The sequence below is a fragment of the Paludibaculum fermentans genome, from assembly GCF_015277775.1.
Lineage (GTDB): Bacteria > Acidobacteriota > Terriglobia > Bryobacterales > Bryobacteraceae > Paludibaculum > Paludibaculum fermentans.
Map to the genome: position 1 here is coordinate 4667675 of NZ_CP063849.1, position 115343 is coordinate 4783017.

Annotated in this window: 94 protein-coding genes and 1 tRNA gene (2 of these 95 running past the window's edge); 53 read left to right on the forward strand and 42 right to left on the reverse strand. The window is 64.2% G+C overall.

The annotated features are described in order from the left end of the window. The 4 genes from IRI77_RS18275 to IRI77_RS18290 all read right to left on the reverse strand — a co-directional run. Positions 1–2471, reverse strand: partial view of an ABC transporter permease gene (locus IRI77_RS18275; protein WP_194453464.1) — the 5' portion only. 103 nt of this gene lie to the left of the window's left edge; the window shows 2471 of its 2574 coding nt (coding positions 1–2471); the start codon lies at positions 2469–2471; its stop codon lies beyond the left edge, outside the window. Then, a complete protein-coding gene (locus tag IRI77_RS18280) occupies positions 2468–2809 on the reverse strand; it encodes a PadR family transcriptional regulator (protein ID WP_194453465.1) in 342 nt (113 codons plus the stop codon). Before IRI77_RS18280 ends, IRI77_RS18275 begins: the two co-directional genes overlap by 4 nt. A gap of 212 nt (positions 2810–3021) precedes the next feature. Then, positions 3022–3297 carry a hypothetical protein gene (locus tag IRI77_RS18285; RefSeq protein WP_194453466.1) on the reverse strand — a complete coding sequence of 92 codons (276 nt, stop codon included), beginning with the start codon at positions 3295–3297 and terminating at the stop codon, positions 3022–3024. Positions 3298–3673: 376 nt separating this feature from the next. Further along, a complete protein-coding gene (locus IRI77_RS18290; RefSeq protein WP_194453467.1) occupies positions 3674–5296 on the reverse strand; it encodes an arylsulfatase in 1623 nt (540 codons plus the stop codon). A 261-nt stretch (positions 5297–5557) separates the two neighbouring features. On the opposite strand from IRI77_RS18290, the gene IRI77_RS18295 reads away from it, so the two are divergent. Continuing rightward, positions 5558–6748, forward strand: a complete 1191-nt coding sequence (locus IRI77_RS18295; RefSeq protein ID WP_194453468.1) for an HD domain-containing phosphohydrolase — start codon at positions 5558–5560, stop codon at positions 6746–6748. A gap of 6 nt (positions 6749–6754) precedes the next feature. On the opposite strand, the gene feoB is transcribed toward IRI77_RS18295, so the two are convergent. Further along, a complete protein-coding gene (gene feoB / locus IRI77_RS18300) occupies positions 6755–8650 on the reverse strand; it encodes a ferrous iron transport protein B (protein WP_194453469.1) in 1896 nt (631 codons plus the stop codon). 4 nt (positions 8651–8654) lie between these two features. Next, on the reverse strand, positions 8655–8921 hold the full coding sequence (locus IRI77_RS18305) for a FeoA family protein (protein ID WP_194453470.1): 267 nt from the start codon (positions 8919–8921) through the stop codon (positions 8655–8657). 62 nt (positions 8922–8983) lie between these two features. Here IRI77_RS18305 and IRI77_RS18310 point away from each other — a divergent pair, with 62 nt between their 5' ends. After that, positions 8984–9913: a tetratricopeptide repeat protein gene (locus IRI77_RS18310; RefSeq protein ID WP_194453471.1), complete on the forward strand. Its 930-nt coding sequence runs from the start codon at positions 8984–8986 to the stop codon at positions 9911–9913. A gap of 52 nt (positions 9914–9965) precedes the next feature. Further along, complete coding sequence (locus tag IRI77_RS18315) at positions 9966–11348, forward strand: sugar porter family MFS transporter (protein ID WP_194453472.1); 1383 nt, start codon at positions 9966–9968, stop codon at positions 11346–11348. 956 nt (positions 11349–12304) lie between these two features. Here IRI77_RS18315 and IRI77_RS18320 read toward each other — a convergent pair. Beyond that, positions 12305–13027 carry a hypothetical protein gene (locus IRI77_RS18320; protein ID WP_194453473.1) on the reverse strand — a complete coding sequence of 241 codons (723 nt, stop codon included), beginning with the start codon at positions 13025–13027 and terminating at the stop codon, positions 12305–12307. Positions 13028–13236: 209 nt separating this feature from the next. Between IRI77_RS18320 and IRI77_RS18325 the strand changes: the two genes are divergently transcribed. Next, the gene (locus tag IRI77_RS18325) at positions 13237–14133 is read left to right on the forward strand and encodes a hypothetical protein (RefSeq protein WP_194453474.1); all 897 of its coding nucleotides are present in this window, start codon (positions 13237–13239) and stop codon (positions 14131–14133) included. Positions 14134–14350: 217 nt separating this feature from the next. Here IRI77_RS18325 and IRI77_RS18330 read toward each other — a convergent pair whose 3' ends face one another. Further along, positions 14351–15268: a hypothetical protein gene (locus tag IRI77_RS18330; RefSeq protein ID WP_194453475.1), complete on the reverse strand. Its 918-nt coding sequence runs from the start codon at positions 15266–15268 to the stop codon at positions 14351–14353. A 52-nt stretch (positions 15269–15320) separates the two neighbouring features. On the opposite strand from IRI77_RS18330, the gene IRI77_RS18335 reads away from it, so the two are divergent. The 5 genes from IRI77_RS18335 (at position 15321) to IRI77_RS18355 (ending at position 21368) form a co-directional block, all read left to right on the forward strand. Then, complete coding sequence (locus IRI77_RS18335; RefSeq protein ID WP_228486803.1) at positions 15321–15911, forward strand: GNAT family N-acetyltransferase; 591 nt, start codon at positions 15321–15323, stop codon at positions 15909–15911. Between the two features lie 326 nt (positions 15912–16237). After that, positions 16238–16867: a transcriptional repressor LexA gene (gene lexA / locus IRI77_RS18340; protein ID WP_194453476.1), complete on the forward strand. Its 630-nt coding sequence runs from the start codon at positions 16238–16240 to the stop codon at positions 16865–16867. 3 nt (positions 16868–16870) lie between these two features. Beyond that, positions 16871–20014, forward strand: a complete 3144-nt coding sequence (locus IRI77_RS18345) for an HsdM family class I SAM-dependent methyltransferase (RefSeq protein WP_194453477.1) — start codon at positions 16871–16873, stop codon at positions 20012–20014. After that, positions 20011–20742, forward strand: coding sequence for a hypothetical protein (locus tag IRI77_RS18350; RefSeq protein WP_194453478.1), 732 nt, complete (start codon positions 20011–20013; stop codon positions 20740–20742). Before IRI77_RS18345 ends, IRI77_RS18350 begins: the two co-directional genes overlap by 4 nt. A 365-nt stretch (positions 20743–21107) precedes the next feature. Next, positions 21108–21368 carry a DUF6429 family protein gene (locus IRI77_RS18355; RefSeq protein WP_194453479.1) on the forward strand — a complete coding sequence of 87 codons (261 nt, stop codon included), beginning with the start codon at positions 21108–21110 and terminating at the stop codon, positions 21366–21368. Positions 21369–21643: 275 nt separating this feature from the next. On the opposite strand, the gene IRI77_RS18360 is transcribed toward IRI77_RS18355, so the two are convergent. Further along, positions 21644–22414, reverse strand: coding sequence for a CmcI family methyltransferase (locus IRI77_RS18360; RefSeq protein WP_194453480.1), 771 nt, complete (start codon positions 22412–22414; stop codon positions 21644–21646). Between IRI77_RS18360 and IRI77_RS18365 the strand changes: the two genes are divergently transcribed. Continuing rightward, entirely contained in the window at positions 22413–23144 is a 732-nt protein-coding gene (locus tag IRI77_RS18365) for a class I SAM-dependent methyltransferase (RefSeq protein ID WP_194453481.1), read from the forward strand. The genes IRI77_RS18360 and IRI77_RS18365 overlap by 2 nt on opposite strands. On the opposite strand, the gene IRI77_RS18370 is transcribed toward IRI77_RS18365, so the two are convergent. Both IRI77_RS18370 and IRI77_RS18375 read right to left on the reverse strand, forming a co-directional pair. Then, entirely contained in the window at positions 23126–23950 is an 825-nt protein-coding gene (locus tag IRI77_RS18370) for a TylF/MycF/NovP-related O-methyltransferase (RefSeq protein WP_194453482.1), read from the reverse strand. The genes IRI77_RS18365 and IRI77_RS18370 overlap by 19 nt on opposite strands. Further along, positions 23923–26412 (reverse strand): glycosyltransferase, encoded by a 2490-nt coding sequence (locus tag IRI77_RS18375; protein ID WP_194453483.1) that lies wholly within the window; start codon positions 26410–26412, stop codon positions 23923–23925. The genes IRI77_RS18370 and IRI77_RS18375 overlap by 28 nt, the downstream gene beginning before the upstream one ends. Positions 26413–26632: 220 nt before the next feature. On the opposite strand from IRI77_RS18375, the gene IRI77_RS18380 reads away from it, so the two are divergent. The 3 genes from IRI77_RS18380 to IRI77_RS18390 all read left to right on the forward strand — a co-directional run bounded on the left by IRI77_RS18380 (position 26633) and on the right by IRI77_RS18390 (position 32271). After that, positions 26633–26971 carry a PadR family transcriptional regulator gene (locus IRI77_RS18380; RefSeq protein ID WP_194453484.1) on the forward strand — a complete coding sequence of 113 codons (339 nt, stop codon included), beginning with the start codon at positions 26633–26635 and terminating at the stop codon, positions 26969–26971. Then, on the forward strand, positions 26968–29628 hold the full coding sequence (locus IRI77_RS18385; protein WP_194453485.1) for an ABC transporter permease: 2661 nt from the start codon (positions 26968–26970) through the stop codon (positions 29626–29628). Before IRI77_RS18380 ends, IRI77_RS18385 begins: the two co-directional genes overlap by 4 nt. Positions 29629–29715: 87 nt before the next feature. Further along, complete coding sequence (locus IRI77_RS18390) at positions 29716–32271, forward strand: ADOP family duplicated permease (RefSeq protein ID WP_194453486.1); 2556 nt, start codon at positions 29716–29718, stop codon at positions 32269–32271. Positions 32272–32288: 17 nt separating this feature from the next. On the opposite strand, the gene IRI77_RS18395 is transcribed toward IRI77_RS18390, so the two are convergent. Beyond that, complete coding sequence (locus IRI77_RS18395) at positions 32289–32987, reverse strand: ankyrin repeat domain-containing protein (RefSeq protein ID WP_194453487.1); 699 nt, start codon at positions 32985–32987, stop codon at positions 32289–32291. A gap of 322 nt (positions 32988–33309) precedes the next feature. On the opposite strand from IRI77_RS18395, the gene IRI77_RS18400 reads away from it, so the two are divergent. From IRI77_RS18400 to IRI77_RS18420, 5 genes are all read left to right on the forward strand, one after another. Beyond that, entirely contained in the window at positions 33310–34410 is a 1101-nt protein-coding gene (locus IRI77_RS18400) for a PEP-CTERM sorting domain-containing protein (RefSeq protein ID WP_194453488.1), read from the forward strand. Positions 34411–34538: 128 nt separating this feature from the next. Next, positions 34539–35888 (forward strand): Gfo/Idh/MocA family protein, encoded by a 1350-nt coding sequence (locus IRI77_RS18405; RefSeq protein WP_194453489.1) that lies wholly within the window; start codon positions 34539–34541, stop codon positions 35886–35888. Between the two features lie 212 nt (positions 35889–36100). Next, the gene (locus IRI77_RS18410; RefSeq protein ID WP_194453490.1) at positions 36101–36913 is read left to right on the forward strand and encodes a hypothetical protein; all 813 of its coding nucleotides are present in this window, start codon (positions 36101–36103) and stop codon (positions 36911–36913) included. A 9-nt stretch (positions 36914–36922) separates the two neighbouring features. Then, entirely contained in the window at positions 36923–37321 is a 399-nt protein-coding gene (locus IRI77_RS18415; protein ID WP_194453491.1) for a carboxymuconolactone decarboxylase family protein, read from the forward strand. Between the two features lie 155 nt (positions 37322–37476). Then, complete coding sequence (locus IRI77_RS18420) at positions 37477–38205, forward strand: M48 family metalloprotease (protein WP_194453492.1); 729 nt, start codon at positions 37477–37479, stop codon at positions 38203–38205. A 12-nt stretch (positions 38206–38217) separates the two neighbouring features. On the opposite strand, the gene IRI77_RS18425 is transcribed toward IRI77_RS18420, so the two are convergent. Then, positions 38218–40437, reverse strand: a complete 2220-nt coding sequence (locus IRI77_RS18425) for a hypothetical protein (RefSeq protein WP_194453493.1) — start codon at positions 40435–40437, stop codon at positions 38218–38220. Positions 40438–40676: 239 nt separating this feature from the next. Between IRI77_RS18425 and IRI77_RS18430 the strand changes: the two genes are divergently transcribed. Beyond that, positions 40677–41417, forward strand: coding sequence for a 3-oxoacyl-ACP reductase family protein (locus IRI77_RS18430; protein ID WP_194453494.1), 741 nt, complete (start codon positions 40677–40679; stop codon positions 41415–41417). 99 nt (positions 41418–41516) lie between these two features. Next, on the forward strand, positions 41517–42239 hold the full coding sequence (locus IRI77_RS18435; protein WP_194453495.1) for a methyltransferase family protein: 723 nt from the start codon (positions 41517–41519) through the stop codon (positions 42237–42239). 3 nt (positions 42240–42242) lie between these two features. Here IRI77_RS18435 and IRI77_RS18440 read toward each other — a convergent pair whose 3' ends face one another. The 8 genes from IRI77_RS18440 to IRI77_RS18475 are packed head-to-tail and all read right to left on the reverse strand — an operon-like array spanning position 42243 to position 49116. After that, the gene (locus IRI77_RS18440) at positions 42243–43754 is read right to left on the reverse strand and encodes an FAD-dependent oxidoreductase (protein ID WP_194453496.1); all 1512 of its coding nucleotides are present in this window, start codon (positions 43752–43754) and stop codon (positions 42243–42245) included. Next, positions 43751–45247: a polyamine aminopropyltransferase gene (locus tag IRI77_RS18445; RefSeq protein ID WP_194453497.1), complete on the reverse strand. Its 1497-nt coding sequence runs from the start codon at positions 45245–45247 to the stop codon at positions 43751–43753. The genes IRI77_RS18440 and IRI77_RS18445 overlap by 4 nt, the downstream gene beginning before the upstream one ends. A 39-nt stretch (positions 45248–45286) precedes the next feature. Next, positions 45287–45502: a DUF350 domain-containing protein gene (locus IRI77_RS18450; protein ID WP_194453498.1), complete on the reverse strand. Its 216-nt coding sequence runs from the start codon at positions 45500–45502 to the stop codon at positions 45287–45289. Between the two features lie 31 nt (positions 45503–45533). Continuing rightward, complete coding sequence (locus IRI77_RS18455; RefSeq protein ID WP_194453499.1) at positions 45534–45719, reverse strand: hypothetical protein; 186 nt, start codon at positions 45717–45719, stop codon at positions 45534–45536. Next, complete coding sequence (locus IRI77_RS18460) at positions 45719–47047, reverse strand: DUF4178 domain-containing protein (protein WP_194453500.1); 1329 nt, start codon at positions 47045–47047, stop codon at positions 45719–45721. The genes IRI77_RS18455 and IRI77_RS18460 overlap by 1 nt, the downstream gene beginning before the upstream one ends. Beyond that, entirely contained in the window at positions 47041–47676 is a 636-nt protein-coding gene (locus IRI77_RS18465) for a DUF4178 domain-containing protein (RefSeq protein WP_194453501.1), read from the reverse strand. The genes IRI77_RS18460 and IRI77_RS18465 overlap by 7 nt, the downstream gene beginning before the upstream one ends. Then, on the reverse strand, positions 47673–48035 hold the full coding sequence (speD, locus tag IRI77_RS18470; RefSeq protein ID WP_194453502.1) for an S-adenosylmethionine decarboxylase: 363 nt from the start codon (positions 48033–48035) through the stop codon (positions 47673–47675). Before speD ends, IRI77_RS18465 begins: the two co-directional genes overlap by 4 nt. Before the next feature lie 28 nt (positions 48036–48063). Beyond that, positions 48064–49116: an SPFH domain-containing protein gene (locus tag IRI77_RS18475; RefSeq protein WP_194453503.1), complete on the reverse strand. Its 1053-nt coding sequence runs from the start codon at positions 49114–49116 to the stop codon at positions 48064–48066. A gap of 196 nt (positions 49117–49312) precedes the next feature. On the opposite strand from IRI77_RS18475, the gene IRI77_RS18480 reads away from it, so the two are divergent. The 6 genes from IRI77_RS18480 to IRI77_RS18505 all read left to right on the forward strand — a co-directional run bounded on the left by IRI77_RS18480 (position 49313) and on the right by IRI77_RS18505 (position 56223). Beyond that, positions 49313–50575, forward strand: coding sequence for a hypothetical protein (locus IRI77_RS18480; RefSeq protein WP_194453504.1), 1263 nt, complete (start codon positions 49313–49315; stop codon positions 50573–50575). Between the two features lie 38 nt (positions 50576–50613). Further along, on the forward strand, positions 50614–52056 hold the full coding sequence (locus IRI77_RS18485; protein ID WP_194453505.1) for a hypothetical protein: 1443 nt from the start codon (positions 50614–50616) through the stop codon (positions 52054–52056). After that, a complete protein-coding gene (locus tag IRI77_RS18490) occupies positions 52053–52553 on the forward strand; it encodes a hypothetical protein (protein WP_194453506.1) in 501 nt (166 codons plus the stop codon). The genes IRI77_RS18485 and IRI77_RS18490 overlap by 4 nt, the downstream gene beginning before the upstream one ends. Before the next feature lie 107 nt (positions 52554–52660). Further along, entirely contained in the window at positions 52661–53464 is an 804-nt protein-coding gene (locus IRI77_RS18495) for a transporter (RefSeq protein ID WP_194453507.1), read from the forward strand. 78 nt (positions 53465–53542) lie between these two features. After that, a complete protein-coding gene (locus IRI77_RS18500; RefSeq protein ID WP_194453508.1) occupies positions 53543–53998 on the forward strand; it encodes a (2Fe-2S)-binding protein in 456 nt (151 codons plus the stop codon). Continuing rightward, complete coding sequence (locus IRI77_RS18505) at positions 53995–56223, forward strand: xanthine dehydrogenase family protein molybdopterin-binding subunit (RefSeq protein WP_194453509.1); 2229 nt, start codon at positions 53995–53997, stop codon at positions 56221–56223. The genes IRI77_RS18500 and IRI77_RS18505 overlap by 4 nt, the downstream gene beginning before the upstream one ends. 56 nt (positions 56224–56279) lie before the next feature. Here the strand turns inward: IRI77_RS18505 and IRI77_RS18510 are convergent, their stop codons facing one another. After that, complete coding sequence (locus IRI77_RS18510) at positions 56280–57104, reverse strand: helix-turn-helix transcriptional regulator (protein ID WP_194453510.1); 825 nt, start codon at positions 57102–57104, stop codon at positions 56280–56282. Between the two features lie 125 nt (positions 57105–57229). Between IRI77_RS18510 and IRI77_RS18515 the strand changes: the two genes are divergently transcribed. Then, the gene (locus IRI77_RS18515; RefSeq protein ID WP_194453511.1) at positions 57230–58027 is read left to right on the forward strand and encodes an SDR family NAD(P)-dependent oxidoreductase; all 798 of its coding nucleotides are present in this window, start codon (positions 57230–57232) and stop codon (positions 58025–58027) included. 28 nt (positions 58028–58055) lie between these two features. Here IRI77_RS18515 and rtcA read toward each other — a convergent pair whose 3' ends face one another. From rtcA to IRI77_RS18545, 6 genes are all read right to left on the reverse strand, one after another. After that, positions 58056–59075 (reverse strand): RNA 3'-terminal phosphate cyclase, encoded by a 1020-nt coding sequence (rtcA, locus tag IRI77_RS18520; protein WP_194453707.1) that lies wholly within the window; start codon positions 59073–59075, stop codon positions 58056–58058. Positions 59076–59120: 45 nt separating this feature from the next. Beyond that, a complete protein-coding gene (locus tag IRI77_RS18525; RefSeq protein ID WP_194453512.1) occupies positions 59121–60356 on the reverse strand; it encodes an RtcB family protein in 1236 nt (411 codons plus the stop codon). A gap of 430 nt (positions 60357–60786) precedes the next feature. After that, a complete protein-coding gene (locus IRI77_RS18530) occupies positions 60787–62340 on the reverse strand; it encodes a vWA domain-containing protein (RefSeq protein ID WP_194453513.1) in 1554 nt (517 codons plus the stop codon). 23 nt (positions 62341–62363) lie between these two features. Further along, positions 62364–63023, reverse strand: coding sequence for a hypothetical protein (locus IRI77_RS18535; RefSeq protein ID WP_194453514.1), 660 nt, complete (start codon positions 63021–63023; stop codon positions 62364–62366). 73 nt (positions 63024–63096) lie between these two features. Next, a tRNA-Gly gene (locus IRI77_RS18540) sits at positions 63097–63170 on the reverse strand. A gap of 299 nt (positions 63171–63469) precedes the next feature. Beyond that, entirely contained in the window at positions 63470–65968 is a 2499-nt protein-coding gene (locus IRI77_RS18545; RefSeq protein WP_194453515.1) for a hypothetical protein, read from the reverse strand. Positions 65969–66219: 251 nt separating this feature from the next. Between IRI77_RS18545 and IRI77_RS18550 the strand changes: the two genes are divergently transcribed. Beyond that, positions 66220–66876: a flavin reductase family protein gene (locus IRI77_RS18550; protein WP_194453516.1), complete on the forward strand. Its 657-nt coding sequence runs from the start codon at positions 66220–66222 to the stop codon at positions 66874–66876. Here IRI77_RS18550 and IRI77_RS18555 read toward each other — a convergent pair whose 3' ends face one another. Continuing rightward, entirely contained in the window at positions 66877–67728 is an 852-nt protein-coding gene (locus IRI77_RS18555) for a beta-propeller domain-containing protein (RefSeq protein ID WP_194453517.1), read from the reverse strand. Between the two features lie 208 nt (positions 67729–67936). Here IRI77_RS18555 and IRI77_RS18560 point away from each other — a divergent pair, with 208 nt between their 5' ends. The 6 genes from IRI77_RS18560 to lysA all read left to right on the forward strand — a co-directional run bounded on the left by IRI77_RS18560 (position 67937) and on the right by lysA (position 75462). Beyond that, entirely contained in the window at positions 67937–68263 is a 327-nt protein-coding gene (locus tag IRI77_RS18560; RefSeq protein ID WP_194453518.1) for a PadR family transcriptional regulator, read from the forward strand. A 12-nt stretch (positions 68264–68275) separates the two neighbouring features. Then, complete coding sequence (locus IRI77_RS18565; protein WP_194453519.1) at positions 68276–70825, forward strand: ABC transporter permease; 2550 nt, start codon at positions 68276–68278, stop codon at positions 70823–70825. 82 nt (positions 70826–70907) lie between these two features. Further along, the gene (gene rpiB, locus IRI77_RS18570) at positions 70908–71543 is read left to right on the forward strand and encodes a ribose 5-phosphate isomerase B (protein ID WP_228486195.1); all 636 of its coding nucleotides are present in this window, start codon (positions 70908–70910) and stop codon (positions 71541–71543) included. 230 nt (positions 71544–71773) lie between these two features. Continuing rightward, positions 71774–72436 carry a deoxyribose-phosphate aldolase gene (deoC, locus tag IRI77_RS18575; protein ID WP_407674118.1) on the forward strand — a complete coding sequence of 221 codons (663 nt, stop codon included), beginning with the start codon at positions 71774–71776 and terminating at the stop codon, positions 72434–72436. 4 nt (positions 72437–72440) lie between these two features. Beyond that, entirely contained in the window at positions 72441–74192 is a 1752-nt protein-coding gene (locus tag IRI77_RS18580) for a GAF domain-containing protein (protein WP_194446542.1), read from the forward strand. Between the two features lie 22 nt (positions 74193–74214). After that, a complete protein-coding gene (gene lysA, locus IRI77_RS18585; RefSeq protein ID WP_194446543.1) occupies positions 74215–75462 on the forward strand; it encodes a diaminopimelate decarboxylase in 1248 nt (415 codons plus the stop codon). Here the strand turns inward: lysA and IRI77_RS18590 are convergent. The 8 genes from IRI77_RS18590 to IRI77_RS18625 form a co-directional block, all read right to left on the reverse strand. Next, entirely contained in the window at positions 75459–75932 is a 474-nt protein-coding gene (locus IRI77_RS18590) for a TlpA family protein disulfide reductase (RefSeq protein WP_194446544.1), read from the reverse strand. The genes lysA and IRI77_RS18590 overlap by 4 nt on opposite strands. 10 nt (positions 75933–75942) lie before the next feature. Next, positions 75943–76338: a carboxypeptidase-like regulatory domain-containing protein gene (locus IRI77_RS18595; protein ID WP_194446545.1), complete on the reverse strand. Its 396-nt coding sequence runs from the start codon at positions 76336–76338 to the stop codon at positions 75943–75945. A 9-nt stretch (positions 76339–76347) separates the two neighbouring features. After that, a complete protein-coding gene (locus IRI77_RS18600) occupies positions 76348–76782 on the reverse strand; it encodes a carboxypeptidase-like regulatory domain-containing protein (RefSeq protein ID WP_194446546.1) in 435 nt (144 codons plus the stop codon). After that, positions 76730–76972 carry an MJ0042-type zinc finger domain-containing protein gene (locus IRI77_RS18605; protein ID WP_194446547.1) on the reverse strand — a complete coding sequence of 81 codons (243 nt, stop codon included), beginning with the start codon at positions 76970–76972 and terminating at the stop codon, positions 76730–76732. The genes IRI77_RS18600 and IRI77_RS18605 overlap by 53 nt, the downstream gene beginning before the upstream one ends. 85 nt (positions 76973–77057) lie before the next feature. Further along, entirely contained in the window at positions 77058–77447 is a 390-nt protein-coding gene (locus IRI77_RS18610) for a hypothetical protein (RefSeq protein ID WP_194446548.1), read from the reverse strand. Between the two features lie 91 nt (positions 77448–77538). After that, a complete protein-coding gene (gene folE / locus IRI77_RS18615) occupies positions 77539–78093 on the reverse strand; it encodes a GTP cyclohydrolase I FolE (protein ID WP_194453710.1) in 555 nt (184 codons plus the stop codon). Positions 78094–78139: 46 nt separating this feature from the next. Continuing rightward, positions 78140–78622, reverse strand: coding sequence for a 6-carboxytetrahydropterin synthase (locus tag IRI77_RS18620; protein ID WP_194446549.1), 483 nt, complete (start codon positions 78620–78622; stop codon positions 78140–78142). Positions 78623–78635: 13 nt separating this feature from the next. After that, complete coding sequence (locus IRI77_RS18625) at positions 78636–79046, reverse strand: 6-carboxytetrahydropterin synthase (RefSeq protein WP_194446550.1); 411 nt, start codon at positions 79044–79046, stop codon at positions 78636–78638. A gap of 99 nt (positions 79047–79145) precedes the next feature. Between IRI77_RS18625 and IRI77_RS18630 the strand changes: the two genes are divergently transcribed. The 4 genes from IRI77_RS18630 to IRI77_RS18645 are packed head-to-tail and all read left to right on the forward strand — an operon-like array spanning position 79146 to position 82685. Next, complete coding sequence (locus tag IRI77_RS18630; RefSeq protein WP_228486198.1) at positions 79146–79667, forward strand: TlpA family protein disulfide reductase; 522 nt, start codon at positions 79146–79148, stop codon at positions 79665–79667. Positions 79668–79690: 23 nt separating this feature from the next. Further along, the gene (locus IRI77_RS18635; protein ID WP_194446551.1) at positions 79691–81118 is read left to right on the forward strand and encodes an FAD-linked oxidase C-terminal domain-containing protein; all 1428 of its coding nucleotides are present in this window, start codon (positions 79691–79693) and stop codon (positions 81116–81118) included. Positions 81119–81138: 20 nt separating this feature from the next. Continuing rightward, positions 81139–82098 carry a uroporphyrinogen decarboxylase family protein gene (locus IRI77_RS18640; protein ID WP_194446552.1) on the forward strand — a complete coding sequence of 320 codons (960 nt, stop codon included), beginning with the start codon at positions 81139–81141 and terminating at the stop codon, positions 82096–82098. Further along, positions 82095–82685, forward strand: a complete 591-nt coding sequence (locus IRI77_RS18645) for a class I SAM-dependent methyltransferase (RefSeq protein ID WP_194446553.1) — start codon at positions 82095–82097, stop codon at positions 82683–82685. The genes IRI77_RS18640 and IRI77_RS18645 overlap by 4 nt, the downstream gene beginning before the upstream one ends. Here IRI77_RS18645 and IRI77_RS18650 read toward each other — a convergent pair. Further along, positions 82682–84337 (reverse strand): hypothetical protein, encoded by a 1656-nt coding sequence (locus IRI77_RS18650; protein WP_194446554.1) that lies wholly within the window; start codon positions 84335–84337, stop codon positions 82682–82684. The genes IRI77_RS18645 and IRI77_RS18650 overlap by 4 nt on opposite strands. Before the next feature lie 43 nt (positions 84338–84380). On the opposite strand from IRI77_RS18650, the gene IRI77_RS18655 reads away from it, so the two are divergent. The 9 genes from IRI77_RS18655 (at position 84381) to IRI77_RS18695 (ending at position 95776) form a co-directional block, all read left to right on the forward strand. Continuing rightward, positions 84381–85616 (forward strand): serine hydrolase domain-containing protein, encoded by a 1236-nt coding sequence (locus IRI77_RS18655; protein ID WP_194446555.1) that lies wholly within the window; start codon positions 84381–84383, stop codon positions 85614–85616. Between the two features lie 12 nt (positions 85617–85628). Beyond that, a complete protein-coding gene (locus IRI77_RS18660) occupies positions 85629–86081 on the forward strand; it encodes a MarR family winged helix-turn-helix transcriptional regulator (RefSeq protein WP_194446556.1) in 453 nt (150 codons plus the stop codon). Between the two features lie 100 nt (positions 86082–86181). Continuing rightward, a complete protein-coding gene (locus IRI77_RS18665) occupies positions 86182–86943 on the forward strand; it encodes a DedA family protein (RefSeq protein WP_194446557.1) in 762 nt (253 codons plus the stop codon). Positions 86944–87078: 135 nt separating this feature from the next. Beyond that, positions 87079–89133 carry an Ig-like domain-containing protein gene (locus tag IRI77_RS18670; RefSeq protein WP_194446558.1) on the forward strand — a complete coding sequence of 685 codons (2055 nt, stop codon included), beginning with the start codon at positions 87079–87081 and terminating at the stop codon, positions 89131–89133. A 90-nt stretch (positions 89134–89223) separates the two neighbouring features. Next, positions 89224–89595, forward strand: coding sequence for a DUF7670 domain-containing protein (locus IRI77_RS18675; RefSeq protein ID WP_194446559.1), 372 nt, complete (start codon positions 89224–89226; stop codon positions 89593–89595). Positions 89596–89664: 69 nt separating this feature from the next. Next, positions 89665–91443 (forward strand): M1 family metallopeptidase, encoded by a 1779-nt coding sequence (locus IRI77_RS18680; RefSeq protein ID WP_194446560.1) that lies wholly within the window; start codon positions 89665–89667, stop codon positions 91441–91443. Continuing rightward, entirely contained in the window at positions 91440–92741 is a 1302-nt protein-coding gene (locus IRI77_RS18685) for an APC family permease (RefSeq protein WP_194446561.1), read from the forward strand. Before IRI77_RS18680 ends, IRI77_RS18685 begins: the two co-directional genes overlap by 4 nt. Before the next feature lie 622 nt (positions 92742–93363). Continuing rightward, positions 93364–93774, forward strand: coding sequence for an HNH endonuclease (locus IRI77_RS18690; RefSeq protein WP_228486199.1), 411 nt, complete (start codon positions 93364–93366; stop codon positions 93772–93774). Between the two features lie 502 nt (positions 93775–94276). Continuing rightward, a complete protein-coding gene (locus IRI77_RS18695) occupies positions 94277–95776 on the forward strand; it encodes an FAD-dependent monooxygenase (RefSeq protein ID WP_194446562.1) in 1500 nt (499 codons plus the stop codon). A 48-nt stretch (positions 95777–95824) separates the two neighbouring features. Here the strand turns inward: IRI77_RS18695 and IRI77_RS18700 are convergent, their stop codons facing one another. Further along, complete coding sequence (locus IRI77_RS18700; protein ID WP_194446563.1) at positions 95825–98389, reverse strand: ABC transporter permease; 2565 nt, start codon at positions 98387–98389, stop codon at positions 95825–95827. Positions 98390–98716: 327 nt separating this feature from the next. Here IRI77_RS18700 and IRI77_RS18705 point away from each other — a divergent pair, with 327 nt between their 5' ends. The 6 genes from IRI77_RS18705 (at position 98717) to IRI77_RS18730 (ending at position 110644) form a co-directional block, all read left to right on the forward strand. Next, positions 98717–104785 carry an Ig-like domain-containing protein gene (locus tag IRI77_RS18705; RefSeq protein WP_194446564.1) on the forward strand — a complete coding sequence of 2023 codons (6069 nt, stop codon included), beginning with the start codon at positions 98717–98719 and terminating at the stop codon, positions 104783–104785. 121 nt (positions 104786–104906) lie between these two features. Next, entirely contained in the window at positions 104907–106223 is a 1317-nt protein-coding gene (locus IRI77_RS18710) for a hypothetical protein (RefSeq protein WP_194446565.1), read from the forward strand. Positions 106224–106328: 105 nt separating this feature from the next. Continuing rightward, positions 106329–106727: a GntR family transcriptional regulator gene (locus IRI77_RS18715; protein ID WP_194446566.1), complete on the forward strand. Its 399-nt coding sequence runs from the start codon at positions 106329–106331 to the stop codon at positions 106725–106727. After that, the gene (locus IRI77_RS18720; RefSeq protein ID WP_194446567.1) at positions 106724–107632 is read left to right on the forward strand and encodes an ABC transporter ATP-binding protein; all 909 of its coding nucleotides are present in this window, start codon (positions 106724–106726) and stop codon (positions 107630–107632) included. Before IRI77_RS18715 ends, IRI77_RS18720 begins: the two co-directional genes overlap by 4 nt. A gap of 4 nt (positions 107633–107636) precedes the next feature. Continuing rightward, complete coding sequence (locus IRI77_RS18725; protein ID WP_194446568.1) at positions 107637–109190, forward strand: hypothetical protein; 1554 nt, start codon at positions 107637–107639, stop codon at positions 109188–109190. Between the two features lie 626 nt (positions 109191–109816). After that, positions 109817–110644: a hypothetical protein gene (locus IRI77_RS18730; protein ID WP_194446569.1), complete on the forward strand. Its 828-nt coding sequence runs from the start codon at positions 109817–109819 to the stop codon at positions 110642–110644. A gap of 230 nt (positions 110645–110874) precedes the next feature. On the opposite strand, the gene IRI77_RS18735 is transcribed toward IRI77_RS18730, so the two are convergent. The 3 genes from IRI77_RS18735 to IRI77_RS18745 form a co-directional block, all read right to left on the reverse strand. Next, the gene (locus tag IRI77_RS18735; protein ID WP_194446570.1) at positions 110875–111624 is read right to left on the reverse strand and encodes a LolA-like protein; all 750 of its coding nucleotides are present in this window, start codon (positions 111622–111624) and stop codon (positions 110875–110877) included. A gap of 135 nt (positions 111625–111759) precedes the next feature. Then, a complete protein-coding gene (locus IRI77_RS18740) occupies positions 111760–114180 on the reverse strand; it encodes a fused MFS/spermidine synthase (protein WP_194446571.1) in 2421 nt (806 codons plus the stop codon). A 118-nt stretch (positions 114181–114298) separates the two neighbouring features. Next, positions 114299–115343: the 3' portion of a glycoside hydrolase family 3 protein gene (locus IRI77_RS18745; protein WP_194446572.1), read on the reverse strand. The gene runs 977 nt beyond the window's last position; only the last 1045 of its 2022 coding nucleotides appear in the window; its start codon lies beyond the right edge, outside the window; its stop codon occupies positions 114299–114301.

Sequence of the window (115343 nt, forward strand, 5' to 3'; positions counted from 1 at the left end):
AGATAAATCGCAGGTTCCGTCGTCGTGACGCCATACACCTGCGACTGTAGGAACCGTGTCAGCCACAGAGCGAAAACGATGCCAGTAACAACTCCGGCACCGGTCAAAGTAAGCACGTCCCGGACCACCAACCGCAGCACGTCGGCTGGCGTAGCGCCCACCGCCATGCGGATGCCCAATTCGGCTGTGCGCTGATTCACGGTGTACGAAAGAAGCCCATACAGCCCGAGGGCAGCCAACAGCAGCGCCAGCGCGGCGAAAGCAACCGTCGCCCAAGTGATATACCGGAGGAAGTTGTAGGAACGGTCAACCAGGTACTCGAGGGTCCGAACCTTCCATACAGACTGCTGTCTCTCGACAGCCCAGATGGCCTGCTTCACGCTTTTCGCCAGTTCCATAGGATCGCCTTTCGTACGCACGACCAGCGTCGCAAAGTCGTACGGATCCTGCGCATACGGTCTGTACAACTGGGGTTCGTTACCTTCGGCGAGACCGAACTGTTTTACATCGCCGACGATGCCAACGATTGTTACGGGAGTGGAAGCCGATGCACCTGTGGATATCCTGATCTGACGCCCAAGAACGTCTTTCCCTGCCCAGAAGCGGTCGGCAAAAGTCCGGTTCACCAGCACGACCGCTTGCGAATTCTCCGCATCGGCAAATGAGAAGTCGCGCCCTTTGAGCAACGGTATGCCTGCTGTCCGGAAGTACCCCGGCGAGATGGGGTTGTAGCCGATCGCCAGGGGCTCTGGGCGATCGGGCAAGGTGATCGAAATCCGGTTTGCATTTCCGCTGAACGGCAGGGCGCCCACCAAGGCTGCTGAGGCAACTCCCGGAACCGAGGCCACACTCTCGACGATGCGATACTGCATCGTTGCCTGGCGGCTTGCACTCGCGTACTTACCCGGCGCCAGACGATACTCCATCGTGAGCACCCGCTCGGCGCGGAAGCCCGGCTCGATGGCGGCCACGTTCCGCAGGCTGGCTCCCATCAGCCCTGCGCCGATCAGCAGTATCAGCGCTAGCGCAACCTGCCCGGCGACCAGCGCGTTCTGGAACCTGCGCCTTCTCGTGTCCCCCCGCTGCCGCAATGAGGCGGTTGCCTGTGTTCGGGCGTTGAATGCCGGCGCTAGTCCGAACAAAATGCCGGTTAGAATCGCTACGACTGCAAGATAGGCCAGCACCTGTGGATTCAGGCGCAACTCCGTCGATCCGACCAGATCTGGACTGTAGACGCGAAGCATCGTCACTCCGAGATCCGCGAATATCATCCCGACGACGCCGCCTGCTCCGGCCAGCAACAGAGATTCGGTCAGGAGTTGGCGCATCAGCCGGCCCGTCTTGGCGCCCAGTGAAGCACGAATCGCGATCTCCTGTTTGCGCCCCACTGCTTTCGCCAGCAGCAGCCCCGCGATGTTCGCGCATCCCAGCAGCAGGATACACGCCGCGGCCGCGCTCAGGACCAGCAACGGGTTGCGCCTGGCCCCCACCGCAATCTCACTCAGCGCGCTCACGGCAACTCCACGGTCACGATTGGTTTTCGGGTATTCCTGCGCAAGCCGCAGCATGACACCCCCCAGTTCCGCACGCGCCTGCTGAATGGTTGCGCCGGGCGCCAGTCGCGCCAGCGCGAATACCGGCGTACGGGCACGATCCCGTGAATACCCGGGATAGTCGCGTACCGGCATCCATGCCTCGGCATTGGTGTGGCGCGGTCTGAAACTCTCAGGCAGGATTCCGACCACGGTGTGCGCTGCATTGTTCAGAATCAGCGATCGCCCGAGGACACTCGGGTCCGAGCCGAATCGGTCGCGCCATACGGCGTAATTCAGGACGCAAACACCCGGTCCATTCGGCTTCTCGTCTTCCGCATTGATGCCGCGGCCCAACACTGGAGTAACACCAAGGATTCCGAAATATGAGCTGCTGACGAATCCGCCGATCAGCCGGCCAGGCTCCTCAACTCCGGTAAGATTCACACTCTGGGTCTGTTCTGCGGCGATGCCGGCGAGCGAAGGCACCGACGCCAGAGCTTCCAAATCTGCGATTGAGATTCCGTCCTGACTTGAGTCCTTTGTCGTCCCGTAGAGTTGAAGCAGACGATCCGGCTCCGGGTAGGACAGTGGGCGCAGAAGCACGGCTTCCACCGCGCTGAAAATCGCGCCGTTGACGCCGATGACCAAACCCAAAGTCACAACCACCGCGGCCGTGATGCCGGGCTCGCGGCGCAACCGCCTGAGACCGTACCGGATGTCCTGAAAAATGCTTTCGATCCCGGTAAAGACGTGAAGTTCGCGCGTGCTCTCCGCCACAAGAGTCACATTTCCGAAACGCCGTCGTGCTTCAAGAAGAGCTTCGTCTCGCGGAATGCCGTTCGCTTCAAGCTCCTCCGCTTTCAGTTCGATATGCGAACGCAGTTCATCTTGCAGGTCTTCATCCAGGCGCCGGTTCCACATGGATCGCAGCTTCATCCGTAGCATTCCAGCACCTTTTTCACCGCCAGTGTCAGTTCATCCCAGCGCTTCTGCTCAATCTCGAGCTGTCGCCGCCCCGCCGCCGTGAGGCTGTACAACTTGACTCGACGGTTCGTCGACGACGTGCTCCACTCCGAAGAGATCCATCCCAATCCCTCAATACGATGCAGCGCCGGATAGAGTGATCCTTCCTCTACCCGTAGAAAATCGTCCGATACCTGCTGAATGTGTGTCGAGATGGCATAACCATGCAGGGCACCACGCGCCGCGAGAGTTTTGAGCACCAGAAGATCGAGCGTGCCTTGCAGGTTCTCGCTTCTTAGAGGTCTAGGCATAGGCTTCTATGTGTAGAATGCCGCCACCCGAACAAGATGTCAATAGAGAAATCCGATAGGGGACCGGGACGTGCTTATGCTAGAGCCCGGGAACGGGGGCCGTGGGACAGGCGACGGCGCAAGCCTGGGCCAGTCCTGTTGGCGGAAGCTTAAAGGTCAGGTCGAAGTTGGTTTGAAGCGGCACGTTGGCCGAACAGGAACATCCAAACCTCTCAAGGGTCGTTGAGATTTAGCCTCGTGAAATGCCGTCCAAACGGAGACTCTTCACTTGACTGGCCGCCGACCGCAACGAACTTTTGCCCGATCCGTTCGATGACCTCGATGGCTTGCGCCTCGTCGACGAACGGGAGTACGCATGTGGCCGAGTACTTCCCCTTGGCGCATACGCCGCCGAAGGTGTTGGATTCGGGCCCCCGCTCGTCCTCTCGATACTCCAGCCAGCGCACGCTGGCGCGCGGGACGCGGCTCTCTGATTGAAACCAGGTCACGGTATGCGCTCCGCGTGATATGAACTCAAGATTCGTCACTTGAAGCTCAGCATGGCTCGGGCTCATTGTTGCCCGGAAGGCAATTAGAGCCGCAATTCCAGCCACTGGCAGAAGTAGCAGCATGGAAGCCCCTAACCAGTGAGCGGCCCAGGCTACAGCTCCGCCCGTCGCTATGGCCGCGATGGCGGCCTGATGCCATGGTGGCGTCTCTTCCACTCGGAAGAGGAGTGTATGTTCTTGCTCTTCCACCTCTAACCGGCAGGCCATTGAATCTGTTCTTCTTGTCTTGAATAGAGCGTTTCGGTCACCCTGCCTGGAGATGCATCTGGCCCTCAGCTGTCCGGCGATGCGGGACTTGCGGCGCGCGACGCCTATGCTACCGCGCCGTCTGCTGCCTGCTGACCTGCTCCCACGGCAGGACGCCGGCGCGATCCGCCCAGCGGCCCCAGTCGGCGGCCATGTCCCGGACTCGCTTCGGCTCCGTTGCGGCCAGGTTGCGGAGCTCGCTGCGATCCTCGTCGATGTTGTAGAGCTCCCAGTCGCCCGGATGCTTGCCTACCAGCTTCCAGGGTCCGCGGCGCATGGCCCGGTTTCCTTCGTGCTCCCAGAAGAGGCTGCGCTCCTCATGGTGGCCTCCGGCCGGAACCAGAGGGCGGCCTTCCAACGGAAGCGCCGAATCCGGACCGCCGTTTGGCGCTGGATAGGGGGCACGGGCGGCGTCGACGCACGTCGCCATGACATCGATGAAATGGGCCGGGGTGTGGTCGAAGCGCGGAGCCGCGGGGACGTGGCCGGGCCAGCGGACGATCAGCGGCGTCGAGATTCCACCCTCGTGCACCCAGTGCTTATACAGGCGAAACGGCGTATTGCTCGCGTTGGCCCAGGGCAGCCCGTAGCTCTGGTAGGTGTCGTCCGGACCCGGCATCACGGAGGGCTTGTTGCCGACGCTCACCGGGCGGCCGTCGCGAGTGCCGGCTGGAATGTGGCGTCCCTTCCAGGTGGGCTGGATCTCCTCGGCGCAGCCGCCGTTGTCCGACATGAACAGGACCAGCGTATTGCGGTCGCGGCCCGTGGCGCTGAGTTTGTCGAAGATGCGGCCGATGTTCACGTCGAGGCGGTCGACCATGGCGGCGTAGACTTCCATGCGGCGGGCCTGCCAGGCATGGTCCGGCGCATCCCGCCACGCGGGCACCTGGCTGTCGCGAGTGGTGAGGGGCCAGCGCTTAGGCAGCAGGCCGAGCTGTAGCTGCTTCTCGTGCCGGGCCTGGCGGAGCGCGTCCCAGCCCTGGTTGTAACGGCCCGCATATTTGCGGATGTCTTCCGGACGGGCGTGCAAAGGCCAGTGCGGCGCGGTGAAGGCGGTGTAGAGGAAGAAGGGATCGGGCCTTTGGGCGAACTCGTCGAGGAAGCGAACGGCGTGGTCGCCGATGGCATCGGTGAAGTAGTAGTTCGGGCCAGGGGCAACGGGCTCGTTGCCGAAGGTCAGGGTGGGCGGATTGTAGTAGTCGGCCGCTCCGTGGATGATGCCGTAGTAGCGATCGAAGCCGCGCTGCAGCGGCCAGTTGTGGCGCGACTGATTCACCGGCGTGACGTGCCACTTGCCGGCCATGCCAGTCTGGTAGCCGGAGGCCTTCAGGACCTGCGCGATCGTACGGCTGCGCGGGCTGAGGTCGTTGGCGTAACCGGGCTGGGGTCCGGCCTGATCGACCATGTGGCCGATGCCGGCCTGATGCGGGTAGAGGCCTGTGAGCAGGGACGCGCGGGAGGGGCAGCAGCGGGCGCAATTGTAGAACTGCGTAAACCGGACGCCTTGCGCGGCGAGGCGATCCAGATTGGGCGTGGCGATCTCTGAGCCGTAGCAGCCGATGTCGGAGAAGCCCATATCGTCGGCGAGGATCAGGAGGATGTTCGGGCGCTCCCCCTGGGCGCCCGTCAAACGGCCAACACTGGCCGCGGCTGTGGCCGCCGTGTGGAGGAACGATCTGCGGGTAAGGCTCATGCTGGATTCCGGCATCGCCACGGGACGCGCGATGTGATCGCATTCTATGACAAGCAGGGCGGCAGCGCTGGCGCGAGCGAGCCAGCGAATCAGGGGGCTGGCGTAAGACATTGAAAACGGGCAGCATCGATCGCTGGGGGCGTCTTCCCACTCCATTCGGGACGGTCAGCCGGAATCAGGTTGCCGACTAGTACAATCCCAGGGACTTCCGACTAAAGCGGTGTACTGGTTCGGCCGATGAATCAGATGGATGTATTTGGGATGGACCCGCACGACAGCGCAGTACCGCCGGTAGATGTCGAAGCCCCGGCCGCGACGCCAGAGGCGCCGCGTCTGTTTCTGCCCGCCAGCGCGCTGGTGAGCGAGACCCTGGGGCGGGCGACGATCCTGCTTGTCGACAGCGTGGACATCAACCGCCAGCTGATCAAAGGGATCCTGAAAGCGGGCCCGTACCGCCTGCTGGATGCCCGCAACCCGGTGGACGCCTTCCACATCCTGCAGCGCGAACCGGTGGACCTGATCATCGCGGATATGATGATGCCGGCCCAGGGTCACCCGATGTACGGCGGCTTTGAGTTCTGCCGGCAGGTGAAGGCCAACCGGCGCACCCGCCTGATTCCCATCCTGATCCTGACCAGCGTCCAAGGCATTGATAATGAAGTGGCGGGGCTGGAGTCTGGGGCAGACGAATTCCTGATCAAGCCCTTGCAGCCGGCCGTCGTCCGGACGCGGATCCGGACGATGTTGCGCAACAAGCGGACCATCGACTCCCTGGAAGAGGCCGAGACCATCCTCTTCGCCCTGGCGCAGACGGTGGAGCAGAGGGACAAAGAGACCGGGAACCACTGCCAGAGGCTAGCCGCCCTGAGCGTGGCATTGGGCACGGCGTTGGGATTACCGGAAGAGGACCTGGTGGCGTTGTACCGGGGCGGCTTCCTGCACGACATCGGCAAGATCGCCATTCCGGACGCGATCCTCTTCAAGCGGGGCGTACTGACGGAAGCGGAGTGGACCATCATGCGGTCGCACACCTGGAAGGGTGAGGAGATCTGCCGCCGCATGCGGTCGTTGTCGCCGGTGCTGCCGGTCATCCGCAACCACCACGAGAAGTGGGATGGAACCGGCTATCCGGATGGGTTGGGTGGAGAGCAGATCCCGCTGCTGGCGCGCATTCTGCAACTGGCGGACATCTACGACGCGCTCACCTCGCGCCGCAGCTACAAGTCGGCGTTTGCGCCGGAAGAGGCGATGAAGATCCTGGGCAAGGAGTCGGAGATGGGCTGGCGCGATCCGGAGCTCGTTTCGGTCTTTGTCGAGATGGTCAGGCAGCCCAACTTCGTGGCGCGCTCGGCGGCACTCTTCGCACCGGAAGACGACGGCTCGGAAGAGGGCATGGAGTTGCAGTCGATGCGCGACTCGCTGGCCCGCATGTCGCGGGAAGTCCTGAAATAGCGGGGCTTAGCTCCAGATGCGGTTGACGACGAAGCCACAGATGTAAGCCAGAACACCCATATAGGTGAACTGGATGATGGGCCACTTCCAACCACCTGTCTCCCGCCGGACGACGGCCAGCGTCGACATGCACTGCATGGAGAAGGCGAAGAACACGAGCAGGGCGAGCGCGCCACCAAACGTCAGGTCGCGATGCAGGGCGGCCTGCAGACCCGCGGCATCCCGGTCGGGCTCCATTCCGTAGATGGTGCCGAGCGTACCGACGATCACCTCTCGGGCGGCCAGCGACGTGATGAGGCCGATGCCGATCTTCCAATTGAAACCAAGGGGCTTGATGAGCGGCTCGATCGCACGGCCCAGTGTCCCGGCGAGGCTTTGCTCGATGGGCGGGGCCTTGCCATCAATCATGGGCACGCTGCAAAGGATCCACAGGATGACCGAGACGCCGAGGATGACCGTGCCGGCACGCTTCAGAAACGCCTTGCTGCGGTCCAGCAGCCGCAACCCGATGGAGTTCCAGGTGGGCATGCGGTAAGCGGGCATCTCGAGCACGAAGGGTGTCCGTTCGCTCTTGAGAATAGAGGACTTAAGGACGCGGGCGGTGAAGACGGCGGCGGCGAAACCGAGGACGTACAGGCCCATCATGGCGGCGGCGCGGGTGTAGATGAACGGGCCGATGAAGGGCTTATCGGGCACGAAGGCGGCGATGATCAGCGTGTAGACCGGCAGGCGCGCCGAGCACGTCATGAAGGGGGCCACCAGGATGGTGGCGATGCGGTCGCGTTTGCTCTCGATGGTGCGTGTCGCCATGATGGCCGGAACGGCACAGGCGTAGGCCGAGAGCAGCGGGATAAAGCTCTTGCCCTGCAAGCCGGCGCGGGCCATGGTGCGATCGGCAATGAGGGCGGCGCGGGCCAGATAGCCGGAGTCTTCCAGGACGGCAATGAACAGGAAGAGCAGCAGGATCTGGGGCAGGAAGACCAGGACGGCTCCGACGCCGCTCCAGATGCCGTCGATGAGCAGCGACCGCAGCATGTTGTCGGGCATCAGGGCGCGGAGCCACTGGCCGGAGTTGCCGATGGCGGCCTGGACGCCCTCCATCAGGGGACGGGCTCCAGTGAAGATGGTCTGGAAGACGGCGCCGACGACGAGGATGAAGACCAACGGACCCCAGAAGGGGTGGAGGAAGACGCTGTCCAAGCGGCGCGTCCAGACAGGAGGCGCGGGCCGGGTGTAGCCCGAATCGTTCGAAACGCGGCGCGCCCACTGGCGGCAGGCCGGCAAGTCGTTCAAAACAGGGAGCTCCACCGGCTTGGGGATGGCGATGCCACCGGTCAGGAAGCGCAGAACGGAACTGACGCCCTCTCCGGTGCTGGCACTAATGAGAGCTACCGGAGTGCCCAATTCGTTGGCGAGCGACTCGACCTCGACGCTGCCGCCGCGCTGGCGGAGGTCGTCGGCCATATTCAGGACAACGAAGGTGGGCAGGCGCAGGCTGAGGATGGAGGCGACCAGCGGCAGGTGCCGGCCGAGGTTGGTGGAGTCCAGCACCACCACGACGGCGTCGGGCGCGCGGAGGCCGGACTTCTTGCCGTTGAGGACATCAAAGGTAACGCGTTCGTCCTCGGAGCGGGGCTGGAGGCTGTATACGCCCGGCAGGTCGATGAGGTCGACGTCGTGGTGGCCGGGGAGGTGGGCTTTGCCGAGGCGGTGCTCGACGGTGACACCGGGGAAGTTGGCGACTTTCTGGCGCAGGCCGGTAAGTCTATTAAAAAGTGTTGATTTACCCGAATTGGGTGGACCAACGATGGCCACCAGACGCTGGACGGTGGCTTTGGGCGGAGGTACTACACCGAGAGCGGAAGCTGTTTTCGCGTGCCCGCAATCGTGGCAGTCGCTCATGGAATCAGTGCTTTCTCAGGAAGATATGCCTGGCAGTTTCGCGGCGCAGGGCGATTTCGCCGCCGTCGACCCGAAAAACCCGAGGATCGCCACCAGGCGCGGAGTGAGCGGCGGACACCGGATGACCAGGGAGGAAGCCCAGTTCCATGAGGCGGAGAGCGAAGTCGGTGGGCAGCTCGATGTGGTCGAGCATGGCTTCTTCGTTATCCCGAAGGTCGGCCAGGGTCCAAGCGCTGATTCCTACAGCGCCATCTTTGACACTGAGTTGCATTTCGATTCCAGTATACTCCCGAACGGCGCGCCGCACCTAATGATCGTTGCGCCGATGCTACAATGGCGCACGTGTCCGATCCCGCTCCGAAACGCACGTATTCCCGAGACGAGGTTTGCCGTCTGCTGGGCGTACAGGAGCGGGTGCTGGCCGATTGGGAGTCCCACGGATTTGTACAACCGCTGGATCCTTATCAGTTTCAAGACCTTGTCGCGCTGAAGACGCTGCGGCAGTTGCGCAGCAAGCGCCTGCGTCCCGAGCGTATCCGGCTGATCCTGGATTCGTTGCGGGAGAAGCTGGCGCATGTACGGGATCCGCTGAGCGAATTAAAAATCTTTACTGATGGGAAGCGTCTATCCGTGCAGGTGGATGGACGCCGCATGGAGCCGCTGACCGGGCAACTGCTGCTGGATTTCGATCAGGCTGAAATTCGCCGGCTTCTGCAATTCCCTGGCAACAGGGCCGAGCAGACGCTGGCCGACAACCTGGCTTCGAAGCAGCGCGAGGCGGAGAAGTGGTTCGAAAAGGCGATCGAACTGGAGCAGACGGGCGGTCCACCGGAACACATCGTGGCCGCCTATCTAAAGGCGATTGAGTACAATCCGGAGGCTCCGGGGCCGCATGCGAACCTGGGCACGGTGTACTTCCACCTGAAGAAGTGGCAGGACGCGGAGCGGGAATACCGGGCGGCCATTGAGTTGCAGCCCCAGTATGCGCTGGCGCACTTCAACCTGGGCAACCTGCACGATGAGCTGAACCAGTGGCCGGCGGCGCTGGAGTGCTACAAAAAAGCGCTCGAGATCCAACCGGACTACGCCGATGCTCACTACAACATCGCCCTGCTGTATCAGGGCCGCGGGGAGCTGTTGCAGGCGGTTCGCCACTGGCGGACCTATTTGAAGATCGACCCGGCCGGATACTGGGCCGGCATCGCCCGGCGGGAGCTGACCCGGTTGCGGCAGGAAGCCGTCGTGGGCGGCGTGCAGGCCTGATCGCAAAGCCCTTCTCTTTTCAGACAAAGTCACCTGATATGATGGCTGCGCCATGCCCGGCCCCATCCTACGGCCCGTCTCCGTCACTACCCAACCGATCCAGGTGAACCTGGTTTATGTCTACCTGGCGTCCCTGGTGGCGGCGACCTCCGGCCTGTTGTTCGGGTTCGACATCGCGGTGATCAACGGCGCGCTGCTGTTCCTGAAGCAGCAGTTCGCGCTGTCTGAACTGCAGACTGAGTTCGCCGCCTCGAGCCTGCTGGTGGGCTGTGTCGTTGGCGCGGCCTGCGGCGGCGGGTGGAGCGACCGGTTGGGCCGGAAGAAGGTGCTGATCTTCTGCGCGGTGCTGTTCGCGTTGTCCTCGATTGGGGCGGCGCTGCCGCGAAATCTGACGGAGTTCGTCATGGCGCGCGTAGCGGGCGGCGTTGCGATCGGCATGGCCTCGTTGCTGGCTCCGCTGTATATCGCGGAGGTGGCTCCGGCGCACATGCGCGGGCGGCTGGTTTCGCTGAACCAGATGGCAATTGTTACGGGCATCCTGCTGGCCTATCTGGTGAACTGGATGCTCTCCTCGATGGGCGCCGAAGCCTGGCGCTGGATGTTCGCGGTGGCGGCGATCCCTTCGCTGTTCTTCCTGCTGGCCCTGTTTTTCGTGCCGGAGAGCCCGCGCTGGCTGTGCGAAAAGGGCCGGGACGAGGAGGCTCACCGTGTACTGGCGAAGGTGAGCGGGCGGGCGCAAGCCGATATCGAACTGGCGGCGATCCGCGCAGCGATCCAGGAGGAGAGCGGGACGCTGTCGGAGCTGTTTGCTCCGGGGTACCGGCGGGCGTTGGTGCTGGCGATCGGACTGGCGATCCTGCAGCAATGGACGGGCGTGAACACGGTGCTGTTCTACGGGTCAGTGATCCTGAAGGAGCAGGTGGGCGGGCATTCGCAGTCGGCCGCGATCGGGGCGAACGTCTTCATTGGGCTGGTGAACTGCCTGTCGACGATTGTGGCGCTGTGGCTGATCGACAAACTGGGCCGGCGGCCGCTGCTCATGTTTTCGGCCGGGGGCATGGTGATTGCCCATGCGGGGTTGGCCCTGGCCTTCCTGCAGACTCCTCCGAACGCCACAGTGGTGATGGCGTTGATGATTCTGTGTACGGCGTCGTTCGCGGTGGGCCTCGGGCCGGGCGTTTGGGTGGTGTTGAGCGAGATCTTTCCGACGAGGATCCGGGGCCGGGCGATGTCGATCGCGACCGTGGCGCTTTGGGTGGCCTGCGTGATTCTCACCTTTACTTACTTGTCGATTGCCTCCGCGCTGGGGCCAACGGGCGCGTTCCTCATCTATGGAGGGATGTGCGTGCTGACGATTTGGGTGGTGGCCAGGTTCACTCCGGAGACGAAGGGGCACACGTTGGAAGAGATTGAGAAGCTGTGGCGGCCTGAGTAGGGATTGGAGCGGTTGGCGTTCCGGGGGCGCCGCGCGGTGTCTCGGGAGCGGTGGGGTTATTGGGGCGGAGGGTAGGACTTTCGCCTGGGGGCGAAGAGATGGGTTTGATCCCTCAGGTGCCGTTGGTGTTGCGGCGGGCCCCCGGCTCACGCCGGGGGTGGTAAGGCTGGGGGAGGCGGTTTCGTTTGTTGGAGTTGGCCGTCGTTGAGATGGCGGGACTGGCGTTGGTGTTGCGGCGGGCCCCCGGCTCACGCCGGGGGTAAGGCTGGGGGAGGCGGTGAGGTTGTTGCAGCGGAGTGGGGGGACTTTCGCCTGGGGCGAAGAGGTGGGTTTGATCCCTCAGGTGCCGTTGTTGTTGGGATGGGCCGCCGGCTCGCGCCGGGGGTGAGGCTGGGGGCGGCGGTTTGGTTGTTGGAGCTGGGCCGTCGTTGGGATGGTGGGGCTGGCGTTGGTGTTGCGGCGGGCCCCCGGCTCACGCCGGGGGTAAGGCTGGGGGCGCTTTGGAGGTTGTTGCGGCGGAGTGGGGGACTTTCGCCTGGGGGCGAAGAGATGGGTTTGATGCCTCAGGCACGGTGGATTCCGGTGACCTGGTTCACCTGAATCTCCTGGGCGGCAGTGCAGTCCCCTGGCTCTGGCGGCCTCCGGATGAGGGATGGCCGCTGCCGGCGGCGGTTCTCGAATCAAAGATCTGGGCGGCAGTGCAGTCCCCTGGCTCTGGCGGCCTCCGGATGAGGGATGGCCGCTGCCGGCGGCGGTTCTCGAATCAAAGATCTGGGGGAGCGTGCGGCCTGACCGCTCGCTCCGGCGGCCCCATTGTGCACGGTGAGCCGAAGGAAATGCGGGGTATTCGCGCCAAGTTATTGCTAGGAAAAGAGAAATAAACTCGCATCGACGGTGACGCCATCTCTTCCTGCTTGGGATTCGTGCGACCTGGGGGCCGGCTGCCTGACGGCAGGCTACCGATTGCCGGCTAGGAGGGCATCGGTCCACTGTTCCAGCTCCTTGCCGAGGCCCTGGACCGTTTGAGGCGACTCGTACCTTTGATAGAGATAGGCAAAGAGGACGCGTTGTTTCACGCGGAGGACGCCGATGCACGTCACCATGGTGAGTGTCCGCTCCCCCTGTTTGAAGGCCAATAGCATGGCGAAGCCGGAGGAGCCGGAGGAGCCGGTCTTCTTGAAGAGCCCGCCCAGCGGCTCCGGCCGACCGACTTCCAGTGGTTTCGAGCCCAGGCTCTTGAGGCGGATGTTCAGTTCCTCCGTCGCATCCCCCAGGGTTTTGGAGTCGAACTTGCCCATGGCCGCTTCCATGCTTTCCTGGACCTGGGTAAAGGCCTCGGGGGTGCAATCGACATACTCTCCCTGGCGGGGCACTTCGAGCATCGCGTAGTGGCGCATCCCGTCGCCGAACTTGCCGCTCGAAAACTCCGCCAGGGTTTCCGCGGGCACGTAGGCGGTCAGCAGGCGGTTGCTGGCGGGGGTGAGCACTTCAAAGACGGTCGTCCTGAGGCGATCGCCGACCTCGGGAAAGCCGCCTGGACCGGGGACGGCGAGATCCACGCCACCCGCCTTCGCATGAGGAGCTTCCACGGGTTTGGCGGCCGCTGGAGCGGCAGGCCCCTGCCCGAAGGCAGCAAGGCAACTCAATACGATAGCGGCTAGCAGACGGCAGAATCGCATGGGGCCAGTGTAGCGAGTCGGCCGGATGGAGGCGGGCCGCCCGGGGGCGAAGATATGCCGGTGCCGGGACCCTCCTGAGGGATGGGCGCGGCGGGCCCCCTGGGCTATACTTATCGGCACTGGGCTCCCTCATGGAAAACCTCGTTCCGAGATTCTCGCTGGCAGGACCTTCCCGCTTTCCACACCATCGCAGCGGATGGGGCTATGCCATGGAAGCGTTGACGCCCCTGCTGACGACGGACGGCATCCTGCTCGACAGCTTTGTGGAAGACACGTTCTGCTGGAGTCTGGCCCGGCATGAGACTTCCGAGTTTGTGCCCTACCGGCAGCCTTGGACCGGCTTCGTACACAACCCGCCGGGGATTCCGGAGTGGCACGAGACGACCTCGGCTCCGCAGCACATTCTGTCCCTGCCCGCGTGGCAGGACAGCCTGCCGCAATGCCGCGGGCTGTTCACGTTTTCCGCCGCGATGCGGGATTGGCTGGCGGCTCGGGTGGCGGTGCCGGTGGAGGCGCTGATCCATCCCACCGAGTGTCCCGCACAGGTCTTTGACTGGGAGCGCTTCCTCGCTCTTCAGAGGCCGAGGATTGTCCAGGTGGGCGCGTGGTTGCGGCGCATCCACTCCATCGCCCGGCTGGACGTGAGCAGGCTGCGGAAATCGTGCCTGATCCCCAGGCAGGACGGAGCGGCGTACCTGGAGGCGCTGGCCAGCAAGGAGCGGGCGCACGAGCCGGCGGCCGGCGGCGCGGATTGGGGGACCGTCGAGGTGTTGCCGTATCACGATGCCGCGGCGTTCGATGAGTTGCTGAGCGAGAGTGTCGTGTTTCTGGATCTCTACGATACGGTGGTGAACAATACCGTGGTCGAGTGCATCGTGCGGGGTACGCCGCTGGTGTGCAACCGGCTGCCGGCGTTGGTGGAGCTGCTGGGTGAGGAGTATCCGTTGTACTTCAGCACGCTGGAAGAGGCGGGCCGGAAGGCGGATGACTTCGATTTGATCCGGGCGGCGGCGGAGTATTTGCGGGCGATTCCCAAGGATGTGTTTACGGGCGAGGCGTTTCTGCGGTCAGTGGCGCGGAGCGGGATTTACCGGAGCCTTGCGTGATGGGGGAGGGCGGGGGGGCCTCGGGGGCATCGTTGGGGTTGGTTGGGGGCTTTCGGTTCGTCCCCCGCTCGTTGACACTCGCGGCTCTGTTCGCGGCGGTTCGACTTCGGGGGGTGGGGTTGGCGGCGCCTCGGCGGGGTGGCTGGGGGTTTTCGGTTCGTCCTCCGCTCGTTGACACTCGCGGCTCCGTTTGCACTCGTGGCTCTGCGTCCGCGTATTAGTTGGGCAGGAGAGTGGGGATGTATTGGCCGGCGGCCTCGCCCAGCATGTCGCGGTGCATCCGCATGGGCTCTCCGAAGAAGGCTTCCCCGACACTGCCGTCGAGCACGTGAGTGGCTAACAGGTCGAGGGCTTTCGGTTCCTCCCAGAGGGCCTCGGCATAGACCACGCGGCCCCCTTCGGCCGTCTCATGCAATAGACGCAAGAAGTACTGAATCACCGTGAGGTTCTCCCGCGGCATGTGGGGGCCGACGATCACCACGTGAAGCCGGCTCCATTCCTGGGGGCTCAGGTCGCGGCGCCAGGCCGAAACCAGGGCATGGATCGCATCGAGTTGGGCGCGGGCCGCCTCCCTGGAGTTCTCCAGTACGGGCTGAGCCATGGCGTGGGTGAACGCCAGCAGGTGGGCGCGCTCCACCCGGCGACTGGCGGCCACTTCGTCCAGAAATGCAAGAGACGCGGACAGGATCTTCTTCTGACGGGCGAGTGAGGCGGCGGAGAGGGCCAGGGTGTCGAGGCTGGCTTCCGCGGGCGGGATGAGTTTGCGCAGGGTGGTGATGGTCTGGAGGCGGGCCTCGTCGAGGGCTCCGTCGCCTGGCGTGAGGGTCACATAGATGGCGAGCGGGATGTGGGCGATGGACTTCACCGGGTCGTAGATGGGGACGGCGGTGTTTGCCTCGACACGCCGGCCGTCGCGCAGCAAGGCGAAATTGTCGCCATTGACGAAGATGGTGGGACTCGTGGCGGCGAGAACCCTGATTTTTGCCTCGGCGTAGGCGGCGCGAAACGCGTTGTTGAGGGCGGTGAGGGCTGGCGGCTGCACCGGACCGGCGGGGGTGATCGTCGACTGGGCGGGGAGGCCGGCGGCGGAGAGCAGTACGACCAGGACTGCCCGAATCGGGTTTCGCAGAGGCATGGTTGATTATGGACCAACGCGGCAAGATTAAGGGCCGCAGGCGATTCGCAAGATGGGTCGATTGTTAAAATATGGCATGGGCGCCATCCCCTGCCTCGAAACGCCGCGTCTTGCGTTGCGGCCCCTGGAACTGCGGGATGCGGCCCAGGTACAAGTGCTGTTTCCACAGTGGGCGGTGGTGCGTTATCTGGCCAACGTTGTGCCCTGGCCGTATCCCGAGGACGGAGCGCTGGTTCACTACCGCGATCGGGCTTTGCCGGCCATGGCGCGTGGCGACGAATGGCATTGGTCGCTGCGGTTGAAGACGGATCCGGAGCAACTTATCGGCAGCATCTGCCTGATGCGCGGCGAGGAGAACAATCGCGGGTTCTGGCTGGGCGTGCCCTGGCAGGGGCAGGGCCTGATGACGGAAGCCGTGGAGGTGGTCACCGACTACTGGTTCGACGTCTTGGGATTCCCGGTGCTGCGAGTACCCAAAGCGATCGCGAATACAGCGTCGCGGCGGATTTCGGAAAAGAGCGGGATGCGGGTGGTGGCGGTGGAAGACCGGGACTATGTCAGCGGGCGGTTGCCAACTGAGATATGGGCGATCCGGGCGGAGGAGTGGCGGGCACGGCGGGGGGCCTTGCGGCATAAGCGCTAACTTAACGATCTGTGGATGCTGAGCCGGGATGACGATTCCTGTTGGCGCGCCGGCATCCTCTCCAGGCCGAACTTCTGGACCACATCCGATGTTGCGGGACTATGTACGAGTGGCGCGTGATCCGCTCGGAACCGGCTCAAGCGAACCGACTTCCCGTTCCTGATCTGGGTCGGCGCTTCTCCGTGTTGGGGACTACGTAGCCAGATGCTTTCAATCGTTGACCCGGCCATGTCGACTTGGCCGCGCGACCTCCCGTGCGTTTGCAGGCTATTGATTCTTCGACAAAATTCATATACTGTAAATTTTGACAGTATCAGTTTCGTGCCATGATCCGTTCAGCGACTTTGACAGCTCGGCAGATGCAAGTGCTAGCGTTCGTGAAGGATCGACAGCGGGACACGGGCATGGTCCCGACAATCCAGGAAACGGCGACGCACTTCGGTTTCAAAAGCTTAAACTCCGCGCGTGAGCATTTTCGCCTTATCGAAAAGAAGGGCTTCATCCACCGTGTTCCGGGACGTTCCCGTGGACTGGTGGTGGTCCGACCCGAGGGTGCGGGTGATCAGGATTCGGCCCGCGTGCCACTGCTTGGCAGGATTCCCGCTGGGCATCCCGTTCTTGCGCACGAAGACACTGAAGCACTGCTCACTCTACCGGCCGGCATGTTCCACGGAGGCGGCCTTTTCGCGCTCCGCGTACGCGGAACCAGCATGGAGGGAGTCGGCATCCTCGACGGAGACATCGCGGTTCTTGATTCGATGAAGGAGGTGAAAGATGGAGCGATTGCGGCTATTCTGATTGAGGATGAGGCAACGCTCAAGCACGTGTATCGTCGGCCGGAAGGACTTCTTTTAAAAGCAGAGAACCCGATGTTCCGCGATATTGAGGTTCCCCCCGCCGCCGCTGAGCGAGCGCGGGTGCTGGGTGCGTTGGTCGGGGTTGTTAGGAAGGTCTGACCCATGCCAGACACTCACACCTCCCCGAAGGTCGGTCGCCTGAAAAGGCTCGCGAACGCGTTGGGGTGTCCAGAACTGATCCTGCTGGACTCCGAGGTTAACGCATCTCAGTTGGAGTACTTGGACCTGGTGCCCGCCAAAACCGGTGCTCTCCTGCTGCCAGATGCAGTAGCGGAGTTTCAGGGCCGACCGCTACTGTATCTGGTCGACGACGCCGGTGAAGCAGGCAAATCGCCGCTGCAAGTCGCGCAGGTTCAAGGACTGCAAACACTGCTCGCGAACCGCAGCGAACATGCCTGCCTGGGCGTAGTGAGGCCCGGGTCACTCGACGTTTATCCCATCAATCTTGATCGCAAGGCTCTGACTGAAGCGAATTTCAAGACGATTCAGATATCCGACCCGGATGCGCCGGCATTCTTCCAAAGCCTCGCGACGGGGACCTTCGATCTGCCGGGACGTCCAGATCAAGCAGACTACGTGTACGAGAGTATCTACGGACTCCTCACCGCGGCGTCCACGCAACTTGCTGGGGGAAAGGATAAGGCCGGCCCGATGCGTGGTTTGGAAGTGCTCTCCACGACAGGCCGCGCGCTGTTTTTTCGCTTCTTGATCGACCGCCGCATCGTCTTACCCTCAGAAGTTGCCGAGATCTCCCCCGGAGCCGACGGCTTGAAGGACGCCTTTTCGAATGCGGAGAATGCGGCCGCCACCTCCTGCTGGCTCGATGAGACGTTTAACGGCGACCTTCTTCCGTTGGTCCAGGGGTTGACGCCAGAGACCAGTTCGGAGGAGCGACTCCGCATATACCTACGTTTCTATCGCGATGCAGGCGTGGCAACAGGTCAACAACTGTTCAGGCACTTGGAGGCAATTCTTCAAGGCTGGAAGCACGTTGGCGGCACTCAGTTTCAGACTGCGTTGGATTGGGACGACTTTGACTTTGCCCACATTCCAATTGGCGTCCTCAGCCAGGTCTATGAAACATTCAGCCACCAGTGGGATGAGGAGCATGCAGAAGAAACTAGTGTGTATTACACCCCGAGACACCTCGCCAGGATCCTGGTGGAAGAGGCGTTCGCAGGGCTAGAACAGCCGGCTGATGCAGTTGTGCTCGACCCGGCATGTGGTGCCGGCGTGTTTCTCGTTCTTGCTTTCCGCCAACTTGTCCGGAGGAATTGGGAGAAACAGGGCGCTAGACCGGACACACGCACGATCCAGAGGATCCTCTACAAGCAACTTCGGGGCTTTGAGGTAAGTGAGTCTGCCCTAAGATTGACCGCTCTGGCGCTCTACATATCCGCGATCGAACTGAATTCCACACAGCGGCCGCCGCGCAGTCTCAAGTTTCCACGGCCACTGCGAGATGAAGTATTGTTCAATTTTGGCCGCCATGAATTGGAGCAACAGCACGGATTTGCGATGGGCAGCCTTGGTCCCGAGGTGCCGGTGGCTTTCAACAATTTCTTCGATATCGTAGTGACGAACCCTCCCTGGACTCGCTTGCGAGCCACGGCTAAGGACGCGAAGGCCAGGACAGAAGATAAGAAGCGGGTCGCTGAGACCAATGCTGCATTCACCGCTTTGACGCGTCGCGCTCTCGCCGCGCGTGGCCTTGAAGCGGTCGCCAGTGGCTACACAAACCCGGACAACAACCCCGACCTGCCGTTTCTGTGGCGTGCGACCGAATGGTCGAAACAGGGAGGCATCATCGCGATGGCGTTGCCGGGCCGCGTCATCCTTAAGCAAAGCGCCAAAGGCAAAGCTGCTCGTGATGCCATCATGCTCGGACTGGCGGTGACCGGAATCCTAAACGGCTCGGATCTGGAGAAGACGCCAGTATGGCCCAAGATGGACCTGCCGTTCATCCTCCTGTTCGCTCGGAACACTCTCCCGCGGCCAGACCACCGTTTTCATTTTGCAACGCCAGTTCGTGAAAACCGTCTTAGCAGTCGCGGCCAGTTTCGGCTCGACTACCAAGCCGCAGAATCTCTGGCTGTGCAGGCCGTTATTGAAAAGCCATGGATGTTTAAGGCACTCGCAGTGGGCACGGTACTCGACGTCGACATAGTTGACAGACTCACTCAGAGGTCTGTACGCGATTTCTGGACAGCCAACGGATTGTACTCTGGCGAGGGGTACAACTTGTCGCCGGGGTTAGAACAGCGGCCAGCTGACCATCTGTTTAATCTCCCTGATTTCGAAGTCCCCGAGAGTGGTTTTTCTATCCGGCCAGAGGAGCTAACCACCTGGCGGGAAGTACACAAACGGGAGACCGCTCATTTCCCTCGCAATGAGCGATTGTACGCCGCCCCGCTTGTCATTGTTCCACAGACTCCGCACGAATCGAGGGAGCAACCCAAGGCGTTTGTATCAAGGCTAGCTGCGCTCGCATTTTCAAAAAGCAACTATGGTTTCTCAGCAGCCACGTCCCCTGATGGGCAGGTAATTGCATCCGCCCTTTACCTCGCCTTACACAGTAGCCTGTATCAGCATTTTTGCTTGATGAGGAGCTCACGCCAAGGAGCGAGCTTCCGAACAATACTTAAAGAAGACGTAGAGGCATTCCCATTCCCCGATCCAACTCGGCTTTCCGACGCGGATAAGCGTCGCACAATTGAGCTTGCCCAGGCTTTGGAAACGCGAGTCACAAAGCCCTGGGACGAAATTGATGATTTCATCTTCAGACTCTATGGACTTGATGAACATGATGCCACCGTCGTACGGGACACCGTTGCTTTCTGCGGCCCATATCGCTCTATTCGTCAACCCGCAGAGCTGCCGGCTGGCCCCGACGACCTAGAAGTGTTCCGCGGTTATCTGGAGGACATGCTGCAACCGCTGTTCCAGGTCGCGGACCAAAAATGCGCCGTCCGGGTGCTCGGCGCGGGCGAGTGGTATCCGCCTTGGAGGTTCGTGTCCGTGATTCTCGCCGGCGACAAATTGGGCGACACCCAGAAACTACTGAAGCGCTTGATGGTCGAAGCTGGCAAGACTGGAGCGAGCCGAATTGTGCTTCGAGTGCCGAACGGCGGGCTCCTCGTCGGAATCGTCAATCAGCGCAGGTTTTGGACTCGGAGCCGGGCGCGACTGTGCAGCCTGAACATCGAGCGGCACCATTTGGATGCTTTTCCTCTCCCTGCGCAATGAGTGTATTCGGCTTCTTCACTGCAATTCCGGACTACGAGCTGCCGCACCCCCAGATCCCGCTGCGCGTCATTCTCACCACACATCGGGCACTTGTAAAGGCATTTGAGTTACTTCGCGCGAAGCCGCCTATGGGCTTCGGCCTCGCTCAGGCCAAAGAAGACGAAATCACGAGGCAACTGCATTGGATACTCGAGAATAGACTGCTCCGTAGCCGGGAAGTTGCTGGGTTCGACCGTCGCCGCATTAGAAATGTCATCCGGGCGCCGGAAGTTACCAATTACGACGGTACGCATCCGGCAAAGAAGCCTGACCTGGTTTTATTCCTCTTGGAACGCGAGTCTCTTCCGGTCTTGCCATCTCACGATGGCCTTTTCGCGGAATGCAAGCCGGTAGACGATGATCATCCCATAGGCAAGCACTATTGCGATGGCGGAATTAAGCGGTTCGTCAATGGCGACTATGCTTGGGCTATGCAGGAAGGTATGCTCGTTGCATATGTTCGCGGCCGACGCAACATAGGCACGGATCTTGCGCCCGCACTTGCGTCCGATAGTCGGCATGACGGTCTCGGCTCTCCGACGGCACCTGTAGTCGTTGGCGCCTCGGGCACGGCCAAGGAAAGTGTTGTACTTCAGGCCACGTTGCACCAGCGGCTCTTCTCTTGGCCTGATGGCCGGGGCGCTGCTTGCGCGATTCGCATTTTTCACTCCTGGCATGATTGCTCCTGAGTTTGGACAGGTCCACCTCGCAGAGCGTCGGGCCGAGGATGGTTCGGTTCACTTCCCCTGGGCGGTGCCTAATCCAAGTGGCCGTATAACGCCCTACTCGCGGAAGTGCTTCTGGCCTGGACCGGGCGTATTGCCACTCGGAGATTGGTCAGGCACGGGGGCGCTCGCGCGTCGGCAGGAAGATGCTCTCTAGCGCTCTTTACGTTAAAGTTGGCGCTCATGGGGCCTTGCGGCAAGCTGAGGTCCAGTAGGAAGCCGGGACTCCACGCCAAAGCCTTGGTCCCAGCGGCGGCCCGCGCTGAATGGGTCGCGGGTTGAATGGGCCGTGCGGGTTTGCCAAAATCACGCTGAGAGGAGCGCGGCGCATGGATTACGACCAGGATAAGGTCGACGAGGCAGTGCTGGCGTTGTTGAGCCTGACGATTCACGACGAGGATGAATGGGGCGCTTCCACTTGGAAGTCCCACGACTGGGCTGTCATGGACCGCCTGCACGCCAAGGGGTACATTTCGAACCCGAGAGGCAAGGCGAAATCGGTGGTCCTGACTCCAGAGGCAGCGGCATTGTCGCGTGCCCTCTTCGAGCGGTATTTTGCGAAGACGACGCAGAAGGCGGGGGCCGACTGAACTGACAGCCTGTGGCGGAAGTCGCGCAGCCGCGTTCGCACCGCCGCCAGTGCAAGAATGGCAGCTTAAGTGCAATCTCGAAGCCTCTCTGAAGAGAGCCGCCAATTTCTGGGCGGAGGGCCGGCGCCGGAGCGAACCCAAAGGGCGACAAGGGGTTGCGGCCCATGGCAGTGTCGAGCCGGCCTCCGAGTGGCCGGCCCTAGTTCGGCCGGCTCTTCGCGCCCTGGGCTCGCAAGCCCTTGCCGCGCGGCTTGCGGGACTTCCGCCACAGACTGTTACGCTTCGGCCGCGCGCCGCAGCCAGGTGTTGCCGAAGTAGCTGAGGCCGGAGAAGTCGACGGGCTCTCCAAAGGCAGGGACGAAGCGTTCACGCTGGAACTCCGGGTGATCCACGAGGAAATCAGCCACCGCGGCGCCGGGATTGTCGAACTCCCAGGATTTGTCTCCATCCGGCAGATGGGCCAGTTCCGGCATGTTGCTGTCGGCGACGACGACGTAGGAGCCGCCCGTGACCAGCGGCGCGAAGTTCCGCAGTTCGGCGGCGACGTGCTGTTTTCGATGGTCGCTGTCCAGGAAGACGAAGGCGGTCTCTCCGGGCGGCACCAGCGAGCGCACAGCGGCAGCGGTGGCAGGGGCGCTGGAATCGCCTTCCACCAAAGTGACGAGCCCGGCGGCGTGTTCTTCGATCGCCTGGCGCACGGGCGGCCGGATCTCGGATTCCACGGAGATCACGCGGCCGTGCCCCATCAGCCGGCAGAGCGAGGCGAACCAGAGGGTGCTGCCACCGTCATAGATGCCCGTCTCCACGATCACAGCGGGCCGGAGCCGCCAGATCGCCTCAGCCAGGCGCAACATGTCGTCCGGCAATTGCAGGAATTGCCGCCCCATCCAGGAGAAGGTGGTCCAATGGCCGAGATTCCAGCCGAGTTTCAACCACTCGCGCGACAATAGATGAAAGGCATCCGGGCTGTACAGGGGATGCGTGGCCTGATGCCCGCCTTCAGTGACGGTGAGCACCGCGGCTTCCGTATCAATTGTGATGAGCATGAATTCCTCCCGATGGAGCCGCGAAGAGATGGAGCGGCACGATGCCGAGGCGGCGGAACGGTTCCCCGGACCGGACTACCGCCAGGCTTTGCAATGGCTGCACGAGATCGTGAAGCCGCGAGTGTATGTGGAGATCGGGGTGCATTGCGGAGACTCGCTGCGCCTGGCTGCCCACGCGGAAGTGGCCGTGGGTGTCGACCCGGCCGCGGAGATTGCGCAGGAGGTTCCCGGGCCTATGCACGTCTTCCGCATGACCAGCGATGAGTTCTTCCGGAGGTCCCTGCTGGAGGGGCTCTGCGCGGAGAGGCCGATCGACCTGGCGTTCATTGATGGCCTGCACCTCTTTGAACAGGTGATGAGGGATATTCACGGGCTGGAGCGGTACGCGGGCCCGGACACCATCATCGCTTTGCACGACACCATCCCGCTGAACGCAGAGACGTCGGAGCGGATTCGGCGCACGGAGTTCCATACGGGCGACGTGTGGAAGGCCGTGGCCTGGCTGCATACCCACCGGCCCGAACTGCGCATCGTGACGATTCCGGCGGCACCCACGGGCCTTACCCTGATCCGCGGTTTCGGCAGTGGGCGTGCGCATCCGCCCGCACCCGACGAGCAGGTGCTGCGGCGCTTTGCCGACCTGGACTGGGCGCACTTCCAGGCGCACAGCGGGCAGTTCCTCCAACTGGCGCCTCATGCACGGTCCACGATTCAGTCTTTCTGCCAATAGATACCGGTCCAATCGATTGTGTGCACTTTCGGGCTGAGCCCGTGCCGGGCCAGATACTCCTCGACAGCCAAACGGCAGCCGGGGATGCAGCCGTAGTCGTCGACAATGACAAAGCCGCCGCGAGCGACCTTCGGATAGAGGAACGTGAGGACGTCGCGGGTGGATTCGTAGAGATCGGCGTCGATGCGGAGCAGCGCCAGCGTGTGGATGGGCGCCGTGGGCAACGTCTCGCTGAACAGGCCTTCCAGGAAATGAACCTGGCCGTCCAGGAGGCCATAGCGGGCAAAGTGGTCCTTAACGCGGGCGAGCGAGATGGCCAGGTTGGGAAAGCGGTCCGCGCTGAGGTCCTCGTCTTCGTCCTGCGGCAGGCGGGAAGCGGGCACTCCGGCGAAGGAATCGGCGGCCCAGACGTGGCGGCTGGTGATGCCATGGGCGCGCAGGAAGCCGCGCAGGAAGATGGGGACGCCGCCCTGCCAGACGCCGCACTCCATGAGATCGCCGGGCGTCTGGTCCCGGAGGATCTGCTCCAGGCACTGCTCGACATTGGACAGGCGCAAGCGGCCCACCATGGTGTGCTGATAACCGAGGTTTTCGACGCGATCGTCGAGAAAGCGGCCCACCGAGGCCAGTTCGCGAAAGGTGCGGCAGAACTCGGGCATGCGCTCTTCGATGCGGAGCTCGGTGTGCCAGTCGTATGGGCGCAGGCCTTGCGCGCTCTCCCGCAGATAGAGGATGCGAGCCTCGTTCTCCCAGTACAACTCGCCCAGGAGGCTTTTCTTCAACAGGTCGAGATATAGCGTCTCCACGAACCCAGAACCTCCTCGTCGGAGAGAGCGGTGCGATGGCTCCACCATCGTCCGCGGGCAATCCGCCACTTCATGCGCGGGCTGGTGAAGCTCCGCGCCACGTCTTCCGGCGCGCGAGCCAGCAGGTCCAGGACGCCTTCGAGTGTGCCCGCAGTCACCCAGTTTCTCAACTGGAATAGAGCCTGGTTGCGCAGCCACATCGCCTCGATCTGGTCGCGGGTGAAGTAGCGCTTCACGGTGACGCCCTGCTCGTGATGGACGATGGAATCGGGACTGAACAGGATGCGGTAGCCGAGCTTGCGGGCGCGCCAGCCCCATTCGACGTCTTCCCAATAAAAGTCCGGGTAGGACTCGAAGTCGAGCAGATCGAGGAGGACGCGCCGCTGGAAGAGAGAGGCGCCTCCGCCGGCGTAGAACCCTTCCACGGTGGCGGCGGAGTGGGGAATGCGGTCAGCCAGGGCCACCAGGCCATTGTCGTCGCTGATGTCGCACCAATTGGTCTCTTCGCGGAACCGGGTGGCGTCGCCGAGGATGATCTGCGAGGCGATGGCGAAGGTGTTGGCATCGCGGTGGGCAGCGGCGGCGGCGAGCGCCTCGGGCTCCAGGATCGCATCGCTGTTGAGGAGGTAGACCCAGGCGTGCCGGGCCGCCCGCAGGCCAGCGAAGACGGCCCGCGAGAAACCCAGGGGCCGGCGGTGAAACAGCCACTGTGCTTCGGGAGCTTGAGAGCGAAGCTGGGCATAGGCTTCGGGCGGCGTGCCGTTCACCACCACCACGGCCTGCACCGGCTCGCTGAGAAGAGAGGCTGCGATGCCGACGCTGCGCAGGCATTCGGCGAGTCCGGCGGGATTGCCGCGTTCCGGAATGACGACGGTGAGGCCGGGTTGGGCTTCCAGACGAGCGGATGTCCTCCGTGCTGGGAGCGCGCGGGCTGCCAGCTGCGCAAACCGGTCCACGCGGTGAATCCATTCTTCCACGGGGGCCAGAAATTGACGGGACCTGCGATAGAGGTCGGGGTCGAGATGCGGCTTGGAGGCGAGCAGGACCATGGCGAACCCGAGGTCGCGCTGATCGCTGCCCGCTGCGTGTTCGCTGGGCCGGTAGATCTGGGTGGTACGGAAATCGAGCACCCAGGGACCGAGGCCGGGCTGGACAGGAGAGAAGTCCAGGCCAAACGGCATGATCTCGTCATACGGATTCGAGACGACGCCGACCGGCCGGCCGTTGCACTGGATCGCCAGTTCATTCGGCTGGCCGTCGCGGCCCGGCGGAAGCAGACCGGACACATGGAAGGACTGCGAGGAACGGAGCGGCGCGAGGACGGCCGAAGCGCGCTGGGTGGACCAGATATGCTCCTGGCCTTCCGGATCGTGCCAGCCGTGGACGAGTTGCGCGCTGCCGCCGCGTTCGGCGTGAATCGCGGAGTGCCATTCCGAAGGGCGGTAGGCCGTCTTCCACGCGCAATTCCGGCACTCGGCCCCTTCCGCGCGCAGGTAACGGGCGCGAAACTCGCGGTAGAGCGGACCATTCCAGATCTCCGCGATGTCCTGGGTGAGCAGATTGCCCAGGGACTTCCGGTCCAACACCTCGCAGGCGACCACGTCTCCGTTGGCCAGCACGTGCGCCGTGTCCCAGGGATTCTGTTCGCAGCTATGGATCGCCCCGCCGGCGGGCAACGGCCAGGGATAAGAGATGGGGACCTGTCCGAGGCGCGGCGGATCACCCCCGGGAAGTGGATTGCAAAGCGTCAGGCTGATCTCCGGCCGTGCCCTTTGCGTGGCTGCCAACTGCTGGTCGAGGCGGGCGCGGAAACCTGGCTTCGCGATGCCGGAGGGATCCAGTTCAACGGTGAACGTCTCAGGAATGGGATCGCGGCGCTGGATGGGGAAGACCATGACGTCGCGCAGACCCAGGTCATGGGCCAGTTCGGCGACGGCGGTGAGTTCGGCGAGGTTGCGATCCATGGCCACGAAGGCCAGGTCGACGATGGGCGGGTTGGGCAACCCACTGCAGATGGCGAGGAAGCGCTCGAGCCGGGAACGCAAGGCGGCAAAGGAGCCGTAGCGGTAGATCCCGAAGTAAAGCGCTGGATCGGTCGCGTGGACGGAGACGGTCAACCGGTTCAAGCCGCTGGCTGCCAGGCGGGGCAGCATTTCCTCAGAAAGCGGCGTGAGAACCGAAACCAATTCGACATACGCACCGGTGGAACGAGCCAGTTGAATTGCGGGAATCAGGTCAGGGTAATGAGTGGATTCCCCGGAATAATTGAGCATCAGACGGCGCGGATCCACCAGGGACCGCAGCAGCCTCTCGAACACGGGAAAGGGCAGATGCTGACCGGCGCCGCGCCGCAGTTTTCGTGAGCAGAATACGCAGTCGAGGGCGCACTTGGACGTGAGCTCGATCCACAACGACCTCGGAGTCGGAGCAGCCTGCGCCGGCAGAATCTTCAGATCCGTCATCCCTGGCCCCAGTGTAGCGCGCGCGTGGGAATAACCGGCTCGATTTGGGAGAAGCAGTAAATCCAAGTTAAGAATCTCGGATTCTGCCATATGGAATAGAAGGTATTTCAGAGGAGGAGACGGGGCGGCTCTCAGTCCAGAGATGGAGCTGCATTGCCCGCCGGATGGAGAATGTTGCTTGACATCGCAAGGCAAGCCCATTATCCTCCATCGATAGACGATGGGAACGACAAAGAAACCCTCCGAGCTCCTGCCCGGGACCCTCGACCTGCTGATCCTGAGGGCGCTGGTGCCGGGTGAAATGCATGGTTATGGAATTGCTTCGCGCCTGAAGCGTGTATCCGACGATGTCCTGCAAGTGGGCGAAAGCTCGCTCTATCCGGCGTTGCAGCGGCTGCTGCTGAATGGCTGGGTGAAGGCGGAGTGGGGCGCGTCGGAGAACAATCGCAGGGCGCGATTTTACTCATTGACGGCCGCGGGCAAGAAGCAACTCGCGGCGGAGCGCGAAGAGTTCTCGCGCGTGATTGAGGCGATCCAGAAAGTCCTGAACATGGCATGAACGGCTCCTTCCAGACACTGCTCACCCGCGCCTGGAACCGGCTGTTGTTTCGATGGCGGCGCGACCGGCTTGAGGATGAATTGCAGGAAGAGATCTCATTTCATCTGGCCCAGATACAGTCGGAGCTTCACGGGGCCGGGCTGGACCAGAGATCGGCCTGGGACCAGAGCCGCCGGCAGCTTGGGAATCTCACATTGGCGAAGGAGGAATGCCGCGGCATGTGGAGCTTCATGGGTCTCGAGCGATTCGTGCAGGACTTGCGGTATGCGGTCCGCATGTACGCGCGCACACCGGTGTTTACGGTGATTTCCGTGGTCTCGCTGGCGCTCGGCATCGGCGGAAATACGGCCATGTTCAGCCTGGTGAATGCACTGCTGGTTCGCCCATTGCCGTACGCCCAACCGGAAGAGCTGGTTCGGATCACGGGAACGTATCCTCGCGCGGCAGTGCCCATGTTTCGGGAGCGGTCGCGGGCCATGCAGATTGCGGCGGTCAGCATCGGGTCGGAGCTCAACCTCGCGGGCCAGGGGCCGGCGATCCGGGTGACGGGCAGCAGCGCTTCTCCGAATTTTCTTTCCGTGCTGGGGGCATCGGTTGCCAGGGGGAGAAACTTCCAGGCGGAAGAGGAGTCACCGGGGCGGGACAACGTCGTCATCCTGAGCCACTCCCTCTGGAAGAGCCTGTTTGGAGGCGACCCATCGACGGTGGGCCGGATGATCCGATTGAACGGCGTCGACCGCGAGATTGTGGGCATCATGCCGGCGGGATTCAGCTACCCTTCCACCCGCGTCCAGCTATGGATCCCCATGCGGCTGGATTCCACGAACTTCGTGGAGTACTGGGGCACGGAATACATGCCGCTAGTGGCGCGCCTGCGCCCGGGCGCCACGATCAGCCAGGCCCAAGGAGAGGTCCGGAGGCTGGTCTCTGAACTGAGAGGCGTGTTTCCGTTCGCCATGGCGCGCGACTGGAATGCCGATTCGACAGCCATCCCGCTGCAGCAGGACATCATCGGCAATGTTCGCGGCAAGCTGATCATTCTGCTTTCGGCCGTGGGGCTCGTGTTGCTGATCGCCTGCGCCAATGTGGCCAGCCTGCTGCTGGCGCGGGCAACGACACGCCGCAAGGAGATGGCGCTGCGGGCCGCTTTGGGCGCCAGCCGCGGGCGGATCGTCCGGCAGTTGCTCACCGAGAGTGTCGGACTGGCACTAACAGGCGCGGCGCTGGGGATCCTGGTGGGCGCGGGCGGACTGAGTGTCTTCAAGGCATTGCTGCCGGCGTCGCTGCCGGGGTTGGCAGAGGCGGTGATCGATTGGCCAATCGTGGCCGCCATCAGTGCGCTGGCGCTGGTGACGGGCCTGGCGTCAGGCATCGCCCCCGCCTTGAGCGCCTACGAAGTCAACGTCACGGAGACGATCAAGACGGGGAGCCAGCGTTCCACCTCGGGCTTCTGGACGCGGATGAGAGGCGTGATCATCGCAGGCGAAGTCGCGCTGACGCTCGTGCTGCTGGTGAGTGCCGGGCTCATGATGCGGAGCCTCTACAAGCTGTCGGAGGTGAAACCGGGGTTTGATCCGGGGCGGGTACTGACGGTGCAGATCAGCCCCAATGAGTCCTTATGCGCGCAACGAGCGTTGTGCGTTGCGCTGTACGACCAACTGCTGCAGCGGTCGGGCGAAGTGGCCGGGGTGAGGGAAGCGGCTATTGCCAATTCGGTCCCCCTGGATGGGCAACTCCCCACGATTCCTGTTGTCGTGGACGGTCAACCCAACACGAGCGATCATCCCTCGGACATGCTTCTGCTGGGGGCTGCGAGCGCTGGTTATCTGGAGCTGATGCGCGTCCCGCTGCTGGCCGGGCGCTATCTGATGCAGTCTGACGGCGCGAATTCCGCGGGTGTGGCGGTCCTTTCCGCGGGCGCGGCGCAACATTTCTGGCCAGCGGACCACGCCATTGGCAAGCACATCAGGCCGGCGGGCGGCAAGCAGTGGTACACGGTGGTGGGCGTTGTGGGCGATGTGCGTCACGCGACGCTGAGCAAGGGGCTTCCAGATTGGGTCCACGGGGCGATCTACCTGCCCTACCCACAGGCGGTGACGGAGGACGGCAAGCTGCCGGCGGCGATGACGCTGGTGGCCAAGGTGGACACGAATGATGGCCGGACGCGATCCGAGCTCCGCCAACTGGCGGTGGCCCTGGACCCCAATGTGCCCGTGGGCCAGGTTCACGTCCTGGAAGAGATGGTCTCGGGATCGATATCGGACTTCCGTTCGATGATGCAGGTCTTCCTCAGTTTCGCGGGCGCGGCCATTGTGCTGGCCGCAGTGGGCATCTACGGCCTGATGTCCTATTGGGTGAGCCAGCGGACCTACGAGATCGGTTTGCGTGTGGCCATCGGCGCCACCCGAGGACAGATTGTTTCGATGATCCTGGCACAAGGGCTGAGAGTCTCGCTGTACGGCGTCCTGGGCGGAATCCTCACGGCGATCGCGCTTACCCGCTTCCTGGGCACATTGCTTTATGGGGTGGCGGCCACTGACTCGCTGACCTTCGCCCTGGTCACGGCACTCGTGCTGAGCGTGGCTGTGCTGGCCGCGGCGTTTCCGGCGTGGAGAGCGGCGCGGATCGATCCGGTGAAGTCGCTGCGAGCAGATTAACGGCTTACCAAGCCGGCCGGTTTTTTGGGGATCCGCTGCAATAAACGGGCTCCGGCTCCGTCTTGCTGACTTGACGGGAACCACGCCATGACCTTACCTGAAACGATCCTCCACGATGTGCGGTACGGCTTCCGGATGCTGCGGCGCTCGCCCGGCACCACCCTCGTCACCATTCTTGTGCTGGCCGCGGGCATTGGAGTGAGTACGGCGGTCTTTACGGGGTACAAGGCGATGGTGGCGCGGCCGCTGGACGCCCATGCGCCCGAAGAGATGGTGAACCTGGGGTTGAAGCGGGACTCTGCCGCGCCGCAATACTCCTTCAGCTACCCCGATTACGAGGTACTGCGGGACTCGCTGCACTGCTTCAACGGCCTGATCGCGTTCCGGCCGGCGCAACTGGTGTATTCGGCGGTGAGCGGCGTCCGGAAGGAGCGGGCGCCCAGTCCGGGGGGCGCGTTAGGGCAGCTCGGACTGCTGCGGCAGGGCGTCGGGAGCGCCGAGACGGCCTCGGTTTTCATGGTTTCCGAGAATTACTTCCGCGTCCTGGGCGTCAGCATGATTCAGGGGCGAGGGTTCGAGGCGATGGGGCCGGCCGAACTGGCCGCGGCTCCACCGGTGCTGCTGAGCGAGAACTACTGGCAGAGACGGTTCGGCGGAGATGTGGCGGCCATTGGAAAGACCATCTACCTCAACGGGGCAGCCTTCACGATCAGCGGCATCACGCCGCATAATTTCGTGGGCACGGGCGTGGGGGCGCCCGCCTTCTGGCTGCCGCTGAGCGCCGAGCCGCTGGTGCATGGCGACCCGCAGTGGCTGCGCAATCGGGAAGAGCAGCCCTACCGGCTATTCGGACGACTGGCGCCGGGCGTAAGCGCAGCCGGGGCGCGGGCCGAAGTGAACGCCGCCGCCGAACACCTCCGTTCGTTGCATGCTCCGCGTTCGGCCTGGTCGAAACAAGCAAGCGCGCTCGTCTGGCCGGGCTCTCCGTTTCCGCTGCCGCTGACGGAGTATGGCGGGTTGATGCTGGCGACCATCCTCGTACTGGCGGCGGCCGGCATGGTGCTGGTGGTGGCCAGCGCCAACGTGGGGAGCCTGCAGTTGGCCCGTTCGCGGGCGCGGGAGAACGAGATGCGGACGCGCCTGTCGCTGGGCGCGAGCAGATCGCGGCTGGTGCGCCAGTTGATCACGGAGAGCGCCCTGATCGGGGTGCTGGCGGGCGCGCTGGCGCTGCTGCTGACGCAGGCGATGCTCCACCAGGCAGCGGCGATGATGGCCAACGCGGTGCCTGGCGAATACGGCGGGCTGGTGTTCGACGTCGCCCCGGATCTGGAGATCTTTGCCTTTGTTTGCGCGATTTCGCTGATAGCGGGGCTGCTGTCCGGGTTGGCGCCGGCCATGGAGGGTTCGCGCTTCAGCCTCAGCTCGGGTTCGCGAGGCGGAACGGCCTCAGCGCGGAGCCGCCGCCTGCAGGATGCGCTCGTGATCGCGCAGGTCGCGTTATCACTGGTCCTGGTCGCGGCCGCCAACACGGCGATCCGGAGCTCCGTCCGCTCCGTCTCGATCGACACCGGGTATGAGACCCAGCAGGTTCTCGCGCTGTCCGTGCAGTTCCCCGAGACCTTGAAGTACTCGGCTCCGCAGAAACGAAATCTCATTGAGGAGTTGCGCACGCGGCTGGCCGCGCTGCCGGGTGTAGGGGGCGTCACGAGCGCGCGGCCGCCTGTCGACGCCGGCTCGCGGACGATTGCCGCCACGCTGGAGGCCGCTCCGACCCAGTCTGTGCTGCACTACACGCGGGTCGAGCCGAACTACTTTGAAACGCTGGCGATCCCCTTCCAGCGCGGCGGCAGCTTCCCGCAGCATGGCTCGCGCGGGGTGGTGTTGAGCGAGTCCGCCGCAGCGGCACTATGGCCCGGCCAGAACCCGGTGGGCCGCAGCCTGCGTCCTGGCCCGGTGGATGACCGCCGTCACGAATTGAACGACATGGTGGCGGATGGCCCAGCGTATACGGTGCTGGGCGTGGTGCGCGACACGCGGGCGGTGGAGTTCCATCCGACCGACTCGCAACGCATCTACCTTTCTCTTCCAGCCGACGAGCTCAGGAATTATCCAATTCTGGTGCGGACGCGGACGGATCCGGAACAGTTGGTCCGCGCGATCGATGCCCTGCTGGCTTCCGTGGACCCGAACCTGATGGCGGACTGCTCGACCCTGGCACAGTTGCAGCACCAGACGGCCCCGTTCATCGTGGCGGCCCTGACCGCGCTGATCGCTTCCTCCATCGGGCTGGTTGCGCTGCTGTTGGCGCTGTTGGGGATCTGGAGCACGGTGAGTTACATCGTGGTGCTGCGCACGCGAGAGGTGGGGATCCGGATGGCGATGGGCGCCCAGAGGAGCGATGTGCTGCAACTGATCCTGAAGGAGAGCGTGCGGCCGATCCTGGGCGGGCTGGTGGCCGGGGGCGTGCTGGCGGCAGGGGGCTCTTATTCGGCGCGCGGGGTGCTGTACGGAATGAACGGCATCGACTGGTTGAGCCTGGCAGTGGACTCGGTGGGCTTCCTGATCATCGGGCTGCTGGCGTGCTACCCGCCGGCGTGGCGGGCGACGCGCGTGGATCCGCAGGTGGCGCTGCGGCATGAGTGAGCTCGGCCCGGCTGGGATCAATAGTGCGGGCGGCCGAGCAGATCCCGTTCCATTGAGCCGGTAGCCGGCTCGCAGGTCGTGTCCTTCGTGCGTTCCGCGCGGATTCGATAGGGGCCGTAGCATAGGAGCCCCAGCACGGCGCCGGGCCGCAGGTACCAACTCGCCCAGGACAGGGGCGAATCTCCGTTGGCGTCCAAGGCGTCGACCTTGGCGCCGGCGCCCAGCAGGCTGCGGATGTCCTCCTCGTTGCCGAAGGCGGCCGCACGGTGCAGGGCTGTTTCCCCTTTGGTCCGGCAGTCCCGCATGAAGCCGCCGGTTTCGCGGCCCGGGATTGTCGTGCGGCTCGGATCAGCACCGCGCGCCAGCAGGAGTTTCACAACTGGCGTGTATTTCCAGCGGTTGGACTTCGAGAGGGCGGCATGCAGCGGGGTTTCACCCGTCTCCGGCAGTGCCTGATTGACGTCGGCTCCGTTCTCGATGAGGTATTCGCAGAGCCGCCAGTGACCGTGAAAGGCGGCGCCATTCAGGTCGAAGTTGTCGCCGAGCGAGGCAAGGGGCTCGCCATTCGCGAGGAGAAAGCGGATGGCGCTGACGTCGCCGTAGTAGGCACACCACTGCAGGAGGGAATGCCCATCCGCCAGGGATGCGGGTGAGTTGCCCGCGGCGACATGCTCAAACACCAGGTCCGTGCGGCCGTCGGCGATGCGCTGCAGCATGGGGACAGGATAACCGACTGTGCGGGCGGCCCGGCCGGCACCAGAAGAAGCCCATCCAACAAACCTGCGGCGGTTGAGGCGGATCTTGAGGTGGGCAGGATTCGCTGTCCGGCGCCAGGCTGGCGAAAATAAGGGCCGCAGAAAGAGGTTGAAAAGAGCGCGGGCGGGTGTATACTCTCTCCAAAATCCGTACACCGCAATCATGATTCGTGGCCTGTGAGGAGCAGCCTGCGGAAAATCACGGTTGGGGTATGTCACATGGCCGCATCACGCGGCCTGTATCCAGGCTCGAACAGCGCGATGGCTCTATAAGGGGGTACCTATGATCGCGTTTGCTCGTATCCGTCCACTTTGCGTCCTGGCTCTGTTGCTGCTGGCGGCAACGGTTGCCAGCGCGCAGAAAAAGATCAAGGTCAACTTTGATTCCACTGACAATTACACGGAGAGTGACAACGTCAAGGGAAAGGCCCAGAAGAGCGGCCTGACCCCCGCCCAGAAGGCGATTGTCATCAAGAAAATCCAGGAGGAGTACGACACCGCGCTGGGCGGTGGCAAGGTGAAGGTGGAGGAGGGTTCCGGAGGCGATGCCGAGATCATCATCAACGGCGGCAGGGCGCCCGGAAAGAATCAAGGCAAGGAGTACGGAGACGCGGGCCAGCCGGGCAAACCGGGGGTGGTCCACGAAGGAGAGTTCAAGAACAACGGCTTCACCGGTGATGAGCTGGCCACGGCGATTGGAGAAAGCGCGGCGCATGAAGCGGGCCACAAGTTCGGCCTGAAGCATAACAAGGACAACCCGCCCAGCAAGATGACCGAGGGCGGCAAGGTCACCACGCCGCAGCGCAAGGCGGACAGCCGCAACTTCACGCCCAGCGATATCACGACGTTGAAAAAGTCGCTGGGGCTTGCCAGTGCGGAGCAGAAGAACTCCTTCATGATGGCCGACCTGGGTGTCTACGTAGGGGATCCGAACGGATTCCTCTGGACGCCGGACGACACCTATCTGAATGCCGCCTCCTCCTTCTTCAGTTCCAGCATTACGGCGCAATTCGGCTATATCACCGGCACGGGCGAGTTTGTTCCAGTGGGCGGCGACCAGTTCACCGACACGGGGATGACCTTCCTCTACACCGCGGGCGCGGATCTGGCCGTGCAGGATGGCGCGAACCTCTACACGCTGGAACAGGGCCAGGGCAACTTCACGTTGACGAGCCCGAACCCATTCAACCCCAACGTCTTCCTGATCGCCGATGTGTTCCTGGGTGGCGGGCAGTACCACATCCATCTCGATGCCACGAACGCATTCGACGACCCGGACTACTACACCACAGGCGGCTTCTTCACGGCTCCTGAGCCGGGCACGCTGCTGCTGCTTGGCTCGGGCCTGATGCTGATCTTTGCCGCCCGTCTGCGCAGAAAGTGACCACAGGCCGCGCCGGAGACAGGAGACCGCGCGCGGCCTACCGCCCCATAGAAGTTTGCGCGGCGCTCGACTACCATGACTGGGTGACCTGAGATAGCATAGATCTAATTGTTCCCAGGAGTAACAAAATGTCCGAGCGCGAATTCTCAAGACGTCATTTCTTCTATGGATCCTTACTCGCTGGAGCCGTGCCCGCCGCTGGCTTTGGCAGCACAGCCTCCCTGTCGAGGGCCGGTTTCAAGTCCCCGAACGAGAAACTGAACATCGCCGCCATCGGTGCCGGCGGCAAGGGCCGCAGCGACATCGCGGGCTGCAACACCGAGAACATTGTGGCCTTTGCCGACCCCGACGACAAACGCGCCGCGCAGACCTTCCAGCAGTATCCGAACGTGCCGAAGTACAAAGACTTCCGGCGCATGTTCGACAAGGAAGAGAAGAACATCGACGCGGTGCTGGTGTCGTGCCCGGACCACGTGCACGCCAGTGCGTCGATGTGGGCGATGACGCGCGGGAAGCACGTCTACTGCCAGAAGCCGCTGGTGCGCACCGTATGGGAAGCGCAGCAGGTGACGGCGGCGGCCGCGAAGTATGGCGTAGCGACGCAGATGGGCAACCAGGGTTACTCCAACCTGGGCGCGCGGCAGTGCGCGGAGATCATCTGGAACGGCGACATCGGCGGCGTGACGGAAGTGCACGCGTTCACAGACCGGCCGGGCCACTATTGGCCGCAGGGTCCGGAAGTGGCGCCGAAGGAAGAGGCGGTGCCCTCGACGCTCGACTGGGATGCCTGGCTGGCGGATGCGGAACCCCGTCCTTACAGCCCCGCCTATGTCCCGCACAACTGGCGCGCGTTCCCCGACTTCGGGTGCGGCGCCATCGGCGACATGGCCTGCCACATCCTGGGTACTCCCAACATGGCGTTGATGCTGACCGCGCCCACCAGCGTGGAGTGCATCAAGAAGGAAGGCGCCAACAAGTACACCTTCCCGCACCAGGCCGTGATCCGCTTCGACTTCCCTGCTCGCGGCACGATGCCGGCCCTGAAGCTGTTCTGGTACGACAGCCTGAAGGAGCAGCCCAAGATTCCGGGTGTGCCTGAAGGAGAACTATTGGGCGACAAGGATATCAACGGCAGCGTGTTCATCGGTGAGAAGGGCATTGTGACGACGGGTTGCTATGGCGAGCGTACTCGTCTGCTGCCCGATGCCAAGATGAAGGATTATACGATGCCGCCTCCGCTGCTGACGCGGTCGCCCGGCCACTATCGCGACTGGCTCCGCGCCTGTAAGGGCGGCGCTCCGGCGTGCTCGAACTTCAGCGTGGCCGGCCCGTTCGTGGAATGGATGCTGCTGGGCACCATCGCCATGCGCGTGGAAGGCAAGCTGGAGTGGGACGCCAAGAAGGGCCGCATCACCAGCCACCCCGAAGCGAACCAGTATCTGAAGCCGAAGTTCCGCAAGGGCTGGAAGTTCGCCTAAGCCTGTAGTTTTTCCGCTGACACGAGACGGCCCGTTCCGCAGACACTCCCAAGGTGTTGAGGAACGGGCCGCTTTCGTTTTGCCTTCGCCGCTGACTGGTGAGGTCCCGGCCAGGACCTTTTCGGAACAGGTGAGCCTAAACGCCTTTGCCGATTTTGGAAACGCGTTTCGTCCGGCACACATCTTTCGGGGTGTCCGGTAAGGAGGCCCATATGAAATCGGCAAAGTGGTTGGTTCCCGCGATGATGGCGGTTGTAGCGCTCCCGGGATGGGGCCGATGGGAAGAGACCAGACGCGCCTCGATGCGTGGGGGCGGGGATCATGGCAAATGCACCATTGAGGTGGAAGTCGATCAGGCGGCGGAGATCGCTGTGTCGGGCGACACCGGCATTTTGCGCACGCTTTCCGGATCGCCCGCGCACTGGCGCAGGCTGGAGTGCAACGCACCGCTGCCGAGCAATCCGTATGATTTCCGCTTCCGCGGGATCGACGGGCGAGGCGATGTGAGCCTGGTGCAGCAGCCGGGCCGGGGACGGCCGGCGGTGGTCCGGATCGTCGATCGGAAGGGTGGACGGGAAGGCTATACGTTTGACCTGGAATGGCGGGGGGGCGACTATGACAACCGTGGCCGGGGCCGCGGGTTCTGGGATGGGGGCGATCGTGACATCGACCGCCGGGACGACCGCCGCTATGACCGGGACGACTTTTCGTGGAACAACGACCTGCGGTATCGCGGGCGCGGCGACGGCTACTTTGCCGATGGCGGGGGCGGCCGGAACCGTGTGTATAACTGCGATGTGAACATCGCACGGGGCGGAAACGTGTTCGTGTCGTTCGACTCCGACCGGCGCGGCCGGCTGGCTCTGAATGGACGCATCGTCCGCATGGAAGGTGACCGCGTGGTGGCTCGCATGACCGGTAACGGATTTGCCGGCCTGATGTACCTCGAGACCAACCGGCGCGATCGCGTCAAAGAGATCCGCATGGACCTGGACGGCCGCGGCGAACTGCGCTGGCGCGATTAGACTAGGGGCATGTCCGTTGTTTCATTGATCGAATACGCGGATGCGTCCGCGGAAGTCAGGGCCGTCTTTGATGACATCATGACCACCCGCAAGGTGGACAGCGTCAACAATTTCTGGAAGGCCCTGGCGAACCATCCGGCCACGCTCCGGCAGGTGTGGGAAGAAGTGAAGGCCGTGATGGCGCCCGGCGCGCTGGATCCCCTGGTGAAGGAGATGATCTACGTCGCCGTCAGCGCCACCAACGGCTGCGAGTATTGCACGTACTCCCATACAGCCGGAGCGCGGGCGAAGGGTATGACCGAGGAGATGCTGGGCGAGGTGCTGGCCGTGGCGTCGCTGGCGAACAAGACGAACCGGCTGGCGAATGGGTACCGGGTTCCGGTGGACGAGCAGTTCCGGCGGTCCTGAATCGGGGTTCCCCTGTGTTGGGCGGAACCGGCGGCGGAGTTGGTGCGTCGATTCAGGCTGGAGGCCGGCTGGCGATGGTCCTACGCCCGTTTGGAGTCTTGATGATTGCCGGCGGAGTGCTGTTCGCGCAGGCGCCGGCGGGATCTGTTGCAGACATGGCCCGTGCTCGCCAGACGGCGATGGGCCGGGAGTACGCGCGGCAATTGCGTGGCGAGACGGTCGCCCTCGAAAACGAAGCCGTGCGAAGTTATGTAGACCGCGTGGGCCGGATGCTGGCGGCGCAGATGCCGGGTCCCCAGCCATCGTGGGAGTTCACGGTGGCGGAGATGCCCGCGTGTCCAGCGGCCCAGGAACCGGCGGCCCTGCCTGGCGGATTTGTGTTCTTCCCTGCCCGCCTGCTGGCTGCCTCTCGTAACGAGAGCGAATTCGCGGCGGTGGTGGCGCATGCGGTCGCGCATGAGGTGCTGCACCGGATGCCGGTGGCTGCCCCGGAAGGGAGCCCCGCGATTCCGCTGGTGATGCTGGGCGGATGGACCAGCGACTGCCGGGGCCGGCAGAGCGTTCCTATCGGGTTTGCGGCGGCCCTGAAGAAGCAGGAACAGGACGCTGATGCGTTGGCCTGGAAGGCTCTGGAAGCGGCCGGGTTTGATCCACGGGCGGTCACGAGCTCCGTGCAGCGGAGGGTGGACTCGGCCGCCACGGATGCTCAACGTGGGGAGCAGGAAGAGCGGCTGGCGGCGCTGCGAGCATTGGAGACGGCCGCGTCTCCCGCACGGCAGGACAGCGTGGAGGTCGAAGCCGCGCGAGCGGAGATTCGGCGATTCGTTGAGGCGCAGAGTCCGGCACGGCGGGCACCCTCATTGGTGCGGGCGAAGCAGCCGTAGAGCCGGCGAAGCTCAGGGGGCGAGGTACACGGCTGGTAGCGAGCAGGCGACATCTTCCAGGCGGGCTGGCTTCGCCCGGAAGCGGTGCGCGTTGGTTTCGATGTATTTGGCGATCGCCTGAATGGCCGCGTTGCGTTCGGACGCGGGCCAGTCGAGCATGAACTTGGGTGCACCCTGAACCCCGGTCAGCTCCCAAGCCAGCAGGTCCTTCATCCGCAGCTTCTGGCTTCTGCCGCGCGCAAGGCGTCCGGCATCCTCCTCCCGGTCCAGTTTGTCCTCGTCAGTCACGCCGTGGTACGCGTACCGGTAGCCCAGGGCGCCGGCTGCGTCTCTCGTCACACGTCCAATGACAGTGGAATCCGCCAGTTTCTTCAGTGCAACTCGGCGAATCGCGGGAACGGCCAGGAGTGCCGCATCCGTCCCGGCCAGCTTGATGGCTGGTGAGAGTGGGAACCCGGAGCGATCCGCGAGCCACTGGGCGGTTTGAGCGATCACCGGGTTGTCAGGATACATCCAAAGCGGGGCCAGATCCCACAAACCGCCCGGCAACTGGCGGGCGACCGTAACCCTGATGCTGTCAGCCCACTCTTTGAGGGCCAGCGGATCGTGCAACGCGATCCGTGCGGCGAGGATGAGGGGGTAACGGGCGCAACCTCGGTTGCGAGAAGCGAACTGGAGCGACGGCAGCGCACTCTCCGGCTCCCAGAGATAGGCAGCGAATGCGATTCTGCACGCTTCATCGGGGTGATTCGATTCCGCCAAAGTCCGAACCCGCCGAGGCATCAGTTCCGCCACCTCGCGTCCATGCAGCCGGCGCATCGCTTCACCCGCCAGCGGCGGGCGGGGCTGACTCGGGTCGCAGGCCGGAAGCGACGGACCGTCGATCCACCCGGGCATGGGGACCACATCAGATCGCCGGGCGAGAAACTCAGCGCTCTTCACCCAGGTTTCGGGCGAAGCAGCGTCGTCAGCCAGGCGTTCGAATCGCCGGCTTCCACGTCCCTTCGCCTTGTTCTGCTCCCACCATTGGCGCAGCTCTGTTGGGGAAGAACGCGCAACGACATCAGGTGCATCCAGGAGGATCCCAAGGAGCCGCTTCACCACGTCGTAGACCCAAACAGGACGCACGTGAATGGACCATTCCCGGTCGGACTCCAGGCTCCGTGTGAGGCGCCGATCGTTTTGCAGGGCATCCAACAACGGTTCGACGGCCTCCTCGCCCAGCTTGAGAAGCTCCACGGCCACAGGCTGAGTGGAGCAATCCTCCGAGCCCGGATTGGTGCCCTTCCGGATCGCTATGTCTTCGAGCCTGTCGATCAGTTCGGCAACCGCGACACGGGGTGGCGAGGGCTGGAATGGGTCATGGATCTGGACTCCACCGGCTTCGATCGCGATGGATGAGGGCCTGCCTGATTTCGCAGGCACGCCCAGCCGACGTCGCGCATCCGAGAGGAATTCGGGGACAGGATTCAGGAAATCAATGTCGGAGAGGCGTGCGATCCCCCTCGGACCGTCCTTCCGCATGGAGGCGCGCAGGCGGTCGCCCCAGGCAACCAGAGACTCGCCCACCTCCACGGCATCCCGATCGTCCGCGTTCAGAAAATGGCCGGCCAAGCGATGAAAGGCGGTAATGAGCCAGTCCCTGGATGCTGTACGAAACCAGAATGACTGCGCCTCGGCTGGATGGATCTGAGGACTTTCCGAGTCACCCCCCTGATAGGCCCGCCATAGGGCCCCGGCCAAGTCTGGCCGGTTCAGCCGCAGCAGCAGGGCAGTCGAGGCCGGCACCATGGATCCTCGCAGTTCGAGGTCGAACCAGAACGAGACTTCGGGCGGTGTCGTGGCATCCTTGGTGAAATCTCCGTTCTTTTTGGGATCCGAGGCAATGATCCGCTGGACGTCCATGTCGAGATCACCCGGCTCGCCCACGCTCAAAGTCCGGTAGACCAGGCCGTTCCAGCAAACGGCAAATCCTTCCGGAAACACCCAGCCGCGAGTCTTCACTCGACGATTGCTCCAGTCGCCGCTGAGCACTTCAATCTCCCGGTACACGCCGCCCCTCGGGTCGGCCAGGCCCGCCTCAAATAGAGCCGCGACCGCGGCGGACATATACTCCGGAAGCTGCTTGCTCTCGGGCGGTGTCCAGGGCTTGTGCTGATTGGGCGGCTCGGGTAGCGCGGCCCGGGTAATGGGCGCCGCGGCCAATCCCAGAATTACAACGAAAGGCCACACGCCAATTCGCACGGTATTGCTCCGAAGGAAGTGTAACGTAGCCAGACGCGGAGCATCCGCTTCGCGTTTCAGCGGCCAATTCCAGGGCGGCGGGGCCGCTGCTTCGTCATACGGCTTCGGCCGCCTTCGCGTCTCGCAAACGGCAGAACTGAACAAAAAGTACAGATTGTGGAATCCAGGCGAGACGAGTCCCCATCCTAGATAGGCATCGACGATCCGTCATTTCAAAAGGAGAATGAATGTCGCAGTTATCAGGCAAGGTCGCCCTCGTCACCGGGGCCTCCCGAGGAATTGGAGCGGCCATTGCGAAGCGGCTCGCTCAGGACGGCGCGACCGTTGCCATCACCTACGCCTCCTCGCCCGGGAAAGCGGAAGAGGTGGTGAAAGCCATTGAAGCGGCCGGCGGCCAGGCTCTGGCGATCCAGGCGGATAGCGGAGATCCCGCAGCCGTGAAACGCGCGGTGGCCTCCACGGCAGAAAAGTTCGGGCGGTTGGATATCCTCGTGAACAATGCCGGCTTGGCGCATATGGCTCCGATTGGCGAGTTCCCGGAGGAGCAATTTGAACGGCTGCTGGCGGTGAATGTCCGCGGTGTTTTCAGCGCAACCCGGGAAGCGGTCCAGCACATGGGCGACGGCGGCCGGATCATCATGATCGGCAGCATCAACGGCGATTTCGTGCCATTCATAGGCGGGTCCGTCTATGCGCTGACCAAAGCGGCCATTTCGGGGTTTACTCGCGGCCTGGCACGGGATCTCGGCTCGCGCGGAATCACGGTGAATAACCTGCAGCCTGGACCGGTGGATACGGACCTGAACCCGGCGGGCGGGCCCAATGCGGCGGGACTGAAGGCCATGATGGCGCTGCAGCGCTTCGGCCAGCCGAGCGAAATCGCCGCATTGGTCTCCCTGCTGGCGGGTCCCGAGGGCGGCTACATCACCGGAGCCAGCCTGAATATCGACGGCGGCTTCAGCGCCTGAGCCTCCGGCGCCGGCGGGCTCTTCTCAGCTGAATATTTCAACGATACACAGGTCCGATTCTCCCCTCTACGCGATAATGTGAGGCGGAGGATTCGAAGTATGACCGGCAATGCCGAGGCGGCGCCGCAGGCTCCTCAAGACAGTAATCCCCTGCGAGGCGCGCTCGTAAAGTACTGCGTCATGGCGCTCGTCCTGTTTTGCGTGTTGCGATTCGTGTCTGGCCGGAGTGACTGGTACCGGGCCTGGGTCTATGTGGACCTGATGCTGGGCGCCCAGATCGTTGTCGGCGTGGTGCTCAGGCGTGTGAACCCTGCCCTGCTGGCCGAGCGGTCGCGCCTACAGAAGGGCACGAAGGCCTGGGACAAGTGGCTGGCGCCGATTGTGGCGCTGGCCGGCCCCCTGGCAATGTGGATCACAGCGGCGCTGGAGGCGCGTTGGACCTGGCCGCCGAAGGTCGGCCTGGCGTACAGCGCGGCAGCCCTCGCGGTCTGCCTGCTGGGGATTCTCCTGACGGCGTGGGCAATGGTATCGAACCCGTTCTTTGCAGCCACGGTGCGCATCCAGGACGAGCGTGGGCAGGTCGTGGTCGATACGGGCCCGTACCGGCTGATCCGTCATCCGGGCTACACCGGAGCGCTGGCCTTCACTCTGGCGACGCCTTTCGCGCTGGGCTCGTGGTACGCGCTGATTCCCGCCCTGCTGACAGGGGCCGTCCTGGCGCTACGCACGGCGCTGGAGGATCGTACTTTGCAGGCGGAACTACCCGGCTATGCGGATTACACCCGCCGCGTCAGGGACCGGCTGCTTCCGGCCGTCTGGTAGCGGTCAGCCCACCAGGCGCAGGACGTGCTCCGCGGCCTTCACTCCGCGGTACTGCGCTTCTTCAAACAGCGACAACGAGCTCAGGTCGCAGTTCGCGTAGACAAGCGATCCGGCGGGCTTCGCGCGGCGCTGCCGCTCGGGATGGAAGATCGTGCCAGGCAGCGGCCGGGGCATGGCGTGGCCGATGCGGAAGATGTCCATGCGCTTCACACACTGGCGGATGTCGGGATGGGCGCGCTCCAGGTCAGCGAAGATCTTCTCTTTCCACCAGTTCCAATCACCGCCCAGCAGGATGCGCCGCTGGTCGGCTGCATTGCCGTCGGCCAGGGCCCAGTAGAAGGTCCAGACCGTCTCCGGTCTGTGCATCGCCACGCTTTGATGGGTGGCGATGACGTAGCCCAGCGCCGGCGAATTGTAGATCACGTTGTCCCACGCGTACTCCAGCCCCTTGTTAGCGGGCCACCGGTCCAGCGTGAGGTTCGCAGTGAGCCACGGCGCGGAGTCGATGGGCCAGCGCGGCGGAGCTGGATCGATCAGCCACGACGCCAGGAACGTGGGCGCGGCGTAGATCACGAAGTCCGATTCGTAGAGCGTCTTTTCGGTGAGGATCTCCCAGCGGCGGCCCGCGGGCTGGATCTTGTAGACCATCGAGCCCGTGCGCACATACTTGCCGAGCTTCGCCAGCAACTTCTTAACGATCCACCCATTGCCCTCCGGCCAGGTGAGCGGACCCTTGTCTTCAGGCGCACGCGCGGCAAAGTAGTGCAGCCCTGCCCAGGCGGAGATGTCCTCGGCATGAGTGCCGTAGTCGTCGCGCGTGGAGTAGTCGATGAACCACTTCAGATAGGGCGAGTACAGCCCTTCGCGCCGCATCCACTCACCCATGGTGACGCGGTCCAACTGGCGTTCCCGATCTGTCGATTTAGCCATCCCCTCTTCCATGGGGATGCGGAAGGCACCAGAGGCGTGGAACTCGGCGATGCGCTCTTCAAAGTGTTTGAACTGGCGGGCGTCGTCCGTCGTCAGGCCGATGGAGGGCTCGATGCTGTCCTGCCACCGGCCGTGCAGAAACAGGCGCTCCTGCGGGGAGTGGCAAAGCCAGCGTTCGCTCCAGACCCCATCCTGCAGGAGGCCGAGCTCTTCGCACAACTCGCGAACCAGCGTCTCGTTCTTGTCGGGCACGGGCAGGTAGTGGGCCGCCCAGGGATACGCGGAGATCTCATTCTGGCCGGACCGCGCATTGCCGCCTGCCTGCTGTTCCATCTCGAGCAGGACGAAGTTGTGGAAGCCGCGCTTGTCCATGCGCCAGGCCGCCGAAAGACCGGCCACGCCACCGCCGACAATGACCACCGGCACCTTCACGCGTTCGCGGGGCGCCGCCATGCGGGCATGATCGCGCAGCAGGTGGCCGCGCTCCTGCGATTCGAAGACGAAGCCGCCCTCGGTCTTGCGGTCGGTCTTGGGAGCCAGGCCAACCAGGGCGGACGCACCGAATTCGCGCCGGGTCGGCTTCATCGCACGATTTCGCGCCACTCACGATCGTAGTAGCGCACCAGGCTCTGATCGTTCAGGCGATTGGGTTCCACCGGGACAGGCGCCAGATCCGGCGGGAAATCGAACAACCCCGCCACATTCTTCAACGTGAGGAACTTCAACCCAGAAGGCAGTTGCGTCGGCGGCCGCCAATCGCCCTGCGTCCCGATGACGTAGCCCCATTCGCCGAACGAAGGCACGTAGACGTGATACGCGTGGACGTTGAATCCCGCCTGCTTCATCGTCTCGTTGATGCACCAGAACGACTGCCGCGCAAACATGGGCGATGTGGATTGGACCACGGCCACTCCATTCTGCGACAGGTGGTGCCTCACCAAGCGGTAGAACGCCGTCGTGTACAGCTTGCCCAGCGAGTAGTTGTTGGGGTCGGGGAAGTCGATGGCGATGAAGTCGTAGAGGTCATCGTTCTTCTCGAGCCACGGAAACGCGTCGGCGTTCACGATGTGGACCTTGGGATTCTTGAAAGAACCGCCGTTCAACTGCACCAGCAGCGGGTGCGTGGAGAACTGGCGCGTCATCTCGGGATCGAGGTCCACCAGGGTGATAGATTCCAGACCCGGATACTTCAACATCTCGCGGACAGCCAGTCCGTCTCCGCCGCCCAGCACCAGCGCGCGTTTCGCGCCGGGGATGGAGGCCAGGCCCGGGTGCACCAGGCACTCGTGATAGCGGTACTCGTCCCGTGAGCTGAACTGCAGGTGCGAGTTCAGGTAGAGCCGGTAGTCCTGCTTCCACTTGGTCAGCACGATGCGCTGGTAGGGCGTGGTTTTCGAGAAGATCACGTCATCGGCATAGAGGGCGGCATCGGCGGTGTCGGTGATGCGGTCAGCGGCCACCATGCCGCCGCCCAGGATCAGCACAACCACGGCACAGACGGCCCGTTGGAGCAGCGGCGACGGCAAGTGCTCCTTGAACAGGAAGGTTGACCACAGCGCCACGCCGGCGTTCACCAGGCCGAACAGGACGGCGCTGCGGACCATGCCCAGCTTCGGCACCAGGAACAGCGGGAACAGCAGGGACGCGCCCAGCGCGCCCATATAGTCGAAGGTAAGGACGTTCGCCACCAGTTCCTTGAACTGGAAGCGCTCGCGCAGGATGCGCATGAGCAGCGGGATTTCCAGGCCCACCAGAATGCCGATGCCGATCACCAGGGCGTAGAGCAGGAACCGGAAGCCGGTGGTGTAGGTGAAAGAGAGGAAGAGGATGGTCGACGAGAAGCCGCCCAGCAGCCCCACCATGAGTTCAATGGTGATGAACCGCGACACCAGGGCGCGGTCGATGAACCTCGACAGCCAACTGCCGATGCCCATGGCAAACAGGTAGCTGCCGATGATCGTGCTGAACTGAAGCACGCTGTCGCCCAGCAGGTAACTGGCGAGCGTGCCGGCAATCAGTTCATAAATCAGACCGCAGGCCGCGATCAGGAAAACGGAAAGGAAGAGAACCAGCGCCATGAAGGGACGTGTGCCCGGCCCGCAGGCACGGGCCTCCGTTTAGTGGACAGCCGAAGCGACGATAATCGCGATACCCAGCGCCATCAGCCCCGCGAAGATCGCGAGCGCCGTGTTCTGCTTCTCCACAATCTCTCTCCAGAGATCGTAGGGTGTGATCTTGTCCCAAGTGATGAAGCTCACCACCAGAATCACCACGCCGACCACGGCATAGATGAGCGCGTTGATCAACGAACCGAGATGGAATTCAATGCCCATGTGTTTCCTTTCCTCATTCTCCAGCGATGCTCTACTTGCCGCCAAACCAGTGTGGCAGATAGCCGTAGTGCGAGCGGTAAACCCCGGGGTTCTCGCGAACGGACTTGGGGATGTTCTTCACTTCGTTGATGGAGGACATGCTCAGGCCTGTCCACTGTCCCACGGAGACCATCCCCAGCAGGACAATCCCGTACAGAGTGTAAAGAGGGCTTTTCATCAGTCGTCGTCTCCACTCGAAGAGGAGGATCCCGGAGCATAGTCGCTCTCCGACCACCGTCTCCCCTCAAAAGCCATGGCCCGGATGCTGGTTACAATCGGCGGAATCAGCAGCAGTGGCAGGGCCAGCCAGAAGAGCCAGGTGGTGGGCACGTCCCGCCGCACCGTTACCTCATAGTTCATCGTCATGCCGGAGGCCGCCGTGGCGGAGGCCTGCGCGTCCATCTCCGGCTCGATCCGCAGGTAGTACCGGCCCGCCGGAACCCGCGGCAGGATCACGCTATCCTTCGCCTTGCCTTCCGACCAGGAACCGTCGCTATCCCGGCCGCTGTAGTAACTCACTTCCCGGCCGAAATCAAAACCCTGGGCGCCATCCTCGCGCAGCAGCGCCAGGCTGAAGTAGGCCCAGTTGTTCTTCAGATCCGTAGTCAATTCAATCTCGACATTGCCTTTTCCAGGCACCTCGAACGGCTGGGTAACGAAGGAATGCTCTCCGGGCACAGCCTGTGCGAAATGGAAATTCTGATCGAAGATCACCCGGTTGCTGGCGCTGAACGTGAAGAACGCCATCAGCGCGGCCCATCCCAAGCACAGCAGCATGAACGTGCGCCAGGAGGCCCGCACTTTGTCCTGGAAAGGAGACGGCTGGTTGGCGTAGACACCCCGCGGCGCGGGCAACTTGGTCTTGAGTTGGAACGCCTGCTCGATTTCGGCGCCCAGAATATACGTGCCGAACGACCAGTTGACCTCGCCTTCCGTCTGCTCCGACGACATCATGTAAGGCGCGGAGACGTAATCGTCGACCGTATTCGTCTCGCCCACCCGCACAGCCCACGGGAACTCGCCCATCACGAACGCCGTGCGCGCCACCGCGTTCTGGAAGTGCTTGTAATTGACGTTATTGTAGTTGACGGCTTTCCGGCCGCCCAGCGTCGTGAACGACGGCAGGCCGTGCACGGTCAGCACATCATTCCAGTGCCCGTCGTACTGCGTCAGGTAGCGGAAGCCCTTGAACGGGTTGAACAGCAGGTACTCGTGCCAGGAGTACTCGACTCCATCCGAGTTGATGCATCGCACCTGGAAGCCGATGACCTCATAGGGGATTCCACGATACTTACCGCGGGTGCCCAACGGGATCAGGGGCCGTACGCGCAGGCGCTCGTCGAACTGCTGGAGGATCTGGAGCTCCGGCGTCGTCGGATCGATGATGGTGCAACACTGCACGCATACCGCGCTACGCGTATGCGCAAAGCCGCGCAGTTCGATGTTGCCGCCACAATTGGGGCAATTGATGGCTTTCGGTTTCGGGACGCGGGACGGCGCTACCATCCTTCAAACTCCCTCAGGCCGGTCAACTTCAGTGCTTCGATGTCCACATACCGGCCCATGAACAGCAGCGGCGGCGTCTCGGAATAGTCGATGGTCGCAAAGCGCGCATCCATGGTGCGCAGATCGGCGGTCGTGAACTCGCTGCGATCCGAGGTCGTGAAGGGCAACTCCCCCTCAAAGCCCACATAGCGGACCTTGGTCAGGTGCGTCACCATGAACTGGGCGCCTTGCAGCTGAAAGACCTGCCCCTTCTTCATCTCCAGGGGCGTGGGGAAGGTGATGGGCGAGGTCACGGCGAACGAGACGGCGTAATCCGCCTGGGCATCGCTGAGCCAGCCGCTGGTGCCGTCATTCATGAGCAGGTGCCACTCGTTCCAGTTGCCCTGCTCCCACTCATAGCGGATCCGGCCAATGACGGTGAAGTGCTTGTTGTCGAAGAAGCCCTCCGTCATCAACTGGATCGCCGAAGCGTCGGGCGGCAGATCGGCTACCGTGCCCACCGCTTCCAGATTCACATCCCGGCGGATGATGATCGCCTGGCAATAGGGGCAGGCGGCCTGCACCGCGCTGGACCAGGCGAATTTGATGGGAGCGCCGCAATTGGGGCAGTTTGAGGAGGGTCCACTCATGAAAGAGCGCGCTCCAATCTTCTGACATCCACCTTGCGCGCCTCGAATCGGCGGGTCAGTTCATGCTCGAAGGCCCAATTGTCACGAGGCTTGCAGCAAAACAGGTTCAGCGACAGCGCGCCATGCTCCGGAAAAGTGTGTACCGCCAGATGCGACTCCGCCAATAAGGATAGCCCGGTAATGCCTCCGGGCATGGCCGGAGTCAGTCCAGGAAACTGGTGCCACACGGTGGGCGCGACCGGGTGTAGTTGCAGACCGGCGACCATGTCGTCGAATAGGGCCTCAAGTGCCGGCAGAGAGGCCAGGGTGGCCGGATCGCAGCCCGCGGCATCGACCACCCATTCACAGCCGGAAGTCATTGGAGTGATGGTAACTCTTATTTACAACTTACTGCTGAGGCTTACCGCACTCCGGGCAGAACTTCGACGCCCGTGGAATCTTCTGCCCGCACTCGGAGCAGAATTTCGTATCAGGCACCGCTGCCGCACCGGCGACCGGCACGACCGGCACCACCGGGGGCGCCGCCTGCGGAGCAACAGGAGGAGGAGCCTGCGGCGGCTGTTGCGCCTGCGGATTCATCGCCTGGGAGAACACCTGCCCCAGCCCGACGCCCGCGCCCAAACCCACACCGAGGCCGGCCAGCCCGCCGCCCTCGTTCGCAGCCGCGATGGGCAGCGAATTGGCCGCCTGGAACTGCGTGTACTGCTGCATATTCCCGATCATGTTCATGCCCACGCGCGTGTCGAGGAACTTCTGCAGCTCTTCCGGCAGCGAGAGGTTTTCCACCACGAACTGATCGATGGCGATGCCCAGCTCCGCAAACACCGGCGTGATCGACGCCTTGATGCGGTCGCCCACCTCCACCAGGTTGGCGGCCATGTCCAGGAACGGAATCTGGCTCTCGGCGAAGGCATCCGACATGCGGCCGACAATCGTCTGGCGCAGCTGCGGCTCCACTTCGCTCACCCGGTAGACTTCCCCAAAGCCGCTGACCTTCGTCAGGAACAGCTTTGGATTGTCGACATGCCACGAATAAACGCCGAAACCACGCAGCCGGATCGCGCCGAAGTCCTTGTCGCGAATCGTGACCGGCTGGGCCGTGCCCCAACGCTGGGCAATCTGCTGCCTGGTCGAAAAGTAGAAGACGTCGCTCTTGAACGGGGACGCGAACATCTTGTCCCAGTTCTGAAGGTTCGTCAGCAGCGGCAGGGTACGCGTGTTGAGCGTATACAGCCCGGGGCTGAAGATGTCGGCGCAGCGGCCTTCGTTGACGAACATCGCCGCCTGCGACTCTCGCACCGTAAGTTGCGCACCATTCTGGATTTCCATGTCCTGCATGGGATACCGGTACGCAAGGACGCCATCTTCCTGGTCCGTCCACTGGATAACGTCAATGAACTGTTTCTTGAGAAAGGATTTGATCTGATCACCAAGGGCCATGTTGACTCTCCGCGTCACCTGAGTATACGGCAACCCGTTGACAGTTGTTCCCGGAATCGGACGAGCGGCCCCGGGCTCAGCTTTCGCATTCCTAGCGATCTTGTGATCGAAATTGCAATGCCACCGCGCTAGTTACAGGTGAGCGCGGAATTGGCCGGTCGCCGCCCGCGCCGCTGACTACCCCTGGAGCTGTACTTTGAGTTGGTTACTGACGATTCTCGTTGGACTGATTACCGCCGCTGCCTGTGGCGCCGCGGCCTGTTACCTGGGCACCCTGTGCGTCGAGTGGTACAGCATCTCCAGCTTCGAAGGTGGCTCCGGCTACTTCGTGGCTTTCCTCACCCTGTTCGGCATTGTCATCGGCCTGATCCTGGGCATCGTCACCTCACGCGTGGTGGCCGGCGGCGCCTCACCCGGGTTTCTCCGGGCCCAGGGCATCTCGCTGGGCGAGGTCGTCAGCCTGTTCTGCGTGATCGCCCTCTTTTGCCGCCTGGGCGGCACTGTGGCGCCCACCATCGATGGCGAGCAACTCGACCTGGAAGTGGAGCTCAAATGCCCTCGCGGAGTGGTTCCCACCGAACGGCCCGACCGCAATTACTCGAACTGCTTGCTGACCCCGCTCGGCTCGGGCAATAAGCGCCTCGACTCCAGGGGCGGCGAGATGCTCTGGAAACAGGCCAGCGAGTCCGGCGGCCAGTGGACCGTCCCCTGCCGCGTCAGTTTGTTCAGCGACCGGTCGATGCGCACGGTCCGGATGCTGATGGACACATCGACCGACATCGAGTTCATGCTGCCCATGCCCGCGAAACCAGGCAAGGAGTATCTCGAGTGGAGCACCTGGCGCAGCGACCGGTTCCTGGAAGAGAAAGACAAGCCAATCACCGGCTACTCGTACCGGTTCCGCGTCCGGCGTGCCTCCGAGATCCGGCGCGAAGCCGAGGCGGCGGCCCAGGCGGAACACGAGAAGAAGATGCAGGCCTTCGCGGCCCTCACCCCCGGCTCGCCACTCGATGAGTGGGTCAGCTTCGGCGTCGATGACACCGTCGACAAGCATCGCATTGCCCAGGTCCTGGTCACCCGCATCGCCGAACTGCCGGCCCTGTTCCGAAGTTCCGATCCTGAGCACCTGCGCGGCCTGACCATCGTCCTATCCACCGTCCAGACGCTGCCGGCCTCGGCAACCGAGCCGCTGCGCCAGACCGCTACGGTTCTCACTGAACGGCTGCGAGCCATTCCGGCGCCCATCAGCGACCGGGACAACACGCTGCTGGGCCAATTGAGAGGTGTCTATTGGACCTGGCACCAGCTCGCGGGCAACGTCCAGGATCACACCATGGCCGATTTCCACGGCTCCATGAGAGCATTGCTGGCGGTTGCCGAAGCACGGTCCGGCGACAGCTATGAATTCGACGCCCTGGCCGATTCCCTCCGTAACGACCTGCAGCAACAGCACCAGTAAACTGCCTATTCACATTTCACCTGGAAAGCTCACCGCCCATGTCCAACTCATTCGGCTTCACCATCTACACGTTCCCGCCCAAGCTGGCTGACCTCGGGTTCGAGATCGCGGTCCCCAGCGACTGGACAATCCACGATCTGCCGATGGAAGACATCGACTTCAGCAACCCTGTCGCCTTCGCGCCGCTGATGGTTGCTACGTCACCTGTCGCCGCAGTGGCGCTCACGGTCGCCGCCCGTCCGGCGTATGACAACGGCTCAGTCCGCGACTGGGTGACTTACCTGCTGGAGAACAATGAGATCCAGATGACGGCCGGCGGCCCTCGCGAGATCGGCCCCACGGAGGGCATCATGGCCCTGGGGCGCCAGAATCAGGAAGGCACCTGGCTGGACCACCGCTTCTTCCTGTTTGAAGACGGAGGCCGCCTGGTGAACGTCAACCTGATGGCGCCCGAGTCCCTCGCCGGCGCTTTCGAACCCGTCTGGCAGGCTGTGATGGAGTACTTCAAGCTCTCCGCCCCCAAAGGCCAGACTGTACCTGTTTCCTATGTACCGCCGTCTCCACACGGCGAAGGCCCGGCTCCGTCGTTCGCCCTGTACGCACTGGCTGACGATGCCAGTTCGATGGATCCGGAGCACCAGGTCAACGCCAATCTGCGAAACAAGGGCGCCGGGCTGACACCCAACGTCGCCGCGGAAAACACAGAAGAGAAGAAGGTCACCATCGGAGCGGGCTCCATCGAAGCCCAGGTCGACATCCCCATGGGCTGGTTCGCGATGGACGACGGCAAGCGGACTCTGGTGTTCGAACCAGCCGGCGAGGTCCAGATCAACCTCAGCCTGATCCCCTGCGAAGGCCGCAACGCGCAGCAGTTGCTGGATGCGCTGCAGGCCGAGGCCCAGCAATCCTATCCGGCGCCTCAGTTCCTCCGCTTGAGTGAAGACGAGATGCACGGGCTGAGCATTCGCAACATCTTCGACGGCGACGCTGCGATCGAGCAACTGCACCTGATCACCGCCTGGCGGGACCATACGGCCTTCCTGCGAGCCCGTGTGACCGCTACTCCGCCGCGCATGCGCGATGCGGCGAACCTGGCACAACTCATCCTCAAGAGTGCCGCCTTCGACGCCCCCCAACTCAGGGAACCCGCGCCCGCGCCACAACCGGATGAGCCCGCCTGGTGGACCAAGGCCAAGGCGCTGGAACTCGAGAACCACCTGGCCGAAGCGGAAAAGGTCATCGCCGATAGCGTGCCGCACATCGCGTATGCCATCTGCACCGCCGACCTGTACCGCCTGCGCATGATCCGCCTGCGGCAGCAGCACGACAGCCAGGGAGCACACCAAGCATGGGAGGAGGCCGCCGACTGGGCACGCACCTACGCCGGCATGGCCACCAGCGGCGGAGAAGGTGCGGCTCTCTCCCTCGCACGGGACAGATTCATCAAGGAGCTTGGGCCCGATCCCGGGGGCCGGGATTGAACTACGAGCTCATCTACGACATCGCCCAGGACTCACAGGCGCCGAAGCTGGCCTTCCTCTTCGGCGCTGCCCTGGCGGTGGCGACCGGCCTTTGGGTGCTCTACCTGCGGATCCGCGCCCTGCCTCTCCACGCCGGGGTCAAGTTCCTGGGCGCCCTCACCGGGATCATCTTCCTCCTGGGCGGAGGATATGACGCCGAGCAGCGCTATCTGGCTGGGAACAAGTCCGCCCGGCAGGTAGAAGGGCCAATCACAGGTTACTGGACCCGCCTGGAGACCCGCTCCGGCGAGCAGGAGACGTATGAATGGGAGGGGTTCATCGTAGGCGGGGTTCCCTTTGTCTACGCCCGCAACGTGGAGCAGAACGCCTTTCACAATGCCGGCGAGAACTCCGTCGTCCTGGCCGACGGGATGCAGGCCCGCATCCGCTACGTGCCCCTGGTGCGCGATGGCCGCCCGGACAACCAGATCCTCGTTTTCGAGCTCGCCAGGCCCTAAGCGGCGGCAGGATCGGGACCAGGGCATCTCTGCTACTGTGGATTCATTACCTTGGCTTGACCCGCTTCGTCGCCGGGCGTTGGCCTGATTCAGGGATCCACTGGGCTATGCGCATCTTATTCACCGTCATCCTGACGCTGTTCTCCTTTCAGCAACTCTCCCAGGCTCAGGAGAACTACGAGATCCAGGTCTACGGCAGCGAAACCATGCCGCCGCATAAGACGATGCTCGAGTTCCATACGAACTTCACGGTGCAGGGCACCAAGACCGTAACCGACGGGATGCGCCCGACGAATCATGCCTGGCATGAGACTCTCGAACTGACCCACGGCTTCAACGACTGGTTCGAGACCGGCTTCTATGTCTTCATGACCAACAGCCGCGGCTACGGCTGGCAATGGGTGGGCGATCACATCCGGCCCCGCGTGCGCGTCCCTCCCTCCTGGAATTGGCCCGTCGGCGTCAGCCTCTCCACCGAAGTGGGCTACCAGCGCGCCGTCTACGCCGGAGACACCTGGAATATGGAGATCCGCCCCATCGTCGACAAGGAACTCGGCCACTGGTACATGAGCTTCAACCCGACAGTGGACCGTGCCTTCCATGGCCCGGGCGTTGCCTCCGGTGTCGTCTTCTCTCCGAACTTCAAGGCGAGCTACGCCATCACGAAGAAGATCAACTTTGGCGGCGAGTATTACGGCTCATTGGGCCCCCTGCACTCCTTTGCCCCGCTGCGGGAACAGGAGCATCAGATCTTCCCGACACTCGACATCGACTTCGGCCCGGACTGGGAATTCAACTTCGGCGTCGGCCTCGGTTTCACCGGCTCGACCGACCACATGATCATGAAGATGATCATCGGGCGGCGCTTCGGCTCTCTCTCCTGGAAGCATCACAGCCGCGAAAGCCATTAGCCCGCCGGCCTGGATGCGCCATTTCCAGCGGAGCGCTATACTACGCCCAAGCTGGGAACGTAATCCTGGGGAAAAACAATGGTTCAACTGAGTGTGAATGGCGTCGCCCACAAATATGACGGTGATCCGGAGATGCCGCTGCTGTGGTATCTGCGCGATCTGCTGGAACTGGCAGGCACAAAGTATGGATGCGGAGCCGGCCTCTGCGGCGCCTGCACGGTCCATCTGAACGGAAAACCGGTGCGCAGTTGCATCACGGCCATGAAAGACACCGCCGGGATGAAGATCACCACCATCGAAGGCCTGAGCCCCGACGGCAAACACCCGCTGCAGTTGGCCTGGCAGGACCTGAACGTCATGCAGTGCGGCTACTGCCAGAGCGGCCAGATCATGCAGGCCGCCGGGCTGCTCAAGGAGAAACCGAAACCGACCGACGCCGATATCGACGCCTACATGACCGGCAACATCTGCCGCTGCGGCACCTATCAGCGCATCCGGTCCGCCATCAAGAAGGCCGCGGGAGTGAAAGCATGAGCGCCGTATACCGCCTCGACCGCCGCGAATTCCTGGGCGGCCTCTTCTCCGCCGGTGCGCTCGTCCTGGCCGCCCCCATGGCCGTGGAAGGCGCTGTCCCCGCCTTCATGCCTACCGTCTATCTCGGCGTGGAACCCGATGGCACCGTGGTCATCGTGGCCCACCGCTCCGAAATGGGCACCGGCATCCGCACCTCGCTGCCCATGGTGGCCGCCGATGAACTCGGCGCCGACTGGAAGCGCGTCCGCATCGAACAGGCACTCGGCGATGAGAAGTACGGCTCGCAGAACACCGACGGCTCGTGCTCCATCCGCGACTTCTACGACGCCTTGCGCGACGCCGGAGCCACCGCCCGCATGATGCTCGAGCGCGCCGCTGCCGCCCAATGGCAGGTGCCGCTGAACGAGTGCTCCGCTGTCGATCATGAGATTGTCCATCGCGCCTCCGGCAAAAAGGCAGGCTTTGGCGCGCTGGTGGCCGCCGCCGCCAAACAGCCCGTACCCGCCAAGGCAGACCTCAAGCTGAAGCCCGCGTCCGAGTTCAAGTACATCGGCAAAGGCGTGCCGATGGCCGACCAGAACGACATCGTGCGCGGCAAAGGCACCTTCGGCTACGACGCGAAGATGCCCGGCATGCTCTACGCCTCCATCGAGCGCCCGCCGGTGGTCGGCGGCAGTGTGAAGAGCTTCGACGGCACGGCGGCCAAGGCAGTCAAAGGAGTGAAGGACGCAATCGTTCTGCCTACCTTCCAGAAACCCTACGGCTACAAGCAGCTCGGCGGAGTGGCTGTGCTCGCCGACAACACCTGGGCCGCCATGGAAGGCCGCAAGAAGTTACAGGTGGAATGGAACGGCGGTGAGAACGAATCGTTCGATTCCGACGCCTTCCGCAAGAAGATGAGCGAGACCGTCCGGTCTCCGCAAAAGGCGGCGCGCAACAAAGGCGACGTCGAAAAGGCCTTCGCCTCAGCCGCCAAAACACACGAGGCGGAGTATTACACCCCGTTGCTCTCGCACGCTCCCATGGAGCCGCCGGCCGCCGTGGCAGAGTTCAAGGACGGCAAAGTCACAGCCTGGGCGGCCACCCAGAATCCGCAGGCCGTGCAGGAAGCCGTCTCGGAAGCCATGGGCATTCCGAAGACCGACGTGCTCTGCCATGTGACCCTACTGGGCGGCGGCTTCGGCCGCAAGTCCAAGCCCGATTACGTCGTCGAGGCCGCGCTGCTCTCCAAGCAGGTCGGACGCCCGGTCAAGGTGAGCTGGACCCGCCAGGACGACATCAAGTTCGACTACTACCATGCCTGCGCCTCCATCTACATGAAGGCCGGCCTCAATGCCCAGGGACGGCCCGATGCCTGGCTGCAGCGCGTCGCCGCCCCTTCGCTGATGAACCTCTACCAGAAGGACACGCTGGAGCTCAGCCCGCTGGAGCTCGGCCTGGGCTTCATCGACGTACCCTTTGATATCGCCAACCTGCGCGTGGAGAATGGACCCGCGGCGGCCCACGTCCGCATCGGCTGGCTGCGCTCAGTCAACAACATCCAGCACGCCTTCGCCATCCACTCCTTTGTCGACGAACTGGCCCACCTGGCCGGCCGCGACACGGTGGACTACACAATGGACCTCATCGGCCCGGCGCGCCGCGTCGACTTCTCCGGACAGGGCTTCCAACACGCCAACTACGGCCAGAAGGAAGACAAGTTCCCCTTCGACACGGCCCGTCTGCGGCGCGTCATCGAAGTGGCCGCCGAGAAGTCAGGCTGGAGCAAGAACAAGTCCGCTCCGGGCCATGCCTGGGGCTTCGCGGCCCATCGCAGCTTCCTCTGCTATGTCGCCACGGTGGTCGAAGTGAAGGTGGATAAAGACGGCAAACTCACCATCCCCACGGTTCACTACGCCATTGATCCCGGCCAGGTCATCCACCCGGACCGCGTGATTTCCCAGTTCCAGGGCGCCGCGGTCTTTGGCACCAGCGGAGCCCTGCTGGGCGAGATCACCGCCACCGGCGGCAAGGTGAAGCAGGCCAACTTCAACAACTATCCGGTGGCCCGCATGAACGAGGCGCCGCAGCAGGTGCACGTACACATCGTGCCCAGCAACGAACCGCCCGGAGGCGTGGGCGAGCCCGGCGTACCCACCATCGCGCCGGCCCTGGCCAACGCCATCTTCGCGGCGACCGGCAAGCGTATCCGTGAGCTGCCGCTAAAGAAGACCAAGCTGGTGTAGGAGCGAATCGATAAGCAAACCGCGGCGGCTGGAGCGATCCGGCCGCCGTTCGCTTATTACGGCCGGTCGAGCTGCCGCAGTTTCTCCGGCGTATCCGTATCCGTGCACGGCAGGTATACAACGATCTTCAAACCCGCCGGAGCCGGCACATCCAGATGCAGCGGCTCGAGCGTGAGCAAGCCCGCCGTCTCGTGCCGCAACTCCTTGCGGTACATCAACGGGGCAGCCACCTCGTGATTGGGCCACAAATCCGCAAACACAGGGCTCTCCGCGATGAGCGCCCCGGTCAGCGCAGACCACCGCGAATCGCCCACGTGCGCGCTGGAATCCGCCCGGAAACTGCCCAGCACGCAACGCGCGTAACGATCCCAATCGACGAAGAGCCGGCCGAAGGAGGAGTCCCGCTGAAACGTCAGCCAGACCACGTTTCTCCGCGCCTCCTCGATCGCACCGAAGTCGCCGAAAACGCGTGTGGCCGCCCGATTCCAGGCCAGGATGTCCCAACGTTGATTCAGCAGATAGGCCGGAGTGGGATTCAGACTGTCGAGCGTCTGCCGCACCAGCCCCATCACCTGCTGCGACCCTTCAGACGGCGCCGGTGGAGCCGCATGGCCCGCCAGCAGGAACAGATGCTCGCGCTCGCGGCCATCCAGGCTCAGCACGCCCGCCAGCCGGTCCAGCGTCTCGATGGACACATTCACGGCGCGCCCTTGCTCCATCCATGTGTACCAGGTGGCGCTGATCCCGGCCAGCTCCGCCACCTCTTCGCGCCGCAGGCCAGCCACGCGCCGCCGCCGCCCGTTGGGCAGCCCGACATCCGCCGGAGCCAGCCGCGCGCGCCGCGTCAGCAGGAAATCCGCCAGTTCCGCGCGCCGCCTCAATGCGCTTCGATCCCGTACAGCCGTCGCCATAGTCATGGATGGTAGTGCCAATACTAGGATAACGACTCACTGGTACTGTTTTCCAAACCACCGCACACTGTAGCTGAAAGGAAGTCAGTCAAACTATGAACCTTCAATTGGAAGGCAAGTCCGCCGTCGTCACCGGCGGGACCGCGGGCATCGGCCAAGCCATCGCCACGCAGCTCGCGCAGGAAGGTGTCCAGGTCTTCATTACCGGCCGGACCCAGGCCAGCCTCGACCGCGCCATTGCCGAAATCACCCCGAAACTCGCCGGCCGCGGCAGCGTCACCGGCATTCTGGCCGATCTCGGCACCCGCGAAGGCGCCGATGCCCTCGTGCGTGAATTGCCCTCAGTCGACATCCTCGTCAACAACCTCGGCATCTACGAACCCAAGCCCTTCGTCGACATCCCCGACGAAGACTGGCTGCGCCTCTTCGAAGTCAACGTACTGAGCGGCGTCCGCACCTCCCGTGCCTACCTGCCCGGCATGCTGGCGCGCAAGACCGGCCGCATCATCTTCATCGCCAGTGAATCGGCCGTCGCCGTCCCCGCCGAGATGATGCACTACGGCATGACCAAGACGGCGCAGCTCTCCCTCTCCCGAGGCCTGGCCGAGATGACCACCGGCACCGGAGTCACCGTCAACACCGTCATGCCCGGACCCACGATGTCCGCCGGCATCGTCGACTTCATCAAATCGATCTCCGATGACCCCACCGCGGACTTCGCTCAACTGGAGGCCGCCTTCTTCAAGAAGCACCGCTCCGCTTCCCTGCTCCAGCGCCTGATCCAGCCCGAAGAGATCGCCAGCCTGGTCGCCTACCTGGCCAGTCCGCTGGCGGCGGCCACCAACGGCGCGGCGGTGCGGGCGGAAGGCGGACTCGTCCACTCCATCGTCTGATATCTGACTTACTGCGGGCGGCCGGTATTCACTCCGGCCGCACCGCAACAGCTACGTGTCCTCCGGCTTCGCTGCACTCGAAGCGCACAGGCAGGAACCGCCGGATCACTTCCATATTGGTCTGCGCGTGCCGGTTCAGCTTCACGGCAGTGAAGGAACCCGAACCCGCCAGCGCCATCGGCAGCAGCAGTTGATCCGCCAGGTGCTCGCCCACAGCCGCCTTCGACCCCAGGTACGCCCGCGCATCCAGCACCGCCACCTTCGCCACCCGCTCGGCACTCACCCCGACCTTCCCGAACGCCGTGAAGATCTCCGTCACCGCGCGGCTCTCCACCTCCACCATCACGACGTTGCCCGGACCCGCCGACTCGCGCGTCGACTCGATCACCTGGGTCTCCGGACCCCACTCGAGAAGCCGCGCCGCGGTCTTCACCTCCCGCTCGGCGATGTCCCTCGGCAGGTTCGCCACAATCGCCACCACGCGCCGGCCCGTCATCTCCGCCCGCTCGCCGAGATGCAGCGGCTTCAGCCGGACCGTCGGCAGGATCTCCGCCGTGAACCGCCCGCCGCCCGCCGGATAGAACCCGGGCCGTTCCAATCGAACCTGGACCCGCGGCCCCATCCGCTCCACCAGCGGCAGGAACGCCCGCTCCAGGAACGGAAACGGCGGCGCCGCGTCGTTGTGCGTCCCGCCTTCGATCACCAACTTGCTCGGACTCGTCGCCAGCATCAACGCCGGCAGAACAGTCTGGAACACCAGCGTCCCGCTACCCGCCGACCCAACCGCAAACCGATACTCACCTGCCTTCACAGGGCCCGGCACGAACCCGATCGAAGTCGACCCCAGCACCGCGCCCTCCACCTGCGCCTGCCCGATCTCCGCCGCCGCCAGCACCGCCGTCAAATGCTGGCGCAGAAGCCCCGGCCGCTCGCGGCCCGCACGAATGTTGTCGATCTGGATGGGCCGGCCGGTCACCAGGGAAAGGCTGAGCGCCGTCCGCAGGATCTGCCCTCCGCCTTCCCCAAACGACCCGTCAATTTGAATCAACACTGGAATCCCTCCCTGAGGGGTGCGGATCCACTCCGCACCCTCTCAGCCCTTCACGCAAACCACCTGCCGCAAGGTATGCACGATCTCGACAAGATCCGCCTGCGCCGCCATCACCGCATCAATCGGCTTGTACGCCGCCGGCGTCTCATCGATCACCGCCTCGTCCTTCCGGCACTCCACACCCTCGGTCATGCGGATGTGGTCGTCCAGCGAGAAGCGGCGCCGCGCCTCGTTGCGCGACATCGCTCGCCCGGCCCCGTGGCTGCAGCTATGGAAGCTCTCCACGTTGCCCTTGCCGCGCACGATATACGACCGCGCCCCCATGCTGCCGGGGATGATCCCCATATCGCCCTCGCGCGCCCGCACCGCGCCCTTCCGGGTCACCAGCACGTTCTCGCCGAAGTGCGACTCCCGCGCCACGTAGTTGTGGTGACAGTTGATCACCTTCAACTCCGTGGTGAACGGCGGCAGCTTGCCGGACGCCCGTACCGCGCCGAGGATCTGCTCCATCATCAGGTCCCGGTTCCGCCGCGCGTAGTCCTGGGCCCACTCGACCGCCTCGACATAGTCGTCGAAGTGCTCCGTGTGCTCCGGAAAGTACGCCAAGTCGATATCCGGCAGGTTGATGTAGAATCGCCGCATCTCCTTCCGGGCCAGCTCAATGAAGTAGCTGCCCATCCGGTTGCCGACGCCGCGCGAACCGCTGTGCAGCATGAACCAGACGTGATCCGCCTCATCCAGGCAGACCTCGATGAAGTGGTTGCCCGTACCCAGCGTCCCCAGGTGGTTCGCATGGTTGCCGCGATCCAGCTTGGGATGCTTCCGGAGAACGGTGTCGTACCGATCCTTCAGCTCGTCCCGCCAGACCTCCTGGTTGCGCAGGGGAATCGAGCCCCACGCGCCGCGGTCGCCCGCTCCGCCATGGTTCGTCCGCCCATGCGGAACAGCCGCCTCAATCGCAGACCGGATCGCCTTCAGGCTGTCCGGCAGATGGTTCGCATCCAGGTCGGTCTGCACCGCCATCATGCCGCACCCGATGTCCACTCCGACAGCCGCCGGAATGATTGCACCCTTGGTAGGAATCACGCTGCCGACGGTCGCGCCGACGCCCCAATGCACGTCCGGCATCGCGGCGATCCATTTGTAGATGAAGGGCAACTGCGACGCGTTGATCAACTGCTGGCGCGCCTGGTCCTCCACCTGGACGCCCTTCGTCCAGGCCTTGATGGGGACCCCCTTCTCTGTCGTGATGACGTTGTATCCGGTCAATTCAGGCATATCCGATTCCTTCCCAAGCGTAGCGATTCCTCCGCCGCGCTCGCGCTTTCAAGGGGCCGACAAGGTGGGGAAGAGACCCCAGCATTTGGAAATGTAGTCCCTTCGACATTCGGCCCCTGCATTCATCAATCCATAACCATCCAGGCCCGTGGCGACAATCCGTTGAAGAAACCCGATGCTCTACCGCTGAGCTACCGCGCGTCATGTTCGCGCGACCCGGATTTGAACCGGGGACCCTCGAAGTGTAAAACTTGTAGTTCCTTCTGCATTCGCCACAGGCCTCTTCTGCGGCAGCGTGGAGGCCGGCAAGGATCTTCGAGAGACGCCACATGGGAAATGTAGTCCCTCCAGCATCCGGCCTCCTGCTCACAAAGACCTCAGGCCGTCCAGGGCGGCGTCCTCCGATGGCAGAACACCGCCCCACAGCCCTTCACGCAGCCTCGGCTTCAATACGGCCCACCCAGTGGTCCGCCTCGAGCTTGCCTGCTGCGAACGCCGCCATCAGTTCGAACACCTGGTCGGAGAAGCCTCCGATGTTCAGGATGTCCGCCCGCTCAGCGGCCTGCGTCGTCTGATACGGCTGGATGTCCAGGCAGATCAGCCGCGCCTTCGGATTCCGCTGCCGGAACCCGTTCCACTCGGCCATCAGCGCCGTACCCCGGCCCAGCCCCGCGTCCACCCACGACTCGTTATCCGAGACGAGGATCACCAGGTCCGCCTGGGCCTTCTGCTTGTTCAACAGCGCAATCGGAGCGCTGCAGTTCGTTCCGCCTCCGCCGATCGCCGCCAGCTTCGCCGCATTCGTCATCACGCTATCGCGTGCATTCAGCGCCAGCGAAACCACGCCCTGCTCGAACGGCAGCACGGTCGCCGACGGGTTCTTGCGCACCACCGCCGCGGCCACAAGCGCCGCCACGTCAATGCAGCGCACCGCCGACGTCGAGCCCTTCCGCTTACCCGTAATCGCCGAGGCCATCGACCCCGACACGTCGGGGCAAACCACCACGGAGCCATTGATCACCGGCACGTTCCGGATCGCCAGCTCCATCGCGTCCTGCAGCGCATCCTTCACCACCGCCGGCACCGCCGCATCGCAGTTCTGGAACGCCGTCAGCAACTGGTACGGGAACACCCGCGCCCGCCGAATCTCCTCAGCATTCCGCAGGCGGTTCGCAATCTGCGAGGCCAACCCCGCTTCTCCGAACACGCCATGCCGCGCGAAGGTATTCAGGTTCATCCGCACCGTCTGCCACGAAGCGTTCCGGGCGATCGCCACCCAGTCCTCGCGGCCCAACGGCAGGGCCGTCAACATCGTGAACGGCAGGTCCGGAACCTCTGGCGAAGCCCCTTCCTTGAACCGCTCAAACTGCGTCACCAACTGCGGCAACGCGTCCAGCGCGTAGGTCCGCCCCAGCATGTACCCATAGAAAGCCTCGCGGCCCGGGTCCTGCGGCTTCGGGTGAACCATCTTCACGATGTCGGCCAGCGAGGGGCTCTGCCCCACGCTCGACCGGAACAGCGTCTCCGTGTCGCGGCCGTCCAGCCACTGCCGGACCAGCCGCTTTGGCGCCGACCCCAGCGACTTCCGGCCTACGACGCCGGAGCGCAGCATCTGCACATACGTCCGCAGCATCCGCGCGTTGTCGATGACCCGCGCGAACACCGCTTCGTGCAGCCGCGCGTCCCGCACGGAAAGCCACGCGCACAGCAACGCCGGCATGTCTTTCATATACGAGCGCGTCCGGCTGTAGATCGCGACACGCGCCACGAACTCCGGCTCCACCTGCGCGCACAGCTCCAGCACATGCTGCAACTGCTTGTCCGCCGACGCATAGAACGTTCGGCCAAAGCACCCGGTCGCGGCGAACTGCGCCAGAGCCTGCTTCGGCTCCAGTGCATACGCCGGAGCGTTCTCGTGGTTCACCGCATCCGTCTTCGGGATCAGCGCCCCACGCAAGCTCGCGAATAGTGACTTGTTGGCCATGATCGTTCCTCTTTCAGCTCTCCTCAACCGCCCGTGCGGAGCCCCTTTGCGTACAGCGCAACCTGGCTCGCCTCGCCGGCATTTTCCTTCGAATCGTAAAAGTAGCCCTGCGTCGTCTCCGTCTCGCGCTCTACCTTCCAGACCCGCGTATTCGTGACGTAATCCGGCTTCTCCTCAAACGGTGTGACGAAGGCCGGACAAAACCATTGCATGCGGTTGTTGGGCTGGGCCGCGAAGTTCCCGTTATCCAGGGCGACGACATGAGCGCACTTGTGGCCGCCGTCGCCCGCTTCCTCCGAGTCTTCGTTTCCGCGCCAATCCAACGTGAACATATACTGACCGCCGGCCCACGACCGGTCCCGCAACTGCACCCGCACTCGGGCTTCCCGCAGCCGGTCGAACGTCGTGGCCTCCATCTCGTAGCTGAAGCAATCCCAGAATTGCAGCCAGTCCAACGGCATCACCGGAGCCTCCGGCTTGTGACAAAGCGCATGCAGCGGCAGCCGCCAGATCACGGCTCCGTTCTCCGTCAACACGTGGAACCCGAGAGCCCGCCCCTGGATCGAGGCCGCCCCAAAGGCGCACACCGCCACGAATTCATTCAGGTGTGCCGCTCCGTCATATAAGAACTCTTTCCGGAGCAGACAATAGAACCGCGGAATGTTCACATTGAACGTTGCCAATTCGAAACATCACCTCTCAGCCTGCTTCAATCTTTCAAAACATATGCGGATCACCGCAGCCGATCATAATTAGTGGAGCGAGTGCGGAGAATCGAACTCCGTTGGCCGGACTGGCGATCCGGTGCCCATCCAATGGGCCACACCCGCTCAAACTCTTCCCGAAGCAGGGTACACCTCGACCCGACCTCCAGGCGCGCGCGGAACGCACGACGGAAGGCTCAAACCCCATCTCTCGAGACAGCTAGTTGATCGTGGGCGCACGCAAAAAGGGCGGCCACTCGATGGCCGCCCCTTCTTGAAATCCAATTATTCCAAGTCGGTTAAGTCACCTCGCGGGCGTCATGATTGACGCGCGCCAGCGAGCCATTGAGGCATCCGCCGAATTGGAATGTGTAGGTCATGCAGTTCAATCCTAAATCACTACTATCCAACAATGCAAGTACTATTTAGCCTAAATTTGCGCGGCGTTTCGTTGACAGCAAAGCCGCGCCCACCTCGAAATCCCAGCTGCCATCGTCCCACCACGCGTCAGACAGTACGCAGCCCACCGAATAGTCATCATCGCCTTCTTTCGACACATAGACGGGCACCCCTAACTCCGCGGCAAAGGCATAGTCAAAATCGCGAAACAGCGTCTTGGCCTCACGCGCCGCGGACCCTGGATACACCGGGAAACAGACCAGCCGGTCGTCATCGGAAATGGCAATGAGCTGCCGGGCGATCACGCGCCGCCGCTCATCTCGCAGGTAGAGAACCTGCTTGTTCACATCCACCAATGCGGCCACCGCCGATTCGGAGCAGAGTCCCCCCACTGCCAGGCACGAACCCACATACGTGCCCAGCTTCAACACCTCAAATGGATCCTGTTCCAGTTCGATGCGATAGCATCCGGACTCAAAAGGAATCCCCCGCTCCCACACCTCCCTCGCAACACCGGGGTGCTTCCGGTACCACTCGTTTGTGGCCGGGTGCTTCGCCAGGTACGCCGTATCACCGGCCCAATATGCGCGCAGGAACTTCCTCAACCCCCGGCGATTGCTGCCAATCGAGCCGAGCAGCCGCAGCGCATGCTCGCCTTCTCCGGTCATCTCCATCGCCGGCAACCCACGCTGCAAAGCCGCCAAAGCCGCGGCCTCAATCACGCTCAAACGCGTCAACACAAGATTCTGCGACAGCACGCGTTGATAACGCTCCAGCCGCGCCGGCGTCAGCGTGACTTCTCCCTGCAGCCAGGACTTCAACCGGGCCGGCACGGGATTCTCGTAACCATCCCGCAAGTTCTCTGCGATCTCGCGGCACACCTCCTTCACCGGCTTGGCCGTTGGATCTATTCGGAAAAGCGGGTGCCCTCGAGCCTCTTTGACCACTTGCTCCCGCAACGGAGCGCTCATGCTGCCCAGCACCTTCGCCGACCTGCACAGCCGCTTGGGCTCGGCCAGAAAGGCATTCACTATAAACACGGCCTGGAACTTGGCCAGGGCCCCAAGCCCGCGCGCAAGCAGGACGGAGTCGCTGTCGCGTTCGCAAGCCTTCTCCAGCACCTGCAGGCAACGATCCGGAGCAGCCACCAATCGTGCAAGCTCGGTTTCTCTCTCCATCTCGAGGAGCGTCAGCCACGCACGAGCAGCGTTGGAGCCCAGCCCGAAAGGAGTTGCACAGATCCTCGACAGCAGGGTAAACCCCACAGGCAGGCATCTGCGGATCGTGGTGGGATTGTCCCAGTACCACAACCAATCCGCTACGTGCTCCATCCACTTCTCCTGATACTCAGGCCGAACCCCAAGCACCACCTCCTCCATCCGGGCAAGCAGGCCCGCAATGGCGCCCCATTTCCGCTGGGCTGTGCGCTGGGGCATGTCGTATTGCTCCACGCTGACGAGCATCTCGAAATACCGCGACGCAGCGGGAATCGCAAACTCCCTCCACCTCGAGCGTGCGATTGCTTCGGCCAGCCCCGCCATCCGGCCGCACATCTCCCACAATGCGGACACCAGCCAGGGAGACAGTTCCAACCGGGCTCTGACTTCCCTCACCACTTGCTCGGGAAAAGCGGAACATTGTCCAATCTCATCAAATCGCCGCTGGGGATTGAACTGCGCCGTCAGCCGAAGCCCGGCCATCAAGTAGTCGGAAGACGCGCCACTCGGGGCCGTCAACAACAACTGCTCCAGCCAAACGGCGAGATGCTCATCAGCCACCACCTGGCCGGCTTCTTCGATCGCGCACAGGAGTTCCCTGCTGGGCTTCGCGCTGTGGGAGCCCGTTTCCAATACCAGTTGAAAGAACAGGGGGCGATGAACGGTCGCCAGCCGCCCACTCGCCTCGCCCCACGCGCACGCGCCCTCTGCATCACCCAGCGAAACCAGGCGCGCGAAGGCGGACAGGGCCCTTGCATCAATGCCCAGGCTCAACCGCGAAAACAGCGCGAGCAGCCGCGATTGCTGACGGACCGGCTTCGTCCGTATGGTGGGCCACAGCAGCCGTACAAATGGACCTGGCAGTCGCCAGGGCGCTTTCGAGAACGAACCTGGCTGCAGTTCAGGTTCCAGCCCATCTAGAGCAGAAGCACTGTACCCCGCCTTCAGCAATCGTGCGCGAACACCGCCCAGGAACTGCAGCAGCGGCGCGACCAGGACCGGCAAGGCTCGCGCATGACACAAGTGTGGCCGCACATCCGTTTCCGGCAGCCGCCGCCGCTTCGGAGGCTGGTACTTCGTACCCCGGTACGCTCGCGGATTCGCCGCCGTGGCTCGCACCGGAACCTCTGTCTCCGACCACCCGGATGGCAGCGGATCAACCACCCCGGCACTCGGCAACTCCGGCACCGTCTCCAGCAGCACGACCAGCACGTGAAAGAGAGTCTCCGCATCGGCAGCCCTCACCACGCCCAGCTTCTGCCACGATGCCAGCAGACGATCCCGCGCCGGACAAAGCGCACTCCTCACCAGCGAGAGCTCGACGGGAACAACAACGAAAGGCCCGGCCCCACTGCCAGCGCGGGTCCTCCTGCAAATTTGCGCAAAGAGGCCCTTTTTGTTGCGGACGACGGAAACCACTCGCTCCGCACCGTCATCCTTCCATCCGCCTGTGCCTCGCTTACTCATGCCCTCTCGAAGCGTACCGGATTGATCCGGGCGTCCGCATCACCGCAACTTCCGGATATCGCCCCCGCCCCCTCATCCCTTACCGTCAATCCATGCACAGAACAGTCGACCCCACCGTGCTCTACTTCGGCACCCCAGTCGCTCTCATCAGCACCTTGAACCCCGACGGTTCCCCCAACCTCGCACCCATGTCTTCCGCCTGGTGGCTCGGCTGGACCTGCATGCTCGGCCTCGGCCAATTGAGCCAGACCTCCGGGAACCTCATCCGCACTCGTGAATGCGTCATCAACCTTCCCTCACAGAACCAGGTCTCCGAAGTCGACCGCCTCGCCCTCACCACCGGCCGCAATCCGGTCCCCGAACTCAAGCTCGGCTGGGGCTATCGTCACGAGCCCGACAAACTCGGAACCGCCGGTCTCACTGCTGTCGACTCCGTCTCCGTCGCACCCCCGCGCGTCGCCGAATGCCCCGTCCAGATGGAAGGCATCGTCCACCACCACCGCCCCTTCGGCAAGAACGTGAACGCCAATGTTTTCGAAGTCCACATCGTGAAGTTGCACGTGGAAGAAAGCCTCCTCATCGGGAACGGCTCGCGCGCGCACATCGATCCCCTGCGCTGGCAGCCCCTCATCATGAGCTTCTGCCGCTTCTTCTCGCTCGGGGGCGAAGTCCATCCCTCGCGCCTCGCCGAGTCGGACTTCATGAAGTTCATGCAGCAGGGCGGAGGCGCGCAGCCAATGCGGCGCTGACTAGCGCTCGCTCTTGCCATCCAGCAGGTGCGTCGATGTAGCCGGGCCGAGCACGCTCCAATCCTGCAGCGCCCACACGACCTTTTTCTTCGCATCCACTTCGATCAACTGCACCGTCTGCGGCCACTCCGCCTGCGGACGGCTCCCACACCAGTTGTTGATCAACGTATGCCCGTTCGCCAGACGCGAGACCTCCTGCACCGTGAGCAGCGGGATCCCCGGCAGATCACCCTTTTCGATCGCCCACACCGTCTCGCCCTTCCGATTCACCTCGCGCACATAACCCTGCTGGTTCCCACTGATCAGCGTGTTGCCGTTCTTCAGCCGCACCGCGGCCCACGCCGACGGAGCTTCCACACTCCATACGGTCTGCCCCGCGGCGTCGTACTCCACCACCTTGCCCAAATCCATGTGGGCCACCAGGAAATGCCCGTCCGCCGTCAACCGGATGTGCCGGAACTGTCCGTGCACTCCATCCGGATTCTTCGTCGGCAGCACCAGCTCCTTCTCCACCTGCCCCGTCGACTTGCGCAGGATCAGCGCCTTGGCCGGATTCCCATTCTGCATGACCAGTACACGATCCCCGTCCACCGGCCACGCCGTGTGCATCTCGGTCTTCGGCGGCGCGTCGTAGTTCCAGACAATCTTCTTGTCCGGAGTAATCTCGCTCGCGCCAAACTGACGCGAAAACAGGATGTTCCCATTGGGCAGCATCGTACAATCGCCCAGCTCGCCACGCAGCGGATTTGTATACGACCACACCACCTTCCCGCCACGGATCACATGGATCACCTGGTCCGTCAGGCTGCGGTTCTGCCACTCTCCGCAATAGAGGAAAGAATGTTGCGCCAACCCTTTCCCAGGCAATCGCGGCCCGGACGTCTGCGCACCGGCCACCAACGGCAGCGCCGCCAATATCAACCTCACGGAGATCGAAGCAGCCATGAAGCCCTACCTTCCGCAATGATGCAAACCGCCGTTATTGTATAGCGTCCCGATCCCCATCACTTTTCGATTGACACAAGACATCAGGCATATGCATACTACCCCTAACGATATTATGCCTAAGAAAGAAATGCCTGCCGGAGCCCTTGTCCTCCTCATCCTCCGCGTCCTTCGCTCCGGACCGCTTCATGGCTACGCCATCGCCCAGCGCATCCACACCCTCTCCTCGGAAGTCCTGCACGTCGAGGAAGGCGCACTTTACCCCGCCCTCCAGCGCATCCTCCTGCAAGGCTGGGTCACCTCCGATTGGGGCATCTCCGAGACCAATCGCAAGGTCCGTTTCTACGAACTCACGCCCGCCGGACGCCAGCAACTCGAAGCCGAAATGTCCGGTTACGACCGCGTCCACGAAGCCATCCAGGCCGTCCTGCGCACCGCATAGGAACCCGACCAAATGGACAAGCTCCTCCGCCGCCTCCGCTACCTGCTGAACCGCCGCCGCTTCGACGACGAGCTCGCCAACGACCTCGAGTTCCATCGCGAAATGGCCGCGCTGGCGGGCGGCAAGCCCGTCGGCGATCCGCTCCGGCTCCGCGAAGAGGCGCGCGAAGCCTGGGGCTGGACCTGGATCGACCGCCTGGGCCAGGACCTCCGCTACGCCACACGCCTTCTCCGCAAATCGCCCGGCTTTACTTGCGCCGCCATCCTCATCCTGGCCATCGGCATTGGCGCCAACGTGGCGGCCTTCGGCTTCTTCAACCTGATGGTGCTGCGCCCTCTGCCCGTCCGGGAACCGGCCACCCTGCTCCATTTCCAGCGCCAGGCGCCCGCCGGCTACGCCTCAGTCCTGCCTTACCCTGAGTTCGACTTCTTCCGCCGGCACACCACGACGCTTTCCGGCCTCATCGCCCGCAGCCGCGGGTCTCTCCAGATGGAAGGCGATGAGAAGCCGCTCAAGGTGCACTTCGTCTCCGCCAACTTCTTCACGGAGCTCGGAACCTCCGCCACCCTCGGCCGCCTGCTCGACCCCACGCGCGACGAGGCCGCCGGAGCGGATCCGGTGGTCGTGCTCAGCCGCGGCTTCTGGCAGCGCCGCTTCGGCGCAGACCCGTCCCTGCCCGGCCGCATCATCCACCTCAACGGCAAGCCGGTCACCGTCGTCGGCGTAGCCTCGGACGAAACCAGCAGCCTCGCCCTCGAAATACCGGACCTGTGGATCCCGGTCACCCAGCATCCGCACCTCGTCGCGGGCAGCAAACTCCTGACGGACTACTCCGTCGAATCCGCCGGCGAAGAGGTCTGGGGCCGCCTGAAGCCAGGGCTCACGCCGAAAGCCGCCGAGGAAGAATTGCGATCCCTCGCGGCCGCCCTCCGCGCCGAACACCGCGAGGGGATCTGGGAAAACGAGACCCTGCCCAGCGAACCCGGCGGCTACGTCACCAGCATCCTGGGCCGCGCCCATCACGGCACCGGAACCAAGGATCCCAGCGAGATCGTCCCCGTGGCCAGCCTCATCGTAGCCCTGGTCCTGCTGATCCTGGCCGTCGCCTGCGGCAACCTGGGCAGCCTGCTGCTCGCCCGCGGAGTCGCCCGCGAGCGCGAGATCTCCATCCGCGTCTCCGTCGGCGCCGGCAGCGCCCGCCTCATCCGCCAGTTGCTCACTGAGAGCGCGTTGCTGGGCCTGCTCGGCTCCGCCGCCGGCCTGGGTGTCGGCCAGCTCATCATGAGCGGACTCATGTCCGCCACCAGCACCCCCGCCTGGCTGGACCCTTCACCCGACTGGCGCGTCCTGCTCTTCTGCGCCTCCATGGGCCTTTTCTCGGCCCTGCTGTTCGGCGTAACCCCAGCCTTCCAGGTCGTCCGCCAGCGCCATCGCGCCACACGCACCCGCCAGATCCTCATCTCGGCCCAGGTCGCGGCCAGTTGCGTCCTCCTCATCGTCGCCGGACTCCTCGTCCGCGCGCTCACCCATGCCTCAGCGGACCCCGGTTTCGAATACCGGCAGGTCGTCACCATCGACCCGGAGCTCGGCAATCACAACTATTCGGCCGCCCAGGCCCGCACCTACCTCGACACCCTTCAGGGCCGGCTCCGCAGTCTGCCCGGAATCGAGGCCATCTCCTTATCGTCGGCGCCGCCCTTCGGGAACAAGACCATCACCATGGGCTCAGAGTTCGACGGACGCGTCCTCAAGATCCGCATGAACAATGTCGATCCGCTCTACTTCGAGACCTTGCGCATCCCGCTCCGCCGCGGCCGCAACCTCGCCGCCGGCGACCCCAATTCCCTGGTCGTCAGCCAGTCGCTGGCCGAACTCGCCTGGCCCGGACAGGACCCCCTCGGCAAGCCCTTCGACGTCGCCGGCCGCCAGCACACCGTCGTCGGCATCGTGGCCAATGCGCATGTCACTTCCCAGCAGGACAAATCCGCCGCGGAAGCCTATTTCCTGGCCACCGAGGCCGATCTGCCCTCGATGGTCGTCCTGGTCCGGACCTCCGCCAGCCCCGAATCCCTGGTCCCAACCCTCTCTTCCCTCGCCAAGGCCCTCGATCCCAGGGTCATGCCCGACGTCCAACTGATGAAGAACTCCTTCCAGCGCCGGCTCCAAGGCACGCAGTATGGCGTCCTTTCGGTCGGCATCCTGGCCTTCATCGCCCTGTTCCTCGCCTGCCTGGGCATCGTGGGCCTCATCGCCTACGCCGTCTCCCAACGCACCAAGGAGATCGGTATCCGCATGGCCCTGGGCGCCCGGCCGGCCAACATAATAATGACCGTGATGCGCCAGTTTGCCCAGCCCGTTGGCATCGGCCTCCTCATCGGAGCCGGAGCGGCCGCCGCCCTCTCCCAGGTCCTGCGCAAGATCCTCTTCGGGCTCGGCCCGCTCGATCCCGTCGCCTACTTCAGCGCCATTGGACTTTTTACCTTGACCGTCGCCCTCGCCTCGCTCTTCCCGGCCCGCAAAGCCCTCCGGGTCGACCCGATGCAGGCCCTGCGCAACGACTAGCCCGGCCGGTCACAAAGCAGTTACACATTTGCCCGTCGAGAACGCCCGGACCGAACTTCGCGTTGTGCGATCATCGAGTCTGATGCGCCGAGTCGTCACCATGGAGGATGTACCCCGCGAGGGGGTGCTCCACGTCCCTCCCGGCGCCATCTTCACTCCTTCGGCCCGCGATCTTGCCGCCGAACGCGGCATCCAGATCGTCGAACTGGCGTCCGAGGAGATCGCCCGGCTGGTCCAACCTGACAAAAAGATCGCCATTGGCTCCGACCACGGCGGCTTCCAGATGAAGCAGCACCTCAAACCGGTGCTCGACGAACTGGGCTGGACCGTCATCGATATCGGCGTATTCGAGGAAAAGGCCGCCGACTACCCCGACATCGCCCACGCCGTGGCCAGGCTCGTGGCGGAAGGCAAAGCGGCCCTCGGCATCCTCGTCGATGGAGCCGGAATCGGCAGCTCCATGGCCGCCAACAAGGTGCCCGGAATCCGCGCAGCTCTATGTTATGATAGGGCTTCCGCTCGGAACAGCCGCGAGCACAACCACGCCAACGTGCTCACTTTAGGAGGGCGAATGCTCACCGAAAGCCAAGCCGAGGACGTGCTCCGTACATGGCTCGCCACACCCTTCGGCGGCGGTCGCCATCAGGGCCGAATCGACAAGATTACTGAAATCGAACGGGCGTATTCAACGTGGAACGCGCAGAACTCGAAAGCATAGCGGCGGCCATCGCCGAACAGATCCTCGCCGGCGCCGGCGGCACCCCGGCCGCGGCGGCGTTGCCCTCGTTGAAGCCCGGCAACCCGGTGAAGGGCCGCGAAGGCCTGAATGAGTCGGAAGACGTCTGCCCCGGCTGCGTCCAGCGCTGCGCCCAGATGTGCGCGTTGAAAACAAAGAACATCATCTCCGCCGGAGCCGACCGCGTCTCCAGCAGCGAAAAGCTCACCAAAATCGACCCCAAGATCGCCGCCCTCATCGACCACACCATCCTGAAGCCCGAAGCCACCCGCGCCGAGGTGCTCAAGGTCTGCCAGGAAGCCAAACAGTACAACTTCGCCAGCGTCTGCGTGAACCCCCACTGGGTGCCGCTGGTCGCGGCCGAGCTCAAGGGCTCGCCCGTGAAAGTCTGCACTGTCATCGGTTTCCCGCTGGGCGCCACCTCCACCGCCTCCAAAGTGGCTGAAACCGAGATCGCCGTCCGCACCGGAGCCCAGGAGATCGACATGGTCCTCAATGTCGGTGCGCTGAAGAGCGGCGACCACGTCGCTGTGAAGACCGACGTCCAACTCGTCGCCGAGGCCTGCCACCGTCACGGCGCCATCCTCAAGGTGATCCTCGAAACCGCGCTGCTCACCGACGAGGAAAAGGCCATCGCCTGCGCGCTCTGCAAGGTCGCCGGAGCCGACTTCGTCAAGACCTCCACCGGCTTCTCCAAACACGGCGCCACCGCCAACGACGTCGCCCTCATGCGGAAAGTCGTCGGTCCTGAAATGGGCGTCAAAGCCTCCGGCGGCATCCGCACGCTGGAAGACCTCGAAACCATGTATACCGCCGGCGCCAGCCGGATCGGAGCCAGCGCCAGCGTCAAAATCGTAGAGGCCACGGCTCGATAGCTCCATGGCCGTCACACGCAAAACCCGGGTTCGCTTCCGGGAGCGGGCGGAATTGCTCGACTTCCTGCTGGAGGTGTCCGCCGCCACCGGCGAGACCCTCGACCTCGAACGCCTGATGGAGAACGTCTCCAACATCGTTCGCCAGGTCATCCCGCACGACCTCTTCGCCATCCTGCTCTACAGCGAACGCCGCCGCGGTCTGCGCATCCGCTACTCCCTCGGCCATCGCCACGAGATCGCCCACAACCTGTTGATTCCCCTGGGTGAAGGCCTCACCGGCACCGCCGCCGCCACGCGCCAGCCCGTGATGACCGGCAATGTCGAGGAAGACAAGAACTACCTGAGCGCGCTCGACGCCGTCCGCAGCGAACTCGCCGTCCCCATGCTCGCCCGGCACAAGCTCGTCGGCGTCATCGACCTCGAATCCACCACGCCCGACGCCTTCTCCGCCCAGGACCGCGCCCTGCTTCAGCTCATTGCGTCCCGCGTCGGCGCCGCCATCGACAACGCCCGCCTATACCGCCGCGTTGAACGCCAGAACAAGACCCAGCGCGCCCTCGGCCACATGGCCCACGAGTTCTCGTCCATCCTCAAACTGGACCAGCTCCTCGTCAAAATCGCCAAGAGCGTCCGGACCCTCATCAACTTCGACGCCTTCATCGTCCTGCAAGTCGACGAGGACCGCAAAGAGCTCGTCAGCCTCTTCAGCCAGCGCTACGACAAACGCGTCCAGATGGAGAGCCTCCCCATGGGCAAGGGCATCACCGGAGCCGCCGCCGAATCGCGCCAGCCCGTCCTCTCCCGCGACACGTCCACCGACCCGCGCTACATCGACTCCCACGCGGGCATCCGCAGCGAGGTCGCCGTCCCCCTCATCGTCAAGGACCGCGTCATCGGCGTCATGGATCTCGAAAGCGAGCGCGTCGGCTACTTCAACGAGGACCACGTCCGCACCCTGTCCCTCATCGCCCCTTCGGTCGCCATCGCCATCGAGAACGCCCGGCTCTATGAGGAACTGGAACGGCGCGAAAAGGCGATCCAGGAGGACCTCGAGGCCGCCCACGAAGTCCAGTCGATCATGATGCCGCAGGCCGCGCCGGACCTGCCGGGCCTCAGCGTCGGCGTCCGCATGAAGCCCGCGCGCCTGATCAGCGGCGATGTCTTCGACTTCTTCGAATACTCCGACGACCACACCATGCTCGCCTTCGGCGACTCCAGCGGCAAAGGCGCCGCAGCCGCCCTCTACGGAGCGCTCTTCAGCGGCATGCTCCGCGGCGCCGCACCCCGCCGCCGCAGCCCGGCCCAGCTTCTCAAGTCGCTCAACGACACCCTGATGGAGCGCCAGGTGCCCGCCCGCTATGTCACCCTGCTGGTCATGCTGTGGCGTGCAGTCGAAAAGAAGTTCATCATGGCTAACGCTGGCTCCACCACCCCGCTGGTCTGCCGCGGCGGCCAGATCCTCCAGCCTCATGCCGCCGGTGTGCCCGTCGGCCTGCTGGAGAACATCGAGTACGAGGAGACCGAGTTCCAGGCCAAGAGCGGCGACGTCTTCGTCCTCTTCAGTGACGGCGTCCAGGACCAGGGCAACCCGACCGGCGAGGAGTACGGCCGCCGCCGGCTGCGGCGCTTCCTCGAAGCCCGCTGCTGCGACCCGGCCCAGGAGATCGCCGATGGCCTGCTGGCCGACATCGAGGAGTACCGGGAAACCACGCCGGTGCACGACGATCAGACGGTCATCGTCCTCAAAGTAATCTGACCGCAGAGGGGCTCAAACACTTATGTTTCAACCGTTCGAATACCGCGAAGGTGTCCTCTACTGCGAGGGCGTGGAGCTGTCCAAAATCGCCGACCACGCCGCCACGCCCTGCTACGTCTATTCGGCGCGCGCCATCCTCGATCGCTTCCACTCCTACGACCAAGGCCTCTTCGGCATCCCCCACCGCGTCTGCTACGCCGTCAAGGCCAACAGCAACCTGAGCCTGCTGAACATGCTCGCCCAGGCCGGCGCGGGCTTCGACATCGTCTCCGGTGGGGAACTGCACCGCGTCCTCAAGGCCGGCGGCGACCCCGGTAAAGTCGTCTTCTCCGGCGTCGGCAAAACCCGCGAGGAGATCGACTCCGCCCTCCAGCTCGGCATCCACAGCTTCAACTGCGAGAGCGAAGCCGAAATCGCCCTCATCAGCTCCCTCGCCTCGCGCCTGGGCAAGACCGCGTCCATCGCCCTGCGCGTCAATCCCGACGTCGACGCCGCCACCCACCCCTATATCTCCACCGGCCTGAAGGAGCACAAGTTCGGCATCGACATCGCCGAAGTCGAGGGCGTCTACCAGCGCGCCGCCGCGCTGCCAGGCATCTCGCTCGACGGCGTGAGCTGCCACATCGGCTCCCAGTTGCTCGACCCCGCCCCGCTGCTGGAAGCCGCCACCAAGATGCTCGCCCTGGTCGGCCGCCTGCGCGCCAAGGGCATTGCCATCAAGGAGTTGGATCTCGGCGGCGGACTGGGCGTGCCCTACCATGCCGGCGATCCGCGCCCCGACGTCGACACCTTCCTGCGCAAGATCCGCCAGCTCGTCGACGGTCACAACCTGTTCCTGATGTTCGAACCCGGCCGCTCCGTCGTCGCCGAGGCCGGTGCGCTCGTCTCCCGCGTGCTCTACCGCAAGAAGAACGGGGAAAAGGAGTTCGTCATCATCGACGCCTCCATGACCGAACTCATCCGTCCGGCCCTCTACGAGGCCCACCACGAGATCCTGCCCTTGCGGAAGTCGAAGTTCGGCACCGTGGTCGCGAACATCGTCGGACCCGTCTGCGAAAGCGGCGACTTCCTCGCCGAGAACCGCGAAGTGGCCAATGTCCTGCCCGGTGACCTGATCGCCATCATGACCGCCGGAGCCTACGGCTTCGCCATGGCGTCGAACTACAACTCACGGGTACGGCCGTGCGAGATTCTGGTCGAGGGAGACACCTGGCGCGTCATTCGCCAACGCGAGACGCTGGATGACCTGATTCGCGGGGAAGAACTCTAGAGCAGCTTCTTGATCGCCGCTTCCAGTTCGGTGAGGTTTACCTCGCCGAAGAACGACCGGACCTTCTTGCCGGTCTTGTCGTAGAGGAACGACGCGGGCAGCGCGCCCGACCATTTGGGATCCAGGCCGGCGGCAAATTTGTCGTCGTCCTTGGCCCGCCGGATGTACACCGGGGCCGGCACCTTGGTCTTGTCCAGGTACGCACCGGCATCCTTCGCCTGTTCGGGCTCATCCGCCGAGATCGTCGCCAGTTCGAACCCCTGGGCCTTCAACCGGGCCGCCAGGGCCACCAGTTGCGGCATCTCCTTGCGGCACGGCACGCAGTAAGTCGCCCAGAAGTTCACCAGCAGCACCTTGCCCTTCGCCGGCGCCACCACCTTGGCGGTGTAGGTCGCTTCGTCGACAGGCTTCAGGTCGGCCGCCAGAACCGGAACGGCAGCCAGCAGCAGGGTCAGCAGGATGCGTCGCATGGTGCCGTCCTTACTTCTTATCGTCTGACTTCTTGTCCTCGGCCTTCTTCGGCTCGAGCTTGAGGTTCACCACCGCGTCCAGCCGAGTGTCGAAGATCGACAGCGAACGCGAGGGGCTGGCAAACTCCTTGTAGTCCGCCTTCAGCTCGTAGTCGGTGTGCGTCGAGAGGTTCTGGAACTGATACTTGCCGCCGTCCTGCGTGATGAACGACTTCACCTGCAAGCTCTTCAGGTTCTTCAGCTGCACCACGGCACCCACCGCCGGAGCCCCATCTTCAAGGGACACAACGCCTTCCACGTTCCGCACATTCGGGTCGCGCGACTTCGACTTCTTCTGGTTCGTGAACTGGAAGGCAAACAGCGACGCGGCCAGCAGCGGCAGCAGAACAAAGAGACGGCGATTCATGGTGAACTCCTATTTAGACTCCGGCGCAGCCTCGGGTTTGAGCTGGAAGTACACATCCAGCCGGTCCGGACTGTCGTTCACGTCAACAACCTTCTCTTGTTGGACGTGGCCGCGGGCCTTCACGGTGACAAGATACTGAGCCTTCCGGGGCGGAACGTAGAAGGCAAACTCGCCCCGCGCATCGGAAACCTTCTTCTGGAGCTTGGGCGCCTTCCCCCCTTCGGGCCTGGTCTTCACCGTCAGGGTCACTTCGGCGCCGGGCAGGGCAAAACCGGGCTCCCGGAACACGGTTCCAGCAACCACGGCCGATTCAGAGGGCTTGTCTCCGGCCCCGAGAAGACCGGCAGGCAGAATCGGCGAGAGAGCCAGCAGCAGGAGCAGGACAATCAGCCTAGCGCCAATCGTCGTCTTCCTCCTCCTCTTCCTCTTCCTCGTCTTCCTCATCGTCTTCCTCGTCGAACTCCTCGTCGAACTCTTCGTCGTCGAAGCCTTCGCCGTCAGTTTCCAGTTCGAGGGGATCGACGGACGAGACTACGAAGTTCTTCCCACACTCTTCACAGAGGACGGATTCGCCTTCGTCCAGTTCGTCCTCTTCAACGTCGATGGCAGCGCCACATTCTGGGCAGTCGATCATGGCTGATTCTCCTCAAAGGAAGGCAAGCGCTTCAAGCGTCAGAGTGAATTGTCGCCAAAGTGCTTGTCCTAATGCAACGGGGAACTTAGTGGGCGTACAGGAGCCGCTCGCGCTCTTTGTTCTCCGCTTCCTCAATGCCCTTGCTATGCGCATCGAGAGCCGCGGATGACACAGTCACAATCGTCGTCTCCATGTCCTCCCAGGTCGAAATCATGTGCTCGAGATGAAGACTCGCCAGACGCCCGCACCATGCGTCGGTCAGCTGTCTTCCTCTGCGTGCGGCGGCGGCCAGAAGGTCGGTGTGCATCAAGGCCACTACCACCTCACGCTTCTCCTCGCCGTCGGTGATGTAATACTTGCAATCCACGGCGTCGCAGTGGCGGATGGAGATGGCATTCTGCTGCCACCGGAACTCGGCCTGCCACACGCGGCCAAATGGATCGGTCACTTCGAATCGGCGGAAGTTCTCTGGCATTCAGTTTTTATCCTAACGCAAAGGCCGCCATCGGCAAGGGTGCCGAGGCGGCCGGAGCAAAACTTTAAAAAACTAACCTGTAGCCTGGGGCTTAGATCAGGGAGTTGTGCCGCACATGCGACAGGAACTCGTCCCGTGAGTCCTTCCGCTGCCGGAAGGCGCCCAGCATGGCCGAAGACGTCGTCGAGGAGTGCTGCTTCTCCACACCGCGCATCATCATGCAGAAGTGGCGCGCTTCGGTGATGACCCCCACGCCCACCGCGTCCAGCACCTCCTGCAGGCATTCCGCGATCTGCTGCGTCATCCGCTCCTGCACCTGCAGGCGGCGCGCAAAGACGTCGACAATGCGCGGGATCTTGCTGAGCCCAATGATCTTATTCTTCGGAATGTAGGCCACGTGGGCCTTCCCGTAGAACGGCAGCATATGGTGCTCGCACATCGAAAAGAACTCGATGTCCTTCACCACCACCATCTCGTCGCACTTCTCGTTGAAGATGGCGCCGTTGACGATCTTCTCGATGTCGGCCGTATACCCACTGGTCAGGAATTTCAGCGCCTTCTCGGTTCGCACCGGCGTCGAGAGCAGCCCTTCCCGTTGCGGGTCTTCTCCCAGCGCGCGCAGCACTTCCTTCATGTTGGCTGCAATGACCCCCTCATTGCCGGCGGTTTCGAGCCGCTTGGGTTCCAGAACCTTAACTAAAGCTTTCGATGATTTCATCGCGATGACTTTCCTGAGGCGCCGGGACCGGCGCGACCACTTCAAAGATGTTGCGTTTGGTTTCCCAGATTCTAAGCTTTTCGAACCGCGCCGGATGCCCCGCAAAGGCAATCGGCCAGGCGGCCGCCAGACGCCGCGCCAGCACCTCCGCCAGCACCTCGGTCGTCGGCACCAGCGTCGCAAATTCAGCCACTTCCGCGTTGAGGTTGCGCCGGTCGAACTGCTTCAGCACCACGGTTTCGACAAACTGGTCCAGCGCGTCTACCGAAACTGCACGTCCGCGCACAGGATCGATCTCTTCCCGTACACACACGTCCAGCGTGTAGTTGTGCCCGTGGCCGTAGGGATTATTGCATTTTCCGTACACTTCCCGGTTCTCCGCGTCGCTCAGCAGTGGAGTGTGCAGGCGATGTGCGGCCGAGAAGCGGTAGCGGCGGACCAGGCGTACGTCAGGCATGGCGAGGCTCAGCTCAGCGCCCCTCATACTCGACGAAAAGATCGTCGGTCTCATACAGCCGGATGGCGTGCAGCCGTCCAGGCCCCGCCGCGAAATGCGGCTGCAGTCTACGCCAGATCTCCACCGCCAGGTTCTCGGTCGTCGGCACGACGGAATCGAAAGGCGGAACCTCGTGGTTGAGGTGGCGGTGATCCATCGGCTCCACCACTTCGCGCTCGAGAATCTGTTTAACTGCCTTTAGATCCACCACCATACCCGTAACCGGGTCGGGCGCGCCTTCCAGCGTCACTTCCAGCGAATAATTGTGGCCATGACCATGCGGATTCGCGTCGGCGCCATACAGCGCCGCGTTTTCAGCCTCGGATAGGTCCTGGTTGTAACAGGAGTGGGAGGCGGAGAATTCGACCTTGCGGGTGATCCACATGACAAAAATGCTGCCTGTAGAACAGATGCGCGGCCCGCACCTGACGATACAATTATAGGGGTAAGGATCTGGATACCCAGGTCCAGAAAGTCGGGCGCTATGGACAAGAACAAGTTGGCATTCAGGATTCAGATGGTGGCCGTTGTACTGCTGGCCGGTCTGGCTCTCGTCATGGGCAATTCACTGCGCGAGCGCGTAGTGGCTGTGGGCGACAAGGCCCCAAAGTTTACAGTTCGCACGGATCGCGGCCGCGAGGTCTCCACCACCGACTTCGGCGGCAAGGTGCTGGTCGTCAACTTCTGGGCCACCTGGTGCCCGCCCTGCATTGAGGAAATGCCCTCCCTGCAGGCCATGGCGCAGCAACTCGGCCCCAAGGGCGTCGTCGTCCTCGGCGTCAGCGTCGACAAGAACGACGTCAGCTACAAGCGCTTCCTGCAGCAGGCCCGCGTAAGCTTCGAAACCTCCCGCGACCCCGAAGCCAACATCAGCGCCGACTACGGCACCTTCAAGTACCCCGAAACCTACATCATCGACCGCGAAGGCAAGGTCCGCCAGAAGATCATCGGCCCCCAGGACTGGACCGCGCCCGAGGTCATCCGCAGCATCGAGTCCCTCCTGTAGTTGTAGTAGAGTGAGTGGCAACCATGGGCGCTTGGAAGGACGAACTGATCCGCATCGTTGGTCCGCGAGGGTACCTGAATCGCCCCGAGGACCTGCGGCTCTATGAGTACGACGGCGGTGTCGACAAGGCCCGCCCGGAGATCGTCGTCTTCCCGCGTACCACCGACGAAGTCAGCGCCATCGTCCGCGTCGCGCACCGCAACGGCGTACCCATCGTCGGCCGCGGAGCCGGCACCGGCCTCAGCGGCGGCGCCATCCCCGAAAAGGGCGGCATCCTGGTGGGCTTCTCCCGCATGAACCGCATCCTGGAGATCGACCTGGCCAACGAACGCGCCGTCGTCCAACCAGGCGTCGTCAACCTCGACATCAGCCTCGCCGTGGACGCCGACGGCTACTTCTATGCACCGGACCCGTCCAGCCAGCGTGCCTGCACCATCGGCGGCAATGTGGCCGAGAACGCTGGCGGCCCCCATACCCTCGCCTACGGCGTCACGACCAACCACGTCCTGGGCCTCGAAGTCGTCCTGCCCGACGGCACGGTCGTCCAGACCGGAGCCTGGTGGCCCGACACCCCCGGCTACGACCTCACCGGCCTGCTCACCGGCAGTGAAGGCACCATGGGCCTGGTGACGAAGATCGTCATCCGCCTCATGAAGAAGCCCGAGTGCGTCAAGACGATCCTGGCCATCTTCGACTCCGCCGACGACTGCGCCCTGACGGTGAGCGAAATCACCGCCCGCGCCATCACGCCCGCCGCCGTCGAGATGCTGGATGGCTGCATGCTCAAGATGGTGGAGGCGGCGGTGCACGCCGGCTATCCGCTCGACGCCGACGGCGTGCTTCTCATTGAACTCGAAGGAGTGCGCGAGGCCGTCGAGGAGCAGGCGGAACAGGTCCGCCAGGCCTGCGAGTATTGCCGCGCCCGCGAATTCCGCGTCGCCCGTAGCGAGGCCGAGCGGCAACTGCTGTGGAAGGGCCGCAAAAACGCCTTTGGCGCCATCGGCCGCGTCAGCCCGTTCTACTACGTGCACGACGGCGTCGTGCCGCGCACCCAGATCGCGCCCACCCTGCGCCGCATCGGAGAGATCTCCACCCAATACGGCCTGACCATCGGCAACATCTTCCACGCCGGCGACGGCAACATGCATCCCATCATCCTGTTCGACGCCCGCATACCGGGCGATCTCAACCGCGCCCAGGGCGCCGGCTTCGACATCCTCGAATACTGCATCCAGGTGGGCGGCTCCATCACCGGCGAGCACGGCATCGGCATGGAGAAGGTGCACCTCATGGACAAGCAGTTTTCCGCCGAATCCCTGGATATGATGCGCCGCATCCGCGAGCTGTTCGATCCGGCCCGGCTCTTCAATCCCGGCAAACTGCTGCCCGGAGCCAGAGGCTGCGCCGAGATCCGCCAGCCGCCGCTCATCGCCGGCAACCCGGTCTACTGATATTGGGGAGGTACACGGTCATGATGAACCGACGAGAGTTCTCGCTGGGCGCAATGGCGTTCTTCGCTCCGGCGCCGAAGGAGAAGATGACCCCGACGGAGAGGGTCACCGCGGTGCTCAAAGGCCGTATGCCCGATCGTCCGCCGTTCTCGTTCTGGCATCACTTCCACGACGAAGCGCAGCCGCCCGAAAAGCACGCCGCGTTCACGATGGACTACCAGCGTCGCTACCACCTCGATTTCGTCAAGGTGATGAGCGACTATCCTTACCCGAAACCAGCCGGCGGGCCGTGGTACGAGTTGAAGCCGGTGGATTCGCCGTTTCCCCGGCAGTTGCGGGCGCTGGAGCTCATCCGCGATGGCCTGGCCGGCCAGAAGTACTTCGTGGAAACGCAGTTCAACCCGTGGAATGTCGCCGAGAAGCTCTCATCGAAAGAAGCGGTCCTGCGGCTGATGCACGACAAGCCGCAATCGCTGCTGGACGCCCTGGAAGCCATCGCGAAGTCGGAGGCGAATCACGTCAAGGCAGCGCTCGAAGCAGGCGCATCCGGCGTCTTCCTCTCCATCGCCAATGCCCAGCAGACCGTCATGACCCTGGCCGAGTATCGCAAGTTCAGCGAGCCGTTCGACCGCATGGTTCTCGCCGCCGCGCAGGACGCGCCCATGAATACGCTGCACCTGCATGGCGACCGCGTCATCCTCGACTACTTCTGGAAGGGCTGGAACGTGCCCATCATTCAATATTCGGTGGCTGGCACCAAGTTCCCGATGTCCGAGGCCCGGCGCCGCTTCAACGGCGTGCTAATGGGTGGGTTGGACGAGAACAAATCGGCCACCTCCAGCGCCGCCGACATCACCGCCCTGGTTCAAAAAGCCCGCGTAGCCGCGCCAAAATGGATCTGCGCCCCCGGCTGCTCCATTCCGGACGACGCCACCGACGCCAGTCAGCTCAAGCTCAGCCGCGTCCTGCACGGCCAATGATGAGCTGGAAGACGCGCCGCTGGGACCTCTACGCTCCCTACTACGACAAGCTGATCGGCTTTGAGCACCTGCGCCGCCGGTCTCTGGACCTGGCCAGGCTGCAACCCGGAGAACGCCTCCTGGTGGACGGCTGCGGCACCGGCCTCGACCTGCCGTTGATCCGGTCCGGCATCGAGGTGGATGCCGTCGATCTCAGCCCCGGCATGGTGGAGCAGGCCCGCCGCAAGAGCGCCGCCGCCCGCATCCAGGTGATGGATGCGCAGCAACTCACCTTTCCCGATGCAACGTTCGATTGCGTGCTGCTGCACCTGATCGTGGCCATTGTGCCGGAGCCGCTGCGCTGCCTGCGCGAGGCCGGCCGCGTCCTCAAGCCAGGCGGCCGCATCATGCTCTTCGACAAGTACTTTCACGGCCCCGGCCAGCCACGCCTCATCCGAAGGCTGCTGAACCCGCTGATGAAGTTCCTGGTGACCGACCTGAACCTGCGCACGCTCGACCTCGCCGCCCAGGCCGGCTTCGAGATCGTCCATGAGGAACCCGCCATGTTGAACGGCATGTTCCGCATCGCCCGCCTGGAGAAGGTCTAAAGGGTCTCGAACTCAATGGTCTTCTTCAGCGGCGTCAGGCCGCAGAGGTAGACACTGGACCCCGGCAGCTTCGCCTCCGCGCCGCGCACCTGCGTATAGGAGTGCTGCGAGAAGCCCGGGCCGAAGCGGATGGCGTCCCCGCCGGCCCGCGCCACGGCATAACCGTCCTTCAGCAGGAAGCCGCCGTTGACCTTCGGTGCGGCTCCGACGCCCTCCAGCACCGCGTTCTCCCGCAGGTTCACTTCGATGGCGAGAGGGACTCCAGCCGTCCCCTGGGCCTCGATGTCGATCACGAAGCCCTTGGCCTTCTCCCGCACGGTGACGGTGTATCGCAAGCGCTCGATGTTGCTCTTCTTCCTCTGCGGTCTCAGCGCCGACCACTCGGACGCCTCCACGTGACGCGGCGGATCGAAGGGCTGATAGTACGGCCCCTCCAGCTCCTGCGTCATCCGGTAGCCGTCCTTGGTCTTCTCGTAGGACGAGGCGCGGAACTGCCCCTTGCCGAAGAACGCCGAGGCGAAACGGACCGCCTCCACCACACACCCACCCTTGCGCATCGTGAAGAACCGGCTGTTGCCGTTGAGCAGGATGCTGGCGCTCATCGCGCCGCGCCGGAACCGGGCGATCTTCACAGCCGGCATGAGCTTTTCGAAGTCGTCCGGCAGGGGCTTCGAGGCCGGCAGCGGCTTCTGCAGTTCGGGGTAACGCAGGTCGAACGAGAGCGAGCCGGCGCGCTGCTCGATGCTGCGAACCACCGTGGCGAACTGCCCGTTGTTGTCCTGGATGGCGAAATAGCGCAGCGGGAACCAGTAGCGATCCATCCCGGCGCGGTCGTACTGATCCTGCCGGGTGGAGATCTCGGTCACCACTTCCCCGCCCGGGTGGATGAGGTAGAGCATCGCCTCCAGGTTGCGGCGCACCGGATCCAGAAGCTCCGGCCGGCCCGTCTTGAGGCCGGTGACCAGCAGAGCCTTGTCGCTGACGGTGTTGTAGACCGTGGTGGACCGTTCGTCGAACTGCCCGTCGGAGTCGATATCGATCCCCTCCGCCAGCCACTGCGCAATGCGCCGCGGATAGCTGGGATCGGGCAGTAGTTCGTGGATCTGCGAGAGCGCCTCGCACACCACCCAGCGATGATTCGGAGTGTGGACGCCGCCGGTAGCCAACGCCTGGCCCGCCTTGCGCAGAAACGGCTCCAGGGCGGCAAACAGCGCCGGCTCGTTGAAGTGTTTCGCGATCCAGGCCGCGCCCGCCGCCCCGTGAATGACAAAGCCCAGGTCCGGTGTGGAGTGGAAATTGGTGACCAGCAGATCGATGGTGCCGTCGTCATTCTGCATGCGCGCCAGGTACCCGGCGGCCAGTTGGAAGCGCTTCCCCACTTCGGCCGACTTGTGATGCCGGGAGCCTGGGTAGACATAGGCGGCGATCAACGTATCGCAAAGGCCTGCTCCGGTGCCGGCGCTGAACAGCCCGAACTCGTCGGCGTAGCCGCCGCGATGAGGATCGGCCGGATCTGTGATCTGCTGCCGCAGAATCTGATCGACCGAGGCGTCGTGCCGGCGCACCAGCTCGGCCTCAATCGGGACAACGGCAGGGGCGGCGGCGGCGCTGGCGGCCAGGACGGCGGTGAAGTGACGGCGGCTGATAGGCATGGGCGGGTTCCCTGCGATTATAATGCCCGTGGAGTTTCTACAAATGTTGCTAAGATGTTCCGCCGCCCTGCTGCTGTTTTCCAGCCTGGTCTTCGCCGCTCCGCCCGTGCCGGATGCGGGCAAAGCCGGCCTGGACGCCGCGCAGATGCAGAAGATCGCGCCGCGGATGAAGGCGATGGCCGACGCCCAGATGGTGCCCGGCACCGTGACGCTGGTGCAGCACAACGGCGTGCTGGCCCACCTGGAAGCGAGCGGTTGGGCGGACATTGAGGCGAAGAAGCCGATGCGCACCGACTCTATCTTTCAGATCATGTCGATGACCAAGCAGTTCACCGGCGCGGCCATCATGATGCTGGTGGAAGAGGGCAAAGTGCGGCTGAACGACCCCGTCGAGAAGCACCTGCCGGAGTTCCGCGGCCTGTGGGTGATCGCCTCGGAAACGGACGGCGTGCGGACCCTGCGGCGTCCCGCGCGGCCCATCACCGTGCGCGACCTCATGTCCCATACATCAGGCATGGGCCAGGCGTCGCCCGGCCTCGGCGACATCATGGTGAAAATGGACCGCACGCTGGCCGAAGCGTGCCTCATCTACTCCCAGCAGCCGCTCGATTTCGAGCCCGGCACCAAATGGCAGTACTCCAACGCCGGCCTGGCCACACTGGGCCGGATCGTCGAAGTGGAGAGCGGGATGCCTTACGAGAAGTTCCTCGAAACCAGGATCTTCCAACCGCTGGGCATGGTAGACACCTATGTCTCCCTGCCCGCCGAGAAGCACAGCCGGCTGGCCGCGCTCTACGACCGGAAGGACGGCAAACTGGTGAAGGCCGGAGCCAACGTCCTGGGCGGCGACGCCCTGCAGTTCCGGAAAGGCGCGAAGTACTCCGGCCCCGAGTACAGTCTCTACTCCACCGCCCTGGACCTCGCGCAGTGGTACCAGATGATGCTGAACAAGGGCTCGCTGAACGGCAAGAAACTGCTCTCCCCCTCGTCCGTCGAAGTGATGACCAAGGTTCATACGGGCGACCTCAAGGCGGGGCACGATCCCGGCGTCGGCTTCGGCCTCACCTGGGCCGTGGTCAAAGACCCCATCGGGACCCTGACCGGACACAGCATCGGCACGTTCAACCACGGCGGAGCGTTTGGAACCTACGGCTGGGTAGACCCGAAAAAGGAACTGGTGGGCGTATTCCTGGTGCAGGATGACGATGATGCGAAGCCGGTGCGCGACGCGTTCATCAACATGACCAACGCCGCGGTGCTCGAGCCCTCCAAACAGTAGGCCGGTACAGCGATGGGCATCACGCTCGAAACCGAGGCCTTCGTCGCCTTGCAGCGCGCGGCGAACGGCCTGATGGAAGACATAACCAGGTTACTGAAGGGCTACGGCCTCTCCCCTGCGCAATTCAATGCCCTGCGCATCTTGCGCGGCGCGCGGCCCGCCTCCCTTACCTGTGGCGAGGTGGGCGACCGTCTCATCACGCGCGGTCCGGATGTAACAAGATTGCTCGAACGCATGGAGAAGGGCGGCCTGGTGTCACGCGTCCGGGGCACGGAGGACCGCCGGGTGGTGCGCGTCACGATCAGCGAACGCGGCCTGGACCTGCTGGCTCAACTCGATGAACCGGTGACAGAACTGCACCGGAAACAGTTTTCCGCCTTGCGGGAGCGGCGTACGGCCAGTCTGGTGAAACTCGCGAGCGCGCTACTTGCATCCCGGACCGCCCCGGATGCTTCTAAGATGTAGGGATCCATTTGGCGCCATTGGCACGGATCTTTCCTCGACTGGGGTTTCTTTCTAAATGCATGGGGTTTGGGAATTCGTTCTACACCACGGGTACGGCCTGATGTTTGCCGCCGTGTTTGTGGAACAACTGGGCGCGCCGGTACCGGCCGTGCCGGTGCTGCTGGCGATGGGCGCCATGGCGGGACTGGGCTACTACTCCGTCTCGCTGTCCCTGTTGCTGGCCATCATTGCCGCCATGGCTCCGGACGTCCTGTGGTACTACCTGGGCCGCCGCCGGGGCGATTCGATCCTGGCCCTGCTCTGCAAGCTGTCGCTGGAGCCGGACACCTGTGTCCGGACGACGACCAACGCGTTCGACCGCTGGGGCCCGGCCACCCTGCTGGTCGCCAAATTTATTCCCGGACTCAGCACCGTGGCGCCGCCCCTGGCCGGCAGCGCGCGGCTTCCCATGGGACGTTTTCTGGCCTTCGATGCCGGCGGAGCCTTCCTTTGGGCGGGCTCCTCGCTGGCGGTCGGCTTCCTGCTGCGCCGCAAGGTGGAAGAGTTTGCCGAGGCGCTCTCCAGCTTTGGCATTGGACTGCTGGTGGTCGTAGGGTCGCCCCTGGCGGCCTGGATCTTCTGGAAACTGTGGCAGCGCGAGCGCGCCATGCGGCTCTACCGCATCGCGCGCCTGCAGCCCACCGACCTGAAGGCCATGCTGGATTCCGGAGAGCCCACGTATATCATCGACTTGCGCGGGCCCAATGCCATCAAGCGGTCGGGCTTTAAGCTGCCTGGCGCCTTGATGCTGCCGCAGGACGAGATCGACGTTCACCTGCGCGACTTGCCCGCCGGAGCGCACCTGGTCTTCTATTGCAGTTGACCGAACGAAGCATCCAGCGCCGGTCTGGCGCTACGGCTCCAAAAGATGGGTTTCGCGAACGTCCGGCCGCTGCAGGGCGGCTATGACGAGTGGGTCGCTCAGGGCTATCCTGTTGATAGCCTGTGAGGGGCTCTCATGCGGACTCTGGTCCTGATTCTTCTTGGTTCCACCTGTTTATTTGGCGGTAGTGTCACGGTCGCGTTCAATCCCACGGATCCGGCCATCGGGCCGTTTCCGTCGGATTTCATGACAACGCCGGATGACACGCAGAAGACCGGGCGGCGGGTGAACCTGCCGCTGCCGGACTGCGACCAGCGCGCCGGCGATTGCCAGGAGTTGACCCTGATCAACCAACTGGACGGTTTCAACGTCCAGGCGCGCCTGACCGTGCGGTTCAACGGCGCCATCGACCCGGCCACCCTGCGCGGCGGCGTCGTGCTGGTGTGGCTGGATGGTTCCAACCGGGTCACCCAGGTGAATCGCGTGAGCTGGGATCCGGCGACCAACACGATGCTCGCCAAGCCGGACCAGCCGCTGCGGCAGGGCCTGCGCTACGCGCTGCTGGTGACGGACGCGGTGAAGGATCCGGCCGGCTCAGCCGTGAGCCGGGATGACGGCTTTCAGGCGTGTGTCGACCAACTGATCGGCGGCGTCTATTGCACGGACATCAGCGCGGCGGTGACCCTGGCCGGCCAGGCACTTCCAGGCGCGGTGGTGACAGGCGGCTCAGTGTTTACCACCATGACCGGCACGACCCTGCTGGAAGCGGCGCGGCAGATGATCGATCTCAGCGCGCCGGCCTTCGAGCCGGTGGCGACCGTGCCCGTTCGCGACATTCGCACCCTGACAGTGCACGCCCAAGTCCGCACGGACGGCGACAAGTTTGAGGAAGTGCCCTTCCCCGCGCCGCCTGCGATTCTCGCTGTGTTGGGGATCGACCGCATTGCCTTCGGGACCCTGCAGTCGCCGCAGTTGTTGAACGCCCAGCAGGTGATCCCGAATACCCCCACGCTCGACCCGCTGCCCAAGGAGATCAGCATGGGCAGGGTTGCCTTCCACGTGCTGTTGCCGAACACGCCAATGCCGCCCGGCGGCTATCCGGTGCTGCTGGCGGCACACGGACTGGGCGACAACCGCCTGGCTGGCCCGTCGGTGATGGCGCAGTCGTTCATGCCGAGGGGCTATGCCATTGTCGCGTTGAACGCCGTGGGCCACGGCTATGGTCCTGAATCGACGATCCGCATTGGCAAGGACGCCGGGACCCAGGAGATTGCGGCGGCCGGACGCGGTGTCGACCTGGACGGTGACGGCGTGATTGGAGCCACTGAGGGGTGTATCGTGCTGGTGCCCGGCGCGCCGGTCTCCATCCGCGACTGCCTGCGGCAGACGGCGATCGATTGGCTGGCGATGGCGCGGGCGATCAAGCTCGGCCTGGATGTGGATGGCGACGGACGGCCCGACCTGGACGGCTCGCAGATGGCGTTCTGGGGGCAGTCGCTGGGTGCGTTTGTGGGCACCCTGGTGACGGCCACCAGCCCGGACATCCCCGCGGCGGTGCTGAACGTGGGCGGCGCCAGCGGCGTGGAGACGGCGCGCGTCAGCCAGTCGTTGCGGCCGCTGGTGCAGGGCTACCTGGGCCTGCGCGTCCCGGCGCGGCTGAACGCGTTCCCTGATTTCGACGAGCAGTATGTGGGGCGCGATGAACCGGTGAAGATCCTGAGCGTTCCGGGCGCGGCCGACATCAAGGATGTCTTCGAACGTCTGGAGTGGATTGAGGCAGCCGGCGCGCCTTCCACCTACGCTCCGCATTTGACCACGGCTCCCCTGGACGGCGTCCCGGCCAAGCGGGTGCTGTTCCAATTCGCGATCGGCGACCAGACCGTGCCGAATCCGTCGAACTCGCTGCTGGTGCGCTGTGCCGACGGCCAGGCGATGACGTCGATCTACCGGCACGACCTGGCGCGGGCACTGCGCCCGGAGCTGCCCGCCAATCCGCACACTTACTTCGCCTTCCTTTTGGACGCGAATGGAGCGCCCATTTCGCTGGCCGTCCTGGCGCAGGCCGCGACCTTCGTCCAATCGGGCGAAAGTGTGGTCCCGGACGTGAACAACCTGGTCAAGCCGTTCTTCGGCATCAACCTGTTCGAGACGCCGGACGTGCTGCCGGAGACCACTGGTTTCCTGCAGTAGAACCGTTCATCGGCCCCTGGTCACCGTTCGCCGGAATAGCCGTGCCTGGAGAGGCCGGCCGGGCCTACGATCACATTGGGAGAAGTTCCAATGACGACCCGATGGTGGATGCTCTTCTTGAAGTGGATGGCCCGCGTGGCGGGCGTGGTGGTGGCCGGCGGCTTCCTGTTCTTGGTGGGCGCCGAGATCTTTTCGCCCCATTCCGGCGCTCCGACGCAGTGGCGGGAGTGGCTGGGCATCGGCTTGATTACCATTGCCTGCCTGGCGCCGCTGCTGGCGTGGAAATGGGAGATGGAGGCGGCCGTGCTGTCGCTGGCGGCGCTGGCGGCCTGGGTAGTGATCGTGCAGGTCCGGCTGGATCGGGGCGGCAAGGTGGTGGCCGTGATGGCGGTACCGGCATGCCTGTTCCTGCTGGACTGGGCAGTGAAGAAGACCCTCCAGAAGCCCATGCAGACCAACTGAGCGCCCCGCCTGGCCTGGTGCGCTACCCTGGAAAACATTCCCGGCTGACGCTGGGGATCCAGGGTAGAGATGAAGACGCTGCGACTGTTCGCCTGCCTGCTGCTGGCCGCCGGAATGTGGGCGGCCCAGCCACTGCGCTATGCGCTGGACCTGACGGTGGTGCCGGAACGGCCGGAGTTCAATGGCGTCGTGCACATCACGGTCCGGCTGGATGCGGCCACCCGGGCGCTCACCCTGAACGCGAAGGACCTCGTTCCAGCCGCGGCGCAGGTGCGCCTGGGTGGCCGGACCTTCACGGCACGTGCCTCGGTCCTGAACCCGGAGGAGCTGCGGGTGGAGTGGCCCCAGCCGCTGGGTCCCGGCGCGGCCGAGGTGGAGATCCACTACCAGGGGCGCATCGATGACAAAGCCATGGACGGTCCCTACCGCCGGCAGGTGGAGGGCCAGTGGTATGTCTTCACCACCTTCACGGCCATCGAGGCACGCCGGGCGGTCCCGTGTTTCGATGAGCCGCGCTACAAGACGCCGTGGAAGCTGACGCTGCATGTGCGGCGCGAGCACCGGGCGTTCAGCAACGCTCCGCTGGAGTCCGAAGCGGACGAACCAGAGGGCATGAAGGTGGTGCGGTTCACTGAAACGGCTCCGCTGCCCAGTGAGCTAGTCGCCTTTGCCATAGGTCCCTTCGACACGGTGAACGGCCCGGACGCGGGCGAGCGGAAGGTGCCCGTACGCGTGGTGACGCCGAAGGGGCGCGGCGAGCAGGGGCGCTATGCGGCGGACATCACGAACCGCGTGCTGGAAGGGCTGGAGCGCTACACCGGGATCCCCTATCCGTTCCGCAAGCTGGACCACCTGGCACGGGCGGAAGGCGCCTTCGGCGCGGTGGAGAATCCAGGGCTGATCAACTACCAGCAGAGCACGCTGCTGGCGGAGCCAGGCAAGGACTCCGAGCAGTGGCGCGAGCGCCTCCGCCAGATCATGACGCACGAGCTGGCGCACCAGTGGTTCGGCAATCTGGTGACCCAGGCCGGCTGGGAAGACGTGTGGCTGAGCGAAGGCTTCGCCACCTGGCTGGCCGGCGTCATGATGGACGCCGAGCATCCGGCTACGGAGAAGCACCTGGCGGCGGTGGCGGCGCGCGAGCGGATCATGGCCGCCGATGTGGGTCCCAAGGCCCGGCCGGTGCGCGTGCCGATGAAGAACCGCGAGGATCTCAAGGACGTCTACAGCCGTATGGTGTACCAGAAGGGCGCGGCCGTGCTGCTGATGCTGGAGGGCTGGCACGGCGCGCAGCGGTTCCAGGGTGAGCTCCAGCGGTATCTGAAGCAGAGGCCGTTTGGGACAGCCACCACGGACGACCTGGCTGACGCGCTCGACGCCAAGCCGACCCTGCACTCGTTTCTGGACCAGCCCGGAGTCCCGTCGGTTCAAGTGAAGCGGAAGTGCGAAAGCGGCCGGGGTGCGCTGGTGGTGGAACAGACGGCCGGCGAGGCCCGGTGGTCCGTACCGGTCTGCTGGAAGACGAACGCGGGGCAGGCTTGCACCCTGTTGACCGAAGCAGCGCGCGAGGTTCCGATGGAAGCCTGTCCGGCGTGGGTCTTCGCGAATGCGGGCGGGACGGGCTACTACCGCACCGTCTGGACCGAGGCGGAGTTGGAGGCAGTGGCGCAGGGCGGCCTGCCGGAACTGACTCCGGCGGAGCGGCTGACGCTGGTCTACGACCTGAAGGCGGGCGGCCACGGGCGGGCCCTGCTGGCCGTCCTGGCCCGGGATGCGCAGCCGCGCGTGGCGCAGGCGGCCGCCGAGGCGCTGAAGACGCTCAAGGAATCCGGGCAGGAGAAGCCTTGACGCCGGGCCGGCTGCCGGGCCAGAGCCTGCTGCGTTCCCTGCGGACCCGCGACCTGACGGCCGTGGTGCTGAACGGCGTGATCGGCGCGGGCATCTTCGGCCTGCCGTCCCGTGTATTCGCCCTGAGCGGCGACTACAGCCTGTTCGCGTTCCTGGCCTGCGCGGTGTGCGTGGCAATCATCGTCCTGTCGTTCGCCGAGGTCGCGAGCCGCTTCTCGGAGACCGGCGGGCCCTATCTCTACGCGCGGGAGGCCTTCGGGCCGAGCGCGGCCTTTGCCGTGGGCTGGCTGTTGTGGGTGGCGCGGATCTCCGCCTTTGCGGCCAACTGCTCGCTGCTGGCCGAGTATCTGGCTTTGTTCGTACCCGCGTTGTCGGGCGGACCGGCGCGGGCCGCATTGCTGGCCGTCGTTGTAGCGGCCCTGACCTGGCTGAACATCCGGGGCATCCGGCCAGTGGCCCTGGCGAGCAATGTGCTGGCGGTGGGCAAACTGATCCCGCTGGCCGGCTTCGCCATCGCCGGCTTGTTCTTCCTGCAGCCGGTGCAGTTCAACTTCCAGCAGCCGCCCAGCTACCGCTCGTTCTCGCTCTCCGTGCTGCTGCTGGTGTTCGCCTTCACCGGATTTGAGATGGGCATGGTGCCGGCCGGCGAGTCGAAGAACCCGAAGAAGGACCTGCCGCGAGCCCTGTTTTCGGGCATGACGGTGGTCATCGCCCTATACATGCTGATCCAGGTGGTGTGCATCGGCACGCTGCCCGGCCTGGCCGGTTCGAAACGGCCGCTGGCGGATGCGGCGGCGGCGTTCAGCGGACCCGCCGGAGCCGCGGTGATGGCAGCCGGGCTGGTGGTCTCGCTGGCCGGCAACCTGAACGTCCTGGTGCTGTCGGCGTCGCGGATCCTGTTTGCCATGGGCGAGCAGGGCGACCTGCCGGCACCCCTGGCGCGGCTGCACCCGGTATTTCGGACGCCGGTGGCGGCCGTGCTCTGGACCGCGGCGGCGATGCTGGCGCTGACGCTGTCGGGGACCTATGTGTACCTGGTGACGGTGAGCACGTTGTCGAGGCTGGTGGCCTACCTGGCAACCTGCGGGTCAGTACCGCGGCTGCGGCGGCAACCGGAGGCTCCGGTGGCTTTGTTCCACACGCCCGGAGGAGTGCCGATGGCGCTGCTGGGGGTAGTGGTGTGCCTGTGGCTGTTCTCCAGCAGCACCTGGCTGGAGGCGCGGGACACGATGCTGGCCACGGCGTTTGGCTTCGTTTTGTTCGGCGTGACCCGCTGGCGGCGTCCGGAACCTCGCTGACGATCCGCAGGGGCCCGGCTTAAGGCGGAGCCATCGCCCAGCTCTCGAAAATGGGTTTGTTCCCTCAAAAACACGGGAACCGAAGCCGCCGGCCCGCAATCCGGTCAGTCGCGGCGCAATGGGTTTGATCCCTCAAAAATGAGCGCTACCGGGCAGGCGCCCACGGCCGCTGATCTCTCATCACGTTCTCCGGAGGAAAGCCTACCGCAAGGGCAACAGCCTGACAGCCGCTCCGACCCGCAACTCATTGACGAAATAGAGGCAAAAATACCTCGAACCGGCGGCACCGGCCGAACGGGACAGCCAGAAATCCATTGATACTTTTGTGAAGATTTAGCGATGAGGGAGATGAGCGCTATCCTGTCACGACTTAGGCAATCTTGAATGGGCATTTCGACGGCTACTCGAGATGCAGGGGGGCAACCAGTCAGTCGCTGGTGATGGCAGTGTGGGTAGACACCAGGATCAAAAGAAGATGAGAGTGTGTGGATCCCAGACAGGCAGATGTTCCGGGAGAGCCCCTTCAAAGGAAAACGCCCCCAGCCGACTCAGATCCTTTGGTCGGCCAAACTCGGGCTGCTGACGGAGTTCCCTGGCATGGGCCTGGGAATATCCTGCAGGAATGAGTAATTTCGACGATGGTGTAACTGCTCGATTGATGGCAACTGGAAAATGGTCAAAGGATCAGGCTGAGGCGGGAGAACGAGCTAATTACCGCTGTGAGTACTGCGATCTGGACCTACTGAGCTCAATTGACAACTACAAACTCTGGACTCTGGACCATATAGTCCCCAAGGAAGTGGGAGGAGACGAGTCACTCGACAATCTCGCTATCGCCTGCAGGATGTGCAATGTGTACTTCAAGTGGCGGTGGGATCCCCGCAAAGGTGCCCCCGCAGGTGCCGACCGGGCCGGACTCGTGGCTGCGGTGCGCCTTCACGTCGAAGCACAGCGGATCCGCATGGCCGGTGACCTCGAACTTGTTCGACAAATTGTTGAGTACAAACCGAATCCAGAATGTCCCATCAGGTGATCCGGCCTAGGGAGCGAATCGGGAATGAGCCAGCGGTGCCGCCCGATGAGGCGGACGGTCTCGGGAGCTTCTCACAAATGCGGGTCTCGGCCAAAGGACCCGGATCGAGCCGCTATTGTCGTCCGTGAACCCGTCAGGCGGCCCCGCTACCGGCAAAAACCGCCCACCCTGCCCCGCATTTAGGATAACAGGCCGTCCACCGAGAAATCGAACTCGTTGAAAACAAACAAGATAAAGTCCAAAATTCAGCCCTCAAACCAGTCGACTTGCCCGCTCGAATTCGCATAACCTGAGTTCGTACCAACGGCACAGGCAATTGCGACAGCCCTGCGCCGCCAGCAATCAGCCGGATTCACACAGCAACACAAGCGTTCCGTCTACCGGCCCGGAACTCGACGCATTTTGAACTCAGCGAAGAAGAAGAGGAGAGTTGTGTGCCTAAAGCCATTACCAGACTAAACGTGCCAATCAAGGACCAGACGGCGGCCACGCAGGTGGGCCGATGACGGAACACGCGGTGGTCATCGCCGGAGGCGGCCCCACGGGCCTGATGCTGGCGGCCGAACTGGCCCTGGCGGGGATCGACGTCGCAATTGTCGAACGCCGCACCAGCCAGGAGCTCATCGGAGCGCGCGCGGGCGGCCTCCATGCGCGCACTCTCGAGATCCTCGATCAACGGGGCATGGTCGACCGGTTCCTCAAGGAGGGACATATCGCCCAGGTGGCGGGCTTCGCCGGAGTCCGGCTGGACCTCAGCGGATTCCCCACCCGGCACCCCTACGGGCTCGGACTCTGGCAGAACCAGATTGAGCGGATCCTGGCCGGCTGGGTCGAAGAACTGGCCGTGCCGATCTACCGTGGACGCGAGGTGGCGGGCTTCACGCAGGACGACTCGGGCGTCGGCATCCAACTGTCCGACGGCGGACTTCTGCGGGCTCAATACCTCGCCGGATGCGATGGCGGCCGCAGCCGGGTGCGCAAAGCAGCCGGCATCGAGTTCCCGGGCTGCGACCCGACCACCAGTTGCCTGACGGCCGAGGTGGAACTGGCCGAACTGCCGGAACTGGGCGTCCGCCACGACGCCATCGGCGTCCACGGCTTTGGGCGGCGGGAATATGAAATCCGCGACGGCAAGGTGGTTTTCAAGGAGAGCGGGCCCATCCGCGTCATGGTGACCGAGCGGCAGGTGGGCCCCTCCACCGAACCAACCCTGCGCGACCTCAGTGAGGCGCTGATCGCCGTCTACGGCACCGACTACGGCGTTCACAGTCCCACCTACATCTCCCGGTTCACCGACATGACCCGCCAGGCCGCGGCCTACCGCGACAGAAGGGTCCTGCTGGCCGGCGATGCCGCGCACATCCACGCCCCGGACGGAGGGCACGGCCTGAACACCGGGGTGCAGGACGCGGTAAACCTGGGCTGGAAGCTGGCCCTAGTGGTGAAGGGGATTGCATCCGAGGGCCTGCTGGATACGTACCACGCCGAGCGCCACCCGGTCGCCGCCCGCGTCCTGCGCCACACAATGGCGGCGGTCCAGCTACGACGCGCGGACGAACGCACGAAGGCCGTGCAGGATACCGTGGCTGAACTCCTGGGGATGGACGAGCCTCGCAAACGCTTTGCCGCCGAGATGTCCGGCCTGGGCATTCGCTACGACCTGGGTGAAGGACACCCGCTGCTGGGCCGCCGCATGCCGGATCTCGAAGTGACCGCGGCCCAGGGCCCTCTTCGCGTCTTCACCCTGCTGCACCAGGCCCGCCCGGTGCTGCTCCACTTAGGCGAGCCCGGCCGTGTGGACATCGCTCCCTGGGCAGACCGGGTTCAGTTGGTGGACGCCCGCTATGCCGGCGCCTGGGAACTCCCGGCGATCGGACCGGTCCCCCCGCCCATTGCCTTGCTAATACGCCCCGACGGCTATGTGGCCTGGGTGGGCGACGGAGCCCAGCAGGGCCTCGCCGAGGCGCTCACCCAGTGGTTCGGAGCGCCTCTCGCCCCATAGACACCGATGACCATTCCTGACCGCTGGGAAGCAGGCAGGACGCGCGGCTCATTCCGCCCGCAGCGCCGACATGGGCTCCACACAGGCCGCGCGCCAGGCAGGGATCAGCGACGCCGCCATCGCGACCAGGCCGAGCAGGACCGTAGCCATGGCGAGCATCGCGGGATCCCCCGGCTGCACACCGAACAGGTGAACGGTCATCAGCCGGCCCGCCAGGACAGCCAGGGGAATTCCAATCGCGAGCCCGGCCGCCACCTGCCAGCAGGCTCCGGCCATCACCATCGCCACCACGCGGCCGCGATCCGCCCCTAGGGCCATGCGCAGGCCGATTTCCCCCGTACGCCGTTCCACCATGTAAGCCAGCACGCCGAACAGTCCAACCACGGCCAGAACGAGTCCGAGAATGCCGAAGAGCGTCGTCAGGCCGGCAATCAGCCGCTGCTGCCGGAAATCCGCGCTGACCACCCGGCTGTACGGGTCCACTCCATACAGAACGAGATTCGGGTCGACGCTGGCCAGAGCGTTGCGCACCTGTTTTTCCAGCTCCGGCGGGTCGCCCGGCGCCCACAGCACGATGTTCTGGAGATTGTGGGACCAGATCTCACCGCTGCGGTAGGCCGGATCGTCAAACTGGACCGTCTGGGCTTCCGCTAACCAATACATCGGCCGGACGGGATTCTTGTAGTCGTAGGTCATGTACCGGACATCGTTGATCACGCCGACGATCTCATAAGTCCCCGCGTATTTGATCTTGCCGCTGCCGAAGTGCTGTCCAATCGGGTTCTGGTCCTTGAAGAAGCGATTCACAAACGCCTGGTTGACCACCGCCACGGGACGCGTCGTGGCCGTATCGTTTTCCGTGATGGGCCGGCCCAACACGGTCTTTGCGCCGATCGCTTCAAAGAAGCCCGGCATCACGCGGACAAAGCCGGCGCCTGTATCTTCCCTGGCGCCTGGCTCGGGTTGGCCCGCGATACGAATCCCGTTGTTCCAACTGTCACCCGTCAAGGGCGCATAGAGCGCGGGCGCGACCATGCGCATACCAGGGATCTGGAGCAGCCGCTCGTTGATCTGGCGGAACATCGGCTCCAGTTGCTCGGGCTTGTAGTTGCCCAGCATCGGATTGATCCAGGCGATATAACGGTCTTTCGTTTCGAAGCCGAAGTCCTGATGTTCGAGGTTGCGGAGGCTCTTGCCCAACAAGGCAGCCACGGATAGCAGGACCACCGAGACCGCGATCTGCGCAATCACCAGCCCCTTCTGGGTCCAGGCACGCCCGGCCCCGACGGAGCGCCCCAGGCCCCGCAGTGCATCGGCGGGATCGGCATGCGAAGTGATCCAGGCCGGTGCGATGCCGAACAGGATGCCCGTCAACATGGAAACCCCCAGGGCGAACAGCAGGATGGGCCAGGACGGAGCCGTCTGAAGAGGGACGTAGTTGGCCTGGCTGCCGCTCTGAAAGGCAAGAGTGACCATCACCTTCGTCCCGGCGTAAGCCACGGCGATGCCCAAAGCTCCGCCAACGACGGCAAGCAGGATGGACTCCACCAGGACGCCGCGCATCAGGCGCGCCCGCGACGCACCCAGGGCCACCCGGATGGAAGTCTGCACCCGATCCTTCAAGCCGCGCGTGAGCATCAGATTGGCGAGGTTCGCGCAGGCCACCAACAGCACGCAGCCGGCGGCGATCAGCAGCAGGTTGAGCCCGTCCTCGTACTGATCCCGCATGACTTCGATACCCGATCCGCCGGGCGCCAGGCGCACTGTCTGCTGGCTCCAGAGCTGTTTCTCGCCCGGCTCCATATCGGGCACGTGGCCGGCCAGCCAGTCGTGGAATTCTACTTTCAGCTTGGCTTCGAGCGTGTTCGGATTCACGCCCGGGCGCACCCGTCCAATCAGATTGAGGAAGTTCTGATTCGGCCGTTTCAGGCGCGCGGTCTCGCCATCAATGACGAGTTCCGCCGTCAGGGGCAGCCACAGATCGGGCATGCCCCAGCCCGCGAGCTTCGCGCCATAGAAGCCCGGAGCAGCCACGCCGACGACCGTGAAGGAACGGCCGTTGATCTGGTAGGCCGTGCCGACCACCGAGGGATCGGCGCCGTACTTTTCATTCCAGATCCGGTGACTCATCACCGCGACCGGCGGCGCGCCTTCGACGTCGTCCTCATCGGTCAACAGGCGGCCGATCCACGGCTGCACCCCGAAGGTGCGGAAGAAGTTGCCGGAGACGAACTCCCCATTGCGGGTTTCGGCCGGCGAAGCCGAGCCGGCCTTGCGCACGCCCAGTTGGGCATTGCCCGCCTGAAGCGCCGCCAGGTCAGCGAACTCGGGCGTCTGTGCGCGGAAGTGCCGGTAGGCTTCCCAGGAGAACAGGGAGAAATCGCCGTCATCGCCCTGGGTGTACCCGCCCCAATTGCAGCAGCGGACTTTGTCACCAATCTTCCAAAGCTCTTCCGGTTTTGCTACCGGCAGCGATTTCAGCATTACCTGGTGAACCAGGGTGAAGATTGAGGTGGTCGCTCCGATACCCAGCGTGAGGGTGATCACCGCCGTCGCGGTGACACCCGGAGCCTTTCGCAATTGCCGCACTGCATCGCGCAAATCGGCCAGCACTGGCACCTCCGGCGCTACTGATGAGAATCGAGTCCTGCGAACTCTCCCTATATACGACCGAGGCGCCCGATTGTGTGCTGACTCCGCGGCAAAAATTGCTGGCGAAGCAGCCCGTCGCGAGAAGGCGGCCGCCGAACGGCCGGCGAAATCAGGCCGCGACCCCAATTAAGGAGAAAATTGCACTGCGCTGGACAATTCATTAGTCCTGTTCAGGATGCCAACGAGGGAAAAATCCCTATCTGCTAGAATTCGTACATTCGGGCCCGTTTCGGCGGGCACGGCCGGTCCCAGCCCTCACAAAAGGCTGGTAATTATATGAATGCCCATTTGCGTCTTGCTCTTTCCTCTCTTTTCCTGGTGTCGATAACGCTGCCCGGCCAGTCCTTGCCGGCCTTCCTCGCCAGCCAGTATCCAGCCCCCGGCGCGGTGGGCGTGCCCCGCAATATCGTGATCCTGCTGCGCCAGTTGCAGGTGCCCGGGCAATCCTGCGGCTCTCTCAAGCTGGCGCGGGCAGGCGCCGCGGACGAGTATCTATCCGGCTTGGGAGGCGACTCCGATGGAAAGACCTGGGAGCAGATCTTTATTCCGAATGCGCCGCTTCTGCCTTTGACCCAATACACGGCCGTCGCCGGCTGCACGCCGCAGTCCTGGACCTTCCAGTTCACCACCGGACCCGATCTGGACAGAGAAGGCCCGCGCCTGGTCTCCGTTACGCCCGACCCGGCCGCCAGGGACACCAGCCCGTTCGGCCCCTTCACCTTGCGCTTTGATCAGCCGCTACTCAAGTCACAGGGCGTCGTCTCCCTGGCCAGCGGAGTCGGCAACACCGTCGGCGCAGGCTCGGTCAGCCTGACGGAGGATCGCCAGGGCATCGTGATTCGCCCGGAGTTTGCTTACTCGATCCCGCCGGTAATCATGATGCAATTCGCCCCGGGTTCAGTGCGGGATCTCAACAACAACCCCGGAGCCGGAACCACCACCACCATCCGCTTCCTCACCTCCCTGGTCACGGACGCCGGCGGCCCCCGCCTGCTCGGAATCGCCCCCGAATCCGGGACTACCAGCGTGCCCACGAACTCCGCCGTTCAGTTGCTTTTCGATCGTCCCATCGACTACACATCCGCCCAGCAGGGGGCGATCCTGCTGGAAGCCCGCGGCGTGAGTACGCCCGTACAGGCCGAGGTTTTCGGCGCCCTGGTCCGGCTCAACGGAGTCACGCTCCTGCCGGATACCGCCTATCGTGTGCGCGTCACCACCGGCCTGCTCGATGCGCAGGGCGTGGCCGTCAGCCAGGAGATGACTTCTGACTTCACCACCTCATCATCAGCGGATCCGGAGCCCACAGACTCGTCCCGGGTCAGCCCCAGGAATCTGCAGGTGCCGAGGAATGCCCGGCTCGTCTTCCACTCTGCTCGCCGCCTGCCTGCCTTCGTGCCGCTCCTGGTGACGGCCATCAACCAGTGTGCGTCTTCCGGACGTTCCTGCCCCTCGTGGGCCGTTACCTCCAGCCTTCAGGATGACGGCCGGACCCTGGTGGTCACGCCCAAGGACCCACTGCCGGCCTGGGCGAAACTCAACCTGAACTTGCCCACCACCCTGGATATCGCGGGCTTCAGCATCTATTCAGACCTGAGCTTTGCCACGACGGATCAGATCGACACGGACTCACCCACCCTCGCGGCCAGCACCCCCTCGGAAGGCGATGCCGACGTCTCCACCCAGGGGAATTTGCGGTTTGTCCTCAGCGAACCCGTGGGCCTGATGACGCCCGCCAATGCGGTCCGCCTCACCAGGGACGGCCAGGCCGTGCCCGGACAGCTCGTGTTCGGCTCAGCCTACTACTACAGCGAAACGACGGCGAACCTGTTCGAGTTCACACCCGATACCGCTCTCCTCCCGGGGACGTCCTACGAGATCGAACTGGTGGGCGTCGCCGACCTCGCGGGCAACATCATGCCCACCCGGAAAATCCGCTTCAAAACCGCCGCCGATGCCACCGCGCCCGCTATCTATCCGCGCCTGGTGAGCACCAACCTGGACTCCGGCGCCGTCGGACCGATGGATCCGCTCACCTTCGAATTCAATCTCCCCCTGGCGTCCGGAGCCTCCACCGCCACGGTGACCGTCACCGCCAGGCAGGGGGATACGAACCTTGCCTTTCCTCACCCGGTCCGCATCGAGTCCTCCGGCACCACGGTTCGCATCACACCCTTGCTGCCTTGGCCAGCCCAGCGCAGCATCATGCTGAGAATCGACGTTCAGGACAGATGGGGTCGATCGACTTCATACTCCAACCTGTTTCTCGCTGCTTCCGCGGGAGACACCGACCGGCCGGAGGTCGTCTCGATGTCGCCCGCCAACGGCACCCCCCTCAATCCCGGCCAGGCCATCCGCATTACTTTTTCCAAGCCGGTATTGAACGCCAGCCAGGTCAACGGCGGGTTGACTGCCTCGCAGGTAGGCTCCACCTGGACGCCAACCATCCTGTGGAGCGACGACCGGACCACCGCCACCATCCTCCCCTTCTATCTCTATGCCGGCATCCCAGGTTCCGGTTTGCCCATGACGCTGGCGGTCACCTCGGCCCTGGTGGATCTCTCCGGCAATCCGGCAAAGGCGTTCACCGCGCGCTTCCCGCTCAATACCCTGGGCGTGTCCGTCAGCCGGCCCTCTATCGCCAAGTCCTGGCCCGATCGACTAGCGAACAATGTCGACGTCCGCTCCTCCCTCCATCTCTACCTGTCGGGGCCCGTCGAGGCAGACCAGCTCAATCGAGCCGCCTGGATCGTAACCCCGGACGGCCGCGCGGACGGCGTCTGGCGCGTCTCCGGCGATGGCCGGCTCGCCACTTTCCAGCCCACGCAACCGTGGCCGGCCGGCAGTCCCATCCGGCTGATGCAGTTGGAGCCCGTCCTCACGGCGGATTACGGGTACAGCTTCACCACCGCCGCTGCCGTTCCCGATGGCCTCCAGGTGCTGCGCACCTCCCTGCTCGATCCCCATCCCGCCAACGCAGTCATCGATATTGAGTTCAACCAGGACATCCCCGCCGGCCGTGGTCCCGTGCGGCTCCAGACCGGCTATCCCCCCTTCGACTTCCCCGCTGACGAGACCCGCCCGCGGCCGAATGTAGTCCGCCTCGTGCCTCGCTCCGCGCCGCCCGTGGGCACCTATATCCGCCTGACCTCCAATCCGGATTCCACTTTGAATTGGAGTTCACCCTCTGCCGTGGTGCGCGCGGCCCTCCAGACGCCCCCGGCCCAGCCGCTCTACCGCTCGCCGCTGCCGGACAGCACCGGCATCGCCATCAACGCCCGTGTCTCCGTCGTGTTCACCGCCGACGTCAACTCCGTCAGCGCCAGCGAGGCCGGGGTCACCCTGACAACCGGAGGCGTCAAACTGCCGGCCACCCTGGTTCAAACCGCGCCCGGGCCCCGCCTCACCCTGGTCCCGCTCTCCCTGCTTCCGGCCAACTCGAAGATTGATGTCGCCATCACCGGCCTCGAAGACCGCCTGGGCCGGGCCATCCCGGCCATCACTTGGTCGTTCACCACCGGAGACTCCGTCGACGTAACAGCGCCCACCCTGCTCTATACCAACGCAAATTGGAATCTGGATCCGCAGGTCAATGCCGTCCTCACCTTCGATAAGCCCCTCGACCCGGCCGGCACGGAAGCATCCGCCTCCTACTCCCAGGCCATCTCCTGGAGCCTCAGCTCCGACCTCCGGACGCTCTATGTGATGCCCGCCGCCGGCTGGAAGCGCGGCGAAACTTACAATCTCAGCCCGCGCGTTGCCGATTGGTACGGCAATTCTTCCTCGGGGACCAGCGTCAGTTTTCAAGCTGGATTCGACAGCGACGGAACCGCGCTGGTCCTCCGCGCGGTCTCCCTCCTCGATGGACAGAAAGGCCTCCCGCTCAACTCCGTCTTCACTCTGCTGTTCAACAAACCGCTGGGCAGCGAAGACCTGCGCCCGGTCCGATTGACCACCGCCGGCAGGGACGTGCCTCTCGCCGTCAAATCCGCCAGCGGCAACCGCGTCACCCTCACGCCGCAATACCTGCTCGATCCCCTCACCAGCTACCAGTTGATCGTCGACGGCCTCCGGGATTCTTCGGGCAATGCGCTGGTGGGCGGCAAAGTGATCTCGTTCGTCACCGGGGAGAGCCTGAACGAGGCCGCCACCATCGCGGTCTATCGCCTCCAGTCAGCCGGCTCGCCGCTCTCCGTACGCTTCTCGCAGCCCATCGACATTACGCCGCTGCTGGACGATCCACAAAGGCTCACCGTCTACGATTCCGGCTCCACGGGCTCCTCCCTCCCCGTTCCAGCCGGCATCACGTGGACGGACGATCGCATGCAATTGACGATCACCCCCCGCAAGCCCTTCGTCCTCGGCGCCAGTTACTCGCTCTCGCTCGCCGGCGTCACCGGTTCGGCTGGCGGCTCGTTGTCGCCCCTCACCTTTCAGTTCATCCCGTCGGAATCGCCCGATCTCACGCCCGCCCAACTGACGTTTGTGCCGCCGGACGGTTCCACCGCCGTGCCCGTCAACGTACAGATGCAAGTGACCTTCAGCAAGCTGCCGCTGGTGATGCCGGCCGTGCGGCTGTATGAGAACGGCGTGCTGGTGCCCGCCACATTGGGCTCCTCCTATGGGAACTTCACCGTGAGCGGCCTGGTCACACTGTCACGCGCGCTGAAGCCGAACCAGTCCTACCGCATCGAGGTCGATGGCTTCCGGGATGCGCTCGATAACGAGATCGCCGCTTCCAGCGCCACCTTCACCACCGGATCCGGCTCGGAGCCGGCCCCCCTGCGCCTGACCTCCACCTCGCCCGCCAATGGAGACGCCGGCGTCTCACCGGATACTCCGTGGAGCATGACCTTCAACCAGCCGCTGCTGCCCTTCACGTTTCTTGAATTTGCGCCCCAAACCAGCCGGGCCATGCCCTTCGCGTTGACGACCCAGGTCAGTGGCCCTGTGTTCACCGTCACGGCCGCGCCCTCCTGGCCCGCCGCTTCCAGCATCAGCCTCATCCTGTTCACCACCACTCGCTTTGGACTGCCCACCTTTTCGTCGTGGACCGGCGCCATCCTCGAGCGGCAGCTCACCATCGGCTTCAAGACCGCCGCCGTCAATGATCCCACTCCGCCGGTCCTCCAGTCCGTCGAGCCGCCTGCGGGCTCCACCCTCCCCGGCGGCCGGGCGACCGTCACCCTGCGCTTCTCCAAACCGGTCGCGCTGCCCGGCACCGCCCTCCAGATCTTCTACGGAGCCACCAAGGCCAGCGTCACCGGCACCTTCAGCAAGGATTTCCGCAGCGTGAGCTTCAACCTGCAGCCGCCGCCCAACTCGCGCGTCACCATCGCCGGCAGCTCCGATATCCGCGACAATGCCGACAATCCACTGGAGCCCTTCGTCCTCGAATACGACACCGGCGAGAATGCCGTGACGGGATCGCCCACGGCCCAACTGACTGAACCCGCCCGGACCTGGTCTGTCCCGGCGGATACACAGATCACCGTGACCTTCGACCGGCCCATGGATCCCGCTTCCGTCCCGACGGCCCTCCGCGTCACTGAGAATGGCCAGAACTCCGCGGGCAGCATTGAGGTGCTCGCCGGCGACCGCGCCTACCGGTTCCATCCCGCTGCTCCGTTCGGCCCGGGCTCCCTGGTGAAGGTCTTCCTGCTTGGGACGGCTCAGGATACCAATGGACTGCTCTTCAACCCCGGCAGTGCGTGGCCGATCAGCCTGTCCGTGGAAGGCGTCGCCCCGCTCTCTTCGTCTCTCGAACTGACCCGGCGAGGCTTCCTCCAGACCGCGCCGGTCGACTCCCTGCTCGAGTTCGAACTCAGCGCCGAACTGGATCCCTCCTCCGTCAACGCGGAGTCCGTCTGGTTGCGGCGCGGCGCCCGCCTCGTGCCCGGCGAGGTCTCCCTGCGTGACCGCAGCATCGTCCAGTTCCGGCCGACGCAGCCGCTGGAGTCCGGCGCCCAGTATGTCCTGACGGCCGGCAGCGCCCTCCGCAGCCTCGAGGGCCGCCTGTTCGCCGGCCAGGACCTCGCCTTCCGGGCAGCGCCCGCCGTGGCCTCCGCCGAACTCGAGTCCGTCATCGAGACAGAGTGGGCCGGCCGCCGCGCCGTGCGGGTGCGCTTCACCGCGCCAGTCAGTCCGCTGGCCGCACGCGGCCTCAGCCTCGACTTCGACGGGGTGCCCGTCCCGGCGGAAACCCTCAGCACCACGGATGCTCGCGAGTTCCTCCTGCTCCCTGGCGATCCCCAGGCCCAGGGAACTCTCCACCTCAACCTGGACCGTGTACCGGAAGCCAACGGCCGCCCGCTGCCGTTCCGTCGCGTGTCCGCCGGCCGTGGGCCCTCCGCCCAATGAGGACCCGCCCGGAATGCAGCGCAGGCCTCATCAGCAGCGGCCCGGCGGTGCACGGAACCCCCCAGTGGCACCTGGTGTCGAAAGCAGAGTGATCCGGCTTCGTTTATCTAGTCCTGTGGCGGTGGACCCCACATCGCCGCTGGATTGGCGGACGCAGGCATGGCTGCTGTCTGCGCTCATCTTCAACCTGCCGTTCTACTTCCGGTATGGAGGGGATCTCTGGATGGAGTGGCCGCTGCCCCAGTATTCGCTCCTCCTGGGGGTGGTGGCCTTGCTGGTGGCCGTGGTTTTCTTCTTCCTCCCGGCACTGGCCATGCACACCTCGCGAAAGCCGCTGTTCGAGACGCTCGCTGCGTCCATCGGCACCTTTCCCGCGGAGGCGGTTCGCGGGTGCGGCGCAGTCCTGCTCATCTGTTACCTCTCAGAATTCCTGGGCCTCCTGCGCTGGTTGCTCTCCCAGGCATGGAGGCTGGAGGCTTTCAACTGGACCTTCGAGTGCCTGATCGCGGGGATTCTTGGTTTCCTCTGCTTCACCGGACTCCAAGGTGAGACGGCCGCCGCGAGGATGGCTTGGGTTTCGACCCGGCTGGGGGTGGCGATCCTGCTGGCCGCCTTGATCCGCGTGCATGACGGGTGGCCGGCCATCCCTGGCGGGTTCCCGGACTACACAGGGCAATCAGCAGGCATGGTCCTTTGGCGCGGCCTCTCCGGAATTGCTCTCTACGTAGCGCCCTTGGCCTTCTTCGCGGCCGGCTGGAGCAGCCGTGGCGCGGGCCGCAAGCAGGTCATGGCGACAGCCTTTGTAGGCTTGGCGCTGCCGTTGTTCACGGCACTCCTGCTCGTGGGCATATCGAATGTGGCCGTTCATTCGTCTCCGTACTACCGTTATGGTGGGAACCCGAGTATTGCTTTGGCGCTGTGGGGCGGTGCCGCACAAAGCGCAGTGGCCGGGCGCATGCTGCTCGCCGGGCTGACTTTCTTCGGCCTGGCGCGGTTCTGCATCCGGGCACTGGCGGATTCCGCGGCGTTCTTTTCCAGGAAACGCGCGGCGCAATGGTGGATGACCGCAACGGCCATTGCCCTCCTCACCGGACTGTCGCGGTACAACTTCGATCAAAGGCTCATCCACACCCGGGTGGCCACTACCTATGTTCTGGTCGCCGCCTCAGCGATCCTGACCTCCGATTGGGTCCTCAAACGGCCACAGGCAGAGGGCCGGCACCGGCTGGACTGGGTAAGCTGCGCGGCTCTCGTGGCAGGCCTGGCCGCTCCCTGGTATTTACCAACGGTGATTGTGGGCACCGGTCAGGATGCGTGGGGGTACCAGTCCTTACTGCCCTCTTACGCAATGGCCCTGCTCACCTGCCTGCTGGGACGGCTGGCCGAACGGGCCTTGCTCGCCAGACGCGGTGACACGGCCGTCGCCGTCAGCTTGTAGCTGGATCGCTCCACCTCTATTGCGGCTGGACAAATTTCCTCTTGCGCCTAGGTGTAACACGTGCCATAGTACACTTGTGATTGCGACCAAGGCCGGAGACACCCCATGATTCCGTTCCGGGTTACCCTGCAGTCGGGCATTCCTGTCCACGAACAGGTAGCGTTCGAAGCCAAGAAAGCCATGATCTCCGGACGCCTGCGGCCCGGTGATCCCTTCCCTTCTGTGCGCGCCTTGAGCAAGGCGATGAAGATCCATCCCAACACGGCGCAGAAGGTGGTCGCGCAGCTCACGGCGGAGGGATTGCTGGAGGTGCGGCCCGGCATCGGCACGGTGGTGCTGGCGCCGCCGCCCGGCACACGCTCGGAACGCGGCCAACTGCTGGGCCGCGAAGTCGAACAACTAACGGTCGAGGCCCGCAAGCTGGGGTTGACGCGGCAGCAACTCCACGACGCCATCGATGAACACTGGCTCTTGCTGGAGCCGGTCCCGGAGGAGAAAGCATGAGCAGCCCGCTACGCACTGAGCAACTGACCAAGCGCTTCCGTTCCGTGGAAGCCCTGCACCAAGTGAGCCTGGATGTGCCCGAGGGCGCGGTCTTTGCGCTGGTGGGACCCAACGGCGCGGGCAAGACCACGCTGCTCAAGACGCTGCTGAACATCGAGCAGCCGACCTCCGGCCACGCCGAGGTGCTGGGCGTGGATACTCGTGCGATGAAGCCGGACCTGCTGGCGCGCATCGGCTACATCTCAGAGAACCAGCGCCTGCCCGGCTGGATGAAAACCGGCTACTTCCTCTCGTACTGCAAACGGTTCTACCCTGCCTGGCGCGATGACGATTTGGCGGAACTGATCCGGCTCTACCAGCTTCCGCTCGACCGCAAATTGAGCGAACTGTCGCGAGGGATGCGGCTGAAAGCCGTGCTGGCGTCCGCGCTGGCCCACCGGCCCAAGCTGATCCTGTTGGACGAGCCCTTTAGCGGCCTCGACGTGCTGGTGCGCGAGCAGCTCATCGAGAGCATCCTGGAGCGCACGCCCGAAGCCACCGTCCTGCTGGCTTCGCACGACCTGCCGGAGATCGAGAGCTTCGCCAGCCACGTCGCGTATTTGAACGAAGGCCGGCTGGAGTTCGCCGAGGAGATGGGCAGCCTGACGGAGCGCTTCCGCGAGGTCGAGGTCACGCTGGAGGAGCCGACTACCCTGCCCGGCGACCTGCCGCGCAACTGGCTGAATGCCGAACAGTCCGCGGTCGTAGTGCGCTTCACGGATTGCCGGTTCGATGGCCGGCAGACACAGGCTGAGGTCCAGCGCCGCCTGCGCGGCGTACGTGATGTGACGGCGCGGTCCATGAGCCTGCGTGCGATTGGGGTGGCCCTGGCCAGGTCGGCCGAGGCCAGTGTGGGAGCGAGGTAATGTCATGCCGATGATGCTGCATATCTTCCTGAAGGATGCCCGCCGCCTCTGGTGGGTGGTGCTGGCGACCTGGGTTCCGCTCACGGCGCTGGCGTGGCTGGACGCCGCCCGGACAGACTGGCTGATCAACCAGCCGGAGGGTTGGCTCAACCTGTTGGTCCCCCTGGCATGGGCGTGCCTGATCGCAATGGCGGTGCAGGAAGAGCCCCTGGCCGACAAGCAGCACTTCTGGATCACTTGGCCTTACCGCTGGCCGGCGCTGCTGGCCTCGAAGCTCCTGTTCGTGACCGCCTTCATCCATATCCCGGCGCTGGTGGCCGACGCGGCGGTCGTGGCAGCCCACGGCTTCCCGCTGTCTGGTTCGATCCCGTCGCTGCTCTGGAAACAGGCGGTGCTGGCGGCTGTGGTGACTGGTCCGGCGATGGCACTGGCCTCGGTGTGCCGCCGGATCCCGCACTTCCTGGTGGCCGCGATCCTGCTCTTCGGAGGCGCCGCTTACCTGGCCGCGTTCTCGGGACAGATGAGTCCATGGCTCGCTCCCGACACACTGCGCAGCGAACTGCCTGCGATCGTCGTGGCTGCGGCCGCCGTCCTGGTAATCCTGCTGCAATACAGCCGGCGGCGCACAGCCCCCTCACGGGTATTGGCCGGTGTTTCCGTCCTGGCGGCGGTGGCGCTCTACACAAGCCTCACCCCCACGTTGACAGCCCGGCTGCGGGTCGCGCTGCATCCTGACCGGACCGCCCTCTCCGTGCGGTTATCGGACTCGCGCCCCGAACTGCCGCCGGCCCTGTGGGTCAGGCGGACGGAAGCGGCGTTCGCTTTCCTGGCTGTGCCGGTGACGATCTCTCCAGCACCGCGCGCCACCGAGTTCCTGATCGACCGGCCGGAGCTGGAGCTCGTCGCCTCCGATGGCCGGCGGCTGCGCAGCGTCGTGCCCACGCCCGGCTACCGCCCCGGACCGTCCGACGTGATCGCCTATTTCGTCCCAAGCGAGCAGGGGCAGAACTGGCTCGGGTTGCGGATCCCGCGCCGCGTGATGGACCAATTCCGAGGTGGCCCCGTGGCGATCGTGGGACGCTCGACGATGAATCTCATCAGCCGCGGCGAAACCACATGGATGCCCGCCGACGGCAGCGCCGCGGTACCCGGCCTGGGACGGTGCAGCGCCGGGGAAATGGCAGGCCAGGGCCCCTACGGCGACGGCCTGTTGAAGGTGCTGTGCGAATCGCTGGATCCGGTCTCGTCTCTCACGCAGGTGCGCTTGTGGAATCCGCGGACGGGCCAATCCTGGCGGCATCGCCTGGGGGACAGCGCGCCCACCATGTACGGCCCGCGGGAAGCGTGGCTGTCGCCTCTCCATCGCCTGCAGACGTTCTTCCAACTGTCCGCCGGCGCGCGCACTCCGCAGCCGGGCAACGAATGGCTAGTGCCGCCCGAGGCGCTGGCGGGCGCGCGCGTGGCGATCACGCCTGCGTCCATCACGGCATCGGCTGCGCTGTCCATTGAGCTCCAGGCTGTGGCGCTGGAGGAGTTTGTCGTGACCGCGAAGCAGTGATCCGGAGAGCCGGATCGGTGGTCGAGATCCGCTCCAGTTGCGAGAAATGCTGCGCGGGGCTGGAGCCCTGCCTCGTCGAAACTCTGCAGACCGCGGAGTGACTATTGCGCGAGACCTTCGCCCGAGGTCCGGTAAGAGTTGCACACCCCGGCAATTCCGGAGGGCATTCCAGGGACCAGTCCCGCGACAGCGGCAGCGGCGTCACTGATCCCGCTGCTCTCCTGCATGTGCTGACTGACCGACCACCCGTGGTCACATGACTCTCTGCGATCAATTGGGGACACTGCCAGCGGGCCCTCAAGATGCTGTGTGCTCTCCTCCGGCGGACCCGGCAGCCATTGCCCAGTAGACTTTGCCGCCAAACTTGCGGTGAAGGGCTCAGTTGGCCAACGGCGTGCACTCATTTCCCGTGTAACCGGCTCTCGGGCCGGTTCCTGGAGGAAGCCGGCGGCGGCGGGGCTTTGCGGCGATAACGGACAGGCGCGACTGTCCGTGCCCAGGCTCCTCCACCGGCTGGCGGAAGCATGGGCCGCGCCGGGGCGGGTGCGTCCCCTGGCCGGTCTGTCTACTGCGATCTGCGCCATGCGCCGCGCTCTTCACGGCTTTATTTCGAGAGGAAGAAACCTATGAATCAGATGTATCTCGTTTTGATCGCAGCGTCCGCACTGGCCATGCCGGTGGGCGCCCAGCAGGTGTCGCGCCGCGCCAACATTACCGGCAATGCGGTGGATGGCAAGTGCACCATCGAGGTGGATGTCGACGGAGCCGCGGAAGTGGAAGTACAGGGTGGCGAAGGCCGGATGCGCAATCTCTCCGGGCAACCCGCCGTGTGGCGCCGTTTTGTCTGCGACGGACAGATGCCCGCCAATCCGCACGATTTCCGATTCCGCGGCATTGACGGACGAGGCAGTGTGCAGCTCGTGCGGGATCCGCGCCAGAACGGCGGACGGATCGTGTTTCGGATCGACGATCCGCAGGGCGGCCGGGAAGGCTATACCGTCGATCTTGAATGGCGTGGATCGAGTGACGGCCGCTGGAATACCCAGGACACCCGCGGTTGGATGGGCCCCAATGCCCAGGGCGGCAACTCCGCCAGAGGCGAGCAGTGGCCCAATGGCCAGCGCGACCCCGGCGTTTCCGCCCAGATCGATGTCGGCCGAGGGCAGCGCGATGGCCGGTATTACAACGAAAGCGGACGGTGGAATGCGAACGGCACCGCCGAGGCAATCAGAGTGTGCCAGGGTGAAGTCGCCCGGCGCATACAGAGCGACGGTTTTCGGGACATCACATTTCGCGATGTGGCGCCGGACAACAATCCAGGCCGGAATGACTTTGTGACCGGGCGGGCCATCGCACGGGAGGGACGGCGGGGCAGGGCCAACTTCCAGTTCTCGTGCTCAGTCAACCTGGCGAACGGGCAAGTCCGTTCGGCTGAAGTGACTCGGCGGAGGTAGCTCTGTTGTCGAGTGGGGCGGGCCGCCCACGTGCGCCTTTCTATGGGAGACGCACGGGTGATGGAGGTCCAGGCCAGTCGGGACGGCCTGCATGCCGGCCCGCAAGCCTGGGGGGCCGCCCCACGACCCGGCTACGATTGGTTCACTCGTCGCGTGGCAGCAATCGTTGATTCTCCAGCGGCTTGGTTCCGCTTGACGGCCTGATGGGCGAGGCCGGACTCGATTGCGCTTCAGCGGTATTCCAGGGTGTTCGTGCGGCGGGCGCCCGGCGGTGGTTGGAACGCAAAGACGCTGGGGTCGGCTGGGTGGTCAAGATCGCACTCGTGCCAGATGGAGGTCGTCACCACTTCTCCGGTTTCGGGCAATGGACGTTGGCGACGGGCTACGGTCTTCAGCACCAGGTAGCGTTCGGGATCGATCCAGAGTTCTTCTTTCCCACCATCCCTGGTGGCCTCCACAATCACTCGAAGGCAGCGGACGCTGCGGCCTCCGGTCTGCACGGTGCCGTAGCCGGATGAGCTTGCCCTGGCGGCCAGGCGGTCGAGGTCTTGGAAACGCCCGAAATACTGATGGTGGACCCGGGCCAGCTCCTCCCGTTCCTCGCCCTGCTCCGGGCCTGACTTCGTGTAGAGCTTCCGCTGCGGTTGGTAGCCCCAGGCCTCGCCGGCTCCGGCGATGAGCAGGAGCTCGAAGCGCCCGTTCGTTCGCGACTTCTGGCGCAGCATGCAGCGATGAGGACGCGCGGCGGCGAGCGTGAACTCGGAGGAGCCCGCGCTGGAACGGGTGCTGGCACGCATGCTGTAGTCAGTGGCACTTGCATACTTGGCCGCCACGTTTCTCAGGATGACAGGCAGGGACTCGTCAGCAGCACGGGACAGGCTGGGGTGGAGAACAGCGATCAAAGGAAGCAGGAAGAGGGTCTTGGTCCCGGCCTCGCTCGCCCGGCACGCCTGAGCTTGACTGGTACGGATCGGCTGCACTCCTGGCTCTCCCTGTTGGGCCGGACTCCGGCAGTCGGACCGGTACGTCGCGGTGCTCCCTGGTTGCAGCCTAACAGTTACGCCCTGGTTGCTTCCAGGTGCAGGGCAGTTGCAGCCCCCGAACGGGTCCGCTCTCTAGCGATCGCGGCTCGGTCTGAGCGCTGCCGCGTTCGACGCCGCAAAGCTGCGGAGCCACGCCAGGTTGATGCTCGGCCAGTTGTCGTCGGTCCAGTTGTAGCGGGGCGTGGCGTACTCCAGCCAGCGGTTGTGATCCGTGTTGATCACCGGCTTCGCGGAAGATAACAGGCGGTCGACTCCACTCGTGTCCAGCACGCGCGAGTCGTACATGTTCTTCTCGAGCTCGGCGAGAAAGTTCTCCGGCACTTCGCTGAAGGTTCTCAGGCGGGCATCGAGATAGGCCCGGCGCTCGGGCGTGAGGTCGTGAGGCCGGTTGGAGGCCACGACGACGCCCTGGCCATCGGCCAGCCAGAAACTGACATGACGGAAGCGGGCTCGAAGAGTACCCAGGATGGACGCGATCTCACGCGGGCTGATGTGGTGCACCTGGATCCACTGCTGCAGCACGCCCTCCGGGTTCAGGCGGGATTTCGCCAGATCGTAGAACTCGGCGGAGTAGAGGTTCGTCGCGCCGGCAAACCAGACGCTTGTCACTTCGAGAGTGATGAGGTCGTATGAGCTGGGGCGGGCGGTGAGCAGGACATTGCGGCCGTCCTCCACATGCAGGTGCACATGGGGCTCATTCAGCACATAGCCGTTCCGGCCGCCAAACCAGGACGCGGCGGCGTGTACAATGCCCGGCGAGTATTCGGCGATATCCACATCGGCATATCCCAGCCGGACCAGGCCGTGCGCCGAGTGGCCGGTGCCCAGGCCGATGAGCAACGCGCGGTTGAAATTGCCCACAAACTGGGAAGGGATCACGGCGAAACCGAGCTGGGCCGAACCCTGCTTGCGGAGATCGTCCGAGCCCTCATACTTACCGTTCGTGAACAGCACGCGGCGGGAGAAGTCCACGCCCTTCGATTCAATCACCGTGGTGAGCCCGCCCTGCGCATCCTCCTCGAAGAAGATCATGCGCGCATCAACCTTTGGCCGCGGTCCCTCGGGCTCCTTGGGCGTGTTGCCGAAGTAAACGTTCATGCCGCTGGTGAGCAGGCGGCGATCCCAGCTCCAGGTGGAGGCGTAGCCGCCCAGCAGCAACAGGATCGCGGTGCTGCGCATCAGTGCCCGGCGGCCCGGCTTCTCATACCACAGCAGGCCCAGGCCGGAGAGCGCCAGCAGGAGGGCGATCGTCTTGAGAGACCAGGCCGATCCGAGGACAGGAATGAAGAAGAAGACCGAGGCGAGAGCGCCGGAGATGCAGCCGATTGAGTTGGCGGCGTTCAGGTAGCCGACGAAGTAGGTGCCGCCCTGGCGGGCAAGGGACGGATGGCGCAGCAGGGCCGGAAACAGCGTACCCAGGAGGGCGGACGGCGGCACAATGAGGATGGCGGCGATCAACAGCTTGTAAAGCTCGACTGTGTAGAAGTTCCGGAACCCGTCCGGCAGTTGGACGCCGAAGGCGAGCTGCGAATAGTCCCACAGGCGGAACTGCACCAGCAGGAGCACGGCGCTGACCTGAAAGAGGCGCGAGAAGACGATGGGCCGGCCGGCGTCGCGGAGGCGTCCGGCGCGCAGTGAGCCGATGAGCAGGCCGATCAGGACCAGGCCCAGCATGGAAGAAAACGCATAGATGCTGGAGCCGAGCAGGTTGCCGATGAGGTGGGTCCAGATCACCTCCAGCGCGAAGAAAACCAAGCCGGAGACGAAGGCGGCGGTGAGCAGCAGCCAGCCGTGCTGGACGGGCTGACGGCCCTCAAATCGGGCGGCCTGCGCGCGCGCGGCGCTGGTGTCTTCCTGGGGCAGCAGAAACGTCAGGGCGCAGACGACGGCGCCGAGGCCGGCACACAGCCACATACAGCCGCGGACGCCGAGGACGGGCATGACGAGAAAGGCTCCGCTGAGGGCGGCGGTCACGGCTCCGATCAGATTCGAGGCATAGGCCCGGACCCAGCGGCGGCCGGAATTCTCGTTGCGCGGATCGACGGCCATCGCGATGAGGGGAAACGACGCACCCATCAGGACGGCGGTGGGCAGCACCAGGCTGGCGCCGAAGGTAAATCGCACCACCATGCGCATGAGGGTTCCCTGTGCCGTGCTCTGCAGCGGACCCAGCAAATCAACCAGGGGATGGAAGCCGTAGCTGAAAGCGACGGCCGAGAGGCCGATGGCGAGTTCCAGCGCTCCGTAGATGCGAAGCGGGTGGCGGATGTTCCACTTCTGCTGCAGCCGGGCTACGCCGCCCGCGCCCAGGGCGAAACCCAGGAAGTAAGCGAAGATGACGATGGCGGAAGAGAAAACGGTGGCGCCGACGAGTAGGGCGACGTACTTTTCAAAGCCCTGTTCGGCGAGGACTCCGGTGAAACCGGTGAGGGCATACAACGCCAACGGCCACCACGCGCGGGCCGGACTGGCCTGCACTTCAGTGGACTGCATGGGTGTAAGGGATGACGTCTGTGCCAGCAAAGAGTTCCGCAGCCTCTAGCTTCCATCGACCCGGCGATAGCCGAACTTTACAGCCGGAGAGGGATTGGGCGGAACCGCGCAGTGGCGGTTAGCGGTTGTACGTCAGGCCGAAACCGAACTTGAACAGCGGATCGTCCATGTCGAACGGGACGTCGGCCGCCTGGGACATCACCGACGGCATATCGCTGGGCATGTCGAACGGCAGCTTGCCGGTGGGTTTCGCCTTGCCGAAGACGATATCCAGGGCGGCGGCATCGCTGGCTCCGAAGGCGGCGAGGGCTCCTGCGACGCTGTCGATGAACTCCGTCAGGATGGCGGGCTTATCCATGTTCACGATCACCACGGTGGGCGTCCCCGAAGCCGCCACCTTGCGGATGCCTTCAAGCACGGTCCAGTTTGCTGCGTTGCCGTAAGCCAGGGTGATGCCGTAGGTCGCAACCGGCGGAGGAGGGGTGGGCGCCGAGTTGCCACGCGCGAAGCCCATGGCAAAGGCTCCGCCATAAGGATAGTTGGTGGCCGGAGTGGCGACCCGCAGGATGGCGAGGTCAGCGGACTTGGGGTCGTCGACCACAGTGCCATAACGCGCGGCCACTTCGGGTGCGATGCCTTCGACATAGATCCGCTTGCCGCTGACGGCGGGCAGGATGTCGGCGGCGTTCTTCAGCAGGACGGTAGACCGAATCTGCGCTTCATAGCCCTTAGCCAGATAGGCCTCACTGGCAACGGAAGTCTTGGCCTGGTCGGGATCGACGTAGGGGTTCTCAAAGAGGCCGAGTTGGAAGATGGGGCGAAGGATGCGGCGCGCGGCGGTATCGAGAACGGTCATGGGGATGCCGCCGTCCTTCACGCTGGCAAGGATCACGGAAGGGTCGTTGTCCCCGCCGATCTGGTCCACGCCCGCCAGCACCATCATCTTCTGACGGTCCTTCTCAGAGAGCTTCTCGACGCCCCAGGGCATGTTGCGCAGCCAGTCCGTGACGACCAGCCCCTGGTAGCCCATCTTCTCGCGTAGCAGGCCATTGATCATGAGCTTGGAGAAGTTGATGGCAACGGTGTCCTTGCCGACGGGGATGAAGTAACCGCCCATCATGCCGCCCGTGCCTGCTTCGAGCGCGGCGCTGAAAGGAATCAGG

Excerpts from the sequence above, each read along its gene's own strand:
- IRI77_RS18280 (WP_194453465.1), bottom strand. The coding sequence starts at position 2,809 with ATGCCTAGACCTCTAAGAAGCGAGAACCTGCAAGGCACGCTCGATCTT.
- IRI77_RS18290 (WP_194453467.1), bottom strand. The coding sequence starts at position 5,296 with ATGAGCCTTACCCGCAGATCGTTCCTCCACACGGCGGCCACAGCCGCG.
- IRI77_RS18295 (WP_194453468.1), top strand. The coding sequence starts at position 5,558 with ATGGACCCGCACGACAGCGCAGTACCGCCGGTAGATGTCGAAGCCCCG.
- feoB (WP_194453469.1), bottom strand. The coding sequence starts at position 8,650 with ATGAGCGACTGCCACGATTGCGGGCACGCGAAAACAGCTTCCGCTCTC.
- IRI77_RS18305 (WP_194453470.1), bottom strand. The coding sequence starts at position 8,921 with ATGCAACTCAGTGTCAAAGATGGCGCTGTAGGAATCAGCGCTTGGACC.
- IRI77_RS18310 (WP_194453471.1), top strand. The coding sequence starts at position 8,984 with ATGGCGCACGTGTCCGATCCCGCTCCGAAACGCACGTATTCCCGAGAC.
- IRI77_RS18315 (WP_194453472.1), top strand. The coding sequence starts at position 9,966 with ATGCCCGGCCCCATCCTACGGCCCGTCTCCGTCACTACCCAACCGATC.
- IRI77_RS18320 (WP_194453473.1), bottom strand. The coding sequence starts at position 13,027 with ATGCGATTCTGCCGTCTGCTAGCCGCTATCGTATTGAGTTGCCTTGCT.
- IRI77_RS18325 (WP_194453474.1), top strand. The coding sequence starts at position 13,237 with ATGGAAGCGTTGACGCCCCTGCTGACGACGGACGGCATCCTGCTCGAC.
- IRI77_RS18330 (WP_194453475.1), bottom strand. The coding sequence starts at position 15,268 with ATGCCTCTGCGAAACCCGATTCGGGCAGTCCTGGTCGTACTGCTCTCC.
- IRI77_RS18335 (WP_228486803.1), top strand. The coding sequence starts at position 15,321 with ATGGGTCGATTGTTAAAATATGGCATGGGCGCCATCCCCTGCCTCGAA.
- lexA (WP_194453476.1), top strand. The coding sequence starts at position 16,238 with ATGATCCGTTCAGCGACTTTGACAGCTCGGCAGATGCAAGTGCTAGCG.
- IRI77_RS18345 (WP_194453477.1), top strand. The coding sequence starts at position 16,871 with ATGCCAGACACTCACACCTCCCCGAAGGTCGGTCGCCTGAAAAGGCTC.
- IRI77_RS18350 (WP_194453478.1), top strand. The coding sequence starts at position 20,011 with ATGAGTGTATTCGGCTTCTTCACTGCAATTCCGGACTACGAGCTGCCG.
- IRI77_RS18355 (WP_194453479.1), top strand. The coding sequence starts at position 21,108 with ATGGATTACGACCAGGATAAGGTCGACGAGGCAGTGCTGGCGTTGTTG.
- IRI77_RS18365 (WP_194453481.1), top strand. The coding sequence starts at position 22,413 with ATGAATTCCTCCCGATGGAGCCGCGAAGAGATGGAGCGGCACGATGCC.
- IRI77_RS18360 (WP_194453480.1), bottom strand. The coding sequence starts at position 22,414 with ATGCTCATCACAATTGATACGGAAGCCGCGGTGCTCACCGTCACTGAA.
- IRI77_RS18375 (WP_194453483.1), bottom strand. The coding sequence starts at position 26,412 with ATGACGGATCTGAAGATTCTGCCGGCGCAGGCTGCTCCGACTCCGAGG.
- IRI77_RS18380 (WP_194453484.1), top strand. The coding sequence starts at position 26,633 with ATGGGAACGACAAAGAAACCCTCCGAGCTCCTGCCCGGGACCCTCGAC.
- IRI77_RS18385 (WP_194453485.1), top strand. The coding sequence starts at position 26,968 with ATGAACGGCTCCTTCCAGACACTGCTCACCCGCGCCTGGAACCGGCTG.
- IRI77_RS18390 (WP_194453486.1), top strand. The coding sequence starts at position 29,716 with ATGACCTTACCTGAAACGATCCTCCACGATGTGCGGTACGGCTTCCGG.
- IRI77_RS18395 (WP_194453487.1), bottom strand. The coding sequence starts at position 32,987 with ATGCTGCAGCGCATCGCCGACGGCCGCACGGACCTGGTGTTTGAGCAT.
- IRI77_RS18400 (WP_194453488.1), top strand. The coding sequence starts at position 33,310 with ATGATCGCGTTTGCTCGTATCCGTCCACTTTGCGTCCTGGCTCTGTTG.
- IRI77_RS18405 (WP_194453489.1), top strand. The coding sequence starts at position 34,539 with ATGTCCGAGCGCGAATTCTCAAGACGTCATTTCTTCTATGGATCCTTA.
- IRI77_RS18410 (WP_194453490.1), top strand. The coding sequence starts at position 36,101 with ATGAAATCGGCAAAGTGGTTGGTTCCCGCGATGATGGCGGTTGTAGCG.
- IRI77_RS18415 (WP_194453491.1), top strand. The coding sequence starts at position 36,923 with ATGTCCGTTGTTTCATTGATCGAATACGCGGATGCGTCCGCGGAAGTC.
- IRI77_RS18420 (WP_194453492.1), top strand. The coding sequence starts at position 37,477 with ATGGCCCGTGCTCGCCAGACGGCGATGGGCCGGGAGTACGCGCGGCAA.
- IRI77_RS18430 (WP_194453494.1), top strand. The coding sequence starts at position 40,677 with ATGTCGCAGTTATCAGGCAAGGTCGCCCTCGTCACCGGGGCCTCCCGA.
- IRI77_RS18435 (WP_194453495.1), top strand. The coding sequence starts at position 41,517 with ATGACCGGCAATGCCGAGGCGGCGCCGCAGGCTCCTCAAGACAGTAAT.
- IRI77_RS18440 (WP_194453496.1), bottom strand. The coding sequence starts at position 43,754 with ATGAAGCCGACCCGGCGCGAATTCGGTGCGTCCGCCCTGGTTGGCCTG.
- IRI77_RS18445 (WP_194453497.1), bottom strand. The coding sequence starts at position 45,247 with ATGGCGCTGGTTCTCTTCCTTTCCGTTTTCCTGATCGCGGCCTGCGGT.
- IRI77_RS18450 (WP_194453498.1), bottom strand. The coding sequence starts at position 45,502 with ATGGGCATTGAATTCCATCTCGGTTCGTTGATCAACGCGCTCATCTAT.
- IRI77_RS18455 (WP_194453499.1), bottom strand. The coding sequence starts at position 45,719 with ATGAAAAGCCCTCTTTACACTCTGTACGGGATTGTCCTGCTGGGGATG.
- IRI77_RS18460 (WP_194453500.1), bottom strand. The coding sequence starts at position 47,047 with ATGGTAGCGCCGTCCCGCGTCCCGAAACCGAAAGCCATCAATTGCCCC.
- IRI77_RS18465 (WP_194453501.1), bottom strand. The coding sequence starts at position 47,676 with ATGAGTGGACCCTCCTCAAACTGCCCCAATTGCGGCGCTCCCATCAAA.
- speD (WP_194453502.1), bottom strand. The coding sequence starts at position 48,035 with ATGACTTCCGGCTGTGAATGGGTGGTCGATGCCGCGGGCTGCGATCCG.
- IRI77_RS18475 (WP_194453503.1), bottom strand. The coding sequence starts at position 49,116 with ATGGCCCTTGGTGATCAGATCAAATCCTTTCTCAAGAAACAGTTCATT.
- IRI77_RS18485 (WP_194453505.1), top strand. The coding sequence starts at position 50,614 with ATGTCCAACTCATTCGGCTTCACCATCTACACGTTCCCGCCCAAGCTG.
- IRI77_RS18495 (WP_194453507.1), top strand. The coding sequence starts at position 52,661 with ATGCGCATCTTATTCACCGTCATCCTGACGCTGTTCTCCTTTCAGCAA.
- IRI77_RS18500 (WP_194453508.1), top strand. The coding sequence starts at position 53,543 with ATGGTTCAACTGAGTGTGAATGGCGTCGCCCACAAATATGACGGTGAT.
- IRI77_RS18505 (WP_194453509.1), top strand. The coding sequence starts at position 53,995 with ATGAGCGCCGTATACCGCCTCGACCGCCGCGAATTCCTGGGCGGCCTC.
- IRI77_RS18515 (WP_194453511.1), top strand. The coding sequence starts at position 57,230 with ATGAACCTTCAATTGGAAGGCAAGTCCGCCGTCGTCACCGGCGGGACC.
- IRI77_RS18525 (WP_194453512.1), bottom strand. The coding sequence starts at position 60,356 with ATGCCTGAATTGACCGGATACAACGTCATCACGACAGAGAAGGGGGTC.
- IRI77_RS18530 (WP_194453513.1), bottom strand. The coding sequence starts at position 62,340 with ATGGCCAACAAGTCACTATTCGCGAGCTTGCGTGGGGCGCTGATCCCG.
- IRI77_RS18550 (WP_194453516.1), top strand. The coding sequence starts at position 66,220 with ATGCACAGAACAGTCGACCCCACCGTGCTCTACTTCGGCACCCCAGTC.
- IRI77_RS18560 (WP_194453518.1), top strand. The coding sequence starts at position 67,937 with ATGCCTAAGAAAGAAATGCCTGCCGGAGCCCTTGTCCTCCTCATCCTC.
- IRI77_RS18565 (WP_194453519.1), top strand. The coding sequence starts at position 68,276 with ATGGACAAGCTCCTCCGCCGCCTCCGCTACCTGCTGAACCGCCGCCGC.
- rpiB (WP_228486195.1), top strand. The coding sequence starts at position 70,908 with ATGCGCCGAGTCGTCACCATGGAGGATGTACCCCGCGAGGGGGTGCTC.
- IRI77_RS18580 (WP_194446542.1), top strand. The coding sequence starts at position 72,441 with ATGGCCGTCACACGCAAAACCCGGGTTCGCTTCCGGGAGCGGGCGGAA.
- lysA (WP_194446543.1), top strand. The coding sequence starts at position 74,215 with ATGTTTCAACCGTTCGAATACCGCGAAGGTGTCCTCTACTGCGAGGGC.
- IRI77_RS18590 (WP_194446544.1), bottom strand. The coding sequence starts at position 75,932 with ATGCGACGCATCCTGCTGACCCTGCTGCTGGCTGCCGTTCCGGTTCTG.
- IRI77_RS18595 (WP_194446545.1), bottom strand. The coding sequence starts at position 76,338 with ATGAATCGCCGTCTCTTTGTTCTGCTGCCGCTGCTGGCCGCGTCGCTG.
- IRI77_RS18600 (WP_194446546.1), bottom strand. The coding sequence starts at position 76,782 with ATGAGGAAGACGAGGAAGAGGAAGAGGAGGAGGAAGACGACGATTGGC.
- IRI77_RS18605 (WP_194446547.1), bottom strand. The coding sequence starts at position 76,972 with ATGATCGACTGCCCAGAATGTGGCGCTGCCATCGACGTTGAAGAGGAC.
- IRI77_RS18610 (WP_194446548.1), bottom strand. The coding sequence starts at position 77,447 with ATGCCAGAGAACTTCCGCCGATTCGAAGTGACCGATCCATTTGGCCGC.
- IRI77_RS18620 (WP_194446549.1), bottom strand. The coding sequence starts at position 78,622 with ATGCCTGACGTACGCCTGGTCCGCCGCTACCGCTTCTCGGCCGCACAT.
- IRI77_RS18625 (WP_194446550.1), bottom strand. The coding sequence starts at position 79,046 with ATGTGGATCACCCGCAAGGTCGAATTCTCCGCCTCCCACTCCTGTTAC.
- IRI77_RS18630 (WP_228486198.1), top strand. The coding sequence starts at position 79,146 with ATGGACAAGAACAAGTTGGCATTCAGGATTCAGATGGTGGCCGTTGTA.
- IRI77_RS18635 (WP_194446551.1), top strand. The coding sequence starts at position 79,691 with ATGGGCGCTTGGAAGGACGAACTGATCCGCATCGTTGGTCCGCGAGGG.
- IRI77_RS18640 (WP_194446552.1), top strand. The coding sequence starts at position 81,139 with ATGATGAACCGACGAGAGTTCTCGCTGGGCGCAATGGCGTTCTTCGCT.
- IRI77_RS18645 (WP_194446553.1), top strand. The coding sequence starts at position 82,095 with ATGATGAGCTGGAAGACGCGCCGCTGGGACCTCTACGCTCCCTACTAC.
- IRI77_RS18650 (WP_194446554.1), bottom strand. The coding sequence starts at position 84,337 with ATGCCTATCAGCCGCCGTCACTTCACCGCCGTCCTGGCCGCCAGCGCC.
- IRI77_RS18655 (WP_194446555.1), top strand. The coding sequence starts at position 84,381 with ATGTTGCTAAGATGTTCCGCCGCCCTGCTGCTGTTTTCCAGCCTGGTC.
- IRI77_RS18660 (WP_194446556.1), top strand. The coding sequence starts at position 85,629 with ATGGGCATCACGCTCGAAACCGAGGCCTTCGTCGCCTTGCAGCGCGCG.
- IRI77_RS18665 (WP_194446557.1), top strand. The coding sequence starts at position 86,182 with ATGTTTGCCGCCGTGTTTGTGGAACAACTGGGCGCGCCGGTACCGGCC.
- IRI77_RS18670 (WP_194446558.1), top strand. The coding sequence starts at position 87,079 with ATGCGGACTCTGGTCCTGATTCTTCTTGGTTCCACCTGTTTATTTGGC.
- IRI77_RS18675 (WP_194446559.1), top strand. The coding sequence starts at position 89,224 with ATGACGACCCGATGGTGGATGCTCTTCTTGAAGTGGATGGCCCGCGTG.
- IRI77_RS18680 (WP_194446560.1), top strand. The coding sequence starts at position 89,665 with ATGAAGACGCTGCGACTGTTCGCCTGCCTGCTGCTGGCCGCCGGAATG.
- IRI77_RS18690 (WP_228486199.1), top strand. The coding sequence starts at position 93,364 with ATGAGTAATTTCGACGATGGTGTAACTGCTCGATTGATGGCAACTGGA.
- IRI77_RS18695 (WP_194446562.1), top strand. The coding sequence starts at position 94,277 with ATGACGGAACACGCGGTGGTCATCGCCGGAGGCGGCCCCACGGGCCTG.
- IRI77_RS18715 (WP_194446566.1), top strand. The coding sequence starts at position 106,329 with ATGATTCCGTTCCGGGTTACCCTGCAGTCGGGCATTCCTGTCCACGAA.
- IRI77_RS18720 (WP_194446567.1), top strand. The coding sequence starts at position 106,724 with ATGAGCAGCCCGCTACGCACTGAGCAACTGACCAAGCGCTTCCGTTCC.
- IRI77_RS18725 (WP_194446568.1), top strand. The coding sequence starts at position 107,637 with ATGCCGATGATGCTGCATATCTTCCTGAAGGATGCCCGCCGCCTCTGG.
- IRI77_RS18730 (WP_194446569.1), top strand. The coding sequence starts at position 109,817 with ATGAATCAGATGTATCTCGTTTTGATCGCAGCGTCCGCACTGGCCATG.
- IRI77_RS18740 (WP_194446571.1), bottom strand. The coding sequence starts at position 114,180 with ATGCAGTCCACTGAAGTGCAGGCCAGTCCGGCCCGCGCGTGGTGGCCG.